General features: G+C 71.8%; 101 protein-coding genes, 5 tRNA genes, 1 other RNA gene and 3 pseudogenes (2 of these 110 cut by a window edge). 67 read left to right on the top strand and 43 right to left on the bottom strand.

Annotation, left to right across the window (positions count from 1 at the left end; translation table 11 throughout):
• Both JRG78_RS05715 and JRG78_RS05720 read left to right on the top strand, forming a co-directional pair.
• A protein-coding gene (locus tag JRG78_RS05715) for a phosphatidate cytidylyltransferase (RefSeq protein ID WP_272653748.1) crosses the window boundary here: on the top strand, positions 1-854 show its 3' portion. The gene continues 484 nt to the left of window position 1, outside the view; only the last 854 of its 1,338 coding nucleotides appear in the window; its start codon lies beyond the left edge, outside the window; its stop codon occupies positions 852-854.
• Positions 854-1,432, top strand: coding sequence for a DivIVA domain-containing protein (locus tag JRG78_RS05720; protein ID WP_259608044.1), 579 nt, complete (start codon positions 854-856; stop codon positions 1,430-1,432). Before JRG78_RS05715 ends, JRG78_RS05720 begins: the two co-directional genes overlap by 1 nt.
• 33 nt (positions 1,433-1,465) lie before the next feature.
• Here the strand turns inward: JRG78_RS05720 and JRG78_RS05725 are convergent, their stop codons facing one another.
• On the bottom strand, positions 1,466-1,648 hold the full coding sequence (locus JRG78_RS05725; RefSeq protein ID WP_259608045.1) for a hypothetical protein: 183 nt from the start codon (positions 1,646-1,648) through the stop codon (positions 1,466-1,468).
• On the opposite strand from JRG78_RS05725, the gene JRG78_RS05730 reads away from it, so the two are divergent.
• The 3 genes from JRG78_RS05730 to JRG78_RS05740 are packed head-to-tail and all read left to right on the top strand — an operon-like array spanning position 1,623 to position 3,187.
• On the top strand, positions 1,623-2,153 hold the full coding sequence (locus JRG78_RS05730; protein WP_259608046.1) for a transglycosylase SLT domain-containing protein: 531 nt from the start codon (positions 1,623-1,625) through the stop codon (positions 2,151-2,153). The genes JRG78_RS05725 and JRG78_RS05730 overlap by 26 nt on opposite strands.
• Positions 2,154-2,162: 9 nt before the next feature.
• Positions 2,163-2,450, top strand: a complete 288-nt coding sequence (locus JRG78_RS05735; RefSeq protein WP_259608047.1) for a hypothetical protein — start codon at positions 2,163-2,165, stop codon at positions 2,448-2,450.
• On the top strand, positions 2,447-3,187 hold the full coding sequence (locus tag JRG78_RS05740; RefSeq protein ID WP_272653749.1) for an alpha/beta hydrolase: 741 nt from the start codon (positions 2,447-2,449) through the stop codon (positions 3,185-3,187). Before JRG78_RS05735 ends, JRG78_RS05740 begins: the two co-directional genes overlap by 4 nt.
• Here JRG78_RS05740 and JRG78_RS05745 read toward each other — a convergent pair.
• Positions 3,162-4,217 (bottom strand): AI-2E family transporter, encoded by a 1,056-nt coding sequence (locus JRG78_RS05745; protein ID WP_259608049.1) that lies wholly within the window; start codon positions 4,215-4,217, stop codon positions 3,162-3,164. The genes JRG78_RS05740 and JRG78_RS05745 overlap by 26 nt on opposite strands.
• Before the next feature lie 172 nt (positions 4,218-4,389).
• Between JRG78_RS05745 and JRG78_RS05750 the strand changes: the two genes are divergently transcribed.
• Both JRG78_RS05750 and JRG78_RS05755 read left to right on the top strand, forming a co-directional pair.
• Positions 4,390-6,288 carry a glycosyl transferase gene (locus tag JRG78_RS05750; protein ID WP_272653750.1) on the top strand — a complete coding sequence of 633 codons (1,899 nt, stop codon included), beginning with the start codon at positions 4,390-4,392 and terminating at the stop codon, positions 6,286-6,288.
• Positions 6,289-6,304: 16 nt separating this feature from the next.
• The gene (locus JRG78_RS05755) at positions 6,305-7,237 is read left to right on the top strand and encodes a tetratricopeptide repeat protein (protein ID WP_272653751.1); all 933 of its coding nucleotides are present in this window, start codon (positions 6,305-6,307) and stop codon (positions 7,235-7,237) included.
• 49 nt (positions 7,238-7,286) lie between these two features.
• Here JRG78_RS05755 and glgB read toward each other — a convergent pair whose 3' ends face one another.
• The 3 genes from glgB to glgX form a co-directional block, all read right to left on the bottom strand.
• Positions 7,287-9,494, bottom strand: coding sequence for a 1,4-alpha-glucan branching protein GlgB (glgB, locus tag JRG78_RS05760; protein ID WP_272653752.1), 2,208 nt, complete (start codon positions 9,492-9,494; stop codon positions 7,287-7,289).
• Positions 9,491-11,572 (bottom strand): maltotransferase domain-containing protein, encoded by a 2,082-nt coding sequence (locus JRG78_RS05765; RefSeq protein WP_442927363.1) that lies wholly within the window; start codon positions 11,570-11,572, stop codon positions 9,491-9,493. The genes glgB and JRG78_RS05765 overlap by 4 nt, the downstream gene beginning before the upstream one ends.
• Before the next feature lie 96 nt (positions 11,573-11,668).
• Positions 11,669-13,738: a glycogen debranching protein GlgX gene (gene glgX, locus JRG78_RS05770; RefSeq protein WP_259608053.1), complete on the bottom strand. Its 2,070-nt coding sequence runs from the start codon at positions 13,736-13,738 to the stop codon at positions 11,669-11,671.
• Positions 13,739-13,845: 107 nt separating this feature from the next.
• On the opposite strand from glgX, the gene JRG78_RS05775 reads away from it, so the two are divergent.
• The 3 genes from JRG78_RS05775 to ligA all read left to right on the top strand — a co-directional run bounded on the left by JRG78_RS05775 (position 13,846) and on the right by ligA (position 18,685).
• Positions 13,846-15,012 carry a cysteine desulfurase family protein gene (locus JRG78_RS05775; protein ID WP_272653753.1) on the top strand — a complete coding sequence of 389 codons (1,167 nt, stop codon included), beginning with the start codon at positions 13,846-13,848 and terminating at the stop codon, positions 15,010-15,012.
• A 50-nt stretch (positions 15,013-15,062) separates the two neighbouring features.
• On the top strand, positions 15,063-16,160 hold the full coding sequence (gene mnmA / locus JRG78_RS05780) for a tRNA 2-thiouridine(34) synthase MnmA (RefSeq protein WP_272653754.1): 1,098 nt from the start codon (positions 15,063-15,065) through the stop codon (positions 16,158-16,160).
• A 206-nt stretch (positions 16,161-16,366) separates the two neighbouring features.
• Positions 16,367-18,685: an NAD-dependent DNA ligase LigA gene (gene ligA / locus JRG78_RS05785; RefSeq protein WP_272653755.1), complete on the top strand. Its 2,319-nt coding sequence runs from the start codon at positions 16,367-16,369 to the stop codon at positions 18,683-18,685.
• 133 nt (positions 18,686-18,818) lie between these two features.
• Here the strand turns inward: ligA and JRG78_RS05790 are convergent, their stop codons facing one another.
• Both JRG78_RS05790 and JRG78_RS05795 read right to left on the bottom strand, forming a co-directional pair.
• The gene (locus tag JRG78_RS05790; protein ID WP_442927364.1) at positions 18,819-20,603 is read right to left on the bottom strand and encodes a DEAD/DEAH box helicase; all 1,785 of its coding nucleotides are present in this window, start codon (positions 20,601-20,603) and stop codon (positions 18,819-18,821) included.
• Between the two features lie 103 nt (positions 20,604-20,706).
• Entirely contained in the window at positions 20,707-22,407 is a 1,701-nt protein-coding gene (locus tag JRG78_RS05795) for a long-chain-fatty-acid--CoA ligase (RefSeq protein ID WP_272653756.1), read from the bottom strand.
• A 92-nt stretch (positions 22,408-22,499) separates the two neighbouring features.
• On the opposite strand from JRG78_RS05795, the gene JRG78_RS05800 reads away from it, so the two are divergent.
• The 7 genes from JRG78_RS05800 (at position 22,500) to JRG78_RS05830 (ending at position 28,753) form a co-directional block, all read left to right on the top strand.
• Positions 22,500-23,099 carry a dihydrofolate reductase family protein gene (locus tag JRG78_RS05800; protein WP_259608058.1) on the top strand — a complete coding sequence of 200 codons (600 nt, stop codon included), beginning with the start codon at positions 22,500-22,502 and terminating at the stop codon, positions 23,097-23,099.
• A 9-nt stretch (positions 23,100-23,108) separates the two neighbouring features.
• Positions 23,109-23,408 (top strand): Asp-tRNA(Asn)/Glu-tRNA(Gln) amidotransferase subunit GatC, encoded by a 300-nt coding sequence (gatC, locus tag JRG78_RS05805; RefSeq protein ID WP_259608059.1) that lies wholly within the window; start codon positions 23,109-23,111, stop codon positions 23,406-23,408.
• Positions 23,409-23,422: 14 nt separating this feature from the next.
• Entirely contained in the window at positions 23,423-24,940 is a 1,518-nt protein-coding gene (gatA, locus tag JRG78_RS05810; protein ID WP_272653795.1) for an Asp-tRNA(Asn)/Glu-tRNA(Gln) amidotransferase subunit GatA, read from the top strand.
• On the top strand, positions 24,937-26,466 hold the full coding sequence (gatB, locus tag JRG78_RS05815) for an Asp-tRNA(Asn)/Glu-tRNA(Gln) amidotransferase subunit GatB (protein ID WP_272653796.1): 1,530 nt from the start codon (positions 24,937-24,939) through the stop codon (positions 26,464-26,466). Before gatA ends, gatB begins: the two co-directional genes overlap by 4 nt.
• Positions 26,467-26,565: 99 nt before the next feature.
• Positions 26,566-27,834, top strand: a complete 1,269-nt coding sequence (gene dinB, locus JRG78_RS05820; protein ID WP_272653757.1) for a DNA polymerase IV — start codon at positions 26,566-26,568, stop codon at positions 27,832-27,834.
• 33 nt (positions 27,835-27,867) lie between these two features.
• Complete coding sequence (locus JRG78_RS05825; RefSeq protein WP_259608061.1) at positions 27,868-28,188, top strand: hypothetical protein; 321 nt, start codon at positions 27,868-27,870, stop codon at positions 28,186-28,188.
• Positions 28,172-28,753 carry a hypothetical protein gene (locus JRG78_RS05830; protein ID WP_272653758.1) on the top strand — a complete coding sequence of 194 codons (582 nt, stop codon included), beginning with the start codon at positions 28,172-28,174 and terminating at the stop codon, positions 28,751-28,753. The genes JRG78_RS05825 and JRG78_RS05830 overlap by 17 nt, the downstream gene beginning before the upstream one ends.
• Before the next feature lie 4 nt (positions 28,754-28,757).
• On the opposite strand, the gene JRG78_RS05835 is transcribed toward JRG78_RS05830, so the two are convergent.
• The 6 genes and pseudogenes from JRG78_RS05835 to orn all read right to left on the bottom strand — a co-directional run bounded on the left by JRG78_RS05835 (position 28,758) and on the right by orn (position 31,284).
• The gene (locus JRG78_RS05835) at positions 28,758-29,261 is read right to left on the bottom strand and encodes a DUF2017 domain-containing protein (RefSeq protein ID WP_259608063.1); all 504 of its coding nucleotides are present in this window, start codon (positions 29,259-29,261) and stop codon (positions 28,758-28,760) included.
• A 25-nt stretch (positions 29,262-29,286) separates the two neighbouring features.
• Positions 29,287-29,559: pseudogene (gene clpS, locus JRG78_RS05840) on the bottom strand (ATP-dependent Clp protease adapter ClpS); the annotation flags it as partial.
• Positions 29,560-29,589: 30 nt separating this feature from the next.
• Positions 29,590-29,934: a metallopeptidase family protein gene (locus JRG78_RS05845; protein ID WP_259608137.1), complete on the bottom strand. Its 345-nt coding sequence runs from the start codon at positions 29,932-29,934 to the stop codon at positions 29,590-29,592.
• Between the two features lie 114 nt (positions 29,935-30,048).
• Positions 30,049-30,447: pseudogene (locus JRG78_RS05850) on the bottom strand (GNAT family N-acetyltransferase); the annotation flags it as partial.
• Positions 30,448-30,545: 98 nt separating this feature from the next.
• Positions 30,546-30,621, bottom strand: a tRNA-His gene (locus JRG78_RS05855).
• 36 nt (positions 30,622-30,657) lie between these two features.
• On the bottom strand, positions 30,658-31,284 hold the full coding sequence (gene orn / locus JRG78_RS05860) for an oligoribonuclease (protein ID WP_259608065.1): 627 nt from the start codon (positions 31,282-31,284) through the stop codon (positions 30,658-30,660).
• 59 nt (positions 31,285-31,343) lie between these two features.
• On the opposite strand from orn, the gene JRG78_RS05865 reads away from it, so the two are divergent.
• Positions 31,344-31,416, top strand: a tRNA-Arg gene (locus JRG78_RS05865).
• A 42-nt stretch (positions 31,417-31,458) separates the two neighbouring features.
• On the opposite strand, the gene JRG78_RS05870 is transcribed toward JRG78_RS05865, so the two are convergent.
• Positions 31,459-31,719 (bottom strand): hypothetical protein, encoded by a 261-nt coding sequence (locus tag JRG78_RS05870; RefSeq protein WP_272653759.1) that lies wholly within the window; start codon positions 31,717-31,719, stop codon positions 31,459-31,461.
• A 95-nt stretch (positions 31,720-31,814) separates the two neighbouring features.
• On the opposite strand from JRG78_RS05870, the gene JRG78_RS05875 reads away from it, so the two are divergent.
• The 7 genes from JRG78_RS05875 (at position 31,815) to JRG78_RS05905 (ending at position 37,872) form a co-directional block, all read left to right on the top strand.
• Positions 31,815-32,441: a LysE family transporter gene (locus tag JRG78_RS05875; RefSeq protein WP_259608067.1), complete on the top strand. Its 627-nt coding sequence runs from the start codon at positions 31,815-31,817 to the stop codon at positions 32,439-32,441.
• A gap of 107 nt (positions 32,442-32,548) precedes the next feature.
• Positions 32,549-33,076, top strand: coding sequence for a peptide-methionine (S)-S-oxide reductase MsrA (msrA, locus tag JRG78_RS05880; protein ID WP_272653760.1), 528 nt, complete (start codon positions 32,549-32,551; stop codon positions 33,074-33,076).
• 132 nt (positions 33,077-33,208) lie between these two features.
• A complete protein-coding gene (locus JRG78_RS05885; RefSeq protein ID WP_259608069.1) occupies positions 33,209-33,775 on the top strand; it encodes a single-stranded DNA-binding protein in 567 nt (188 codons plus the stop codon).
• Positions 33,776-33,923: 148 nt separating this feature from the next.
• Entirely contained in the window at positions 33,924-34,484 is a 561-nt protein-coding gene (locus tag JRG78_RS05890; protein WP_272653761.1) for a DUF6993 domain-containing protein, read from the top strand.
• Positions 34,485-34,626: 142 nt separating this feature from the next.
• Positions 34,627-35,622 (top strand): bile acid:sodium symporter family protein, encoded by a 996-nt coding sequence (locus JRG78_RS05895; RefSeq protein ID WP_272653762.1) that lies wholly within the window; start codon positions 34,627-34,629, stop codon positions 35,620-35,622.
• Positions 35,623-35,723: 101 nt separating this feature from the next.
• Positions 35,724-37,403 carry an energy-dependent translational throttle protein EttA gene (gene ettA / locus JRG78_RS05900; protein ID WP_259608072.1) on the top strand — a complete coding sequence of 560 codons (1,680 nt, stop codon included), beginning with the start codon at positions 35,724-35,726 and terminating at the stop codon, positions 37,401-37,403.
• The gene (locus tag JRG78_RS05905; RefSeq protein WP_259608073.1) at positions 37,396-37,872 is read left to right on the top strand and encodes an acyl-CoA thioesterase; all 477 of its coding nucleotides are present in this window, start codon (positions 37,396-37,398) and stop codon (positions 37,870-37,872) included. Before ettA ends, JRG78_RS05905 begins: the two co-directional genes overlap by 8 nt.
• A 6-nt stretch (positions 37,873-37,878) precedes the next feature.
• On the opposite strand, the gene JRG78_RS05910 is transcribed toward JRG78_RS05905, so the two are convergent.
• A complete protein-coding gene (locus tag JRG78_RS05910) occupies positions 37,879-38,772 on the bottom strand; it encodes an acyl-CoA thioesterase (protein ID WP_259608074.1) in 894 nt (297 codons plus the stop codon).
• A gap of 43 nt (positions 38,773-38,815) precedes the next feature.
• Between JRG78_RS05910 and JRG78_RS05915 the strand changes: the two genes are divergently transcribed.
• Positions 38,816-39,481 carry a hypothetical protein gene (locus JRG78_RS05915; RefSeq protein ID WP_259608075.1) on the top strand — a complete coding sequence of 222 codons (666 nt, stop codon included), beginning with the start codon at positions 38,816-38,818 and terminating at the stop codon, positions 39,479-39,481.
• Between the two features lie 29 nt (positions 39,482-39,510).
• Here JRG78_RS05915 and JRG78_RS05920 read toward each other — a convergent pair whose 3' ends face one another.
• The 3 genes from JRG78_RS05920 to pepN form a co-directional block, all read right to left on the bottom strand.
• On the bottom strand, positions 39,511-39,960 hold the full coding sequence (locus JRG78_RS05920) for a globin (RefSeq protein WP_259608076.1): 450 nt from the start codon (positions 39,958-39,960) through the stop codon (positions 39,511-39,513).
• On the bottom strand, positions 39,957-41,039 hold the full coding sequence (locus JRG78_RS05925; RefSeq protein ID WP_259608138.1) for a mechanosensitive ion channel family protein: 1,083 nt from the start codon (positions 41,037-41,039) through the stop codon (positions 39,957-39,959). Before JRG78_RS05925 ends, JRG78_RS05920 begins: the two co-directional genes overlap by 4 nt.
• 71 nt (positions 41,040-41,110) lie before the next feature.
• Positions 41,111-43,684 carry an aminopeptidase N gene (gene pepN, locus JRG78_RS05930; RefSeq protein ID WP_272653763.1) on the bottom strand — a complete coding sequence of 858 codons (2,574 nt, stop codon included), beginning with the start codon at positions 43,682-43,684 and terminating at the stop codon, positions 41,111-41,113.
• A gap of 142 nt (positions 43,685-43,826) precedes the next feature.
• On the opposite strand from pepN, the gene JRG78_RS05935 reads away from it, so the two are divergent.
• The 5 genes from JRG78_RS05935 to JRG78_RS05955 all read left to right on the top strand — a co-directional run bounded on the left by JRG78_RS05935 (position 43,827) and on the right by JRG78_RS05955 (position 49,592).
• Complete coding sequence (locus JRG78_RS05935) at positions 43,827-45,008, top strand: ferrochelatase (protein WP_272653764.1); 1,182 nt, start codon at positions 43,827-43,829, stop codon at positions 45,006-45,008.
• A gap of 48 nt (positions 45,009-45,056) precedes the next feature.
• A complete protein-coding gene (locus JRG78_RS05940) occupies positions 45,057-45,542 on the top strand; it encodes a ribose-5-phosphate isomerase (protein WP_272653765.1) in 486 nt (161 codons plus the stop codon).
• A gap of 1 nt (position 45,543) precedes the next feature.
• Complete coding sequence (locus tag JRG78_RS05945; protein WP_272653766.1) at positions 45,544-46,542, top strand: Fpg/Nei family DNA glycosylase; 999 nt, start codon at positions 45,544-45,546, stop codon at positions 46,540-46,542.
• Positions 46,543-46,623: 81 nt separating this feature from the next.
• Entirely contained in the window at positions 46,624-48,108 is a 1,485-nt protein-coding gene (locus JRG78_RS05950) for an alanine/glycine:cation symporter family protein (RefSeq protein WP_272653767.1), read from the top strand.
• Positions 48,105-49,592, top strand: a complete 1,488-nt coding sequence (locus tag JRG78_RS05955) for an amidohydrolase (RefSeq protein WP_272653768.1) — start codon at positions 48,105-48,107, stop codon at positions 49,590-49,592. Before JRG78_RS05950 ends, JRG78_RS05955 begins: the two co-directional genes overlap by 4 nt.
• An 84-nt stretch (positions 49,593-49,676) precedes the next feature.
• On the opposite strand, the gene JRG78_RS05960 is transcribed toward JRG78_RS05955, so the two are convergent.
• Complete coding sequence (locus JRG78_RS05960) at positions 49,677-50,162, bottom strand: Dps family protein (RefSeq protein ID WP_259608083.1); 486 nt, start codon at positions 50,160-50,162, stop codon at positions 49,677-49,679.
• Between the two features lie 139 nt (positions 50,163-50,301).
• Here JRG78_RS05960 and JRG78_RS05965 point away from each other — a divergent pair, with 139 nt between their 5' ends.
• Entirely contained in the window at positions 50,302-50,838 is a 537-nt protein-coding gene (locus JRG78_RS05965; RefSeq protein WP_259608084.1) for a gamma carbonic anhydrase family protein, read from the top strand.
• Positions 50,839-50,885: 47 nt separating this feature from the next.
• Positions 50,886-50,962, top strand: a tRNA-Ile gene (locus JRG78_RS05970).
• On the opposite strand, the gene JRG78_RS05975 is transcribed toward JRG78_RS05970, so the two are convergent.
• The gene (locus JRG78_RS05975) at positions 50,941-51,243 is read right to left on the bottom strand and encodes a hypothetical protein (protein ID WP_272653769.1); all 303 of its coding nucleotides are present in this window, start codon (positions 51,241-51,243) and stop codon (positions 50,941-50,943) included. The genes JRG78_RS05970 and JRG78_RS05975 overlap by 22 nt on opposite strands.
• A gap of 200 nt (positions 51,244-51,443) precedes the next feature.
• Here JRG78_RS05975 and JRG78_RS12695 point away from each other — a divergent pair.
• Positions 51,444-52,109, top strand: a pseudogene (locus JRG78_RS12695) (YihY/virulence factor BrkB family protein); the annotation flags it as partial.
• Between the two features lie 67 nt (positions 52,110-52,176).
• Positions 52,177-53,376, top strand: a complete 1,200-nt coding sequence (locus tag JRG78_RS05985; RefSeq protein WP_272653771.1) for an amidohydrolase — start codon at positions 52,177-52,179, stop codon at positions 53,374-53,376.
• Positions 53,377-53,460: 84 nt separating this feature from the next.
• Here JRG78_RS05985 and JRG78_RS05990 read toward each other — a convergent pair whose 3' ends face one another.
• Positions 53,461-53,946: a Dps family protein gene (locus tag JRG78_RS05990; RefSeq protein ID WP_259608083.1), complete on the bottom strand. Its 486-nt coding sequence runs from the start codon at positions 53,944-53,946 to the stop codon at positions 53,461-53,463.
• A gap of 139 nt (positions 53,947-54,085) precedes the next feature.
• Here JRG78_RS05990 and JRG78_RS05995 point away from each other — a divergent pair, with 139 nt between their 5' ends.
• Both JRG78_RS05995 and JRG78_RS06000 read left to right on the top strand, forming a co-directional pair.
• Positions 54,086-54,622, top strand: a complete 537-nt coding sequence (locus JRG78_RS05995) for a gamma carbonic anhydrase family protein (protein ID WP_272653772.1) — start codon at positions 54,086-54,088, stop codon at positions 54,620-54,622.
• 47 nt (positions 54,623-54,669) lie between these two features.
• Positions 54,670-54,746 (top strand) — tRNA-Ile (locus JRG78_RS06000).
• Here JRG78_RS06000 and JRG78_RS06005 read toward each other — a convergent pair.
• Positions 54,725-55,027: a hypothetical protein gene (locus tag JRG78_RS06005; protein WP_272653773.1), complete on the bottom strand. Its 303-nt coding sequence runs from the start codon at positions 55,025-55,027 to the stop codon at positions 54,725-54,727. The genes JRG78_RS06000 and JRG78_RS06005 overlap by 22 nt on opposite strands.
• A gap of 185 nt (positions 55,028-55,212) precedes the next feature.
• On the opposite strand from JRG78_RS06005, the gene JRG78_RS06010 reads away from it, so the two are divergent.
• Positions 55,213-56,193, top strand: a complete 981-nt coding sequence (locus JRG78_RS06010) for a YihY/virulence factor BrkB family protein (RefSeq protein ID WP_259608087.1) — start codon at positions 55,213-55,215, stop codon at positions 56,191-56,193.
• 8 nt (positions 56,194-56,201) lie between these two features.
• On the opposite strand, the gene JRG78_RS06015 is transcribed toward JRG78_RS06010, so the two are convergent.
• The gene (locus JRG78_RS06015) at positions 56,202-57,128 is read right to left on the bottom strand and encodes a DUF72 domain-containing protein (protein WP_272653774.1); all 927 of its coding nucleotides are present in this window, start codon (positions 57,126-57,128) and stop codon (positions 56,202-56,204) included.
• 101 nt (positions 57,129-57,229) lie between these two features.
• On the opposite strand from JRG78_RS06015, the gene JRG78_RS06020 reads away from it, so the two are divergent.
• Entirely contained in the window at positions 57,230-57,442 is a 213-nt protein-coding gene (locus JRG78_RS06020; RefSeq protein WP_272653775.1) for a hypothetical protein, read from the top strand.
• Between the two features lie 43 nt (positions 57,443-57,485).
• Here the strand turns inward: JRG78_RS06020 and JRG78_RS06025 are convergent, their stop codons facing one another.
• The gene (locus tag JRG78_RS06025; RefSeq protein WP_272653776.1) at positions 57,486-59,483 is read right to left on the bottom strand and encodes a DUF262 domain-containing protein; all 1,998 of its coding nucleotides are present in this window, start codon (positions 59,481-59,483) and stop codon (positions 57,486-57,488) included.
• Positions 59,484-59,656: 173 nt separating this feature from the next.
• Here JRG78_RS06025 and JRG78_RS06030 point away from each other — a divergent pair, with 173 nt between their 5' ends.
• Positions 59,657-60,430: a hypothetical protein gene (locus JRG78_RS06030; protein WP_336297711.1), complete on the top strand. Its 774-nt coding sequence runs from the start codon at positions 59,657-59,659 to the stop codon at positions 60,428-60,430.
• Between the two features lie 184 nt (positions 60,431-60,614).
• Positions 60,615-61,118 carry a DUF3145 domain-containing protein gene (locus JRG78_RS06035; RefSeq protein ID WP_272653778.1) on the top strand — a complete coding sequence of 168 codons (504 nt, stop codon included), beginning with the start codon at positions 60,615-60,617 and terminating at the stop codon, positions 61,116-61,118.
• 229 nt (positions 61,119-61,347) lie between these two features.
• Here the strand turns inward: JRG78_RS06035 and JRG78_RS06040 are convergent, their stop codons facing one another.
• From JRG78_RS06040 to aceE, 6 genes are all read right to left on the bottom strand, one after another.
• Positions 61,348-62,583, bottom strand: a complete 1,236-nt coding sequence (locus JRG78_RS06040; protein ID WP_272653779.1) for a beta-ketoacyl-[acyl-carrier-protein] synthase family protein — start codon at positions 62,581-62,583, stop codon at positions 61,348-61,350.
• A gap of 78 nt (positions 62,584-62,661) precedes the next feature.
• Positions 62,662-62,910 (bottom strand): acyl carrier protein, encoded by a 249-nt coding sequence (locus tag JRG78_RS06045; RefSeq protein WP_272653780.1) that lies wholly within the window; start codon positions 62,908-62,910, stop codon positions 62,662-62,664.
• A 65-nt stretch (positions 62,911-62,975) separates the two neighbouring features.
• The gene (locus JRG78_RS06050) at positions 62,976-63,977 is read right to left on the bottom strand and encodes a beta-ketoacyl-ACP synthase III (RefSeq protein ID WP_272653781.1); all 1,002 of its coding nucleotides are present in this window, start codon (positions 63,975-63,977) and stop codon (positions 62,976-62,978) included.
• Positions 63,974-64,891, bottom strand: coding sequence for an ACP S-malonyltransferase (locus tag JRG78_RS06055; RefSeq protein WP_272653782.1), 918 nt, complete (start codon positions 64,889-64,891; stop codon positions 63,974-63,976). Before JRG78_RS06055 ends, JRG78_RS06050 begins: the two co-directional genes overlap by 4 nt.
• Positions 64,892-65,009: 118 nt before the next feature.
• Positions 65,010-66,197 (bottom strand): PucR family transcriptional regulator, encoded by a 1,188-nt coding sequence (locus tag JRG78_RS06060; protein ID WP_272653797.1) that lies wholly within the window; start codon positions 66,195-66,197, stop codon positions 65,010-65,012.
• A gap of 29 nt (positions 66,198-66,226) precedes the next feature.
• Positions 66,227-68,953, bottom strand: a complete 2,727-nt coding sequence (gene aceE, locus JRG78_RS06065) for a pyruvate dehydrogenase (acetyl-transferring), homodimeric type (RefSeq protein WP_259608097.1) — start codon at positions 68,951-68,953, stop codon at positions 66,227-66,229.
• A 151-nt stretch (positions 68,954-69,104) separates the two neighbouring features.
• On the opposite strand from aceE, the gene JRG78_RS06070 reads away from it, so the two are divergent.
• A tRNA-Val gene (locus JRG78_RS06070) sits at positions 69,105-69,177 on the top strand.
• Positions 69,178-69,180: 3 nt separating this feature from the next.
• Here the strand turns inward: JRG78_RS06070 and JRG78_RS06075 are convergent.
• Positions 69,181-70,020: an aldo/keto reductase gene (locus tag JRG78_RS06075; RefSeq protein ID WP_259608099.1), complete on the bottom strand. Its 840-nt coding sequence runs from the start codon at positions 70,018-70,020 to the stop codon at positions 69,181-69,183.
• 101 nt (positions 70,021-70,121) lie between these two features.
• Between JRG78_RS06075 and JRG78_RS06080 the strand changes: the two genes are divergently transcribed.
• The 4 genes from JRG78_RS06080 (at position 70,122) to rnpB (ending at position 73,409) form a co-directional block, all read left to right on the top strand.
• Positions 70,122-70,529 carry a YchJ family protein gene (locus tag JRG78_RS06080; protein ID WP_272653783.1) on the top strand — a complete coding sequence of 136 codons (408 nt, stop codon included), beginning with the start codon at positions 70,122-70,124 and terminating at the stop codon, positions 70,527-70,529.
• Positions 70,526-71,257, top strand: coding sequence for a zinc ribbon domain-containing protein (locus tag JRG78_RS06085; protein ID WP_272653784.1), 732 nt, complete (start codon positions 70,526-70,528; stop codon positions 71,255-71,257). Before JRG78_RS06080 ends, JRG78_RS06085 begins: the two co-directional genes overlap by 4 nt.
• A gap of 42 nt (positions 71,258-71,299) precedes the next feature.
• Positions 71,300-73,012 carry a bifunctional 3'-5' exonuclease/DNA polymerase gene (locus JRG78_RS06090; protein WP_442927369.1) on the top strand — a complete coding sequence of 571 codons (1,713 nt, stop codon included), beginning with the start codon at positions 71,300-71,302 and terminating at the stop codon, positions 73,010-73,012.
• Between the two features lie 14 nt (positions 73,013-73,026).
• Positions 73,027-73,409, top strand: an RNA gene (gene rnpB / locus JRG78_RS06095) — RNase P RNA component class A.
• A gap of 125 nt (positions 73,410-73,534) precedes the next feature.
• On the opposite strand, the gene ppgK is transcribed toward rnpB, so the two are convergent.
• Positions 73,535-74,281 carry a polyphosphate--glucose phosphotransferase gene (gene ppgK, locus JRG78_RS06100; protein ID WP_259608103.1) on the bottom strand — a complete coding sequence of 249 codons (747 nt, stop codon included), beginning with the start codon at positions 74,279-74,281 and terminating at the stop codon, positions 73,535-73,537.
• A 68-nt stretch (positions 74,282-74,349) separates the two neighbouring features.
• On the opposite strand from ppgK, the gene JRG78_RS06105 reads away from it, so the two are divergent.
• The 4 genes from JRG78_RS06105 to JRG78_RS06120 are packed head-to-tail and all read left to right on the top strand — an operon-like array spanning position 74,350 to position 79,909.
• Positions 74,350-74,595, top strand: a complete 246-nt coding sequence (locus tag JRG78_RS06105) for an SPOR domain-containing protein (protein ID WP_259608104.1) — start codon at positions 74,350-74,352, stop codon at positions 74,593-74,595.
• Between the two features lie 3 nt (positions 74,596-74,598).
• Positions 74,599-75,936, top strand: coding sequence for a glutamine synthetase family protein (locus JRG78_RS06110; protein ID WP_259608105.1), 1,338 nt, complete (start codon positions 74,599-74,601; stop codon positions 75,934-75,936).
• Between the two features lie 24 nt (positions 75,937-75,960).
• Positions 75,961-78,942 carry a bifunctional [glutamine synthetase] adenylyltransferase/[glutamine synthetase]-adenylyl-L-tyrosine phosphorylase gene (locus JRG78_RS06115; protein ID WP_272653798.1) on the top strand — a complete coding sequence of 994 codons (2,982 nt, stop codon included), beginning with the start codon at positions 75,961-75,963 and terminating at the stop codon, positions 78,940-78,942.
• 25 nt (positions 78,943-78,967) lie between these two features.
• Positions 78,968-79,909: a diacylglycerol/lipid kinase family protein gene (locus JRG78_RS06120; RefSeq protein ID WP_272653786.1), complete on the top strand. Its 942-nt coding sequence runs from the start codon at positions 78,968-78,970 to the stop codon at positions 79,907-79,909.
• A gap of 96 nt (positions 79,910-80,005) precedes the next feature.
• On the opposite strand, the gene glnA is transcribed toward JRG78_RS06120, so the two are convergent.
• Positions 80,006-81,430, bottom strand: coding sequence for a type I glutamate--ammonia ligase (glnA, locus tag JRG78_RS06125; RefSeq protein WP_259608108.1), 1,425 nt, complete (start codon positions 81,428-81,430; stop codon positions 80,006-80,008).
• A gap of 119 nt (positions 81,431-81,549) precedes the next feature.
• Between glnA and JRG78_RS06130 the strand changes: the two genes are divergently transcribed.
• Positions 81,550-81,978 (top strand): RDD family protein, encoded by a 429-nt coding sequence (locus tag JRG78_RS06130; protein ID WP_259608109.1) that lies wholly within the window; start codon positions 81,550-81,552, stop codon positions 81,976-81,978.
• Between the two features lie 64 nt (positions 81,979-82,042).
• Here JRG78_RS06130 and JRG78_RS06135 read toward each other — a convergent pair whose 3' ends face one another.
• On the bottom strand, positions 82,043-82,522 hold the full coding sequence (locus JRG78_RS06135; RefSeq protein ID WP_259608110.1) for an ATP-dependent zinc protease family protein: 480 nt from the start codon (positions 82,520-82,522) through the stop codon (positions 82,043-82,045).
• A gap of 26 nt (positions 82,523-82,548) precedes the next feature.
• Here JRG78_RS06135 and JRG78_RS06140 point away from each other — a divergent pair, with 26 nt between their 5' ends.
• Complete coding sequence (locus tag JRG78_RS06140) at positions 82,549-83,736, top strand: RimK family alpha-L-glutamate ligase (protein ID WP_259608111.1); 1,188 nt, start codon at positions 82,549-82,551, stop codon at positions 83,734-83,736.
• An 80-nt stretch (positions 83,737-83,816) separates the two neighbouring features.
• Here JRG78_RS06140 and JRG78_RS06145 read toward each other — a convergent pair whose 3' ends face one another.
• Positions 83,817-84,527, bottom strand: coding sequence for a DUF4191 domain-containing protein (locus JRG78_RS06145; RefSeq protein ID WP_259608112.1), 711 nt, complete (start codon positions 84,525-84,527; stop codon positions 83,817-83,819).
• A 125-nt stretch (positions 84,528-84,652) separates the two neighbouring features.
• Here JRG78_RS06145 and JRG78_RS06150 point away from each other — a divergent pair, with 125 nt between their 5' ends.
• Positions 84,653-86,365 carry a hypothetical protein gene (locus tag JRG78_RS06150; protein ID WP_259608113.1) on the top strand — a complete coding sequence of 571 codons (1,713 nt, stop codon included), beginning with the start codon at positions 84,653-84,655 and terminating at the stop codon, positions 86,363-86,365.
• Between the two features lie 4 nt (positions 86,366-86,369).
• Here the strand turns inward: JRG78_RS06150 and sucB are convergent, their stop codons facing one another.
• The 3 genes from sucB to JRG78_RS06165 all read right to left on the bottom strand — a co-directional run bounded on the left by sucB (position 86,370) and on the right by JRG78_RS06165 (position 91,092).
• A complete protein-coding gene (gene sucB, locus JRG78_RS06155; RefSeq protein WP_259608114.1) occupies positions 86,370-88,169 on the bottom strand; it encodes a 2-oxoglutarate dehydrogenase, E2 component, dihydrolipoamide succinyltransferase in 1,800 nt (599 codons plus the stop codon).
• Between the two features lie 65 nt (positions 88,170-88,234).
• A complete protein-coding gene (gene lpdA / locus JRG78_RS06160; RefSeq protein ID WP_259608142.1) occupies positions 88,235-89,608 on the bottom strand; it encodes a dihydrolipoyl dehydrogenase in 1,374 nt (457 codons plus the stop codon).
• Positions 89,608-91,092: a leucyl aminopeptidase gene (locus JRG78_RS06165; RefSeq protein ID WP_259608115.1), complete on the bottom strand. Its 1,485-nt coding sequence runs from the start codon at positions 91,090-91,092 to the stop codon at positions 89,608-89,610. The genes lpdA and JRG78_RS06165 overlap by 1 nt, the downstream gene beginning before the upstream one ends.
• 115 nt (positions 91,093-91,207) lie before the next feature.
• Between JRG78_RS06165 and JRG78_RS06170 the strand changes: the two genes are divergently transcribed.
• The 4 genes from JRG78_RS06170 (at position 91,208) to murJ (ending at position 95,862) form a co-directional block, all read left to right on the top strand.
• Positions 91,208-92,134 (top strand): proteasome assembly chaperone family protein, encoded by a 927-nt coding sequence (locus JRG78_RS06170; RefSeq protein WP_259608116.1) that lies wholly within the window; start codon positions 91,208-91,210, stop codon positions 92,132-92,134.
• Positions 92,135-92,294: 160 nt separating this feature from the next.
• Entirely contained in the window at positions 92,295-93,584 is a 1,290-nt protein-coding gene (locus JRG78_RS06175; RefSeq protein ID WP_259605871.1) for an RNA polymerase sigma factor, read from the top strand.
• The gene (locus tag JRG78_RS06180; RefSeq protein WP_259605872.1) at positions 93,584-94,279 is read left to right on the top strand and encodes a coenzyme F420-0:L-glutamate ligase; all 696 of its coding nucleotides are present in this window, start codon (positions 93,584-93,586) and stop codon (positions 94,277-94,279) included. The genes JRG78_RS06175 and JRG78_RS06180 overlap by 1 nt, the downstream gene beginning before the upstream one ends.
• 23 nt (positions 94,280-94,302) lie before the next feature.
• The gene (gene murJ / locus JRG78_RS06185) at positions 94,303-95,862 is read left to right on the top strand and encodes a murein biosynthesis integral membrane protein MurJ (RefSeq protein WP_259605873.1); all 1,560 of its coding nucleotides are present in this window, start codon (positions 94,303-94,305) and stop codon (positions 95,860-95,862) included.
• A 65-nt stretch (positions 95,863-95,927) separates the two neighbouring features.
• Here the strand turns inward: murJ and JRG78_RS06190 are convergent, their stop codons facing one another.
• Positions 95,928-96,959, bottom strand: a complete 1,032-nt coding sequence (locus JRG78_RS06190; RefSeq protein ID WP_259605874.1) for a sugar-transfer associated ATP-grasp domain-containing protein — start codon at positions 96,957-96,959, stop codon at positions 95,928-95,930.
• 93 nt (positions 96,960-97,052) lie between these two features.
• On the opposite strand from JRG78_RS06190, the gene JRG78_RS06195 reads away from it, so the two are divergent.
• Genes JRG78_RS06195 through JRG78_RS06205 form a run of 3 tightly spaced genes read left to right on the top strand, consistent with a single transcriptional unit; the run spans position 97,053 to position 99,848 of the window.
• Entirely contained in the window at positions 97,053-98,084 is a 1,032-nt protein-coding gene (locus JRG78_RS06195; RefSeq protein ID WP_259605875.1) for a sugar-transfer associated ATP-grasp domain-containing protein, read from the top strand.
• A 19-nt stretch (positions 98,085-98,103) separates the two neighbouring features.
• The gene (locus JRG78_RS06200; RefSeq protein ID WP_259605876.1) at positions 98,104-98,796 is read left to right on the top strand and encodes an alanine racemase C-terminal domain-containing protein; all 693 of its coding nucleotides are present in this window, start codon (positions 98,104-98,106) and stop codon (positions 98,794-98,796) included.
• Positions 98,784-99,848 carry an alanine racemase gene (locus JRG78_RS06205; protein ID WP_259605877.1) on the top strand — a complete coding sequence of 355 codons (1,065 nt, stop codon included), beginning with the start codon at positions 98,784-98,786 and terminating at the stop codon, positions 99,846-99,848. The genes JRG78_RS06200 and JRG78_RS06205 overlap by 13 nt, the downstream gene beginning before the upstream one ends.
• A gap of 26 nt (positions 99,849-99,874) precedes the next feature.
• Here JRG78_RS06205 and JRG78_RS06210 read toward each other — a convergent pair whose 3' ends face one another.
• The gene (locus tag JRG78_RS06210) at positions 99,875-100,081 is read right to left on the bottom strand and encodes a DUF7455 domain-containing protein (protein ID WP_259605878.1); all 207 of its coding nucleotides are present in this window, start codon (positions 100,079-100,081) and stop codon (positions 99,875-99,877) included.
• A 179-nt stretch (positions 100,082-100,260) separates the two neighbouring features.
• Between JRG78_RS06210 and JRG78_RS06215 the strand changes: the two genes are divergently transcribed.
• Complete coding sequence (locus tag JRG78_RS06215) at positions 100,261-102,348, top strand: DNA gyrase/topoisomerase IV subunit B (RefSeq protein ID WP_259605879.1); 2,088 nt, start codon at positions 100,261-100,263, stop codon at positions 102,346-102,348.
• 88 nt (positions 102,349-102,436) lie between these two features.
• Here JRG78_RS06215 and JRG78_RS06220 read toward each other — a convergent pair whose 3' ends face one another.
• Positions 102,437-104,887, bottom strand: a complete 2,451-nt coding sequence (locus JRG78_RS06220; RefSeq protein ID WP_259605880.1) for a DNA gyrase/topoisomerase IV subunit A — start codon at positions 104,885-104,887, stop codon at positions 102,437-102,439.
• Positions 104,888-104,971: 84 nt separating this feature from the next.
• Here JRG78_RS06220 and JRG78_RS06225 point away from each other — a divergent pair, with 84 nt between their 5' ends.
• Positions 104,972-106,099 (top strand): alkaline phosphatase family protein, encoded by a 1,128-nt coding sequence (locus JRG78_RS06225; RefSeq protein ID WP_259605881.1) that lies wholly within the window; start codon positions 104,972-104,974, stop codon positions 106,097-106,099.
• A 45-nt stretch (positions 106,100-106,144) separates the two neighbouring features.
• On the opposite strand, the gene sepH is transcribed toward JRG78_RS06225, so the two are convergent.
• Positions 106,145-107,170 (bottom strand): septation protein SepH, encoded by a 1,026-nt coding sequence (gene sepH / locus JRG78_RS06230; RefSeq protein WP_259605882.1) that lies wholly within the window; start codon positions 107,168-107,170, stop codon positions 106,145-106,147.
• Between the two features lie 205 nt (positions 107,171-107,375).
• Between sepH and JRG78_RS06235 the strand changes: the two genes are divergently transcribed.
• Positions 107,376-107,669, top strand: a complete 294-nt coding sequence (locus JRG78_RS06235; protein ID WP_272653205.1) for a DUF4193 domain-containing protein — start codon at positions 107,376-107,378, stop codon at positions 107,667-107,669.
• A 61-nt stretch (positions 107,670-107,730) separates the two neighbouring features.
• Here JRG78_RS06235 and JRG78_RS06240 read toward each other — a convergent pair whose 3' ends face one another.
• Complete coding sequence (locus tag JRG78_RS06240) at positions 107,731-108,210, bottom strand: DUF3093 domain-containing protein (RefSeq protein WP_259608143.1); 480 nt, start codon at positions 108,208-108,210, stop codon at positions 107,731-107,733.
• Between the two features lie 12 nt (positions 108,211-108,222).
• On the opposite strand from JRG78_RS06240, the gene dut reads away from it, so the two are divergent.
• The 4 genes from dut to JRG78_RS06260 all read left to right on the top strand — a co-directional run.
• A complete protein-coding gene (dut, locus tag JRG78_RS06245; RefSeq protein ID WP_259605884.1) occupies positions 108,223-108,672 on the top strand; it encodes a dUTP diphosphatase in 450 nt (149 codons plus the stop codon).
• Complete coding sequence (locus JRG78_RS06250; protein WP_259605885.1) at positions 108,669-109,271, top strand: DUF3710 domain-containing protein; 603 nt, start codon at positions 108,669-108,671, stop codon at positions 109,269-109,271. Before dut ends, JRG78_RS06250 begins: the two co-directional genes overlap by 4 nt.
• On the top strand, positions 109,268-110,011 hold the full coding sequence (locus JRG78_RS06255; RefSeq protein WP_259605886.1) for a DUF3159 domain-containing protein: 744 nt from the start codon (positions 109,268-109,270) through the stop codon (positions 110,009-110,011). Before JRG78_RS06250 ends, JRG78_RS06255 begins: the two co-directional genes overlap by 4 nt.
• Before the next feature lie 123 nt (positions 110,012-110,134).
• On the top strand, positions 110,135-112,524 hold the 5' portion of the coding sequence (locus JRG78_RS06260) for an aconitate hydratase (RefSeq protein WP_259605887.1). Its footprint extends 523 nt past the window's final position; the window shows 2,390 of its 2,913 coding nt (coding positions 1-2,390); its start codon is at positions 110,135-110,137; the stop codon falls past the right edge of the window.

Genomic DNA, 112,524 nt, shown 5'->3' on the forward strand with positions numbered 1-112,524 from the left:
ACGAGCGCATCAAGCAGCGCACCGGCCGCGACCTGCTCGTCGCGATCCTCATCGGGGTCGGATTCGGCGCGGTGCTGCTGGCCTCGCTGCTGATCGTGAAGTGGCTGTTCGTGCCGATCGCCCTCGCCGCGGCGCTGCTCGGTGTGTACGAGCTCGGGCGCGCGCTGCGCGGCGCCGGCCGGCACATCGACATGGTGCCGCAGCTGATCGGCGCCGGGCTCATCGTGCTCAGCGGATACTTCGCCGACGCCTGGCTCAGCTGGGTCGTGCTGTTCGCCTCCGTCGCCTTCGTCGTCGTGTGGCGGATGCTGGCGCAGATGATCGCCCAAGACGGGCGCACCTACGGCGACGTGCTCTCCGACGTCCTCGTCGGCGGCTTCATCCAGGTCTACGTGCCCTTCCTCGCCTCCGTCGCGCTGATGCTGCTCAGCCGCGAGAACGGCGAATGGTGGGTGCTCTCGTTCATCATCGTCGCGGTCGTCGCCGACACCTGCGCCTACGCCGCCGGGCTCGCCTTCGGCCGGCATCCGATGGCGCCGCGGATCTCCCCGAAGAAGACGTGGGAGGGCTTCGCGGGCGCGGTGCTCGGCTCCCTGCTGGCCGGGGTGCTGCTGGCGATGTTCCTGCTCCACGTCCCCTGGTGGACCGGCCTGATCCTCGGCGCCGCGATCCTGCTCTCGGCCACGCTCGGCGACCTCGGCGAGTCGATGCTGAAGCGGGACCTCGGGATCAAGGACATGAGCTCCTGGCTGCCCGGCCACGGCGGTCTGCTCGACCGGCTGGACAGCATCCTCCCCTCGACGGTGCCGGCGCTGGCGCTGTACCTCCTGTTCGCCCCCTGGACGGTTGCCTGATGACTGACGCCCCCGACGCCTCGGACACGCCGGAGCGCCCGCCCGCGTTCCCGCTCACCTCCGGACGCGAGAAGGGGTATCACCGCGCCGCGGTGGACACCTTCCTCGAGGCGGCTCGCCGCGCGTTCGAGAACGACCGGGACGAGCTCACCGCCGAGGACGTGCGCACCGCCTCCTTCCCGCTCGTCCGCGAGGGGTACGTGATCTCTGACGTCGACGCGGCCCTGGGCCGGGTGGAGGATGCCTTCGCCGCCCGCGCCCGCGAGCGCGCCGTGCGCGAGCAGGGCGTCGAGCAGTGGGTGGCGCGCGCCCGCGAGGAGGCGCAGGTCATCCTGGACCACCTCGGCCGTCCCCGCGGGCACCGCTTCGCCCGCACCGGCTTCCTCACCTTCGGCTACCGCGTGGACGAGGTGGACCACGTCGCCGACCGCATCGCCGGGTTCCTCCGCGACGGCGACGCGCTCACCGTCGACCAGGTGCGCACCGCCGCGTTCCGGATGCAGCGCGGAGGCTACCGCGAGGAGCAGGTGGATGCGCTGTTGGACGCGACCGTCGAGGTGATGCTCGCCGTCCGGTGAGTCGTCATCGTCCGGTGAGTTCTCATGGAGGATTCAGCGCTGGATGCGTAGACTGTTGGCCATCGTGACTTCCGATAACGAATCGATCTCAGCCGGACGGCGTTCCGGGCCGTCGGCCACCCGGACCGGAACGCGGCGTCCCATCGCCGCGATCTTCGCGAGCCTGGCGGTCGTCGGCTTCTCGGCCGCAATGATCGCACCGACCGGCATCGCCATCGCCGAACCGCCCGCCGAGGACTCCGCGGTGACCGCGTTCTCCCTCGCCGCGGCCGACACCCAGAACCTGACGGTGTCCGTGGGCGGCACCGACATCGCCCCGGTCGCGCGCGCGGGATTCGAGGTGTACGTCACGCCCAAGCCGGCTCCGGTGCCGGCCGCCGCGCCCGCCGAGGAGGAGTCCGACGGCGGCGACAGCGCGCCTGCGAAGCCGTTCTACACCGGCGGCGGCTCCAAGGAGGAGTGGATGGCCGCTGCGGGCATCGCCCCCGCCGACTGGCCGTACGTCGACTACATCGTCTCGCGGGAGAGCGGCTGGAACCCGAACGCGACCAACAGCTCCTCGGGCGCCTGCGGTCTGGTGCAGGCGCTGCCGTGCAGCAAGGTCCCGGGCAACGGGTACGACCCGGTGGACAACCTCCGCTGGGCCGACGGCTACGCCACCGGTCGGTACGGCAGCTGGGCGGGCGCCTACGCCTTCTGGACGAACAACCACTGGTGGTAACCCGCCGCCATGCCGCGATCACGCAGACGCCGCCCCGCACCGCCGGAGCGTGAGGACGCGCTGGAGCGCCTCATCGCCGGTTGGAAGCGCACCGAGGTGCGTCGCGGCCGGGAGTGGAGCGTGCAGCCGGTGTCCGGTGCGCAGGCCGTGAAGGATTACGTCTGCCCCGGATGCGGGAACGCGATCACCGCCGGCACCGCCCACCTCGTCGCCTGGCGTGCCGACGGCGTGCTCGGGGAGGCCGCCGACCTCGCCGCCCGCCGGCACTGGCACACGCACTGCTGGCGGATCGGGTGACCTTCGAGATCCGCGGGCCCGTCCAGCTCCCCGCCCGGCGAGAGGACGTCGAGCTGGTCACCGCGGACGATCTGACGCTCGTCGGCGAGCACGCCCTGCCGTTGAAGCGGCCGCCCGTGGCGACGCTGGTGACCCTGCATCCGCTGCCTACGGCGGGCGGCTGCATGGACTCGCACATCATCCGCAAGGCGGCCGCCCGCCTGCCCGCCCAGGCGGAACTGGCCGTGCTGCGGTTCAACACGCGCGGCACGAGCTCGCCGCGCGGCACCAGCGGGGGTGCTTTCGACGGCGGCGCAGCGGAGCAGTTCGACGTCGCGGCCGCGATGGACCTCGTGCACGACCGCGGCCTTCCCCGGCCGTGGCTGCTGGGCTGGTCGTTCGGGACCGAGCTGGCGCTGAAGTACGGCCGCGACCACGACGTCGAGGGCGTCATCCTGCTCTCACCTCCGCTGCACCGCGCCACCGACGCCGAGGTGGCCGCGTGGGCGGGCGACCCCCGGCGGATGGTGATCCTGGTGCCCGAGCTCGACGACTACCTCCGCCCCGACGAGGCGCGTCGCCGCTTCGCATCCGTCCCGCACGCCACGCTGATCGCCGTGGACGGCGGCCGGCATCTGTGGGTGGGGGAGAGTCAGACCCGGCGCGTGTTCACCGAGATCGTCGCCGCGGTGAACCCGGATGCCCTGCCGCTGGCGATCACGTGGGCCGAGGTCAGCGCTCGTTCATCCGCGGGATGAGCACCTGCCGGTAGATGATCAGGATGCTCGCGGCGACCGGGATCGCGATCAGCGCGCCGAGGAGGCCGAGCAGCGACCCGCCCGCCAGAGCGGCCACGACGACCACCCCGCCGGGCACCGCGACGGCCCGGCTCATGATGCGCGGGTTGATGAAGTAGGCCTCCACCTGCATGTAGATGAGGTAGTAGATCGCCGCGGCGATCGCCGTGCCCGGCGAGCCCAGACCCGGGATGAGGCAGGTGAGCACGATCAGCGTGGAGCCGGTGAGCGTGCCGACGAGCGGGATCAGCGAGAAGAAGAAGGCGACGACGGCCAGCACGGCCGGGAACGGCGCCTGGATGATGGTCAGGAAGATCGCGCTCAGCACGCCGTTGATGACGCCCAGCGTGACCTGCCCCATCACGTAGTAGCCGACCGAGTCGGTGATCTGGTCGGCGAGGTCGATGAAGCGCGGGCGCTTCGTCGCGGGGACGAGCTGGTACACGGCGCGCTTGAGAGAGGGGGTGGAGGCGGTGAGGTAGATGGTGAGGATCAGCACGATGAACGCGCCGAACAGCCCGGTCACGATCGTCGTGCCGACGACCACGACGCTCTCGGTGATCTGGGTCCAGTTGCCCAGCAGCCAGTTCGTCGCGTTGGTGAAGGTGTCGTCGACGAAGCTCTCCTGCAGCGCCGGGAAGACGGAGAGGATCCACTCCTTCACATCGCTGATCGTGGATCCCTCGAGGAAGGACGTGATCTGCTTCACCAGCTGGCCGATCTGCTCCACCAGGATCGGCACCACCATCAGCACGATCCCGGCGAAGATCGCCAGCACGCCGATGATCGTGATCAGCACCGCGGCCCAGCGCGGCAGACCGCGTCGCTCCAGCGAGGAGACGAGCGGGTCGAGGCCGAGGCTGAGGAACAGGGCGGTCCCGACGTAGAGCAGCACCGTGGACAGCGTCTGCAGGCTGCCGATCAGCAGCACGCCGAGCCCCACCCCGAGCGTCGCCACCAGTGCTGTGCGGAACGGATTGTGGATCTTCATGAGCCCTCCCTCTGCCGAGAAGCCTAGTTCCGCCGACCCCGGCTGACGCGCCGCACGCGCGCGGCGGGTCGCCGAAGGCCTGCTCGTGGGCAATGCCCAGGTGGTTTCGCTAGTCTGAAATGTCGAGCGGGGACCTCCGGCGGATGTCCGGGGTCACGTAAGGAGTCATTTCGTGCGTTTCGTATGGGCCGTCCTGGCCTTCGTGCTGGCCACGCTTCTCATCGGTGCCGGGATCGCCCAGCGTACGGTGTTCATGGGGCCGTCGCAGGAGCGGATGGAGCTGAGCATCGAGGACCCCGAGCCGTACGTGCTCGTCGACGCCGAGGTGCTGCGCGCCAACCCCGATCTGCAGACGCTGCTGGTCCGCGGCGAGGGCGAGATCTTCGTCGCCTACGGCCGCACCGCCGACATGACCGCGTGGCTGTCCGACACCGCCTACAACCATGTCTCGCTCACCCGCACGCAGCGGCCGAAGACCGAGCATGTCGACGCCGCGCAGCCGCGGGAGGACGGGGCCGCGACCTCGGGGCGGAACCCCGCCGGATCGGATCTGTGGCTGGACTCGTTCAGCGACGAGGACGCGCTGGTCGCGGAGATGCAGCTGACCGAGGGGGTCAGCGTGCTCATCGCCCGCGACGGCGTCGAGGACGCGCCCACCGACATCCTCGTCTCGTGGCCGCTGGACACCCGCACGCCGTGGGCGGGGCCGCTCATCGCGACGGGGTGCGTCGTGCTCGCCGCGGGCCTCGTGCTGTACGTCCTCGCCATCCGGCACCAGCGCCGCGGTCGCGGTCCGCGCCGGAAGGGCCCGGGCCCGCTGCCCCCCACCGAGCCGATCGCCCTCGCTCCCGCCCCCGCCCGCGCCGCCGTCGAGGCCGGTGAGGCAGCGGACGGCGAGGTGGTCGCGGGTGAGGCCGGCGCGGATCGCGGCCCCGCGGATGCCGCCGAGGGCACGTCCGGCGCGAAGGGCACCGACGAGGGCACGGCGCCGCGCACCGCGCACCGGAGGCGCCGCATCGCGCTCGCCCTGCCCGCCGTCGTCGTGACCGCCGTGCTCGCCACCGGGTGCTCCCCGGAATCGTGGCCCCAGTTCGGGGAGTCCTCGCCGACCCCGTCGCCGTCGCCCAGCGTGGTCGCGCCGGAGAACCAGAAGCCCCCGGCGGTGACCGAGAGTCAGGCGGTGCGCATCGTGCAGCAGATCGCCTCGACCCTCGAGCAGGCGGATGCCGAGCGCAACATCGACCTCGCCGCGACCCGCCTCGACGGCGCCGCGCTCGACGCGCGCCGCACCGACTACGCCCTCCGCGCCGCGATCCCCGACCGCCCCGCGCCGGCGGGCCTGCCCAGCGACAAGCTCAGTGTCGTCCTGCCCGAGGCGACGGAGACCTGGCCGCGCACCGTCCTGGTGCTGGCCGCCTCGGAATCCGACGAGACGGTGCCGCCGGTGATCCTCACGATGACCCAGGCGGACCCGTGGTCGAACTACCGCATCACGAGCATGGCGGAGATGCCCGCCGCCGTGGAGTTCCCTGACGTCGCCCCGGCCTGGCTGGGCGCCACCCGCGTTCCCGCCGAGTCCCCGTTCCTCGCCCTCGCGCCCGGGGAGGTGGCCGCCGGCTTCTCCGACCTCGTCGACAGCGGCGACGCGAGCGCATTCGGCTCCGCCTTCGACAGCGCGGCGAACGAGCTCGCCGCCTCCATCCGGGAGAGCCGTGCGGCGGTGGTCCAGGGGCTCTCCGACCGCGGGGCCGCCGAGACGTCCTCGGCCGCCTTCGACATGGCGCCCACCGACAAGGAGCCGGTGTCTCTCGCGACCCTCGACAGCGGGGCCGTGGTCACCGTCTCCGTCACCGACACCGAGACGATCACCCCCACGACGCCGGACGCCGTCATCCGCTTCGGCGACAACGCCGAGGCGAAGGCGCTCACCGGGGTCGGCGAGTCGGCCAAGGGCGTCGTCACGACCTACGCGCTGCAGCTGTTCTTCGCCGTGCCGGCCCAGGGCTCGTCCGAGCAGATCCGTCTGCTCGCGGTGCACCAGGACCTCATCGGCGTATCCGTCATCAAGTGAGTGTGAAGGGAACCCCGTGAGCGATATCTCTCCTGCCGCGCTCCGCGGCGCCGTCGACCTGTCGTCGCTGCGCAACCGTCCGCAGCCCCCGGCATCCGGCGAGGCGCCGGCGGCGCCCGGGGGCGGCGCGGTCTCGGACGTCGTCCTCGACGTGACGGATGCCTCCTTCGGCGAGGTACTGGAGCTCTCGCGCACCGTCCCGGTCGTCGTCGACCTGTGGGCCGAATGGTGCGGCCCCTGCAAGCAGCTCAGCCCGATCATCGAGAAGGTGACCCGGGAGCAGCAGGGACGCGTGGTGCTCGCGAAGGTCGACGTGGACGCGAACCCGCAGATCGCCCAGGCGTTCCGCGCGCAGTCGATCCCGATGGTGATCGCCCTCATCGCCGGGCAGCCGGTGCCGATGTTCACCGGCGCCGTCCCCGAGGAGCAGGTGCGCGAGGTGTTCGCGCGGCTGCTCGAGGTCGCCGCGCAGAACGGCGTCACAGGCTCGGTGACGCCGGGCGAGGGCGGGACCGCCGAGCCGCAGGAGGCGCCGCTGCCGCCGCTGCACGCCGAGGCGTACCAGGCGATCGAGGACGGCGACTACGCGCGTGCGATCGCCGCGTACGAGAAGGCCCTGGCGGAGAACCCGCGCGACGAGGACGCCAAGGCCGGCCTCGGTCAGGTGCGGCTGCTCCACCGGGTGCAGGGACTCGACCTGCAGAAGACCCGGGAGGCCGCGGCGGCGGCGCCGCGAGACGTGCAGGCGCAGCTCGCCGTCGCCGATCTGGACCTGGCCGGCGGGCACGTGGAAGACGCCTTCGCACGTCTGCTCGATCTGTTCGCCGAGCTGCCCGCCGGCGAGCGCACGCCGGTGCGCGAGCGCCTGGTGGAGATGTTCGACCTCGTCGGCTCCGCCGACCCGCGGGTCGCCGCCGCGCGCACCCGGCTGGCCTCACTGCTCTTCTGAGACCGCCGCGCCCCAGCCGCGGCCCGACCGCGCCTGAGCCGGCCGCGCCTCAGCCGTGCGCCGGGGTCGGCACGTGCGGCTCCGGCTGGTAGCGGAACCACAGGGTCGACAGGGCCGGCAGCGTCACCGACGCGATCGACGGACCGTCCTCCGCCTCGGGGTGCGCGGCGATCTGGCCGTAGTTGCCGACGCCGTGACCGCCGTACTCCGCGGCATCCGTGTTCAGGACCTCCTGCCACAGCCCCTCCGCGGGGAGCGCGAGCCGGTATCCGGTGCGCGTGGCGCCGGCGAAGTTCGCCACCACCACGAGCCGCCCGCCGTGCGCGTCGCGCCGCTCGAACGCGACCACGCTCGGGTCCCACGTGGGCGCGCCCAGCCGCGAGAACGAGGAGCCGTCGTTGTCCCGCTCCCACAGCGGGGCCTGCGCGCGGTAGATCGCGTTCATGGACCCGACGAACGACTGCAGCTGCGCGTGCAGGGGCTGCTCCAGCAGCCACCAGTCCAGCTCCCGGTCGACCGACCACTCGGCGATCTGCCCGAACTCCTGGCCCATGAACAGCAGCTTCTTACCCGGGTGCCCCCACATGTAGCCGAGGTAGGCGCGCACGTTGGCGAGCTTGTGCATGTGATCGCCGGGCATCCGCGCGATCAGGCTGCCCTTGCCGTGCACGACCTCGTCGTGGCTGATCGGCAGGACGTAGTTCTCGCCGAACGCGTACACGAACGAGAAGGTGATCTCGCCCTCGTGGTGGGAGCGGTGGATCGGGTCGCGCTTGATGTACTCGAGCGAGTCGTTCATCCACCCCATGTTCCACTTGAACCCGAAACCGAGCCCGGCCCGGTTGGTGGGGGCGGTGACGCCGGGGAATGCGGTGGACTCCTCCGCGATCATCACGATCCCGGTGTGCAGCCGGTACGCCGTCGCGTTGACCTCCTGCAGGAACCGGATCGCCTCCAGGTTCTCCCGGCCGCCGTGGATGTTCGGCTCCCACTCGCCGTCCTTGCGCGAGTAGTCCAGATACAGCATCGAGGCGACCGCGTCCACGCGCAGCCCGTCCACGTGGAACTCGCTGAACCAGTAGAGGGCGTTCGCGACGAGGAAGTTGCGCACCTCGTTGCGCCCGTAGTCGAAGATCAGCGTGCCCCAGTCCTGGTGCTCTCCGCGGCGAGGGTCGGGGTGCTCGTAGAGCGGGCGGCCGTCGAAGCGGGCCAGGGCGAAGTCGTCCTTCGGGAAGTGCCCGGGCACCCAGTCCATGATCACGCCGATCCCGGCCTGGTGCAGCCGGTCGATCAGGTAGCGAAGGTCGTCGGGAGAGCCGAAGCGGCTGGTCGGCGCGTAGTACCCGGTGACCTGGTAGCCCCACGAGCCGCCGAACGGATGCTCGGCCAGGGGCATGAACTCCACGTGTGTGAACCCGGTGGCGGTGACGTGCTCGATCAGCGGGTCCGCCGCGTCCCGGTAGCTCAGACCCCCGCGCCAGGACCCGAGGTGCACCTCGTACACCGACATCGGCTGCGCCACCGCGTGCGTGGCCGCCCGGCGGGTGAGCCAGGCGCCGTCGTTCCAGCGGTAGGCGCTGAGCGCGACCACCGAGGCGGTCGCCGGCGGGGTCTCCGCCGCCTGCGCCATCGGATCTGCCTTCAGGATCCAGCGCCCGTCCGGCGTGAGGATCTCGTACTTGTACCGGGCGCCGACCACGACGTCCGGGATGAACAGCTCCCACACGCCGCTCGAGCCCATCGAGCGCATCGCGTGCCCCTCGCCGTTCCAGGCGTTGAAGTCGCCGACGACGCGGACCGCCTTCGCGTTCGGGGCCCAGACGGCGAAGTCGACGCCGGTCTCGCCGTCCAGCATCCGCGGGTGCGCGCCGAGCACCTCCCACAGCCGCTCGTGCCGTCCCTCGGCGATCAGGTGCAGGTCCAGCTCGCCCAGGGTGGTCAGGTGCCGGTACGGGTCGCCGGCGATCGTCTCCTCGTGCCCCTCGTACATGGTCGCGATCCGGTACTTCACCGGGGGACCGTCGTGCCGGCCCTCCCAGATGCCGTGCGCGGTGTGCGCGAGGTCGAGCCGGGTGCCGTCCTCGAAGACCGCCGCGACGGACGCCGCGAGCGGGCGGCGGGCGCGGATGGTCGTGGTGGTGCGGCCCACGGCATCCGTGTCCGGATGCGCGCCGAGCACCGAATGCGGGTCGTGGTGGGACGCGTGGGCGACCGCCGCCCAGTCCTCGGATGCGGTGACGTCCTCGATGTAGCTCATGATCGCTCCTTCACCCTCAGGATGTGCACCGGCTCGGCGAATGCGTCGAGTCGAACGTAGTTGTGATCCGCCCACGTCCAGACGGCGCCGGTGAGCAGATCCTCGACCTCGAACGTGTCGCCCGGCTCGACGCCCCAGACCCGGGTGTCCAGGTGCACGGTCGTCTCGCGGACCGAGTGCGGGTCGACGTTCGCCACGACGATGATCGTGTCGGATGCCCCGGTGCCGGTGAACGTCGCGTCCAGATGCTTGCTGTACACGAGGATCGCGTCGTCGTCGCTCCAGTGGAACGAGATGTTGCGCAGCTGCCGCAGAGCCGGATGCTCGCGACGGATGGCGTTCAGACGGCGCAGCAGGGGAGCGAGCGACTCGCCCCGCGCCTCGGCGCCTGCCCAGTCGCGGAACTTGTACTCGTACTTCTCGTTGTCGATGTTCTCCTCGGAGCCCGGGCGGGCGACGTTCTCGATGAGCTCGTAGCCGGCGTAGACCCCGTACACCGGCGCCGCCGTCGCGGCGATGCAGGCGCGGATGCGATAGGCCGCCCGCCCGCCGAACTGCAGGTACTCGGTGAGGATGTCGTGGGTGTTCACGAACAGGTTCGGGCGCATGTAGTCGCTGGTCTCGTGCGCCACGGAGGTGAGGAACTCCTCCAGCTCCGCCTTGGTGTTGCGCCAGGTGAAGTACGAGTAGCTCTGCTGGAAGCCGACCCGGGCCAGCGCCCGCATCACGGCCGGCCGGGTGAACGCCTCGGCGAGGAAGATCACGTCGGGGTCCTCGGCGTTCACGGCGGCGATCAGCCACTCCCAGAACTGCAGCGGCTTGGTGTGCGGGTTGTCGACGCGGAAGATCTTCACGCCCTGGGCGACCCAGTGCCGGACGATCCGCAGCATCTCCGCGTAGATGCCCTCGGGATCGTTGTCGAAGTTCAGCGGGTAGATGTCCTGGTACTTCTTCGGCGGGTTCTCGGCGTAGGCGATCGTGCCGTCGGGCAGCGTGGTGAACCACTCCGGGTGCTCGGTCACCCACGGGTGGTCGGGGGAGGCCTGCAGCGCCAGGTCGAGCGCGACCTCGAGGCCGAGCTTGCGCGCCGTCCGCACGAACGAGCGGAAGTCCGCGGGCGTGCCGAGGTCGGGGTGGATCGCGTCGTGGCCGCCCTCGGGGGCGCCGATCGCGTACGGCGAACCGGGATCGCCCGGCTCGGCGGTGAGGGTGTTGTTGCGGCCCTTCCGGTTCGTGGTGCCGATCGGGTGGATCGGCACGATGTAGACGACGTCGAAGCCCATGTCCGCGACGGCCGGCAGGCGCTTGGCGGCGGTGCGGAAGGTGCCGCTCTTGATCGAGCCGTCCTTCAGCCGTTTGGCGCCCTCCGACCGCGGGAAGAACTCGTACCAGGCGCCCACCCCGGCCGTGGTGCGCTCGACGACGAGCCGCAGCTCATCGCCGGCGGAGTGCAGGGTGGTCAGCGGCCGATCGGCGAAGAACGCGGCCAGCGTCTCGTCGGTGGCGACGGCGTGCAGCTCCGCGGCGTCCTCGGCCTCGTCCTTCAGCCGCGCGGCGGCGGCCTTCAGCGCCCGCTTCTCGGCGGCGGGCCGGTCGCGCTCCTTCCCGGCGCGCGTGAGCAGCTCGACGCCGAGGGCGGACATCACCGGCACGTCCACGGCGGCCTCGGCCTTGACGGACGCGGCGTGCGCCCACGTCGCGAAATCGTCGGAGAACGCCTCGAACCGGTATCGCCACACCCCCTGCGCATCCAGCGCGACCTCGGTGCGCCAGCCGTCGGTGCCGTCCTTGAGCGGCGTCAGCCGGTGCAGCGACTCCTCCCCGCTCGGGTCGGTGAGCCGCAGGTGCACGCCGATGAGGTCGTGGCCCTCGCGGAACGCGACCACGCGGAACGGCACCACCTCCCCGGCGAACGCCTTCGCCGGGTATCCGTCCGCGACCCGGGGACTCGGGTCGGTCAGCGGGATGCGCCCGGCGATGGTCGCCGGCTCGTGCGGGGACCGCTCCGGCGCAGGCCGCAGGGGGATCTGTGCGGCGCTGCGATGCGCCGTCGGACGAGTGCCAGTACGTGCAGCCACATCTTGAACATACCGTTCCCGGTGGCACCGAGGTAGGTCCGCGACGAGGTCGTGTCGCAGGGTCGCCGATCCGGGCGGGCGCCGCCGTGCGACCGGCTACTCGACCCGGAACAGGTGCATGGACGTGCCGGCGATCGGCAGCACGTCGCCGGGGGCGAAGGTGCGCTGCTCCTCGCTCGGGCGCTCCTCGGCGCTGGACCACAGCGAGATGAACGACGTGGCGCCCTCGATCGACTCGGGGAGCCGCACATCGGTCGGGTTCTCGTTGCCGTGCACGATCAGGAGGATGCGGTTGTAGTCCTCCTTGTCGGGCGTGGAGGCGGCGACGTACTGGAGCGTGCGGTTGCGCGGGTCGTTCCACTGCTCCACGTCCATGGTCTCGCCGTTCTGGTCGTACCAGTCCATGACCGACGCGTTCGGGATGTGCTCGCCCAGCCGGGCGTACCGGGACGGGCGCAGCGCCGGGTTCTCGGCGCGCAGCCGGGTCAGCAGCGACACGTGCGCGACGAGGTCCTCCTGCCACGGCTCGTGCTCCCAGTGCAGCCAGGTCAGCGCCGAGTCCTGGCAGTAGGCGTTGTTGTTGCCGCGCTGGGTGCGGCCGAACTCGTCTCCGGCGGTCAGCATCGGGATGCCGGCCGAGAGCAGCAGCGTGCCGAGGAGGTTGCGCATCGCCTTCCGCCGCGCCGCGAGGATCACCGGGTCGTCGGTGGGACCCTCCACGCCGTGGTTGAAGGAGCGGTTCATGTCTGCGCCGTCGCGGTTGTTCTCGCCGTTCGCCTCGTTGTGCTTGACGTCGTAGGAGACGAGGTCGTGCAGGGTGAACCCGTCGTGCGCGGTGACGAAGTTGATGCTCGCGAGCGGACCGCGCTCCTCGCTGAACGTGTTCGCCGATCCGGCGAGCCGGCTCGCGAAGCCGCCGATGCCGACCGGGGCCGATGCGCGCCGGGCGTAGTCGATGTCGCTGAGCCAGAAGTTGCGGACCCGGTCGCGGTAGCGGTCGTTCCACTCGCTCCACCCGGTGGGGAAGTTCCCGGTCTGCCAGCCGCCGAGCCCGACGTCCCACGGCTCGGCGATGATCTTCGTGCCCTCCAGGGCCGGGTCGTCGCGGATGGCGAGCAGCAGCGGATGCTCGGGGTCGTACTCGTGGTTGGCGTCGCGTCCCAGGGCGGTGGCGAGGTCGAAGCGGAAGCCGTCGATCTGCATGTCGTTCGCCCAGTAGCGCAGCGAATCCAGCACGAGCCGCGCCGCGGCATCCGTCGCCGTGTTCACCGTGTTGCCGCAGCCGGTGGTGTCCACGTAGGCGCCGTCGGGCAGCTGGCGGTAGTAGAGGGCGTTGTCGATGCCGCGGAAGCCGGAGCGGGGCCCGCCCATGCCCTCCTCGCTGGTGTGGTTGTACACCACGTCGAGGATGACCTCGATGCCGGCCTCGTGCAGCAGCTTGACCATGCCCTTGAACTCGCGCAGCACGGCCTCGGGGCCGCCCTTACGCGCGCCCTCGGTGGCGTACGCGTAGTGCGGGGTGAAGTAGTTCAGGGTGTTGTAGCCCCAGTAGTTCGTCAGCCCCCGCTCCAGCAGTCGCGGCTCGGGGACGAAGGCGTGCACCGGCAGCAGCTCGACCGCGGTGATGCCGAGCGACTGGAAGTACTCGATCATGGCCGGGTGAGCGAGCCCGGCGTAGGTGCCGTGCAGGGCGGTGTCGACCTGCGGATGCCGCTTGGTGAGCCCCTTGATGTGGCCCTCGTAGATGATGGTGCGGTCGAGCGGGGTGCGCGGCTTCTGCACGCCGCCCCAGTCGAAGCCGTCCTCGATGACGACCGAGCGCCACTCCTCATAGCCGTGGCCCTGGGCGAGGCCGCGGGCGTACGGGTCGAGCAGGAGCGTCTCGGGGTTGAACATGTTGCCCGGTCCGTGCGGGCCGTTCACGCGCAGCGAGTAGCGGGTGCCGGGCTGCAGCAGGTCGGAGGTGACCTCCCAGACGCCGCCCGGACGCCGCTCCAGCGGCACCTGCGCGACCTCCCAGTCGAGGTCGGCGGCGTCGAAGACGACGAGCTCCATGGACGACGCGTTCTGCGACCAGACGCGCAACGTGCCCACACCGTCGTGCAGGCGCACGCCCAGATCGTCGAGGGCGGTGTCCCCGAGGGGCGGAGCGGTCTGCGCGGGCATGACGAACAGCTTATCGCCGGATCGCCGGTTCTGATTCCCGGTCGCATGGGCTGTGAGTCTCGGTCCCGGTACGGGATTCGCGCAGGCGGCGGTGCGAGGATGGGACGATGCGGTTCTACCTCGACCACGCGGCGACCGCGCCGCTGCGCCCGGAGGCCCGCGATGCCTGGATCGCGGCCGGCGCGATCGTCGGGAACGCCGCGTCGACGCACGGGGCGGGACAGGACGCCCGCCGGCTGCTGGAGGAGTCGCGGGAGCGGGCGGCGGCGGTGCTCGGCTGCGACCCCGTCGAGGTGGTGTTCACCTCCGGCGGGACCGAGGCCATCAACACGGCCCTCCGCGGACTGTGGGAGCGGCGCAGGGCGGGTACGGAGGCGATCGTGCTGCCGGATGCCGAGCACCACGCCACGATCGAGACGGTCGCGGATCTCGCCGCGCGCGGTGCGGTGGTGCGTCGCGTCGCCGTGGACTCCCTCGCACGGATCAACGTCGCGGCCTTCGCGGAGGCTCTCCCGGGTGCGGCGCTGGCGACGGCTCTCGTGGCGAGCAACGAGGTCGGCACGGTCAACGACGTCGCGGGGCTCACCCAGGCGGCGGCGGATGCCGGGGTGCCGCTGCACCTGGACGCGGTCGCGGCCTGGGGTCACCTGCCGCTGTCGTTCCGCGGTCTGCGCGGCGACGCCCCGGACGGCTCCGGGCTTGTGGCGATGACGGTCGCCGGGCACAAGATCGGCGCGCCGGTCGGGATCGGCGGGCTCGTCGTCGCGCGCTCCGCCCGGATCGCACCGCTGCTGCACGGCGGCGCCCAGCAGCGCGGCCTGCGCGCCGGGACGCAGGACGTGCCGGGGGCGGCCGCGTTCGCGGTGGCGCTCGAGGCCGCAGAGGCCGAACGCGAGGCGGAGTCGGCGCGGCTGGCCGCCCTGCGGGACCGGCTGGTGGACGGCATCCGGGACCGGGTGCCGCGGGCGGAGCTGCTGGGCGATCCTCGGGACCGTCTCCCCGGAAACGCTCATGTTCTGTTCCCCGGCGCGGTGGGGGAGAGCCTGCTGTTCCTGCTGGACATGGCGGGGATCGCGGCGTCCACCGGCGCCGCATGCCAGGCGGGCGTCGCCGAGCCGTCGCACGTGGTGATGGCGATGGGGCGCAGCGAGCAGGACGCGCGCAGCGTGCTGCGATTCACGCTCGGCCGCACCTCGACGGATGCCGACGTGGACGCCGTGCTCGCCGTCATCGCCGACGCCTACGCCCGCGCCTCCGGCACCCCCGGTCGCTGAGCGGGCGCGCCACCGGCCCCCGTTCAGCCACCCGCTCGTAGACTGGACGGATGCGGATTCTGGCGGCGATGAGCGGCGGCGTGGACTCCGCCGTCGCGGCGGCGCGGGCGGTGGACGCCGGCCACGACGTCGTCGGCGTGCACCTCGCCCTGTCCCGCGCCGGCGGCACGCTGCGCACGGGTTCGCGCGGGTGCTGCACCATCGAGGACGCCATGGACGCCCGCCGCGCCGCCGACCGGCTCGGCATCCCGTTCTACGTGTGGGACTTCTCCGCGCGCTTCCGCGAGGACGTGATCGAGGACTTCGTGTCCGAGTACCGGGCCGGGCGGACCCCGAATCCGTGCCTGCGCTGCAACGAGAAGATCAAGTTCGCCGCGCTTCTGGAGCGCGCCCTCGAACTCGGCTTCGACGCGGTCTGCACCGGCCACTACGCGACGCTCGTCGAGGGTCACGGCGGTCTGGAGCTGCACCGCGCCTCCGATTCCGCCAAGGACCAGTCCTACGTGCTCGGCGTGCTCACCGCGGCGCAGCTCGCGCACACCTACTTCCCCCTCGGCGACACTCCCTCGAAGGCGCTCGTGCGCGCCGAGGCGGAGCGCCGCGGCCTCGGCGTCGCGCAGAAGCCGGACAGCCACGACATCTGCTTCATCCCCGACGGCGACACCCGCGGCTGGCTCGCGGAGAAGGTCGGCGCCGCGCGGGGCGACATCGTGGACCGGACCGGCGCCGTGGTGGGCAGCCACGACGGCGCGCATGCGTTCACGGTCGGACAGCGCCGCGGTCTGCGGCTGGGCGTCCCCGCTCCGGACGGGAAGCCGCGATTCGTGCTCGAGGTGCGTCCGGTCTCGAACACCGTGGTCGTGGGCCCGAAGGAGGCGCTCGCGATCGCGGAGATCGCGGGGGAGCGGTTCAGCTGGGCCGGCGCCGCGCCCACGGCATCCGAGTTCCCGTGCGAGGTGCAGATCCGCGCGCACGCCGACCCGGTGCCGGCGACCGCGTTCGTGACCGATGCCGGAGTGCGCGCCGTCCCGGACGAGCCGCTCGACGGCGTCGCCCCGGGTCAGAGCGCGGTCCTCTACGTCGGCACGCGCGTGCTCGGTCAGTTCACGATCGACACCACGGTCTCCGCCGTCCCCGTCGGCGCCTGACCCGCGAATCCCCCGTCCATTTCGCGCGGATCTGTGCGCTTCCCGCGGACGCATCCGCCCGAGGCATCCGCGCGTAGCGCACATGGCCGAGCGAGTGCAGTGCGAGTGCGAGCGCGAGCGACGGATGCCGCGACCCGCACGCACCGAAGTCGCTCGGCGGGACGGCGTGCCGTGTCGACGTCGGTGGCCGCTCGTAGACTGGCCGGGTGCCGGAGAACATCTCGCTGGAAGCCGCCCGCACCGAGGCCGAGGAGCTGACCACCCGCATCCTCGAGGCCAAGGACGCCTACTACGGGCGGGACACCTCGCTCGTCGACGACGCCACTTACGACTCCTGGATGCGGCGGCTGGAGGAGCTCGAGCGGCTGCACCCCGAGCTGCAGGGGCAGGATTCGCCGACGCAGATGATCGGCGCGGCGGAGGGCACCGCCCTCGCGACGATCGAGCACGCCGAGCGGATGCTGAGCCTCGACAACGTCTTCTCGATCGACGAGCTGCGCGACTGGGCCGCCAAGACGCAGGCGGCCGCCGGGCGCGAGGTCGCCTGGCTCACCGAGCTGAAGATCGACGGCCTGGCCATCAACCTCCGCTACGAGGACGGCGTCCTCACCTCCGCGGCCACGCGCGGCGACGGACGTGTCGGGGAGATCGTCACCGAGAACGCCCTGCGGCTCGCCGACATCCCCGAGCGGCTCGCCGGCTCCGGGCATCCGCCGGTCGTCGAGGTGCGCGGCGAGGTGTTCATCCCCGTCGCCGCGTTCGAACGTCTCAACGCCGCGCAGGCCGAGTTCCGCGACCGCGCCGTGGCGGAGGCGCGCAGCCGCTGGGAGTCCCGTGCCGGGGCGAAGCGGCCGTTCGACGAGGACAAGGCGAAGGCCGCCGCGGCCCGCCGCTTCCCGGCCTTCGCCAACCCCCGCAACGCGGCCAGCGGAGGCCTGCGCCAGCAGCTGGACAAGAAGACCGGTCTGGAACGGGAGGCCGGCCTGCTGCGCGTCGACTCCCTGTCGCTCTACGTGCACGGCATCGGCGCCTGGCCCGACCCGCCGGTCGCGGCGCAGAGCGAGGTGTACGACCTGCTCGCGGAATGGGGACTCCCCACCAGCCCGCACACGAAGGTGTGCCGCAGCATCGACGAGGTCGTCGCCTTCGTCGAGCACTTCGGCGAGCACCGGCACGATATCGAGCACGAGCTGGACGGCATCGTCGTCAAGGTCGACGAGCTCGCGCTGCACGACGAGCTCGGCGCCACCAGCCGGGCGCCGCGCTGGGCCATCGCGTACAAGTACCCGCCGGAGGAGGTGCAGACGAAGCTGCTCGACATCGTCGTCTCCGTCGGGCGCACCGGCCGCGCCACCCCGTACGCCGTGATGGCGCCCGCGCACGTCGCCGGGTCGGTGGTGCGGCAGGCGACCCTGCACAACAAGGACGTCGTGAAGGCCAAGGGCGTCCTCATCGGCGACACGGTCGTGCTTCGCAAGGCGGGGGATGTGATCCCCGAGGTGCTCGGCCCGGTCGTGGAGAAGCGCGACGGCACGGAGCGGGAGTTCGTGATGCCGGAGCGCTGCCCCGAGTGCGACACTCCGCTGCGTCCGATGAAGGAGGGCGACATCGACCTCCGCTGCCCGAACGCCCGGTCGTGCCCCGCGCAGGTGCGCGGGCGGGTGGAGCACATCGGCTCCCGCGGCGCCCTCGACATCGAAGCGCTGGGCGAGGTGACCGCCGCTGCACTCACACAGCCGAGCGTGCCCGAGGTCCCGCCGCTGGAGACCGAGGCCGGGCTGTTCGACCTCACGCTCGAGGATCTCGTCCCGATCGAGGTCGTCGTGAAGGATGCCGAGACCGGCCTGCCCAAGGTCGACGACGACGGCATCGCCAAGACCCGCGCCCCGTTCCGCCGCAACCCGAGCCCGGCGGAGCGCAAGGCGGGGCTCGACGGCCCGCAGCCCTCGTCGCAGGCGCTGAAGCTGCTCGACGAGCTCGAGAAGGCGAAGACAAAGGACCTCTGGCGTCTGCTCGTCAGCTTGAACATCCGCCACGTCGGCCCGGTCGCCGCTCGGGCGCTGGCGCAGTGGTTCGGATCGCTGGACGCCATTCGCGCCGCAACTCGGGACGAGCTCGCCGCGGTCGAGGGCGTGGGCGGCATCATCGCCGACTCGCTGCGGGACTGGTTCGCCGTGGACTGGCACCAGGAGATCGTGCAGCGGTGGGCGGATGCCGGAGTGCAGTGGTCCACGCCCGGCCACCCCGGCCCCGGCGCCGCCGGGGCCGGCGGGGGAGTCCTCGAGGGCCTCACCGTCGTGGCGACCGGATCCCTCGAGGGCTACACGCGCGAGGGAGCGCAGGAGGCGATCATCAAGGCCGGCGGGAAGGCGGCCTCGAGCGTGTCCAAGAAGACGGACTTCGTCGCGGCCGGCCCCGGCGCCGGCTCCAAGCTCGCGAAGGCCGAGGAGCTGGGCATCCGCATCCTGGATGCGGCGCAGTTCCACATCCTCGTGACGCAGGGGCCGGACGCGCTCGATGCGTGACGGGCCCGCGGTCAACCCCGACGATCACGGGGAACGCCTCCCAGGAGCCGCGACGCCATCCCGTCGGGGATAGGTCGCGGGCGGGGAGCGCCCGGCGCCACGCCATGAGCGCGGCGTCACGGCAGCAGACGGCTCAGGCCCGGTGGTGGGGCTTGCGGGAGGGCCGGTCCTCGCGCCGGGCGTCTCGGCGCCCGCCACCGCGTCCGCCGGTCCCGCGATCCGGCTTGATCTCGATCGGCCGGCCCGAGATGCGGGTGTCCCGCAGCCGGTCGAGCACCGAGCGGTCCAGGTTCGCCGGCAGCTCGACGATGGAGAAGTCGGGGCGGATGTCGATCGCGCCGAAGTCGTCGCGACCCAGGCCGCCCTCGTTGGCGAGAGCACCGACGATCTGCCGCGGCTCGACCCGATGGCGACGCCCCACCTCGATCCGGTACGGGGCGTAGTCGCCACGGCCGCGGCGGGGCCCGCGCGCCTCGCGGTCCGGGCGGTCCGCGCGGTCGGTGCGCTCACGGGGCGGGCGGTTGTCCCGCTCCACGGCTCGGGACAGCTCGTCGGTGGCGGGATCCAGCAGCAGCGGCGTCTCGCCCTGCGCGACGACGGCGAGCGCGGCCGCGACGTCCGCCTCCGGCACATCGTGGTGGCGGACGTAGTGGGCGATGATGTCGCGGAAGCCCTCGATCCGGTCGGTCTCCTGCAGGGCGGCCGTGATCGCGTCGTCGAAGCGCGCCAGACGCGTGGTGTTCACGTCCTCCGTGGTCGGCAGCTGCATCTGCGTCGGCTGCTGGCGGGTGGCCTTCTCGATGTGCTTCAGGAGGTACCGCTCGCGCGGGGTGATGAAGCTGATCGCGTCGCCGGTGCGGCCGGCGCGCCCGGTGCGGCCGATGCGGTGCACGTACGACTCGGTGTCCGTCGGGATGTCGAAGTTCACCACGTGGCTGATCCGCTCCACGTCCAGACCGCGGGCGGCGACATCCGTGGCCACGAGGATGTCGAGCTTGCCGTCCTTGAGCTGGTTCACCGACCGCTCGCGCTGCACCTGCGGCACGTCGCCGTTGATCGCCGCGGCGGAATAGCCGCGGGCGCGGAGCTTCTCGGCGAGGGTCTCGGTCTCGTTCTTGGTGCGGACGAACACGATCATCCCGTCGAAGTTCTCCACCTCGAGGATGCGGGTGAGGGCATCCACCTTCTGCGCGTAGGAGACGACGAGGTAGCGCTGGGTGATGTTCGTGTTAGTCGCGGTCTTCGACTTGACCGTGATCTCCTCCGGGTCGCGCAGGTACTTCTGCGCGAGGCGGCGGATCTGTGTCGGCATGGTCGCCGAGAACAGGGCGACCTGCTTCTCGACCGGCGTCTGGGCGAGGATCTGCTCCACGTCCTCCGCGGAGCCCATCTTCAGCATCTCGTCGGCCTCGTCCAGTACGAGATAGGTCAGTGCGGACAGATCGAGGGTGCCCTTGGCCAGGTGGTCCATGATGCGCCCGGGGGTGCCGACGACGATGTGCACGCCGCGGCGGAGCGCGGACAGCTGCACGCCGTACCCCTGGCCGCCGTACACCGGCAGCACGTGCACGCCCCGCATCCGCGAGGCGTAGGACTCGAACGCCTCGCAGACCTGCAGCGCCAGTTCGCGGGTGGGAGCGAGCACCAGGGCCTGCGGCGTCTTCTGCGACACGTCCAGCCGCTCCAGGACGGGCAGCGCGAAGGCGGCGGTCTTGCCGGTGCCGGTCTGCGCCATGCCGACGACGTCGCGTCCGGCGAGCAGGGTGGGGATAGTCGCGGCCTGGATCGGCGAGGGCGTCTCGTAGCCGAGATCGCGGACCGCTTTCAGCACGGGCCCCGTGATGCCGAGCTCCTCGAATCCGGGGCTCGCGGGCGGTGCGTCGGTCGGGTCGATCGTGTCTGCGTCTTCAGGGCTCACTGGCCAAGGGTAGCGCGCCGCTTTCCGCCGCGGCTTGGAGATGCCCGCCCGCCGCCCTCCACCGGTGGCCGTCTCCGTCCGTCCGCCCTTGACCTGACGTCGTCTACCGGCCGGCGGTGAGCGCGAGCAGCCTCTCCCGCACCTGACGGCGCAGCACCTTGCCGATCAGTGAGCGCGGCAGGTCGTCGACGACGAAGATCCGCCGCGGCACCTTGTACGGGGTGAGGATCCCGCGGGCGAAGTCCCGGATCGCCTCCACGTCCACCTCGGCATCCGGGGCCACCACGACGGCGGCGACGACCTCCTCCCCGGAGTGCTCGCTGGGAAGCCCCACCACTGCGGCATCCGTGACGAGCGGATGCTGACGCAGCGCGTTCTCCACCTCGGTGGGCGCGACGTTGAAGCCGCCGGTGATGATGAGCTCCTTGATCCGGTCCACGATCCGCACGAACCCGTGTTCGTCGATCGTGACGATGTCGCCGGTGCGGAACCACCCGTCCACGAACACCGCCTCGGTCTCCTCGGGTTTGCCGTAGTAGCCGGAGAACACCTGCGGGCCGCGCACGATCAGCTCGCCCGCCGTCCCCGCCGGCACGTCGACCGTCGGGTTCTCCGGGTCCACCACGCGGCACTCCGTGCCGGGCAGGGGGAGCCCGACGGTGCCTGGTACGCGGTTCTCCGCGACCGGGTTGGCCATCAGCACGGGGGAGCACTCGCTGAGTCCGTACCCCTCGACGAGGTAGCCGCCGGTCGCCTCCTCGAACGGGACGACGAGCTCGTGCGGCAGGGCCATCGCCCCGGAGATGGCGATCTCGATGCCGGCGAGGGAGACGCCGTTGCGCCGGGCGGCGGCGAGAACGCGGTCGGCGATGGGCGGGACGAGCGGCAGGAACGTCGCCGGGTGCTTCTTCACGATCTCCAGCACGAGATCGGGATCGAACTTCGGGAACAGCACCAGACGCGCACCCATCGACATCGCGAAGGTCAGGCACAGCGTGAGCCCGTACGCGTGGAACATCGGCAGCACCGCGTACACGACGCAGCCCTCGCCTCTCCGGATCGACGGCACCCACGCCTGCGCCTGAGCGGCGTTCGCCAGCAGGTTCCGGTGCGTCAGCGCGGCGCCCTTGGGCGTCCCGGTGGTGCCGGAGGTGTACTGGATGATGGCCAGATCGTTGGTCGCCGGCTTCGGGTGGGACGCCGGCAGGGGCGGGCCGGAGACCACGTCGTCCCACGCGATCGCGCCGCGCACGCGCGCGGTCAGCGCGGCCCTGGCCTCCCGCGCCTTCGCGACCGGCAGGCGCAGCGCGGCCCGCATGCGCAGCGGCATGGCACGCGTCACGTCGACGGAGATGAGCGTCGACACGGCGAGGTCGGCGGGGAACTGCTGCACGGTCGCGGCGACCTTGCTCCAGACGATCGCGTGCGCGGCGCCGTGGTCCTCGAACTGCTTGCGCAACTCGCGCGGGGTGTAGAGCGGGTTGTGCTCGACGACCACCGCGCCCAGCCGCAGCACCGCGTAGAAGGCGATGATGTGCTGCGGGCAGTTCGGCAGCACGATCGCCACGGGATCGCCCGGGCCGACGCCGAGGTCGCGGAGCCCTGCCGCGGCGCGATCGATGGCCTGCTGCAGCTCGGCGTAGGTGGTCTCCGCGCCGAAGAACTGCAGCGCCGTGGCCTGCGGATAGTCGCGGGCGGATGCGGCGACGATGTCGACGAGGGAGCCGTCGAGAGGCGCGAGGTCCTCGGGAACCCCGGGGGCGTAGCTGGCGGTCCAGGGGCGCGGGGGATCGAAGACGGTCACGACCTCCAGCCTATGTGCGAGGGCACTTACGCCGCCCGCGGCCGAGTGCTACCGTCGGGTGCGCCGGGAGTCGGGTGCGCCGGGAGGATGTCATGGGCAGCATCATCGTGGAACAGATCGTCTCCGCCGACGGATACGCCGTCGACGAGCTCGGCGGCATCGACTTCTTCTGGGAGGCCGACTTCGGCGACGAGTCCGATCCGGCGTCCGAGCAGATGCACCGGCTCGCGCGGGTGGACGCCGTGCTGTTCGGACGCCGCACGTACGAGATGTTCGCCGCGTACTGGCCGGAGCGCACCGCCGAGGAGGAGGCCGTCGCGACGTACGTGAACGGGCTGCCCAAATACGTGCTGTCGTCCACCCTGGAACGCGCACCGTGGGGCGAGGGCGAGATCGCCGTGCTCTCGGGAACGGCGACGGATGCCGCGGAGCTGCTGCGCTCCCGTCACGGGGACGTGATCGTGTGGGGCAGCCTCGACCTCACCGACGCCCTCTTCTGGGCCGGCCAGGTCGACGTCCTCCGCCTGAGGATCCTGCCGGTCGTGCTCGGCGCCGGCCGATCCTTCGCCCCCGCGGGCATGCCGCACCTCCGGCTGGAATTGGATCACACCGAGGCGGGCCCCACCGGCATCGTCACCATCGAGTACCGCGCGGCCGGGGATCGCACCGGAGGGGCGGCGTCCCTCTCCTAGACTGGGGTGGTGTCTGAAATCACCCCCGATCTCGTGCGCCATCTCGGCGTGCTCGCGCGCATCAAGCTCACCGACGACGAGGTGACACAGCTGACCGGTCAGCTCGACGTCATCGTCGACAACATCGCGAAGGTGTCGCAGGTCGCCACCCCCGACGTCGTCGCGACCAGTCACCCGATCGCGATGCACAACGTGTTCCGGCCGGACGTCGTGGGTCGGACGCTGACGCAGGATCAGGCGCTGCAGAACGCACCGGATGCGGCGGAGGGCCGCTTCCGCGTCACCGCGATCCTGGGGGAGGAGCAGTGAGCGAGCGGGCAGCAGTGAGCGACATCATCCGCCTGAGCGCCGCGGACCTGGCCGACAGGCTCACCGCCGGGGAGATCTCCAGCGTCGAGGCCACCCAGGCGCACCTCGACCGGATCGCCGAGGTCGACGGCGACGTGCACGCCTTCCTGCACGTCAACGAGCACGCGCTCGACGCCGCCGCCGAGATCGACCGTCGCCGGGCCGCCGGCGAGCAGCTGGACGCCCTCGCCGGCGTGCCGCTCGCGATCAAGGACGTGCTCGTCACCACCGATCAGCCGTCGACGAGCGGTTCGAAGATCCTCGAGGGGTACATGTCGCCCTTCGACGCCACCGTGGTCGCGCGTTCCCGTGCGGCCGGTCTCGTGCCGCTCGGGAAGACCAACATGGACGAGTTCGCGATGGGCTCGTCCACCGAGCACTCCGCCTACGGCCCGACCCGCAACCCGTGGGACCTCGAGCGGATCCCCGGCGGCTCCGGCGGCGGCTCGGCCGCGGCGGTCGCCGCCTTCGAAGCACCCCTCGCCCTCGGCTCCGACACCGGCGGCTCGATCCGCCAGCCCGCGCACGTCACCGGCACGGTCGGCGTCAAGCCCACCTACGGCGGCGTCAGCCGCTACGGCGCGATCGCGCTGGCCTCCAGCCTCGACCAGGTCGGACCGGTCACGCGCACCGTGCTCGACGCCGGTCTGCTGCACGACGTCATCGGCGGGCACGACCCCAAGGACTCCACCTCCCTTCCCGACGCGTGGCCGTCCTTCGCGGACGCCGCGCGCGAGGGCGCGAGCGGGGAGGTCCTCAAGGGCCTGAAGGTCGGCGTCATCCGTGAGCTCCCCGACTCCGGCTTCCAGCCGGGCGTGGCGGCCTCCTTCCACCAGGCCCTGACCCTGATGGAGCAGCAGGGCGCCGAGATCGTGGAGATCTCCGCCCCGCACTTCGAGTACGGTGTGGCCGCGTACTACCTCATCCTCCCCGCGGAGGCCTCGAGCAACCTGGCGAAGTTCGACTCCGTCCGCTTCGGCCTCCGCGTCACCCCGGCCGGCACCCCCACCGTGGAGGACGTCATGTCCGCCACGCGCGAGGCCGGTTTCGGGCCCGAGGTGAAGCGGCGCATCATCCTCGGCACCTACGCCCTGTCCGCCGGGTACTACGACGCGTACTACGGCAGCGCCCAGAAGGTGCGCACCCTCATCCAGCAGGACTTCGCGAACGCGTTCGCCGACGTCGACGTCATCGCCACGCCGTCCGCGCCCACCACGGCGTTCCGGCTCGGCGAGCGGATCGACGATCCGCTGCAGATGTACCTCAACGACATCACCACCATCCCCGCCAACCTCGCCGGGGTCCCCGGCATCTCGATCCCGTCCGGGCTCGCCGAGGATGACGGCCTCCCGGTCGGCATCCAGTTCCTTGCGCCGGCGCGCGAGGACGCCCGGCTGTACCGGGTCGGCGCGGCCCTCGAGGCCGTGCTCACCGATTCCTGGGGTGGCCTGCTGCTGGACCGAGCCCCGTCGCTCGTGGGAGGGAACCGCTGATGGCCGCTGCGCTGATGGACTACGACAAGGCGCTCGAGCTGTTCGAGCCGGTGCTCGGCTTCGAGGTGCACGTCGAGCTGAACACCGAGACCAAGATGTTCTCGGACGCCCCGAACCCGGCCAACGACGCGTACCACGGGGCCGAGCCGAACACGCTGATCGCCCCGGTCGACCTCGGGCTGCCCGGGTCGCTGCCGGTGGTCAACGAGCAGGCGGTGCGATCCGCGATCAGCCTCGGCCTGGCGCTGGGCTGCTCGATCGCGGAATCCTGCCGGTTCGCGCGGAAGAACTACTTCTACCCTGACCTCGGCAAGAACTACCAGATCTCCCAGTACGACGAGCCGATCGCCTTCGACGGCGCCGTCGAGGTCGAGCTCGAGGACGGCACCCGGGTGACCATCCCGATCGAGCGCGCCCACATGGAGGAGGACGCCGGCAAGCTCACCCACATGGGCGGGTCGACCGGCCGCATCCACGGCGCCGAGTACTCCCTCGTGGACTACAACCGCGCCGGTGCGCCGCTCGTCGAGATCGTGACCAGGCCGATCTTCGGCGCCGAGCACCGCGCCCCCGAGATCGCCAAGGCGTACGTCGCCACGATCCGCGACATCGTGCGCAGCCTCGGCATCTCCGAGGCGCGCCTCGAGCGCGGCAACCTGCGCTGCGACGCGAACGTCTCCCTGCGCCGTCGCGTCCCCGAGGGGGCGCCGCCCGAGCCGCTCGGCATCCGCACCGAGACGAAGAACGTGAACTCGATGCGTTCGGTCGAGCGGGCCGTGCGCTACGAGATCCAGCGTCAGGCGCAGATCCTCGCCGACGGCGGCACGATCGTGCAGGAGACCCGGCACTGGCACGAGGACACCGGGGTCACCTCCCCGGGCCGTCCGAAGTCGGATGCCGACGACTACCGGTACTTCCCCGAGCCGGACCTGCTGCCCGTGCAGCCGTCGCGCGAGCTCGTGGAGGAGCTGCGGGCCGCCCTGCCGGAGCAGCCCGTCGCGCGCCGGCGCCGCCTCAAGGCGGACTGGGGCTTCGGCGACATCGAGTTCCAGGGCGTCGTCAACGCCGGCCTGCTCGACGAGGTCGAGGCGACCGTCGCGGCCGGGGCACCCCCGGCGGCCGCGCGCAAGTGGTGGATGAGTGAGATCAGCCGCATCGCCAACGCGCAGGAGACGGATGCCGCCTCGCTGGTCTCCCCGGCCGACGTCGCCGCGCTGCAGAAGCTCGTCGATGCCGGCACGCTCACCGACAAGCTCGCCCGGCAGGTGCTCGAGGGCGTCATCGCGGGGGAGGGAACGCCCCAGGAGGTCGTCGACGCCCGCGGGCTCGCCGTCGTCTCGGACGACGGGGCGCTCATCGCCGCGATCGACGAGGCCCTCGCCGCGCAGCCGGACGTGCTCGCCAAGATCAAGGACGGCAAGGTGCAGGCGGCGGGCGCCATCATCGGCGCCGTGATGAAGGCGATGAAGGGCCAGGCGGATGCGGCTCGCGTCCGCGAGCTCATCCTCGACCGCGCCGCCCAGTAGCTCCCACCCGTTTGGGGCGGGTTCTCGCGTTCGGGGCGGCGGACGACCCCCCGAACATGAAAACCCGCCCCGAACGCATGGGGGAGGGAGAATGGCCTGATGGGACGCGGTGACGGATCGGGGCGCATCGTCTCGCCGCCCGGGGCCGACGACAGCGGCACCGGCATCCTGCACGTCGACATGGACGCGTTCTACGCGGCGGTGGAGGTGCTGCATGATCCGTCCCTGCGCGGCCTGCCGCTGATCATCGGATCCCCGGACGGGCGCTCGGTGGTCTCCAGCGCCTCATACGAGGCGCGCCGCTTCGGCGTGCGCTCCGCCATGCCGGTGTCCCAGGCGCTGCGGCTGTGCCCGACGGCCCGCATCGTCCCGCCCGACTTCTCCCGCTACCACGCCGTGTCCACGCAGGTGATGGCGATCTTCGACCAGATCACCCCCGTCGTCGAGCCGCTGTCGATCGACGAGGCGTTCCTCGACGTGCGCAGTGTGCGCCGGCTGTGGGGCAGCCCCGGGCGGATCGCGGAGCTGATCCGCCGGCGCGTGGCCGACGAGGTCGGCATCACCTGCAGCGTCGGGGTCGCCGCGACCAAGCACGTCGCGAAGATGGCGTCCACGATCGCCAAGCCGGACGGGATGCTGATCGTCCCCGCGGCCCGGACCCAGGAGTTCCTCGACCCCCGACCGGTGCGCGCGATGTGGGGTGTCGGGCCGAAGGCCGCCGAGGCGCTCGAGTCCCGCGGCATCCGCTTCATCCGCGACATCCGCACCACATCGCCGTCCGCGCTCGAGCGTGCCGTCGGCCCCGCCCTCGCCGGCAGGCTGCGGGAGCTGGCGGCCGGGCACGACCCGCGCCGGGTGGAGACCAGCCGGGTCGAGAAGAGCGTCGGGCATGAGGAAACCTTCGACACCGACGTCTCCGATCCGGAGTTCCTGCGCTCGGAGCTGCTGCGCCTGGCCGACCGGGTCGCGGCGCGGCTGCGCCGGGCGGAGTGGGAGGCCGGCGGCGTGGCGATCAAGGTGCGTTTCGCCGACTTCAGCACGGTCAGCAGATCGCACACGCTCCCCGAGCCGACCTCGGTCGGCCAGCGCCTCGGCGAGGTCGCCCGGGGGCTCTTCGACGAGATCGCCCGGCGCGACCCGGTCCGCCTCGTCGGGGTGCGTGCGGAACGCCTCCGCCCGGCGGGCGGGGCGCTCGGCCTCTGGGACGACGACGAGGACTGGCGCCGCGTCGAGGGCGCCCTCGATCGGGCGCGCTCCCGGTTCGGAACCGCCATGGTCACGCGCGCCCGGCACCTCGGCGCAGGCGACGGGCGCGGGGCGGCACCGCACCCGCGCAGCCCCTCCGATCCGCGCCGAGATCTCGAATGACGGATGCCCCGGCCGGTGGGCTAGCGTAGCTGCATGCCTCACATCGCACTCGAGCTCGGCCGCAGCGCCGCGTCCTTCGGCGTGAAAAGCGCCTACGGTGAACCGCAGCAGGTGGACGGGGCGGAGTTCACGCCCGTCGCGCTCACGCTGACCGGCTTCGGCGGAGGCAACATGGACGACTCCGCCGGCGGCGGAGGAGGCGGCGGAGTCGCCATCCCGCTCGGCGTGTACGTCCGTCGTGAGGAGGGGCTGCGCTTCGAGCCGAACTTCGTGTCGCTGCTTGCCGTGGCGACGCCGTTCGTCTGGATCGCCGGCCGCGCGCTGAGCCGCATCATCCGTGCCCTCAAGAAGTGACGACCCGGTCGCGGCGGCGATCGTCGCGGGCGTGGCACGGCTGCGCGACGCCGTCCGCGAGGTCGCGGCCTCGAACCCGGTCGTCCTGATCGACGGCCGCAGCGGCGCGTGCAAGACGACCATCGCCCGTGTGCTGGTGCGGGAGTGGCCGCTGCAGACAGCGCCGCAGCTCGTGGCTCTGGACTCGATCTACCCCGGCTGGGACGGCCTCGCCGAGGGGGTGGAGACGGCGCGGGAGCGCATCCTCCGTCCGCATGCGCGCGGCCTCCTCGGCACCTGGCAGCGCTTCGACTGGGAGGCTGGGGAGTACGCGGAGAGCCACGCGGTGGATCCTGCGCTCGGGCTGATCGTGGAGGGGTGCGGGGCGCTCACGACCGCGACCGCACGCCTGGCGGACGTCCGCGTCTGGGTGGACTCGCCTGAGCCGAGTCGCCGGCACCGCGCGCTCGGGCGCGACGGGGACGCGTTCCGGCCGCATTGGGACCGCTGGGCGGCGCAGGAGCGGGCGCACATCGCCCGTCACGACCCGGTGGCGCTCGCAGACGTCGTGATCCCCATCCCCTGAGGTGTCAGGGCCGCTCCGGCGGCGCGTCCTGCTCGTCGGCGACGCGGATCAGCCCGTCCAGGCGGTAGCCGAGCCAGTCGTACACGGCGAACCGCGGGTCGTCGGGGTGATGCTCATCGGACTCGTCGACACCGAGCCGGGACGCCATCACCAGGCGCATCGCGGTCAAGGTGCGCAACCACGCGTCGAGGTCGTCCACCCGGATCACCACGTCGCGCGGAGCCAGCACCGCGTCGTCATCGTCGTCGTCCTCGATGCGGAAGCCGTCCAGCGCGGCGCGCACCACGCGGGCGTCCCCCGCCCGCCGGTCCAGTAGCTCCCGCCGGGTCAGCTCCGAGTACGTGGCGGCGGCGTCGCGGTCCTCCGGGTAGGCGTCCGGGGTCAGGCGAGCGAGCCCGGCGTCCTCGGGCGCCTCCTCGTCGAGCAGCATCCGGAACTCGTCCACGAGCCGCGCCAGGTGCACGCCCTCGATGAGCGCCAGCGGCAGCAGGATCACGCGGTCGTCCATGTCTCGGTTCCTTCCCCGGGCGTGCTCACAGCGGCGCCTTCCGCACGGTCGCCCACAGGCCGTAGTCGTGCATGGCACGGGCGTGGGTCTCCATCGTCTCCCGCGGCCCGGTCGCGACCACGGCGTGCCCCTCGTGGTGCACGGCGAGCATCAGGCGCGTGGCGTGCTCCCGCGAGTACCCGAAGTAGGTGCGGAAGACCCGCACGACGTAGCTCATCAGGTTCACCGGGTCGTTCCACACCACGACCTGCCACGGTTCGAGCGGAGCGGCGGTGAGATCGACGGCCTCGTCGACGTCCTCGTCAACCTCAGGGGCGGCGAAGGGCGCTCATGCCCACCCCAGCTCATGCAGCTGCGCATCGTCGATGCCGTAGAAGTGCGCGATCTCGTGGACCAGTGTGGTGTGGATCTCGTCCCGCAGCTCGTCCTCGGTCTCGCACGCGGCCAGATGCGCCCGGCGGTAGACGACGATGCGGTCGGGCAGCTCGCCCATGCCGTACTGGCCGCGCTCGGTGAGGGCCAGGCCGTCGTAGAGGCCGAACAGCTCCTCGCCGTCCTCGGGGGCGTCCTCGACGACGAACACCACGTTCTCCAGTCCGTCGACCATGTCGTCGGGCAGCCGGTCGAGCTCCTCGATCACCAGGGCTTCGAAGGCATCCGCGTCCAGCTGCATGCCGCGGGGGAGGGGCCGCTCCATGTGCACCCGCCGGCCGTGCCGATCCAGGCCCAGACGCGCCTCGGCCGCCACCAGCCCGCGGTGGAAGTCGTCGTCGGGGTCGGGATGCTCCTGGAAGCCCGCCGAGGCGTAGAACGGGGCGTTCCAGGGCACATCGGCGTAGGTGCGCAGCGTCATCCGGGTCGCGCCGCGCGCGGCTGCCTCGTCCATCGCCGCCTCGAGCAGGGCTCGGCCGTGACCGCGGCGCGTGTGCCCGGGCAGCACGGACAGCTGCTCGAGGTGCGCGGTCTCCTCGTGCTCGATGACGTGCGCGAAGCCGACCGGGGCGCCGGACCCGGTCTCGGCGACCACCAGGACGAACCCGCCGTCGTCGAGACGTGCACGTCCCGAGGGCGGCGTCCCCCAGTCGAGCGGACCGAACGCCTCCTCGAACAGGGCGTCGGCCGCGGCTTCGATGCCGGCCAGCGCGGCCAGATCGGCCTCGGTCGCGGGGCGGACGTGGGAGGGCATGTCTCGATGCTATCGAGCCGAGCGGGAGCGGGAGCGGTGCGGGCATGCGGCACCGAAGAGCGGAAGCCCGGTGACCTTCTGATCACCGGGCTTCCGAGTGGGGTGAGTAACGGGGCTTGAACCCGCGACCTCCTGGACCACAACCAGGCGCTCTACCAACTGAGCTATACCCACCATGCGCCCGCTTCCGCAGGCAACCAGAAGAGTCTATTACACGTTTGAGGTGAACTCCGACACCGTGCGCGCGGCGATGTCGCGCGCGTCGTCGCTGGACGGTCCCGGCTCGGTCACGAACACCGCCTGGCGGTAGTACTGGAGCTCGCGGATCGACTCGAGGATGTCGGCCAGGGCGCGGTGCCCGCCGTCCTTGGCCGGCGCCTGGAAGAACACGCGCGGGTACCAGCGGCGGGAGAGCTCCTTGATGCTCGAGACGTCCACGTTGCGGTAGTGCAGGTACTGGTCGATCCGCGGCATGTACTTGGCGAGGAACATCCGGTCGGTGCCGATCGTGTTCCCGGCCAGCGGCGCCTTGCGCTCGAGCGGGACGAAGCGCTTGATGTACTCGAGCGTGCGCTCCTCGGCCTCGGCGATGGAGACGCCGTGCGGGATCTCGTCGAGAAGCCCGGACGTGCGGTGCATCTCGGTGACGAACTCGTTCATGTGCGCCAGTGCCGCGTCGCTCGGCTTGATCACGACCTGGAAGCCCGGATCGAGCGGGCGCAGTTCGAAGTCCGTGACGACCACCGCGATCTCGACCAGCTCGTCGACGGCGAGGTCGAGGCCGGTCATCTCGCAGTCGATCCAGACCAGGCGGTCGTTCTCGGAGGCAGAAACCATGCTCACATCCTAGTGATGGCGGGCGAAGCTCCATCGTGCGCGGTAGCCTTGGGGATACCGCCTCCTTAGCTCAGTGGACAGAGCGACAGCCTTCTAATCTGTTGGTCGCAGGTTCGAATCCTGCAGGGGGCACGCCTGGTGGCCGACGAGCCCGAGGTCGGCGTTCGCCGTTCTTCAGTACCGCAGCGCCGCGACCGCATCGTCCGCCTGCCAGAACTCGCCGACGAGCCGGAACGTTCCGGAGGCCAGATGCAGCCGCTCGGCACGGTAGCGGATGCCGAGCGGATCGGCCACGACCCGCAGGTGGCCGCGGATGCTGCCGCGCTCGTCGACCACGCGCCAGAGATGGTCGGCCGCGCGCTCCAGGTGCTCGGGACCGCGCAGCGCCGGGGTCTCCCACAGCATCGAAGGCAGGTTCTCGATCAGGGTGTCCATGTCGTCTCCTTTCCGTGCTTCGAACATAAGGACGACCACCGACATCGGCTCCCGGGCGATGTGCACCCGCCGCGCGGCATCCCTACACTGTGCTGGTGACGTGGACGATCTGGCTCTCGCTGCTCGCCGCGTGCATCGTCATCAGCCTCACCCCGGGCGCGGGCGCCATCAACACGATGACCAACGCGCTCAACGAGGGCTGGCGGCGCTCGATCTGGGGAGTGCTCGGCCAGCAGGCCGCGCTCGTCGTGCACATCGCGATCGTCGCGGCCGGAGTCGGGCTGCTCGTCTCGCAGTCGCCCGTGCTGTTCGAGACGATCCGCTATCTCGGCGCCGCGTACCTGGTCTACCTCGGCATCCGGCTGATCCTCGCCCGTCCACAGGCCGAAGACGCCTCGGAGCCCGCGGCACGGCGGCGCGAGGGGCGCTGGTCGATGTTCCGCCGCGGCTTCTGGGTCAACATCCTGAACCCGAAGGCGATCGTGTTCTTCCTCGCCTTCGTGCCGCAGTTCGTGCGGCTCGACCGCGATCCGCTGCCGCAGTACCTGATCCTCGTCGCGACGGTCGTGGCGGTGGACGTGCTGGTGATGTGGTTCTTCTTCGCGGTGGCGGCGCGGCCGTTCCGCCGGCTCACCGGCAGCATCCGCGGGCAGCGCATCCTGAACGCCGTGTTCGGCGGGCTGTTCATCGCCGTGGCCGCGCTGCTGCTCTTGGTGCACTGAGCTGCTCATGGTGCACCGAGGCCGTCGTGAGGTGCGCGCACGCGCCGTGACGCACGCCCCGGCCGACACGGAGGGCGTAGCATGGTAGCGACGACAAGGAGATCGACATGGCGAAGAAGACGTTCGTGCTCGCCGGCGGCTGCTTCTGGTGTCTCGACGCCGCCTACCGCCCGTTGCGCGGGGTGGAGACGGTGGTGTCCGGCTACGCCGGCGGCACCACACCCCACCCCAGCTACGAGCAGGTGTGCACCGGCACGACCGGTCACGCCGAGGCGGTGGCGGTGACCTTCGATCCGGACGTGATCCCCGAGGATGTGATCCTCGACGCGTTCTTCACGATGCACGATCCGCGCCAGCTCAACCGTCAGGGCAACGACATCGGCACGCAGTACCGCAGCGCCATGTTCCCCGCCGACGACGAGCAGCGCGCCCTGTTCCAGAAGGCCCGCGACCGCGCCGCCACGTATTGGGACGGCGAGCCGGTCACCACGATGGAGCCGCTCGGCGAGTTCTACCCGGCGGAGGAGTACCACCAGGACTTCTTCGCGAAGAACCCGACCCAGGGCTACTGCAACGCCGTCGCGGTGCCGAAGGTCAACAAGGTGCGCGCTCGGTTCGCCGAGTACGTCGCCTGAGTCGTTCCTCCTCCACAGCGGGCGGATCCCGCGGGTTCTCCACCGGCACCGGCTTCCAGCCTGATGCCGGCGTCCGCGCCGGAGCACGCTGTAGTGATCCGGGCGCGGACCCGGCACGACAGGAGGACGAACATGAGCGACACGGTGACCATCCGCGGCAACATCGGCGGAGATCCGGTCAGGAGCGTGACGGCGAACGGCGACGCCGTGGTCCACTTCCGGGTGGCCACGACATCCCGTTATCGCGACCGCCGCACCGGCGAGTGGGTGGAGAAGGAGCCGAACTGGTACTCGGTCTCTGCGTTCCGCCAGCTGGCCGAGCACGCCAAGGCCTCGCTGCGCAGCGGTGATGCGGTGATCATCACCGGCACGCTGCAGCTCAAGGAGTGGGACAGCAACGGCCGGAAGGGGTACGCGGCGGACATCGTCGCGGATGCGATCGGGCACGATCTGCGGTGGGGGACCAGTGCGTTCCTGCGCGCCCGGCGGGCAGCGCCGCAGGCGACCGAGGTCGCGGTGCCGCCGACCACCATGCCCGCTCCGGCGGTCGCCGCGCCCTCGGCCCCCCAGAGCTGGGCCCCCGCCGGCGAGCCGGTCGCGGGCGGCGCGGCGGAGGAGGACGCGGACAGCGACCAGGAGCTGTGGGACGACGCCGGGCTGGCGCGGGTGGAGGAGGAACCTGCCGAGGCGTACGCCTAGCCCCGGGCGCCGACGGCCGCTGGTGCGAGCGATGCCCGCGGGTGCGGCGGCGGGGGATGCGGGCGGTGGCGGTGGGAGGCTCCGGGTCGTGGCGCGCAGGGGCGTGGTCTGCGGCGGCGGGCGGATGCCGGACGCCTAGACTACGGGCGTGCCCCCTGGATCGTCCGCCGCCGCACCCCGCAGCGTCCGCCCCTGGCGGTACGGGGCGGTGCTCGCGCTCCTGCTGGCGCTGACCGGGTGCGGGCAGCCGGCTCCGGATGCCCGGGACACGGCGGCCCCGACCGCCGGGGCGTCGTCGGTCCCGCCCGGGTCGAGCGCTCCTCCCGGGGAGACGACCGGCCCCGGTGCCGCACCGCCGCCCGCGGCGGAGCCGCCGGTGCTGCATCCGGAGGGGACCGCGGCGGACAATCTGCCGCTGTTCGCGCACGTCGCCGCCGGCGTGTGGGCGTCGGAGGATCGTGCGCGGGGCCGGGCGTACATCGACGCGCTCGTCGCCGCGGGGTTCGACAAGGCGCGGATGCAGGTGACGGAGGACGAGTCCACGGTCGGCAATCCGGCCGAGAGCCTGCAGTTCTCGGTCGCGTGGCCCGACGGCCAGTGCCTGATCGGTCAGGTGGGGCCGTCCACGGGCGACCCGGTGACCGCGGTGATGCCGCAGCTCGCCGGAGGGCGATGCCTCATCGGCCGGACCCGGCCGATCGACTGGTGATCCGGGCCGCCCGGAAAGGCCGGGCCGCCCGGAAAGGCCGGGCCGCCACCGAGCCTGCCCACCGGCCGGACGCCCGGCCCACGGCCCCGCCGACGCGTCATGCGGGACCGGGGATGTAACGGCATCTCGGTAGTCTGTCCGGGTGGACACCGACGCATCGACCCTTCCGCCTGAGACCACCGCAGCCCGCATCGGCCGGATCGCCGGAGCCTGGTTCCCGCTGATCGTGCTCGCGGCGGGGGCGATCGCCGTGTTCGTCCCGGGGCCGTTCCTGGTCCTCGGACCGTGGATCACGCCCCTGCTGATGATCATCATGCTCGGCATGGGGATGACCCTGCGGGCGTCCGACTTCGCGATCGTCGCCCGCCGATCCATCGCGCTCCTCATCGGGGTGCTCGCGCAGTACATCGTCATGCCCACGACCGGCTGGATGCTGGTCACGCTCCTGCAGCTGGACCCGGCGATCGCCGTCGGTGTGATCCTCGTCGCATCCGCGCCGGGCGGCACGGCCTCGAACGTGATGACCTATCTCGCCAAGGGCGACGTCGCCCTGTCCGTCGCGATGACCACCGTCTCGACGCTCCTCGCGCCGATCCTCACACCGCTGCTGGTCCTCTTCCTCGCCGGGTCCTACCTGCCGGTGGACGCGGCCGGCCTGTTCCTCTCCATCGTGCAGATCGTGCTGATCCCGATCGCGGTCGGCCTGCTGCTGCGCCGCTTCCTGCCCCGCCTCGTGGACGTGCTCGTCGCGTGGATGCCGCTGGTGTCGGTCGTCGGCATCACGCTCGTCGTCCTCGCCGTGGTCGCCGGCAGCGCCGCCACGATCCTCGCCTCCGGTCTGCTGATCTTCGCGGTCGTCATCGCCCTCAACGGCGTCGGGCTGCTCCTCGGCTACGGAGCCGCCCGCCTCGCAGGCCTCGACGAGGCCTCGCGGCGCGCTGTGAGCATCGAGGTCGGCATGCAGAACTCCGGGCTGGCAGCGGGACTCGCGCGCACCCACTTCACCCCGGAGGCGGCGCTGCCGGCGGCGATCTTCTCGGTCTGGCACAACGTCTCCGGCTCTCTGCTCGCCGGGTTCTGGTCGCGCCGGGTGCCGGCGGACGCTCGCCGCGCCGCCGCCGCGCGCGGCGCCGGCTGACGCCGACCCCTCGGCCCGCCTCCGTCCGCGCCACCCGTTAGGCTGGAGAGTCGGGCCCGCCGCCCGATCCGCATGCCCGCCGACAGAAGGAGCGCTGCTTCGTGGCCGAGTACATCTATTCCATGGTCCGAGCCCGCAAGGCCGTGGGCGACAAGGTCATCCTCGACGACGTCACCATGTCGTTCCTGCCCGGCGCGAAGATCGGCATGGTCGGCCCGAACGGCGCCGGCAAGTCGACGATCCTGAAGATCATGGCCGGACTCGACCAGCCCTCCAACGGCGAGGCCAAGCTCACGCCGGGCTACAGCGTCGGCATCCTCATGCAGGAGCCCGAGCTGGACGAGTCGAAGACCGTGCTGGAGAACATCCAGGAGGGCGTGGCGATCAAGGCGAAGGTCGACCGGTTCAACGAGATCTCCGCACTGATGGCCGACCCGGACGCCGACTTCGACGCCCTGCTCGCCGAGATGGGCGTGCTGCAGGAGGAGATCGACGCGGCGGACGGCTGGGACCTCGACTCGCAGCTCGAGCAGGCCATGGACGCGCTGCGCACCCCGCCCGCCGACGCCCCGGTGGGCCCGCTCTCCGGCGGTGAGAAGCGCCGCGTGGCGCTGGCCAAGCTGCTGCTGCAGAAGCCCGACCTGCTGCTGCTCGACGAGCCCACGAACCACCTCGACGCAGAGAGCGTGCTCTGGCTCGAGCAGCACCTGCAGTCCTACAAGGGCGCCGTGATCGCGATCACCCACGACCGGTACTTCCTGGACAACGTGGCGGAGTGGATCGCGGAGGTCGACCGCGGGCGGCTGATCGGGTACGAGGGCAACTACTCGACGTACCTGGAGAAGAAGGCCGAGCGCCTCGACATCCAAGGCAAGAAGGACGCCAAGCTCGCCAAGCGCCTGAAGGACGAGCTGGAGTGGGTCCGCTCCAGCGCCAAGGGCCGCCAGACCAAGTCGAAGGCCCGTCTGGCCCGCTACGAGGAGATGGCGGCCGAGGCGGAGCGCACCCGCAAGCTCGACTTCGAGGAGATCCAGATCCCGCCGGGGCCGCGCCTGGGCACCGTCGTGATCGAGGCGAAGAACCTGCAGAAGGGCTTCGGCGACCGCACCCTCATCGACGGCCTCAGCTTCAGCCTGCCGCCGAACGGCATCGTCGGCGTGATCGGTCCGAACGGCGTCGGCAAGACCACGCTGTTCAAGACCATCGTCGGTCTGGAGCCCCTCGACGGCGGCGACCTGAAGATCGGCGAGACGGTCAAGATCAGCTACGTCGACCAGTCCCGGGCGAACATCGACCCGGAGAAGACGCTGTGGGAGGTCGTCTCCGATGGGCTGGACATCATCACCGTCGGCAAGACCGAGATCCCGTCCCGCGCCTACGTGTCGAAGTTCGGGTTCAAGGGCCCGGACCAGCAGAAGAAGGCGGGCGTGCTCTCCGGCGGTGAGCGCAACCGCCTCAACCTCGCGCTCACCCTGAAGGAGGGCGGCAACCTGCTGCTCCTCGACGAGCCGACCAACGACCTCGACGTGGAGACCCTGAGCTCGCTCGAGAACGCGCTCCTCGAGTTCCCCGGGTGCGCGGTGGTCATCACCCACGACCGGTGGTTCCTCGACCGCATCGCCACGCACATCCTCGCCTACGAGGGCACGGACGAGAACCCGGCGCAGTGGTACTGGTTCGAGGGCAACTTCGAGTCGTACGAGCGGAACAAGATCGAGCGTCTCGGCCCGGAGGCCGCCCGCCCGCACCGCACGACGCACCGCAAGCTCACCCGTGACTGACCGGAAGCTGCACATCCCGATCCAGCTGCGCTGGGGCGACCTCGACGCGTTCAACCACGTCAACAACACCTCCATGCTGAAGCTGCTGGAGGAGGCCCGCGTGCGCGCCTTCTGGAAGGCCGCGCCGGGGGAGGAGGCGCCCCCGACCGCGCTCCTCGACTCCGGCATCGAGCAGGGCGTCCTCACGCTCATCGCGCGGCAGGAGATCGAGTACCTCGCGCCGGTGCCCTACCAGCGCCGCCCGCTCGAGGTGCAGATGTGGTTCGGCAAGCTCGGCGGCTCCAGCGTCGAGGTCTGCTACGAGGTGTACAACCATCCCGAGAGCGACGGACGGATGCTGTACGCCCGCTCCACCGCGGTCATCGTCCTCGTCGACGCGGCGACCGGCCGGCCGACCCGGATCACCCCGGAACTGCGGGCCGCGTGGGAGCCGTACCTCGGCGACCCGATCGAGTACAACCGGCGCTGAACCGGCTCACGGGGCGGACTCGTCCGGCACCCGGACCATGATCTCCTGCGCGACGCTGGCGACGAGCATCCCGTCCCTGGTGTAGATCCGGCCGGTGGCCAGCCCCCGGCCGCCGCGCGCGTTCGGCGACTCCTGCAGGTAGAGCAGCCACTCGTCGACCCGCGCGAACCGGTGCCACCACATGGCGTGATCGAGACTGGCGACCTTCAGCCCGGGCAGCGACCAGGCCACGCCGTGCGCGCGCAGGATCGACTCCTGGATGGTCATGTCGCTCAGGTAGGCGAGCGCCGCCTGGTGAAGCCGCGGGTCGTCCGGCATGCGCGCCCGCATCCGCATCCACACCGCCTGCTGCGGCGTGCGCTCCGCACCGGGGGCGAGGTAGATCGGCCCCTCGACGTGGCGCAGGTCGGCGGGGCGGTCGCGCAGCATCCGTCCGGTGAGCGGATGCACGGACGCCGCGAGCTCCTCGTCGCCGGGCACGTCCTCCGGCGCCGGGATGCCTTCGGGCATGGGCGCGGCGTGCTCGACGCCGGGACCGTCGTCCTGGAAGGAGGCGATCATGGAGAAGATCGGCACGCCGTTCTGATACGCCTGCGAGCGGCGCGTCGAGAAGGAGCGGCCGTCGTGGATCCGGTCCACCGCGATGGTCAGGCCCTGGCCGGCGTCGCCGGACCGCAGGAAGTAGCCGTGCATGGAGTGCAGGTGGCGCCCCTCCGGCATCGTGCGTTCGGCGGCGATGAGCGACTGGGCGAGCACCTGTCCGCCGTAGATGCGGCCGGTGGGCATCGGATGCGAGATGCCGGTGAAGATGTCCTCCGTGGTGCGCGCCTGCGAGTCGGCGAGATCGAGCACGCGCAGCAGCCGGTCGACGGACTCCCTCGCGCTGCCGTCCTCGCTCATCGCACCCCGCTTCCGGTCGGTCCCTGCTCGGTAGTCTAGAGGCGTGCCCCCTCGCCTCGTCCTCGCCGACGCGCCCACCGCGCGCGATGTGCTGACCTTCGCCGGCCGCGCCCGGGCGATCTCCGACGACGGCGTGCGGCTGCAGGCCTCCGGCGGCGTGCTCGTGCTCACCGCCGCCGCACTCGCCCCGCAGGGGCTGTTCGACCGCACCCCGACCGTGCTGGCGATGCGCATCGTGCACGCCGACCCCGAGCTGGAGTGCGACCTCGTCGTGGACGAGCTGCGCGCCAGCGACGATGAGCGGGCCCTGGAGCTGCCGGACACGGCGCGTTCGCCCGCGTGGGCGGGCGTGTCCCCGCCCCGCAGCGGGTGGGCGCCGATCGCCGCGCTGACCGCCTCGGCGATCGCCGAGCGGGCGCAGTGGGGGATGTCCGCCGTGGCGCGCGCCACCGGCACGCAGTCCGGGGAGGACGTCGTGCGCGCGGTGCGGGCGTCGGTGTGGGGCGAGCCGGATGCCGACCTCGGCGACCTCCCGCGCGGGGTCGCGTTCGCGGCCCAGGCATTCGGGTTCATCTCCGGCGCCGAGCGGGTCCCGGTCACCGCCTCGGGCCGCTGGACGCGGCTCGCGTTCCAGCGCGGCCACGTGCTCAGCCGCGGTCCGGCGGCCGTGGGTCTGACCGAGGTGAGGGCGACCGGCCGGAGCGCCTGAGCGCACCCGCCGCACGCGGCAGAGCGGGCTCAGCCGGTGGCGCCGGGGTCCTCCGCCGCGCGCGTCTCGAGCGTCGGGCGCCCGCCGGGGGCGGGGCCGATGCCGGAGGGCTCGAAGGTGTTCACCATGGCGTGGGCCGCCCGCTCCAGGTAGTCCCACAGCGTGGCCTCGTGCATCGGCGACAGCCCGAGCTCGTCCACGGCCGCCCGCATGTGCCGCAGCCACCGATCGCGCGCGTCCGGGTCGACGTGGAACGGCATGTGCCGCATCCGCAGCCTCGGGTGGCCGCGCCGCTCGCCGTAGGTGGTCGGCCCGCCCCAGTACTGCACCAGGAACAGCGTGAGCCGCTCGGCGGCCGGTCCGAGATCCTCCTCCGGGTACATCGGACGCAGCACCGGGTCCTCGGCGACGCCGCGGTAGAACGCGGCGACGAGCTTCTCGAAGGTGGCGTGGCCGCCGACCTCGTCGTAGAACGTCACTTCGGGGCCTCCTGATCGTCCTGCTGGCCGGCGGGCCGCTTCCGCCGCCAGATGCCGCGCTCGAGCGGCTTCGGCACGCCGGTGACGGCGTTCGGCCGGGTCTTCGGCGGGTTCGCCCCGCGCACCCGCCGCGCCCCCTCCAGCCCGGTGAGCATCACCGAGGACATCTTCGGGATGCCGATCTCCCTCTCGGCGAGCGCGGCGTGCAGCCGGCGGCGCAGCTCCTGCGACACGTCGTCCATCGCGTTCGCCCTGGTCTTCATCACGACGCGGACCACGAGCGCATCGCCGTCGATCGACTCCAGCCCCCAGATCTCCGGCTTCTCGATGATGCGGGTGCGCCACTTGGCGTCCTTCGCCAGCCCCTGCGCGGTCTCCAGCATCACCTTCTCGACGGCGGCGAGGTCGGCGTCCGGCGGCACGCCGAGGTCGATGATCGCGCGCGCCCAGCCCTGCGACATGTTCCCGATCCGGGTGACCTCGCCGTTGCGGACGTACCACAGCGTGCCGTTCACGTCGCGGACCTGGGTGACCCGGACGCTGACGTACTCCACGACGCCGGTCGCCAGACCCAGGTCCACGACGTCGCCGATGCCGATCTGGTCCTCGGCGACGAGGAAGATGCCGTTCAGCACGTCCTTGACGATGTTCTGCGCGCCGAAGCCGAGGCCGGCCCCCACGGCGGCGGTGAGCAGTGTCAGCGAGCCGAGCAGGCTTGGGGAGAGGTGGTTCACGATGAGCACGATCGCGATGACCACCAGCATCACGTTCACGATGTTCTGCAGGATCGACCCCAGGGTGCGGGTGCGCTGCACCAGGCGCATGTCGGCCAGCGGGGATCGCTCCAGGGCCTGCGTGTCGTCGACGGCGGCCTTGCTCTTCGCGCTGTCCACGATCCGCTTCACGATGCGGTGGATCACACCGCGCAGGATCAGCGCGACCAGGACGCAGGCGACGATGATGGCCAGCACGCCGAGCGCCTTCATGCCGATCTCGACGAGTCCGGCGAGGACGGCGCCCCACCAGCCGGGGTCGGTGACGTCGGGTTCGGGCGGCGCGGTCTCGAGGGGGAGCAGCATCACCTCCCGATCCTAACGACGGAGGCCTCCGTGCGGGCTGAGCGCGCGGAGGCCTCCGAGGGTTCGGACGATCAGCTGTCGTCGCGGTCCGCATCCCTCGCCTGGGCGGCCAGGGCCCGCTCGACGTCGGCGAGGTTCTCGGCCACCAGGCGGCGCAGCGCCGGGGCGGCGTCCTGGTGCGCCGACAGCCAGGAGCGGGTCGCGTCGCGCAGGGCGGTGTCGGCGAGCGCCTTCGGGTACAGGCCCACGATGAGGTACTGCGCGATCTGATAGGTGCGCGACTCCCACACCGGCAGCAGCATGTCGAAGTACGCCGGCACGAACTCCGCGAGCACCGCCGCGCCCGCCGGGTGGACGAAGCCGGCCGCCGCCGAGCGGACGATCGTGTTCGGCTGGTCGTCGTGCTCGACCAGGGCGTCCCACACCGCGCGCTTGGCCTCGGGGGTGGGCAGTGCGGCCTTCGCCATCCACGCGAACTCGGCCCCCTTGGCGGTGTTGTCGGCGGCGAGGGCGGCGTCGATGGCCTGCGTGTCGGTGGCGCCCACCGTGGCCAGGCCCACCAGCAGCTGCCAGGACAGGTCGGCGTCGATCTCCAGGCCCGGGAGGGTCTCCTCGCCGGAGCGGAGGCGGCCGACGATGCCGGCGTGCTCGGGAGTGACCAGGGAGTTGGCGAACGCGGTCACGAACTGCAGCTGGTTGTCGCCGCCCGGGGCGGCCTCCTGCGCGAGCGCCCACAGCCGGTCGGCGACCTTCTCCCGCGCGGCCGCGCGGCTCTCCGGGGCGACGTACAGGCTCACCGCGGTCTGCAGCTGAGCGAGCGTGGTGCGCACCGTGGTCGACTCGGTCTCCCGGCCGATGTTGCCGAGGACCAGGTCGATGTAATCGGATGCCGCGCTCTCCGCGTCGCGGGTCTGGTCCCACGCGGCGCCCCACACCAGCGAGCGCGCCAGCGGATCGGCGATGTCGGAGAGGTGGGCGATCGCGGTGGCCAGCGAGCGCTCGTCCAGGCGGATCTTCGCGTAGGCGAGGTCCTCGTCGTTCAGGAGCACCAGGTCGGGGCGGCGGCGACCGTTCAGCTCCGGGATCTCGGTGCGGTCGCCGTCGATGTCGACCTCGATGTGGTGCCTGCGCGCGAGGGTGCCGTCGACCAGGTCGTAGAAGCCGATGCCGAGGCGGTGCGGCCGGATGGTCGGGTAGTCGGCCGGCGCGGTCTGCGTCACCGCGAAGCGGGTGATGACGCCCTCGGCGTCTTCGGCGATGACCGGGGAGAGCGTGTTCACGCCCGCCGTCTCCAGCCACTTCTTCGACCAGGTGCCGAGGTCCCGCCCGCTGGTCGCCTCCAGCTCGACGAGCAGGTCGTTCAGCTCGGTGTTGCCCCAGGAGTGCTTCTGGAAGTACTGCGACACCCCGGCGAAGAACGCCTCGATGCCGACCCAGGCGGCGAGCTGCTTGAGCACCGAGCCGCCCTTGGCGTAGGTGATGCCGTCGAAGTTGACCTGCACGTCCTCGAGGTCGTTGATCTCGGCGACGATCGGATGCGTGGACGGCAGCTGGTCCTGTCGGTAGGCCCAGGTCTTCTCCATCGCGTTGAAGGTCGTCCACGCCTCGGTCCACTCCGTGGCCTCCGCCGTGGCGATCGTGGAGGCCCACTCGGCGAACGACTCGTTCAGCCAGAGGTCGTTCCACCACTTCATCGTCACCAGGTCGCCGAACCACATGTGCGCGAGCTCGTGCAGGATCGTGACGACGCGGCGCTCCTTCACGGCATCCGTCACCTTGCTGCGGAAGACGTACGTCTCGGTGAAGGTGACGGCGCCCGCGTTCTCCATCGCGCCGGCGTTGAACTCGGGGACGAAGAGCTGGTCGTACTTCGCGAACGGGTAGGGGACGCCGAACTTCGACTCGAAGTACGCGAAGCCCTGCCGGGTCTTCTCGAAGATGTCCTCGGCGTCCACGTGCTGCCACAGGCTCTTGCGGCCGTACACGCCGAGCGGGATCACGCGACCGGAGGCGCTGGTCAACTCGGAGAACGTCGCCTCGTACGGCCCCGCGATGAGCGCCGTGATGTACGAGGAGATGCGCGGGGTGGGCTCGAAGCCCCAGGTCGCGGTCGGCTCGCTGCCCGTGGACGGGTCGTGCACGATCGGCTCGGGCGTGGGGGAGTTCGACACCACGGTCCACGCCGCCGGCGCCGTGACGGTGAACTGGAACGTCGCCTTCAGGTCGGGTTGCTCGAACACCGCGAACACCCGCCGGGAGTCGGGCACCTCGAACTGGGTGTACAGGTACACCTCGCCGTCGACCGGATCGACGAAGCGGTGCAGGCCCTCGCCGGTGTTCGTGTACAGGCAGTCGGCGTCCACGACGAGGACGTTCTCCTCCTGCAGGCCGCTCAGCGCGATGCGCGAGTCCGCGAACACCTCGTTCGGGTCGAGCTGCTCACCGTTGAGCGAGATCTCGCGCACCTCGCGCGCGATGAGGTCGATGAACGTGAAGCTCCCCGGCGTCGCGGAGAAGCGCACGACGCTGCGCGATCCGAACACCTCGGCGCCCTTGGTGAGATCGAGGGCGATCTCGTAGGAACGCGTGTCGATGACGGCGCGGCGCTCCTGCGCTTCGATGCGGGTGAGGTTCTCTCCAGGCACAGCTGTTCTCCCAGGGGTGAGGGGATGTCGTCCCAAAGCCGACGCTGCTGGCGCCGGCGACAACCCTGACAGCCTACGCCAGAGCGGGCGCCGCGCATCTCCTCCGCGCTCGCTCATAGGGTTCGGATGCGAGGATGACAGGGTGACTGTCAACGCATCGGATGCCGTTCCCCACGCGTCGCCCGCCGCTGCGGGCGGCCCCCGCCACGTCGAGGAGCCGGTCGCGTACGACGCGATCCTGCTCGCCGGATTCGGAGGTCCCGAAGGGCAGGAGGACGTCATCCCCTTCCTGCGGAACGTGACCCGGGGCCGCGGGATCCCGGACGAGCGGCTCGAGGAGGTCGCCCACCACTACCGGCACTTCGGCGGGGTGAGCCCGATCAACGCGCAGAACCGCGAGCTGAAGGCCGCGCTGGAGGCGGAGCTCGCCGCGCAGGGCATCGACCTGCCGGTGTACTGGGGCAACCGGAACTGGGCACCGTACCTCGAGGACGCCGTCGCCGAGGCGGCCCGCAACGGCGACACCACGCTGCTGGCCTTCGCCACCAGCGCCTACAGCTCCTTCTCCAGCTGCCGGCAGTACCGCGAGGACTTCGCCCGCGTGCTGGAGGCCACCTCTCTCGGCGGCGTCGTCACGATCGACAAGATCCGGCCGTTCTTCGACCACCCCGGCTTCGTGCAGGCGTTCGTCGACGGCGTCCACGTCGCGATCGCGGGCATGCTCGGCGAGGGGATCGCCCCGGAGGAGGTGCAGGTGCTCTTCTCCACGCACAGCATCCCCACCGCGGACGCCGAGCGGTCCGGCCCGCGCGACATCGACTGGGGCGAGGGCGGCGCGTACGCCGCCCAGCACGAGGCGGTCGCGGCCTGGGTGATGGATCGGGTGGCGCAGCTGCTGCCCGCGGCCGGCGACGTGCCGTGGGAGCTCGTCTACCAGTCCCGCTCCGGCCCGCTCTCGCAGCCGTGGCTCGAGCCGGACGTGTGCGACGTGATCGAGGAGCTGCCCGGCCGCGGCCGGAAGGCCGTCGTCGTCGTGCCGGTGGGCTTCATGAGCGACCACATGGAGGTCCTCTGGGACCTGGACACCGAGGCCGCGCAGGCCGCGGCAGACGCCGGCCTGCGGTTCGCGCGCACGCCCACCCCGGGGGTCTCGCCCGCGTTCGTCTCCGGCATCGTCGACCTGGTGCGGGAACGGCTGGAGGGGCGACCGGACGCCGAGCGTGATCACGTCACCGCCCTGCCGTCGTACGACGTGTGCCGGCCCGGATGCTGCGAGAAGGTCCGCGCCGGCTTCAAGCCCGCCGCCGCCGGTCTCGCCCCCTGACCCCACCGCACGCGGAGCCTGTCGACGCCCGCGAATAGGATTGACCCCATGCGCATCCACATCGCCACCGATCACGCCGGCCTGGACTTCTCGACCCGGCTGCAGGAGCACCTCCGGTCCGCCGGGCACGAGGTGGTCGACCACGGCCCGGTCGAGTACGACCCCGTCGACGACTATCCGGCCTTCTGCATCCGCGCCGCGCAGGCCGTCGTCGCCGACCAGGCGGCGGGCGTGGACGCCCTCGGCGTCGTGTTCGGCGGTTCCGGCAACGGGGAGCAGATCGCGGCGAACAAGGTCCAGGGCATCCGTGCCGCGCTGGTGTGGAACCTGTCCACGGCCGAGCTGGCGCGCGAGCACAACGACGCGAACGTCGTCTCGATCGGCGCCCGGCAGCACACCTTCGAGGAGGTCGTCTCCTTCATCGACCGCTTCATCGGCACCCCGTTCTCGGGGGACGAGCGGCACGTGCGCCGCATCCGGCAGATCGCGGACTTCGAGCGCGACGGGTCGCTGCTGCCGGATCCGCGGGCGTGACATGCCCGAGGGTCATTCCGTCCACCGGATCGCCCGGCAGTTCCAGCGCAACTTCGTCGGCAAGACGCTGCAGGCGTCCAGCCCGCAGGGCCGCTTCGCCGAGGGCGCGGCGGTGCTCGACGGGCGCGAAGCGCTGCAGGCGAAGGCCGTCGGCAAGCAGATGTTCCTCGAGGTCGAGGGCGAGCTGTGGCTGCGGGTGCATCTCGGCCTGTACGGCGCCTGGGACTTCTCTGGCGAGATCCTCGTCGACCCGACCATCGCCTCCGCGAACGGGCGGATGGGGCAGACCAACCAGCGCGGCACCGACCTCGGCGAGGCGATCTTCGACGACGCGGGCGAGAACTCGCTGTCCTCGATCGGCGCGCCCCGACGGGCGCGCGTGCACGTGCGGATGTCGGAGCAGACCAGCGGTCTGGCCGACGAGGGCGATCAGTGGCCGCCGCCCGTGGTCGGGCAGGTGCGGTTGCGGCTGCTCACCGACATCACCTGCGCCGACCTGCGCGGCCCGACCGCGTGCGAACTGCAGACGCCGGACGAGATGCTCGCCACCGTGGCCAGGCTCGGTCCCGATCCGCTGGTGGGCGACCCCGCCGAGGGCGAGGAGCGCTTCGTGCGGACGGTGCGCCGCAAGGCCACCCCGATCGCGCTGCTGCTGATGGACCAGGCGGTGATCAGCGGCATCGGCAACGTGTACCGCGCCGAGATGCTGTTCCGCGCCCGCCTGAACCCGCACACGCCCGGCCGCGACGTGCCCGAGGAGGTGGTGCGGGAGTTGTGGCGGGACTGGGTGAAGCTGCTGGCGATCGGCGTGGAGACCGGCCAGATGATGACCATGGACGACCTCACCCCGGAGCAGTACCGCGCGGCGATGGCCCACCGCGACGACCGGCACTGGGTGTACCACCGCGCCGGGCTGCCGTGCCGCGTGTGCGGCACCGAGATCGCCCTCGAGGAGATCGGCGCCCGCAAGCTGTACTGGTGCCCGTCCTGCCAGCGCTGAGCGCCGCGCCTGCCGAGGATGGCCCGCCCCCGTGCGTAGGATGACGGAGTCCCATCGCGACGACGCACGACAGGAGACGGCATGGACCTGACCGGTCTTGAACAGGCGCTCGGCGCCCTCAGCGGCTTCATCTGGGGGCCGTTCTTCCTCATCCCGCTGCTGCTGGGCACCGGGCTGTACCTGACCATCCGCCTCGGCGGCCTGCAGTTCCTGCGCCTGGGCGCGGCCCTCCGGCTGGGCCTGTTCACGCGCAAGGACCCCGGCGCCGACGGCGACATCTCCCAGTTCCAGGCGCTCACCACCGCGCTGGCCGCCACCGTCGGCACCGGCAACATCGTCGGCGTCGCCACCGCGATCGGCATCGGCGGTCCGGGCGCCCTGTTCTGGATGTGGGTCACCGGCCTGCTCGGCATGGCGTCGAAGTACTCCGAGGCCTTCCTCGGCGTGCGCTTCCGCAAGACCGACGACGCGGGGGAGAAGTCGGGCGGCCCCCAGTACTATCTGGCGCGCGGCATTCCCGGCCCGTTCGGCAGGTTCCTCGCGCTGTTCTTCGCCATCGCGGCCGTCATCGCCTGCTTCGGCATCGGCAACATGACCCAGGGCAACTCGATCGCGAGCAACCTCGAGGCGAGCTTCAGCGTCCCCACCTGGGTCACCGGCATCGCACTGACGGTGTTCGCGCTGCTCGTGCTGGTCGGCGGCATCAAGTCGATCGGCCGCGTCACCGCAGGCTTCGTGCCGATCATGATCATCTTCTACGTCCTGGGTGCGCTGTACATCCTCATCGTCAACGTGGGCGCCCTGCCGGCGGCGTTCGCGCAGATCTTCACGGACGCGTTCACCGGCACCAGCGCGGTGGGCGGATTCGCGGGGTCGGCGATCATCATCGCCGTGCAGTACGGCGTGGCCCGCGGCATCTTCTCGAACGAGTCCGGCATGGGGTCGGCGGCCATCGCCGCCGCGGCCGCGAAGACCAGTCATCCGGTCCGTCAGGGCCTGGTCTCGATGACGCAGACCTTCATCGACACGATCATCGTGGTCACCTGCACCGGCCTGGTGATCATCGCGACCGGCACCTGGGACGACATCGACCCGGCCACCGGGCAGCAGATCAGCCCGGCCGTGATGACCGGCGCCGCCTTCTCGCACGGTCTGCCCGGCGACTGGGGCCACTACATCGTCACCATCGGCCTGGTGATGTTCGCCGGCTCCACGATCCTCGGCTGGTCGTATTACGGCGAGCGGAACATCGAGCGCCTCCTCGGCCGGCGGGCGGTGATGCCGTTCCGCATCCTGTTCTCGCTGGTCGTGTTCGTCGGCTGCACGGTGCAGCTGAGCCTGGTCTGGACGTTCTCCGACGTGATGAACGGCCTGATGGCGCTGCCGAACCTGATCGGCCTGCTCATCCTGTCCGGTCTCGTGGCGCGGGAGACCAAGAAGTACCTGGACAACGATCCGAAGCTGCGCGCCACGACCGCGGAGGTCGACGCCTTCATGGCCGGCGAACCCGGCTGGGAGGAGTGGAAGACCCAGGCCGTCCCGGTCGCCGACGGCGGGAAGGCGTGACTGCCGCGGGCGAGCGCATCTCCCTCATCCGCGGCGCGCGTCCCGTCGACGGGGCGGCGCTGTTCGGATCCGACGATCCGATCGACATCGCGATCGCGGACGGGCGGATCGCGGACATCGCCCCGGCGGGCGCGCTCACCCCCGGCGGGGCGGTGCTCGAGGCCGACGGATGCTGGGTGCTGCCGGGGCTCTGGGACCATCACGTGCACACCGTGCAGTGGGCGCTGGACTCCCAGCGGGTCCCTCTCGGCGGGGTGCGCAGCGCGGCGGAGGCGGCGGCGGTGATGGCGGCCGCCGCACCGCTGCCCGACGGCCGCCGTGTCGGCGCCGGCATGCGCGACGGCCTGTGGCCCGATCGCCCGGACCTCGCCGCCCTGGACGCGGTCACCGGCGACGTGCCGACCTACCTGATCAACGCCGACGTGCACAGCGTGTGGCTGAACTCGGCCGCGTTCCGGCGGGAGGGCTTCCCGCCCGCCCAGGACGGCATGCTGCGCGAGGAGGAGGCCTTCGAGATCTCCCGCCGGCTGAACGCCGCAGACGACGCGCTGGCGGACGCCGCGGTGCAGGAGGCCGGACGCCGCGCAGCGGCGCGCGGCGTGACCGGGATCGTGGACTTCGACATGGCCTGGAACGCCGAAGCGTGGCGGCGGCGCTGCGTGGCCGGCTTCGACCTGCACCATGTCGAGTTCGCGTTCTACCCGCCCGGGCTGACCCGCGCGATCGACGAGGGCCTGCGCACCGGTGCGGAGCTCCCGGATACCGGCGGGCTGGTGCGGGTCGGCCCGCTCAAGCTCATCTCCGACGGATCCCTGGGCACCCGCACCGCCGCCTGCTCGCACGCCTACGCCGACGACCCCGGCAACACCGGCGTGCTCACCATCGCACCGGACGAGCTGCGCGAGCTGCTCACCACGGCGACCGCGGCCGGCATCGACGTCGCGGTGCACGCGATCGGCGACCGCGCCGTGGCCGCGGCGCTCGACGCGTTCACCTGCACGCAGGCGCGCGGCACCATCGAACACGCGCAGCTGGTGCGGCACGCCGATCTCGCCCGGTTCGGCCGGCTCGGCGTCGTCGCGAGCGTGCAGCCGCAGCACGCCGTGGACGACAGGGATCTCGCGACGCGTCTGTGGCGCGACCAGGACGCCATCGGCTATCCGCTCGCCTCGCTGTTCGCCGCCGGCGTCCCGGTGCGGTTCGGATCGGATGCCCCGGTCGCGCCGCTGGACCCCTGGCTGGGCATCGCCGCCGCGGTCGCCCGCACCGGGGACGACCGGGCGCCCTGGCATCCCGAGGAGCGGGTACCGGTGTCCACCGCCCTGCGCGCGAGCAGCCGGCACGGGGAGGCGGAGCTGCGCCCCGGAGCGGACGCCGACCTCGCCGTGTGCGGGCGGGACCCGCGGACGGCGTCGGCCGCCGAGCTGCGCGGGATGCCGGTGGCGGCGACGCTGCTGGGCGGACGCCTCACGCACCTCGGCTGAGACGAAACCGGAGACCACGCGGCCGACACGACGGAGCCCGCCCGCTCCCGGGGTCGGGAACGGGCGGGCTCGGGTCGTCGGGCGTCAGGCGGCGATGTGGGAGACCAGGAACCAGCGGTCCTTCTCGAGACCGCGCATGATCTCGATCGCGACGTCCTGGCTGGTCAGGTCGACCTCGTCCAGGCCCTCGATCGCGGCCTTGACGTCGGCGAGGATCGCGTCGATGTCGCTGATCACGGCGCGGACGAGGTCGTCGGACTGGGTGAAGCCGGCGGGAACGGCGGTCTTCCCGGCCTTCTCCGCGACGGTGGACAGGCGGGCGTCGATCGGCAGGCCGAGCGCGACGATCCGCTCCGCGGCGGTGTCGGCGAACTCGCCCGCGTGGGCGACGATCGTGTCGAGCAGCTCGTGGACGCCGACGAAGTTCGCGCCGCGGACGTGCCAGTGCGCCTGCTTGCCGTTGACGGTGAGCGCCTCCAGACCCAGGACGATCGGGGAGAGGAACTGTGCGGCGGCGGCCGCGATGGTCGGGTCGACGGCGGTGGTGGGGACGGTCTGTGCCTTGCTCATGGGATCCTCCGAGTGTGTGTTTTCCGGGCCTGACATGTCCAACGCTACTCAGCCCTCCGCATTCCGCAAGCAAGCTGAGGCAACGCTTAGTGCCGCGGGATTCCGGGGGAGCGACCGCGATCGCGGTAGTCTCGGCAGCATGACCGTCGCCCCCGGAGCATCCGTCATCGCCCTTCCCGATCGCCGTCCCGAGCTCGCCGAGGACGCCTTCGTCGCCGCCGGCGCCCGCATCGTCGGCGAGGTGCGCCTGGCACGCGGCGCCAGCGTCTGGTACAACGCCGTGCTGCGCGGCGATTCCGCCCCGATCACGGTGGGGGCGGGCAGCAACGTGCAGGACAACGTCTCGGTGCACGTCGACAGCGGCCACGCCGCGGAGATCGGCGCGAAGGTGTCGATCGGGCACAACGCGGTGGTGCACGGTTGCCGCATCGGCGACGGGTCGCTGATCGGGATGGGCGCCGTGATCCTCAGCGGCGCCGTGATCGGCCGCGGATGCCTGGTCGCCGGCGGCGCGGTCGTGCTCGGCGGCACCGAGGTGCCGGACGGGTCGCTCGTCGCCGGGGTGCCGGCGAAGGTGCGCCGGGCGCTCACCGAGGAGGAGCGCTCCGGGCTGATCGAGAACGCCGAGATCTACCTCCGCCACGTGCAGACCCACCGGAACGCGACCGCCCTCTGATCCCGTCGCCGCCGCGGCCGGAGCGCACCGGTAGGCTGGATCCTCACGGGGCCGTGGCCAAGCTGGTCAAGGCAGCGGGCTCATAACCCGACGATCGTGGGTTCAAGTCCCACCGGCCCCACCATCCGCGCCGGCGTCGCCGCCGGCCGTCGCACTACCGCCGCCGACGGCGTCCCCGACGCTGTCGCCGCCGCCGGCCGCCGCGTCCGGGTCGGTCTGGGGCCCGCCGATCACGCCGATGCCGATGGCCTGGTGGTCCGGCTCCGGCTCGGTCCGCGGCGGGGCCTTCGGCTCTTCGCCGGGATCCTTCTCCGTGCTCGGCTCCTCGAGATCCTCGGTCGTCGGCTCTTCCGGCCGCTCCCGGCGGTCCCGCTGACCCTTCTCGTCCTGTTGCTGCTCGTCCATGGATCCCTCCTTCGGAGTGGCATCCGATGCTACGAGCCGCGCCGCGGCCGCCCCAGGCCCTCGACAGCGGGCAGGGCGCGGCTATACTCCGCCGCGGTGCCCGCCGGGGACGGGCGCCGTAGCACCGGCATCCGCTTCCGGGCAAGGGAGGTGCGCACCCGGCGGGAACGGTGCAGGCTACCGGCGTGGGGAGCACGCGCATGGGGAGCAGGCGCCGGATCGCGGCGCACATCGTCCGGCGCGTCGTGCACGGGTTCACGGCCAACGAATGCCCGAACGCCGCCGCGGGCCTGGCCTTCTACGCGCTGCTCGCCCTGTTCCCGACGCTCATCGCCGGGTTCGCCCTCGTCGGCCTGTTCGGGCGTCGCCGGGACGCGGAGCGGGTGGTGCTCGACCTCATCGGCGAGGTGCTCTCGCCGGAGGTGGCCGCCGCGGTGCAGGAGCCGATCGAGGAGCTCGCCACCGCCTCCGGGGCCGGAGTGGCCCTGACGATCGGCCTCGTCATCGCGCTGTGGACCGTCGCCCGCTACATCACCGCCCTCGGACGCACGATGAACGGGGTGTACGGCGTCACCGAGGGTCGGCCGTACTGGAAGGCGAAGCCGGCGCACCTGCTGGTGACCGTGCTCGTGTTCGTGCTGGTGCTCGCCGCCGTCTCCCTGGCCGTCGCGTCGTGGCCGCTCGCGCAGGCTCTCGCCGACCTCCTCGGTGCGGGGGAGCCGGTGCTCGCCGCCTGGCGGATCCTGCGGTGGCCCGCACTGCTCCTCCTCGTGGTGCTCGTGGTCGCGGTGCTCTACTACTTCGCCCCGAACGTGGAGCAGCCGCGCTTCCGCTGGGTGAGCGTCGGCGCCGTGATCGCGATCGCCGTGCTCGCCGCAGCATCCGCCGCCTTCGGCTTCTTCGCCGTCGGCATCGCCGACTACGGCGGCGGTGATGGCGGCCGCCGCACCGCTGCCCGACGGCCGCCGTGTCGGCGCCGGCATGCGCGACGGCCTGTGGCCCGATCGCCCGGACCTCGCCGCCCTGGACGCGGTCACCGGCGACGTGCCGACCTACCTGATCAACGCCGACGTGCACAGCGTGTGGCTGAACTCGGCCGCGTTCCGGCGGGAGGGCTTCCCGCCCGCCCAGGACGGCATGCTGCGCGAGGAGGAGGCCTTCGAGATCTCCCGCCGGCTGAACGCCGCAGACGACGCGCTGGCGGACGCCGCGGTGCAGGAGGCCGGACGCCGCGCAGCGGCGCGCGGCGTGACCGGGATCGTGGACTTCGACATGGCCTGGAACGCCGAAGCGTGGCGGCGGCGCTGCGTGGCCGGCTTCGACCTGCACCATGTCGAGTTCGCGTTCTACCCGCCCGGGCTGACCCGCGCGATCGACGAGGGCCTGCGCACCGGTGCGGAGCTCCCGGATACCGGCGGGCTGGTGCGGGTCGGCCCGCTCAAGCTCATCTCCGACGGATCCCTGGGCACCCGCACCGCCGCCTGCTCGCACGCCTACGCCGACGACCCCGGCAACACCGGCGTGCTCACCATCGCACCGGACGAGCTGCGCGAGCTGCTCACCACGGCGACCGCGGCCGGCATCGACGTCGCGGTGCACGCGATCGGCGACCGCGCCGTGGCCGCGGCGCTCGACGCGTTCACCTACACGCAGGCGCGCGGCACCATCGAACACGCGCAGCTGGTGCGGCACGCCGATCTCGCCCGGTTCGGCCGGCTCGGCGTCGTCGCGAGCGTGCAGCCGCAGCACGCCGTGGACGACAGGGATCTCGCGACGCGTCTGTGGCGCGACCAGGACGCCATCGGCTATCCGCTCGCCTCGCTGTTCGCCGCCGGCGTCCCGGTGCGGTTCGGATCGGATGCCCCGGTCGCGCCGCTGGACCCCTGGCTGGGCATCGCCGCCGCGGTCGCCCGCACCGGGGACGACCGGGCGCCCTGGCATCCCGAGGAGCGGGTGCCCGTGTCCACCGCCCTGCGCGCGAGCAGCCGGCACGGGGAGGCGGAGCTGCGCCCCGGAGCGGACGCCGACCTCGCCGTGTGCGGGCGGGACCCGCGGACGGCGTCGGCCGCCGAGCTGCGCGGGATGCCGGTGGCGGCGACGCTGCTGGGCGGACGCCTCACGCACCTCGGCTGAGACGAAACCGGAGACCACGCGGCCGACACGACGGAGCCCGCCCGCTCCCGGGGTCGGGAACGGGCGGGCTCGGGTCGTCGGGCGTCAGGCGGCGATGTGGGAGACCAGGAACCAGCGGTCCTTCTCGAGACCGCGCATGATCTCGATCGCGACGTCCTGGCTGGTCAGGTCGACCTCGTCCAGGCCCTCGATCGCGGCCTTGACGTCGGCGAGGATCGCGTCGATGTCGCTGATCACGGCGCGGACGAGGTCGTCGGACTGGGTGAAGCCGGCGGGAACGGCGGTCTTCCCGGCCTTCTCCGCGACGGTGGACAGGCGGGCGTCGATCGGCAGGCCGAGCGCGACGATCCGCTCCGCGGCGGTGTCGGCGAACTCGCCCGCGTGGGCGACGATCGTGTCGAGCAGCTCGTGGACGCCGACGAAGTTCGCGCCGCGGACGTGCCAGTGCGCCTGCTTGCCGTTGACGGTGAGCGCCTCCAGACCCAGGACGATCGGGGAGAGGAACTGTGCGGCGGCGGCCGCGATGGTCGGGTCGACGGCGGTGGTGGGGACGGTCTGTGCCTTGCTCATGGGATCCTCCGAATGTGTGTTTTCCGGGCCTGACATGTCCAACGCTACTCAGCCCTCCGCATTCCGCAAGCAAGCTGAGGCAACGCTTAGTGCCGCGGGATTCCGGGGGAGCGACCGCGATCGCGGTAGTCTCGGCAGCATGACCGTCGCCCCCGGAGCATCCGTCATCGCCCTTCCCGATCGCCGTCCCGAGCTCGCCGAGGACGCCTTCGTCGCCGCCGGCGCCCGCATCGTCGGCGAGGTGCGCCTGGCACCCGGCGCCAGCGTCTGGTACAACGCCGTGCTGCGCGGCGATTCCGCCCCGATCACGGTGGGGGCGGGCAGCAACGTGCAGGACAACGTCTCGGTGCACGTCGACAGCGGCCACGCCGCGGAGATCGGCGCGAAGGTGTCGATCGGGCACAACGCGGTGGTGCACGGTTGCCGCATCGGCGACGGGTCGCTGATCGGGATGGGCGCCGTGATCCTCAGCGGCGCCGTGATCGGCCGCGGATGCCTGGTCGCCGGCGGCGCGGTCGTGCTCGGCGGCACCGAGGTGCCGGACGGGTCGCTCGTCGCCGGGGTGCCGGCGAAGGTGCGCCGGGCGCTCACCGAGGAGGAGCGCTCCGGGCTGATCGAGAACGCCGAGATCTACCTCCGCCACGTGCAGACCCACCGGAACGCGACCGCCCTCTGATCCCGTCGCCGCCGCGGCCGGAGCGCACCGGTAGGCTGGATCCTCACGGGGCCGTGGCCAAGCTGGTCAAGGCAGCGGGCTCATAACCCGACGATCGTGGGTTCAAATCCCACCGGCCCCACCATCCGCGCCGGCGTCGCCGCCGGCCGTCGCACTACCGCCGCCGACGGCGTCCCCGACGCTGTCGCCGCCGCCGGCCGCCGCGTCCGGGTCGGTCTGGGGCCCGCCGATCACGCCGATGCCGATGGCCTGGTGGTCCGGCTCCGGCTCGGTCCGCGGCGGGGCCTTCGGCTCTTCGCCGGGATCCTTCTCCGTGCTCGGCTCCTCGAGCTCCTCGGTCGTCGGCTCTTCCGGCCGCTCCCGGCGGTCCCGCTGATCCTTCTCGTCCTGTTGCTGCTCGTCCATGGATCCCTCCTTCGGAGTGGCATCCGATGCTACGAGCCGCGCCGCGGCCGCCCCAGGCCCTCGACAGCGGGCAGGGCGCGGCTATACTCCGCCGCGGTGCCCGCCGGGGACGGGCGCCGTAGCACCGGCATCCGCTTCCGGGCAAGGGAGGTGCGCACCCGGCGGGAACGGTGCAGGCTACCGGCGTGGGGAGCACGCGCATGGGGAGCAGGCGCCGGATCGCGGCGCACATCGTCCGGCGCGTCGTGCACGGGTTCACGGCCAACGAATGCCCGAACGCCGCCGCGGGCCTGGCCTTCTACGCGCTGCTCGCCCTGTTCCCGACGCTCATCGCCGGGTTCGCCCTCGTCGGCCTGTTCGGGCGTCGCCGGGACGCGGAGCGGGTGGTGCTCGACCTCATCGGCGAGGTGCTCTCGCCGGAGGTGGCCGCCGCGGTGCAGGAGCCGATCGAGGAGCTCGCCACCGCCTCCGGGGCCGGAGTGGCCCTGACGATCGGCCTCGTCATCGCGCTGTGGACCGTCGCCCGCTACATCACCGCCCTCGGACGCACGATGAACGGGGTGTACGGCGTCACCGAGGGTCGGCCGTACTGGAAGGCGAAGCCGGCGCACCTGCTGGTGACCGTGCTCGTGTTCGTGCTGGTGCTCGCCGCCGTCTCCCTGGCCGTCGCGTCGTGGCCGCTCGCGCAGGCTCTCGCCGATCTCCTCGGTGCGGGGGAGCCGGTGCTCGCCGCCTGGCGGATCCTGCGGTGGCCCGCACTGCTCCTCCTCGTGGTGCTCGTGGTCGCGGTGCTCTACTACTTCGCCCCGAACGTGGAGCAGCCGCGCTTCCGCTGGGTGAGCGTCGGCGCCGTGATCGCGATCGCCGTGCTCGCCGCAGCATCCGCCGCCTTCGGCTTCTTCGCCGTCGGCATCGCCGACTACGGCCGGATCTACGGCGCCTTCGCCGGCGCCGTGCTGTTCCTGCTGTGGCTGTGGATCGCGAACATGGCGCTGCTGGTCGGGGTGCTCTTCGACGTGGAGATCGAGCGGGCGCGCGAGCTGCGGGCGGGGCTGCCGGCGGAGCGGCGGGTGCAGCTGCCGCTGCGCGACACGCGGCGGATCGCCGCGGAGACCCGGCGCGAGGCGGACGAGGTGCAGGAGGCCCGGCGGATCCGGCGCTCCTGAGCGGCGCCTCAGGCGCGCAGGTGCTCGGTCGGGTAGCGGTCGCGGATGCGCTCGGCGAAGAACCGGCCGAGGCTGGGCGCCGCGAGCAGCTCGCGATGCACGGATGCCGGCACCGCGTAATAGCGGTACACCTCGCCGCTGCGGAACTCGACCTCCAGCACCGCCGTCGCCCGGTCGTAGCCGACGGCGGCGAGGGCGCTCGAGGTCACGGGGAGCCGCTTCATCGCACCTCCACCGGGGCGTCGCCGACCCGTCGGGCCAGCGCGACCGCGTCGTGCGGGGCATGCCCGCGCGCGTCGTTGCGGCCAGCGGCCGGCGGTGTCCGCGACGGTCATCGCCGCGCCGTGCTCGCGCAGCAGCGCGGCGAACGCCTCGTCGTGGAAGCTCGGCGACCGCGGCTCGAGGGCGTGACGCAGCGGGCGGTCCTCGTCGACGCTCAGCCAGGCCCGCCCCTGCAGACGCTCGTCGTGCTCTCGGGCGATCTCGAGCGCCTCTCCGGTGGTGCGCGGGAGCGCGGCCAGGAACGCACCGACGACCTCGGGCTCGAAGTCCTGGCGCGCCGGAAGCTGCCACAGCATCGGCCCGAGCGCCGGTCCCAGGGCGAGCACGCCGGAGGCGAGGAAGTTCGCCAGGGCGGTGCGCGGCTCGCGCAGCCGCAGCATGTGCGTGATGTAGCGCGACCCCTTCACCGCGAACACGAAGCCGTCCGGCACGCTCTGCCGCCAGCGGCGGTAGCTCTCCGGACGCTGCAGCGAGTAGAACGATCCGTTCAGCTCGACCGTCGACATCGTGCGCCCGATGTGCTCCAGCTCGCGTCGCTGCGGCAGCCCCCGCGGGTAGAAGTCGCCGCGCCAGGAGGCGTACCGCCACCCGGACGTGCCCACGCGCACCCGGCCGGCCGGACCGGCCGGCGTCGCCGCGGCATCCGTGCTCATCCCGCGATGCTACGCAGGCGCGGCCCGCGCCGCGCAAGCCCCTTCCCGCGGATGCCGCCGACCGGGCATGCTGGGAGGACGACCGCCGGAAGGAGGACCACATGAGCGGGTTCCAGGACGACCCCGTCGCCGACGTCCCCGAGGGGGACCGTCTGGATCAGGAGCGCGAGGCGTGGGAGACCGACGCGGCCGACCCCGAGCAGCCGGTCACGCCGGCCGTGCCGAGGGCCGAGGACATCCACGCCGACCCCGCCGACGTGTTCGAGCAGTCCCTCGAGGTGCCCGGCGTGGACGACCTCGACGAGGAGGAGTGACGGGTCGCCCCGCGGCCCGCGTGGTCACCCGCGGCGGGAGCGGTCACATCACGTTGCCGATGTAGGAGTACTTCACGAACACCTCGGGCGCGATGCCGGACTCCTCGAGCACGCCCTGGATGGCGTTCATCATGTAGTTGGAGTCCCAGCCCATGTAGAGGAAGTGCTCCTCGTCGAGCGCGTCCCAGTGGCCTTTCCACGCCATCGCGTCGTAGATCGGGCCACCGTGGCGCGCGCTGTACGCCACGGCGGCACGGCGATCGTCCGTCCACGCCCGCCGGAACACCCGGTTGAACAGGGCCTTCACGTCCTTGATCTCCCAGTGCTCGCCGCGGTACTCGACATAGTCGAACTCGCGCTCCCAGCCGGCCGGCCAGCCGCGCCGGCGCACCGCGTCCAGGATCGGGGTGAGGCCGTCGTCGTCGATCTCCGGCAGCGCCGGCCGCGCCCAGATCCGCACCAGCTCTTCGGTGAGCGCCGCGGTCCGCTGCGCGATCGCGGCCGTGCCCCAGGCATCCGTCCCGGTGAGCGCCCGCGTGGCGGCGACCGCGCTGCGCGCGTACGCCTCGTCCCGCTTGACCGGGAAGGGGGCGCCGAAGACGCGCTCGGCGAGCTCCTGCTCGAGCAGGGTGAGGTTGCCCAGGGTCGGCGCGAGCGCACGGTGGCTGTTCTGCTCGTCCTCGCTGTACTCGCTCCACGGACGGATGCCGTCACCCGACCAGCTGTCCGCCGGCGCGGCCGGCACGATGTGCTCCACGTCGAAGCCGGCGACGTCCTCGACCCCCTCCAGGCGGCCGAGCACGTACGCGGCGTGCGGCAGCTCGCCGTACTTCAGCACCGCGGAGACGCGCTCGTCGGACGGCGTGATGCGGGCCACGGCGCGCATCAGGGCGTCGCGTCCCTGCGTCCTGGCCCGGCACAGCCGTGCGATCAGGCGCTCCGGGGGGAGGCCGACGATCGCGCGGCGCAGGAACATCGCCTGCACCCACTCCAGCGTCTCGATCAGCTCGGCGCGGTCGATGAGGCCGCGGCGGTGGTCGCCGTAGGCGCTCATCGCCAGCGGGTAGGCGATCCGACCGAACGTGTTCAGGAAGCCGAGCTGACGGCGGATCTCATGGTCGGGCTCGCGCGACGGGTCGAGCAGGGTGCCGTAGATCTCCGCGTACTCGCGCCACACCGTCGCCTCGGAGCGCAGGCGCTCCAGGTCCACGCGCGGGAACGAGCTGCGGAAGGCGGCGTACACGCCGTGCTCCCCCGCGGCGGCCACCTCCCGCCCCGTCGTCATCACCAGGTAGTGCCGCCAGAACGCGCCGATCGTCTCGCCGGTGCTGCGCTCGATCGGCAGCCAGAACTCCTCCTCGACGGCCAGCTGCTCGGCGTGCGAGAGCCCCATCAGGATGTAGTTGTGGATCAGCTCGTGGTCCCGCAGCGGCTCGCCGGTCGAGTTCAGGCTCTCGAAGATCTGCTGGGCGTTCGCCTCGGCGCCGAGCGTGATCGACACGTGCTCCAGCTTCTGCAGCCCGCGCCACACCCGGGGCGCCTCCTCGGCGTGCACCTGGCTGCGGAAGAACGCGTAGTTGTCGTCGAAGCGGGACTCCCGGTCGGCGTCGTCGCGACGGTCGAGCACGACGGACTCGTACAGGTCGGCCCAGGCGTGGTGCGGGCGCAGCTTGGTGCGCGACGGGTCGTCCTGCCGCACCAGCACGCGCTCCAGCTCGGCCGCCATGGCCGGGTCGGTGTCGCGGACGGCGTGGTGCAGCGCCGCGATCAGCAGCATCACCGTGGTGATCCGCTGCTGCCCGTCGATGAGGATGAGGTCGGCGCCGGAGGCGTCCTGGGCGGACAGGATCGAGCCGATGAAGTGGCGGTGCGAGTCGTCCTCGGCGGCGACGGCGCGGATGTCGGAGAGCAGCTTCTCGCATCCGCCGATGTCCCAGCGGTACTGGCGCTGGTAGACCGGGACCACGATGTTCGTGGACGGGGCGGAGAGCCATTCGATCGTGCCTGTTGCGGTTGCTTCGACATTGGTCGCCGTTGCCATGACTGTGTGATGCCTCCGGAGGGGCGGGGATGCGAGAGCCGCCCCGTCGAGTCTAGCCGCCGGCCTCCGCCCGGCCCGGGCTCCCGGGGCCGCTCAGGGGCCCGATGTAGGCTTGCCTAAGTGGGCCTGTAAAAACTTCGCTGGCCCCGTACGAAAGGAACATGACTCGCATCATGGGATACATCAAGTCCGCAGCGCTCGAGGAGAAGGGCTTCGTCGTCCTGGACCGTTACGACCAGGAGGCCGACCCCAAGGAGTGGCTGGACATCGAGTACGTCGACTGGAAGTCCTCGGGTGACACCCGGTTCGCGCCGCTCGCCAGCGCCAAGGGCGAGATCGAGTGCAACGGGTTCTGGAACCACAAGCCGCCGCGGACCGACAAGGACGGCGTCTGGATCGAGTCGCAGGTGGAGAAGGCGCCGAACCTCACCCGCCGCGCGCAGGAGCCGGGCGCGAACGTCGGCCGCTGCCGCGTCATCGAACTGCAGCCGACCCCGTACGGCGAGTGCCTGTACAACCTGCACCAGGACGACAACAACCGCCTGAACCCGGACGGCACCGGCTGGGTCGTGCGCGGCTTCTTCAACCTGACCGACGACAAGGACAGCTACTTCGTCCTGCGCGAGAACCGCACCGACCCGAGCATCGAGTACCGCATCGCCCTGCCGGCCGGCGCGCAGCTGATCGTCGACACCCAGCGCCTGTGGCACGCCGCCACCCACAACGGCACCGAGCCGCGCTACTGCCTGATCACCTCGTGGACCTCGGGCCCCGAGCTCGACGCGTACATCGAGAAGTACCACGGCACCGACGAGGTCGAGAACTACCCCGTCCCGCAGGACGTGCTCGAGGCCGGCTACGCCGAGCAGGCGCGTCGTGACGCCGCCCGCGCCGCCTATTACGCCGCGAAGGGCCAGCAGGTCAAGCAGGCGATGAGCGAGGCCTGAGCCGCCTCCTCCTCTGCCGAAGGGCCCCGACCGCGACGCGCTCGCGGAACCGGGGCCCTTCCCGTGGAATGACACGCTTGTGATTCCCGCGGAAGTGGGTGATAATCGCCGTACAACCGCATAGCTCGCCGGGATCGCTCGGTCAGGTCGTAGGGGAAGACGCACCTGATGAAACGGAGAGATCATGGCGACGGGTTACGCACGCGGAGTGGTGTTCATCCACTCCGCTCCTCGCGCGCTCTGCCCGCACCTGGAATGGGCGGTCGGACGCGCTCTCGGTCGTGCCGTCAGCTTCGACTGGGCGGATCAGCCCGTCCAGGAGGGCACGCGCCGGGCCGAGTTCTTCTGGGACGGGCCGGTGGGCACCGGCGCCGCCCTGGCGACCGCGATCCGCGGCTGGGAGCACCTGCGCTTCGAGGTCACCGAGGATCCCACGCCGCGCAGCGACGGCGGGCGCTGGCTGCACACGCCCGACCTCGGCATCCACTACGCGCAGACGGATGCCGCGGGCAACATCGTCGTCGGCGAGGACCGCATCCGCTACGCGATGGAGATCGCCGCCGGCAACCCGGTCGAGCTGCAGCGCGAGCTGGACGTCGCGCTCGGCTCGGCGTGGGACGAGGAGCTCGAGCCGTTCCGTCACGCCAGCGACGACGCCCGCGTCGTGTGGCTGCACAAGGTCGGCTAGCCGTGAGCCGGTCGCGATGAGGACCTGCGGAGGAGGCGCGAGTACCGGGACCCGGTGAGTCGTCCCTGGAACCGAGAAGGCGAATCCTCCGCACAACGTACGATGCCCCCGCGGGGAAGCGGGGGCATCGTCGTGTGCGGTCCCTGAGCTTGTCGAAGGGCGGTCCCTGAGCTTGTCGAAGGGCGGTCCCTGAGCTTGTCGAAGGGCGGTCCCTGAGCTTGTCGAAGGGTCAGGCGCTGCGGAAGGCCACGACGGCGTTGTGCCCGCCGAAGCCGAACGAGTTGCTGATGGCCAGCTGGTCGCCGTCGCCGAGCGGCTGCGGCTCGACCGACAGCCGGAACGGCACCGCCGGGTCCTGCTCGGTCATGTTGATGGTCGGCGGGGCGACGCGGTCGCGCAGCGCGAGGACGCTGAACACGGCCTCCAGGGCCCCGGTGCCGCCGAGCAGGTGGCCCGTGGACGCCTTCGTGCCCGAGACCGGCACCTCGCGGATGCGGTCGCCGAACACGGCCTGCAGCGCGGTGTACTCGTTCGGATCGCCGACCGGGGTGGAGGTGAGGTGTGCGTTCACGTGGGTGACCTCGTCGGGGGAGGCGTCCGCCGACTCCAGCGCCATCCGCACGGCGCGGGCGGCGCCCTGGCCCTCCGGGTCGTTCGCGGTGATGTGGTACGAGTCGGCGGTCACGCCGCCGCCCACCACGTAGGCGTAGATCTTCGCCCCGCGCGCCCTGGCGTGTTCCTCGCGCTCCAGGATGAGCGCGGCGGCGCCCTCGCCCATCACGAAGCCGTCGCGGTCGATCGCGCCGGGGCGCGACGCCGTCTCGGGGGAGTCGTTGCGGCGGGACAGCGCCTGCATGGAGGAGAACGACGCGACCGTGATCGGGTGGATGGCCGACTCCGTGCCGCCGGCGATCACCACGTCCGCCAGCCCGTCGCGCAGGTGCTCGATCGCGTTCACGAGCGACTCGGTGCTGGAGGCGCAGGCGCTGGCGACGGTGCGGGCGTAGGCGCGGGCGTTGAAGTGCAGCGACAGGTTCCCGGCGGCCGCGTTCGGCATCAGCATGGGGACCGTCATCGGCAGCACCCGGCGCGGGCCCTTCTCGCGCAGGGTGTCCCACGCGTCCAGCAGCGTCCACACGCCGCCGATCCCGGTGGCGAAGTCGACGCCGAGGCGCTCCGGCTCCACCTCGGGGGAGCCGGCGTCCTCCCAGGCCTCCATGGCGGCGACCATCGCCAGCTGGGAGGAGGGGTCGAGGCGCTTCGCGACGGGACGGGCGAGCACCTCCTCGGGGCGCACGGCCACCTCGGCGGCGAAGGTGACCGGGAGCTCGTACTCGGCGACCCAGTCGTATTCGAGGGTGCGGGCCCCCGACACTCCGGCGAGGAGGTTCGCCCAGCTCTCCGGTGCGGTGCCGCCGAGCGGCGAGCTCGCTCCGATTCCGGTGACGACGATGCGCTTGCTCATGGGTGATCCTCCGTAGGGGTGGTCGGGGACAGAGGATGCCACGCCCCGCGGTCGGCGGGGGTGGCATCCGCAGAGGGCTTACTCCTGGCCGGCGACGATGAAGTTGACGGCGTCGGCGACGGTCTTCAGGTTCTTGACCTCGTCGTCCGGGATGGTGACGCCGAACTTCTCCTCGGCATTGACGACGATCGTCATCATCGAGATCGAGTCGATGTCGAGGTCGTCGGTGAACGACTTCTCCATCGCGACCTCGGACGCGTCGATGCCGGTCTCGTCGGTGATCAGCTCGGCAAGGCCGGCGAGGACCTCGTCGTGGGTGAGAGCCATGTTTTCCTCTTTCTCGGGGGGTGGTTTCGGAACCGGGGAACAGTCTAGGGAACGACCGGCCGTTGTCAGGGGAGCACGATGACCTGCGCCGCGAACACGAGGCCGGCGCCGAAGCCGATCTGCAGCGCCAGCCCGCCGGACAGCTCCGGGTGCTCGGTCATCAGCCGGTGGCTGGCCAGCGGGATCGACGCCGCCGACGTGTTGCCGGTGGTCTCGATGTCGCGGGCGATCACGGTGGTCTCGGGCAGCTTCAGCTGCTTGGCGAACTCGTCGATGATCCGCATGTTCGCCTGGTGCGGGATGAAGGCCGCGAGGTCCTCGGGCTTCACGCCGGCGCGGTCGAGCGCCTCCCGGGCGACCTTCGCCATCTCCCACACCGCCCAGCGGAACACGGTCTGGCCCTCCTGGCGCAGCGTGGGCCACGGGGCCAGGCCGTCGCGGAAGGCGGTGAGCGGGGCGTTCATGCCCACGGCATCCGCCTTCGACCCGTCCGAGCCCCACACCGCGGGGCCGATGCCGGGGGTGTCGCTGGGGCCGATCAGGGCGGCGCCGGCGCCGTCGCCGAGGAGGAAGGAGATGCTGCGGTCGGTGGGGTCGACCACGTCGGAGAGCTTCTCCGCGCCGATCACGAGGGCGTAGCGGGCGGCGCCGGCGCGGATCAGCGCGTCGGCCTGCGCCACGGCGTACGCGTAGCCCGCGCACGCGGCGTTCACGTCGTACGCGGCGGCCGGGTTCGCCCCGACGCGGTCGGCGACGATGGCCGACACGGAGGGCGTCTGCTTCGGGTTGGTGACCGTGGACACGATCACCAGGTCGACCTCCTGCGCCGGGACGCCGGACTTCTCGATCGCCTCGGCGGCGGCGATGGTGGCCAGGTCCACGGTGTCGGTCTCCGGCAGTGCGCGGGTGCGGGTGATGATGCCGGTGCGCTGGCGGATCCACTCGTCGCTGGAGTCGATCGGGCCGATGAGGTCCTCGTTGGGCACGGCGTTCTCGCCCCGTGCCGCCCCGAACGAGTAGATGCGGGTGTACGCGGGCCCGGATGCCTGGGCGAGGGTGGCGGTCATGCTTCTCCGTTCAGCAGGGCGACGGCGGCGTCGAGGTCTTCGGGGGTCTTCACGGCCACGGCGGGGACGCCGCGCAGGCCGCGCTTGGCGAGGCCGGTCAGGGCGCCGGCCGGCGCCACCTCGATCATGCCGGTGATGCCGGCCTCGGCGAAGGAGGCCATGCACAGGTCCCAGCGCACCGGCGAGGCCACCTGGTCGACGATGAGCTCCAGTGCGCGTGCGCCGTCCGCGACCGTGGAGCCGTCGCGGTTGGTCCACAGGGTGACGCCCGGGTCGGAGGTGGTGACGCCTGCCACCGCCTCGCGCAGCGCGTCGACCGCGGGGGCCATGTACGCGGTGTGGAAGGCGCCGGCGACCTGCAGCGGCACGACGCGGGTGCCGCGCAGCGGCTCCTCGGCGAGTGCGGCGAGGGCCGGCAGGGCGCCGGCGGCGACGATCTGGCCGCCGCCGTTGTAGTTCGCCGGTGTGAGGTCCAGCTCGTGCAGACGGGCGACGACGGCGTCCTGGTCGCCGCCCAGCACCGCGCTCATGCCGGTCTCGGCCTGCGCCGCGGCATCCGCCATCGCGCGTCCGCGCACGCCCACCAGCCGCAGCGCGTCCTCCGCGCCGATCACGCCGGCGAGGGCGACGGCCGCGAGCTCGCCCACGGAGTGCCCGGCCAGGCCGTCGGGACGGCGCCCGGCGCGCCGCTCCAGCTCCTCGGCGGCGATGATCGAGGCGGCGACGATGAGCGGCTGCGCGATGCGGGTGTCGCGGATCGTGTCGGCATCCGACTGCGTGCCGTGCACGGCGAGATCGACCTGTGCGGCCTCGGAGAACGCGGCCAGGCGCTCGGCGACGCCGGGGAGCTCGAGCCAGGGGGAGAGGAAGCCGGGGGTCTGTGAGCCCTGTCCAGGGCAGGCGACGACGATCACCCCACCAGTCTGCCAACGATCCGGGCCGGACGGTGGATGATCCCTCACAACAATCCGGAATCCGCTTGTGCGTGGCGTACAGCCGAGGGATGCGCGCGGCCGCGCAGCGACGACATGATCAGCGCCGGCGGAGCGGCCGTCGGCGCACCGGCTCGGCGGTGCCGATGGAGCCCAGGATGAGCGCGGTCTGCAGGATCAGCGCCTCCCGGGGACCGGTGGCGTCCCAGCCGATCACCTCGCTGACGCGCTTCAGCCGGTAGCGGACGGTGTTCGGGTGCACGAACAGCTCGCGGGCGGTGGCCTCCAGCGAACGGCCGTTGTCGAGGTAGCTCCAGAGCGTCGTGACCAGGTCGGTGGAGTGGGCCTGCAGCGGGCGGTAGATCCGCTCGATGAGCGTCTGCTTCGCCAGCGCGTCCCCGGCGAGGGCCCGCTCGGGCAGCAGGTCGTCGGCCTCGACCGGGCGCGGCGCGCTGCGCCAGGCGCGGGCGACGGCGAAGCCGGCGAGGGCGGCGCGGGCGCTCTGCCCGGCATCCACCAGCGCCGCCACGGGCGGCCCGAGCACGACGTAGCCGGGGCCGAAGGACGGCTCCAGGCGCGCGGCGATCTCCTCGAACGGCAGCTCCTCGCCCTCCGGCTCGCGGCCGGGGACGCGCGCGCGCCCGATCACGAGGACGAGCCGCGACCCCTGCACGCCGATCAGGACGTCCACCGACAGCTTCCGCGCCGTGCGCCGCACCTGGTCCACGTCGAACTGCGGCGGCGTGGTGCCGACGATGACGCACACCTCGCCGTGACCGTGCCAGCCGAGGGCCGCGATCCGGCTGGGCAGCTCCTCGTCGGCCTCGCCGGTGAGGATCGAGTCGACGACGAGCGCCTCCAGCCGGGCATCCCACAGGCCGCGCGCCTCGGCGGCGCGCGCGTACACGTCCGCGGCGGCGAAGGCGACGTCGCGGGAGTACAGCAGGATGGCCTCGCGCAGGTGCTCGCCCTTGCCGGCCACCCGCTCCTCGGTGACCTCGACGGTCACCCGGATCAGCTGCAGCGTCTGCTGCAGGCTGACGCTGCGCAGCAGCTCCCGGGGCGCGGCGGCGAAGATGTCCGCCGCGATCCACGGGGTGGAGGTCGGGTCGTCGTACCACTGGATGAACGCGGTGATCCCCGCCTGCGCGACCAGCCCGACCGCCGAGCGCCGCGCCGGCGGCATCTCGGCGTACCAGGGCAGCGTCTCCTCGAGCCGTTTGATCGTCGCCGTGGCCAGGTCGCCGGAGATGCGGCGCAGCCAGACGAGGGTCGCGGCCTTGTCCATGGCCGGCTGTGAGGAACCGGTCACGGCGGTCAGCTCTCGCCGCCCGCGTTCCCGCTCGTGCCGGCGTTCACGTTGAACAGGTCGTACTTCGCGATCGCCTGGCCCACGAGGGAGCGGTCCACGGCACCCTGGTCGGCGAGGGCCTGCAGGGCGCGGACGACGATCGACGGGCCGTCGATCTTGAAGTAGCGGCGTGCCGCGGCGCGGGTGTCGGAGAAGCCGAAGTCGTCGGCGCCGAGCGTGTAGTACGGCTGCGGCACCCACGGCCGGATCTGGTCCTGCACGGCGTGCATGAAGTCGCTGACGCCGATGACCGGGCCCTCGGCACCCCGCAGCTTCTCGGTGAGGTACGCGGTGCGCGGCTCCTCGTCCGGGTGCAGGAAGTTGTGCTCGTCGGCGGCGAGGCCGTCGCGGCGCAGCTCGGTCCACGAGGTGACCGACCACACATCGGCGACGACGCCCCAGTCGTTCTTCAGCAGCTCCTGCGCCTCCAGCGCCCACGGCACGCCGACGCCCGAGGCGAACAGCTGCGTGCGCGGTCCGTCGCCCTCGCCCTGCGCGATGCGGTGGATGCCGCGGACGATGCCGTCCACGTCGACGCCCTCCGGCTCGGCCGGCTGCACCAGCGGCTCGTTGTAGACGGTGATGTAGTACATCACGTTCGGGTCCTCGTGCTGCCCGCCGTACATCCGGTCCAGGCCCGAGCGCACGATGTGGGCGATCTCGTAGCCGAACGCCGGGTCGTACGAGATCGTCGCCGGGTTGGTGGCGGAGAGCAGGTGCGAGTGGCCGTCGGCGTGCTGCAGGCCCTCGCCGGTGAGCGTGGTGCGGCCGGCGGTGGCGCCGATGATGAAGCCGCGGGCCATCTGGTCGGCGGCCGCCCACTGCGCGTCGCCGGTGCGCTGGAAGCCGAACATCGAGTAGAAGATGTAGATCGGGATCAGCGGCTCGCCGTGCGTGGCGTACGAGGTGCCCGCCGCGGTGAACGCCGCCACGGCGCCGGCCTCGTTGATGCCGACGTGCACGATCTGGCCCTGCGGGCTCTCCTTGTAGGCCAGCAGCAGCTCGCGGTCCACCGACGTGTAGTGCTGGCCGTTCGGGTTGTAGATCTTCGCGGTCGGGAAGTACGCGTCCATGCCGAAGGTGCGCGCCTCGTCCGGGATGATCGGGACGATGCGGTGGCCGAAGTCCTTCGCGCGCAGCAGGTCCTTCAGCAGGCGGACGAACGCCATCGTGGTGGCGACCTCCTGGGTGCCCGAGCCCTTCTTCGGCAGGGCGTACGCGCTGTCGTCCGGCAGGGAGATCGGCACGTGCGTGGAGCGCCGCTCGGGCAGGAAGCCGCCGAGCGCGCGGCGGCGCTCGAGCATGTACTGGATGGTCTCGTCCTGCGGGCCGGGGTTGTAGTACGGCGGCAGGTACGGGTTCTCCTCGAGCTGCGCATCCGTGATCGGGATGTGCATGGTGTCGCGGAAGGTCTTCAGGTTCTCCAGCGTCATCTTCTTCATCTGGTGGGTCGCGTTGCGGCCCTCGAAGTGCGGCCCGAGACCGTAGCCCTTGACGGTCTTGGCGAGGATGACGGTGGGCTGGCCCTTGTGCTCGACGGCCGCCTTGAACGCCGCGTACACCTTGCGGTAGTCGTGGCCGCCGCGGCGCAGGTGCCAGATCTGGTCGTCGGTGTAGTCCTTGACCAGGGCGGCGGCGCGCTCGTCCTTGCCGAAGAAGTGCTCGCGCACGTAGGCGCCGGACTCGGCCTTGTAGGTCTGGTAGTCGCCGTCCGGCGTGGAGTTCATGATGTTCAGCAGCGCGCCCTCGGTGTCGCGGGCGAGAAGGTCGTCCCACTCGCGACCCCAGACGACCTTGATCACGTTCCAGCCGGCGCCCCGGAAGAACGACTCCAGCTCCTGGATGACCTTGCCGTTGCCGCGCACCGGCCCGTCCAGGCGCTGCAGGTTGCAGTTGATCACGAAGGTGAGGTTGTCCAGGCCCTCGTTCGCCGCGAGCTGCAGCTGGCCGCGGCTCTCCACCTCGTCCATCTCGCCGTCGCCGAGGAACGCCCAGACGTGCTGGTCGGAGGTGTCCTTGATGCCGCGGTTCTCCAGGTACCGGTTCGACATCGCCTGGTAGATGGCGTTGATCGGGCCGAGACCCATCGACACGGTCGGGAACTGCCAGTAGTCCGGCATCTGCCGCGGGTGCGGGTAGGACGGGATGCCGAACGGGGCCTGCGACTGCTGCTGCCGGAATCCGTCGAGGTGCTGCTCGGTGAGCCGGCCCTCGAGGAAGGAGCGGGCGTAGATGCCCGGGGAGGCGTGGCCCTGGATGAAGATCTGGTCGCCGCCGCCGGGGTGGTCGGCGCCGCGGAAGAAGTGGTTGAAGCCGACCTCGTACAGCGAGGCGGACGAGGCATAGGTGGAGATGTGGCCGCCGACGCCGATGCCGGGGCGCTGCGCGCGGTGCACCGTGATCGCGGCGTTCCAGCGGATCCAGGCGCGGTAGCGGCGCTCGATCTCCTCGTCGCCGGGGAACTCCGGCTCGTTCTCCGGGGCGATCGTGTTGATGTAGTCCGTGGTGGGGACCATCGGCACGCCCAGGTGCAGCTCCTTGGAGCGCTTGAGCAGGCTCAGCATGATCTCGCGGCCACGACCGTGGCCCTTCGCGTCGACGAGCTCGTCGAGCGACTGCTGCCACTCGCTGGTCTCCTCCGGGTCGCTGTCGAGGGGGCCCTGGGAGTACGGATCCTGGTCGTGGACGGTCACGGGGGAGCCTTTCGTCATGCTGGCAGGTCGTGCCAAGGAAACGGGATGCGACGCGGGGAGCCTTGTCGGCTCGGCACAACACGCGCTGTGCTCAGCCTATCCCCCTTCGCCGCGGGAGGAGAGAACCGGCGTCGCTACACTGGACCGGTCAGGGCCTTTAGCTCAGCTGGTAGAGCAACGGTTTTACACACCGTAGGTCGTCGGTTCGACCCCGGCAGGGCCCACCGTCACATCTCCTCGTGCACCGCCGGGTCGGCGTCGAACAGGCGCCCGTCGGGGCGGCCCAGGGCGGTGATGGCCGCGACCTCGGCATCCTCGAGCGTCACCGACGCGGCCTCGAGGTTCGCCCGCTGGTGCTCGATCGAGGAGGCCTTCGGGATCGACACCGTTCCCCGCGCGACGTGCCAGGCGATGACGGCCTGCGCGGGGGTGATGCCGTGCACCCGCGCGACCTCCACGATCACCGGCTCCTGCAGCAGCTCCTTCGCGCGGCCCAGCGGGCTCCACGCCACGGTGAGGATGCCGCGCTCGGCGTGCAGCGCCAGCGCCTCCTCCTGCGGGAAGTACGGGTGCACCTCGATCTGGTTCGCCACCGGCCGCACGCCGGTCTCCGCCTCGATGCGGTCCAGATGCTCGGGGAGGAAGTTGGACACGCCGACCTGGCGCACCACGCCGCGGCGCTGCGCCTCCACGAGCGCCGCCCACGCCTCGGGGTACAGGCCGACGCTCGGGTTCGGCCAGTGGATCAGGTGCAGGTCGGTGGCGTCCAGGCCCAGGCGGTAGCGGCTCTCCTCGATGCTCCAGCGCGCCTTGTCGGCGGCGTGGTGGCGGCCGGGGAGCTTCGTGGTCACGATGATCTCGTCGCGGTCGACCCCGGCGTCACGCACGCCCCGGCCCACGGCGCCCTCGTTCTCGTAGTTGAAGGCGGTGTCGACCAGACGGTACCCGGCCTCGATGCCGGCGGTCACGGCGGCGGCGCCGGCCTCGCCGTTGAGGCGATAGGTGCCCAGCCCGACGGCGGGCAGGGCGAAGCCGTTGTGCGCGGTGAAGGCGGGAATGTCGCTCATGCGTGCTCCTCGAGTGTCGTCACGGCAGCTGCGGATGGCGTCTGCCCGGTCCTCGGACAGCCTACGTCGCGGCCCGCCGGCGGTCCTGCCACGATGGGAGGATGCCGCACCGCCCGGACCCCGCCGACCGCTGCCCGTGCACGAGCGGGGACTCCTTCGGCGCATGCTGCGGGCCGGTGATCGCCTCCGGTGTCGCTCCCACCGCGGAGCGGCTGATGCGGTCGCGGTTCACCGCCTTCGCGATCGGCGACGCCGACCACATCCTCGCGTCCTGGCATCCGTCCACCCGCCCTGCGGAGCTGGAGCTCGATCCGGAGATCCGCTGGACACGTCTGGACGTGCTCGGCACCGCCGCGGGCGGGCCGTTCGACAGCGAGGGAGTGGTCACATTCGAGGCCTTCTACCGGCACGACGGCGAGCGCGGTTCGATGCGCGAGCGCAGCCGCTTCCGGCGCGAGGGCGGGCGCTGGTACTACCTGGACGGGGCAGTGGGTAGGTTGGAGACGTGAACGCCAGTCCCGAACACCAGCGCGTCCTTCTCGAGATCGCCGAGCTCGACCGTCGCATCCAGCAGGCGGAGCGGGCGCGCACCAGGCCCGAGCACGCCGCCCGCATCACCGAGCTGGCCGGGATCCGGCAGGAGCAGCTGCGCGAGCTCACCGCGCTCACCGGCGTGCTCGAGGACGCCCGCGCGGAGCTGAAGCGCCTGGAGTCCGACGTCGCCCTCGCCGAGCAGCGGCGTGACCGGGACGCCGAGCGCCTGGCATCCGCGAGCGATTCGAAGCAGGCGCAGGCGCTGGAGCACGAGATCGAGAGCCTGGGACGGCGGCTGAGCGCGCTCGCGGACGCGGAGCTCGAGGTGATGGGGCGCGTCGAGGATGCGGAGGCCGCCGTGAACGCGCAGCAGGCGCTCATCGACGCCACGAACGCCGAGGGCTCCGAGCTCACCCGGAAGGCGAAGGAGGCGGTCGCCGCCGCCACCGCCGAGGGGGAGCGGCTGGCCCGCGACCGCGCCGCCGTGGCAGGCACCATCCCGCCCGCGCTGCTGGCCGAGTACGACCGGCGCGCCGCCCGCGGCGTCGGCGCCGGGCTGCTGCGTCGCGGCGTGTGCGAGGGATGCCGGATGGTGCTCTCCGGCACCGATCTGACGGCCGTGCGCCGCGCGGCACCGGACGAGCTGGCCTCCTGCCCGGAATGCGGAGCCATCCTGGTCCGCACCGAGGAGTCCGGTCTGTGAACCCCCTCGTCGATGTCCGCCCCCGGTGCTAGACCGGACGGTGTGAAGCACCCCGCGCCGCCCGTCGTGGTCGTCGGGCGCGACCCCGAGGGCGGCTGGCTCGCCGCGGGCGTCGACGAGGAGGGCGCCGCGGCCGATCCGGTGCACATCCCGGATCAGCGTCTGGCGGCGTGGATCGCGGATGTCGAGGCCGCCGTCTCCCCGCGGTGGACGGTCCGCAGCCTGCGCGCGTTCTATCCGCCGCTGCTGGCGGCCGGCGTCCGGCTGCGGAGGGCGCACGATCTGCTGCTGTGCCACGCGATCCTGCGGGACACGTCCTCCCTCGACGAGCCGCTGCCGGCGTCCACCGCGTGGCTCCGGGAGGATCCGATGCCCGGCGCCGACGACCGTCCCGCGCTGTTCGAGCTCACCGTCCGCGACCGCCGCGGCGACGAGGAATTCGCGGAGATCCTCGCCGAGTGGCGGCGGCAGGAGGAGGCGCTCGCCCGCGCGCGCGACGGCCGGCTGGCGCTGCTGTGCCGCGCCGAGTCGACCGGGGCCCTGGTCGCCGAGGAGATGACGGCGGCGGGTCTGCCGTGGGATCGCGACGTGCACGAGCGCATCCTCGTCGAGGAGCTCGGTCCCCGGCCGCTGCGCGGCGGGCGGCCGGGGGCGATGGCCCGGCTGGCGGCGGAGATCGGGGAGCACCTCGGAGACCCGGCCGTGAACCCGGACAGCCCGCCGCGGCTGCTGCGGGCGCTGCACCGCGCGGGAGTGCTCGTCGAGTCGACCGCGCGCTGGGAGCTGGCGCGCAGCGACCATCCCGTGGTGCCGCCGCTGCTGCGGTACAAGAAGCTCGCCCGCCTGTTCACGGCCAACGGCTGGGGCTGGCTGGACGAGTGGGTGGTGGACGGGCGCTTCCGCCCGGTCTACCTCACCGGCGGGGTGGTGACCGGGCGGTGGGCGTCCGCGGGCGGCGGGGCGCTGCAGATCCCGCGGCGGCTGCGCCCCGCGGTGCGCGCCGACGACGGCTGGATGCTGGTCCGCGCGGACGTCGCGCAGCTGGAGCCGCGGGTGCTCGCGGCGATGTCCGGGGACCGGGCGATGGCGGATGCCGGGCGCGGCTCGGATCTGTATGACGGCGTGGTCCGCTCCGGCGCGGTGGCGACCCGGGAGGAGGCGAAGTATGCGGTGCTCGGCGCCATGTACGGCGCCACGACGGGGGAGAGCGGGCGGCTGGTGCCGCGGCTGCGTGCGGTCTTCCCGCGTGCGATGGGCCTGGTCGACGAGGCCGCGCGTGTCGGCGAGGACGGCGGCGTGGTCAGTACGCTGCTCGGCCGCACCTCCCCGCGCCCGGATGCCGGGTGGCGCACCGCGCAGTCGGTCGCGAGCGGTCCGGATGCGGGCGGGGCCGAGGAGTCCCGCGCGCGCAGCCGGGCGCGCGACCGCGGACGGTTCACCCGCAACTTCGTGGTGCAGGGCACCGCGGCGGAGTGGGCCCTGCTGTGGCTGGCGGAGATCCGGCACCGGCTGCTCGCGCTGCCCCCGGCATCCGTTCCCGCCCCGGCATCCGGCCCCGTGTTCGCCGCGCGCGCCCACCTCGCCTTCTTCCTGCACGACGAGGTCATCGTGCACACGCCGGCCGAGCACGCCGAGGCCGCGGCCGCGGCGGTGCGGGACGCGGCGGCGGCGGCGACCGCCCGGCTGTTCCCCGGCGTGGAGATCGACATCCCGCTCGACCTGCGCATCAGCCGGGACGCGGGCAAGGACCCGTAGACTGGAAGGGCGAGCAGGTCGGTCGGACGGTCGCGTTGCGGGAGACCGCACCGAGGAACGTCCGGGCTCCACAGGGCAGGGCGGTGGGTAACACCCACCCGGAGTGATCCGCGAGACAGTGCCACAGAGAGCAGACCGCCTCTTCCGGTCCCTGAGCTTGTCGAAGGGTCCGGCGGGGTAAGGGTGAAAGGGTGGTGTAAGAGACCACCGGGGGTCGTGGCGACATGGCCCGCCAGGTAAACCTCGCCCGGAGCAAGGCCAGACAGAGGATGATGACGCGGCCCGCCGAGTCCTCGGGTAGGCCGCTGGAGCGGCACGGCAACGTGTCGCCGAGAGAGATGACCGTCGAAGGGGCTCGTCCCCGGAACAGAACCCGGCGTACAGACCGGCCCGCTCGCCCCTCTGCAACACACCGAAACGCAACAAGCCGAAACGCGACAAGCCCGATACGCAGGAAGCCCCGGCCGCCATCATGGCGCCGGGGCTTCCTGTGATCCGGGCTTCGGGCCGGTGCGTCCGCGCTCAGCCGTTCGCCGCGAGCGAGGCCGCGCCGATGATGCCGGAGGCGTTGCGGTGGATCGCCGCAACGATCGGGGTGTTCAGGTCGAGCAGCGGCAGGAACTTCTCCGGGTGCTTGGACACCCCGCCGCCGACGACGAAGAGGTCGGGGGAGAACAGGAACTCGACGTGCTTGAAGAACACCTGCAGGCGCGAGGACCACGCCTCCCAGGACAGGTTCTCCCGCTCCATCGCCGAGTAGGCGGTCCAGCGCTCGATGGACTCGCCCTCGTACAGCAGGTGGCCCAGCTCGGTGTTCGGGATCAGTACGCCGTTGTACAGGAACGCCGAGCCGATGCCGGTGCCGAGGGTGGCCATGATCGTGAGGCCCTGGGCGTCGCGGGCGGCGCCGTGGCGGACCTCGGCGACGCCGGCGGCATCCGCGTCGTTGACGAACGTGATGTCGCGGCCGAGCCCGTCCTCGAAGAACTTCTCGGCCTCGAAGCCGATCCAGTCCTTGGAGATGTTCGCGGCGGACAGCGTCCGGCCGTTCTTGACGATCGCCGGGAACGCGACGCCGAGGGGCAGCCGCGAGTCGGCGACGCCGAGCGTCTCGAGCACCTGGCGCACCGTGCTGAGCACGTCCGCCGGGGCCGCGCCCGCCGGGGTGGGGACCCGGATGCGCTCGGAGTCGAGCGTGCCGTGGGTGAGGTTGACGATTCCCGCTTTGATGCCCGTGCCGCCGATGTCGACGCCGATTGCCTGTGCCATGGCGAATAGCCTAGCGATGGTCGCGCTCCGGTCTAGGATCGTGACAGATCTCGATGAAGGGGACGGACATGCCCGACGGCGACGACAAGTACTGGTTCAACCTGAGCACCCGCGAGGTCGAGTACGGCATGCTCTCGCCCGCGGTCGACCGCGTCGGTCCCTTCGACACCCGCGAGGAGGCCGAACACGCGCCCGAGAAGCTCGAGGAGCGCTCCCGCGCCTGGGCCGAGGAGGAGGCCGCCGAGGACGCGTGGGGCTCGAACCGCACGGGCTCCGGTCCGGACGCAGACTCCGGTTCCGGCGCCGAGAGCTGAGCGATGGACAAGCAGCGGGATTTCGTGCTCCGCACGATCGAGGAGCGCGGTGTCAAGTTCGTGCGCCTGTGGTTCACCGACGTCATCGGCACGCTGAAGTCCGTGGCGATCGCCCCGGCCGAGGTCGAGGGCGCCTTCGCGGAGGGCATCGGCTTCGACGGCTCCGCCATCGAGGGCCTCACGCGCAGCTTCGAGTCGGACCTGCTCGCGCAGCCCGACCCGACCACGTTCCAGATCTTGCCGTGGCGGGGTGAGATCGACCCGACCGCCCGCATGTTCTGCGACCTGACCACGCCGGACGGCCGCCCGGCGGTCTCCGACCCGCGGCACGTGCTGCGCCGCACTCTGGCGAAGGCCGCGGATGCCGGGTTCACCTTCTACACGCATCCGGAGATCGAGTTCTACCTGCTGAAGTCGTCCTCGTTCGGGCCGGAGGGCCCGGTGCCGGTCGACTCGGCGGGCTACTTCGACAACGTCCCCGGCGGCACGGCGCACGACTTCCGGCGTCGTTCGGTGCGGATGCTGGAGGACCTGGGCATCTCCGTCGAGTACAGCCACCATGAGGGCGGCCCGGGCCAGAACGAGATCGACCTGCGTTACGCGGACGCGCTCACCACGGCGGACAACATCATGACGTTCCGCACCGTGATCAAGGAGGTCGCGATCGAGCAGGGCGTGTACGCGACGTTCATGCCCAAGCCGCTCACGGACCATCCCGGCAGCGGCATGCACACGCACATGTCGTTGTTCGAGGGCGACACGAACGCGTTCTACGAGGCGGGCGCGGAGTACCAGCTGTCCCTGATCGGGCGGCAGTTCATCGCCGGCCTGCTGCGGCACGCGAACGAGATCGCCGCGGTCACGAACCAGTTCGTGAACTCGTACAAGCGGCTGTGGGGCGGGGACGAGGCCCCGAGCTTCGTGACCTGGGGACACAACAACCGGTCGGCCCTGGTGCGCGTGCCGATGTACAAGCCGAACAAGGGGCAGTCCACCCGGGTCGAGTATCGGGCGCTGGATTCCGCCGCGAACCCGTACCTGGCGTTCGCGCTCATGCTCGCCGCCGGGCTGAAGGGCATCGAGAAGGGCTACGAGCTGCCGCCGGAGGCGGAGAACAACGTGTGGTCGCTGAGCGACTCCGAGCGCCGCGCCCTGGGGTACGCCCCGCTGCCGGCCAGCCTGGACCACGCGCTGGAGTACATGGAGGAGTCCGAGCTGGTCGCCGAGACGCTGGGCGAGCAGGTGTTCAACTACGTCCTGCTCAACAAGCGCAAGGAGTGGGAGGCCTACCGGGGTCAGGTGACGCCGTTCGAGCTCAAGAGCAACCTCGAGCTGCTCTGACGTTCCGGTGATGAACCGATCGTGATGGCCCGCCCCGACGCGTCCGTCTCGCTGTCGGCGCTCGCACGGCTGGGGTTCGTCGAGCTGTCGCCCGCCTCGGCGCGCCTCGAGGAGCTGTCCGCGCTGACCGGCGTCGACCGGGCGGACCTCGTCGACGGGCTCTCCGCCGCCGACCCGGACGGCGCTCTGGACGGACTGCTGCGGGTCGCCCGCCGCGACCACGGGCGGGTCGCGGCGCTCCTCGGCGACGAGGAGCTGCGGCCGGCGACGTGGCGGCTGTTCGGCGCCTCCGCCGGGCTCGCACGGTTCTTCGAGCGGCATCCGTCGCAGCTGCAGGCGGATGCGGTGAGCCGCACCGCCCTGCCGGACGCCGCCGAGCTGCGCGAGCGGATGCTGGCCGCTGTGGGCGCGACGGACGGCTTCGCCACGGCCGCCTCCCCGGTGGTCGCGCTGCGCGTGTGCTACCGGCGCTGCCTGGCCGAGATCGCCGCGGCCGACCTGGCATCCGCGGACCCGGTGGCGGCGATCCCCGCCGTGTCCGCCTGCCTGGCGGATGCCGCCGCCGCGGCCCTCGACGCCGCCCTCGCGGTCGCCCGGGCCGAACTGGGCGGCGGGGATCGGGCATCCGTCGCCGCACGCGAGGCCGCGGCGACCCGCCTGGCGATCATCGGCATGGGCAAGGCGGGCGCCCGGGAGCTCAACTACGTCAGCGACGTCGACGTGATCTTCGTGGCCGGCACCGCGGACGAGGAGCTGCTGCCGGAGCCGCGGGCGATCGACATCGCCACCCGCCTCGCCCGCGGCACGATGCGCGTGCTCTCCGGTGTGGAGACCGAGCCGCCGCTGTGGGAGGTGGACGCGGCGCTGCGCCCCGAGGGCAAGCAGGGCGCTCTGGTGCGCTCGCTCGCCGCGCATCTGGCGTACTACGACCGCTGGGCGAAGAGCTGGGAGTTCCAGGCGCTGCTGAAGGCCCGCGCGATCGCGGGGGACGCGGAACTGGGCGCCGCGTACATCGAGGCCCTGCAGCCGAAGGTGTTCTCCAGCGCAGCCCGCGAGGACTTCGTCGGCAGCGTGCAGCGGATGCGGGAGCGGGTCACCGAGCACATCCCGCCGGACGACGTGCCGTACCAGCTCAAGCTCGGCCCGGGCGGACTGCGCGACATCGAGTTCACCGTCCAGCTGCTGCAGCTGGTGCACGGGCTCACCGACGCGACGCTGCGCACCCGGGGGACGCTGGAGTCGCTGGATGCGCTCGTCACGGGCGGCTACATCGGACGCGCCGAGGCGGCGTCGTTCGCGCGGGACTACTGTGTGCTGCGGCTGCTCGAGCACCGGCTGCAACTGGCCGACTTGCAGCGCACACACCTGATGCCGCGGGCCGAGCACGCGCTGCGGTCGCTGGCGCGCGCGACGGGCCTCGCCGACACCGGCGACGGAGTGCAGCGGGTGTGGGAGGGCGTGCGGCGCGAGGTGCGCGACCTGCACACCCGGCTGTTCTACCGTCCGCTGCTGAGCGCGGTCGCCTCGCTGCCGGAGGAGGAGCGCGAACTGTCGCCGGAGCAGGCCGGCGACCGGCTCGCCGCGATCGGCTTCCGCGACCCGGCGGGCGCGCTGCGCCACATCGCCGCGCTCACCTCGGGGTTGAGCCGGAAGGCCACCATCCAGCGTCATCTCATGCCGGTGATGCTGCGCTGGTTCGCGGACGGCACCGATCCGGACTACGGACTGCTCGCGTTCCGGCGGATCAGCGAGCGTCTCGGCGACACCCCGTGGTTTCTGCGGATGCTGCGCGATTCGTCCGGCGCCGCGGAACGGCTGACGACGCTGCTGACCGCCTCCCGATATGTCGGGGAGCTGATGGAGTGGATCCCGGAGTCCGTGGCCTGGCTGGACGGCACGGACGCCCTGCAGCCGCGGGGGCAGGCGGCGCTGGACGAGGAGGCGCGCGCGATCCAGACGCGCCACGACCGGGCCAAGGACGCGTTCCGGGCGGTGAGGGCGCTGCGCCGCCGCGAACTGTTGCGCACGGCGATGGGGGCGGTGCTCGACGTGCTCGACATCGACCAGGTCGCGCAGGCGCTCACCGACATCACGGATGCCACGATCCAGGCGGCGCTGCGGGCCGTGCGTCGCGAGGTGGTGCCGCCCGAGGACGACGCCCTGGACTTCTCGATCATCGCGATGGGCCGTTTCGGCGGCGGCGAGCTCGGGTTCGGGTCGGATGCCGACGTGCTGTTCGTCTACGAACCGAACGGGGTGGACCCGCATCGGGCGCAGCAGCTGTCCAGCCGGATCGTCGCCGGGCTGCGGGAGCAGCTCGACGATCACCGCGTGCCGCTCGAGCTCGACGCGGATCTGCGCCCCGAGGGCCGCAACGGGCCGATCGTGCGCACCCTGGACGCGTACGCGCAGTACTACCGGCGCTGGTCGCTGTCCTGGGAGTCGCAGGCGCTGCTGCGCGCCCGCGGCGTGGCCGGCAGCGGCAAGCTCATCGCCCGGTTCCTCCAGCTCGCGGATGGCGTCCGGTATCCGGCGGAGATCGCGGTGCAGGACGTGCGGGAGATCAAGCGGATCAAGGCGCGGGTCGAGGGGGAGCGGCTGCCGCAGGGCGCGGATCCGCGCCGGCACCTCAAGCTCGGTCCTGGCACGCTCAGCGACGTGGAGTGGATGGTGCAGATCCTGCAGCTGCAGCACGCGCACCGCATCCCGGCGCTGCGCACCACGTCCACGCTGCGGGCGCTGCAGGTGGCGGCGGAGGAGGGACTGATCCCGGCGGATGCGGCGACACTGCTGCGTGAGGCGTGGGTGCTGTCCAGCCGGCTGCGCTCGGCGATGACGCTGCTGACCGGGCAGACCAGGGATGTGCTGCCGGCCGATCTGCGGGAGCTGGACGGGGTGGGGCGGATCCTCGGCTACCCGGACCGCTCGGGGGCGGTGGTCGAGGAGGACTATCTCCGCGTCACCCGGCGGGCGCGGCGGGTGTTCGAGCAGCTGTTCTACGGATGAAGGGCGATTCGGCAAGATGGGACACATGGCAGAGACGACGGAGGCGCGGCGTTCCGCCGCGGTGATCTGGAACCCCTCGAAGGTGGCCGAGGACGAGCTGCGGGCCGCGGTCGACGCGGCGCTCGGCGAGGACGTGCTGTGGCTGGAGACCAGCGAGGAGGATCCTGGCCGCGGAATGGCCGAGCAGGCGATCGCGGAGGGGCGGGATCTGCTGGTCGCGGTCGGCGGGGACGGCACGGTCCGTGCGGTGGCGGAGGCCGTCGCCGGCACGGAGGCCGCGCTCGGGATCGTGCCGCGAGGAACCGGGAACCTGCTCGCCCGCAATCTGGGCATCCCGCTCGGCGACATCCCCGCTGCGCTCGCGCGCATCAGCGAGGGGGAGGAGCGCCCGCTGGATCTGGGCTGGGTGACGCTGGGTGAGGATGCCGAGGAGCAGGCGTTCGCGGTCATGATCGGGTTCGGGCTCGATGCGCAGATGCTCGCGGAGACCGATGACGACCTGAAGGCCAAGGCCGGATGGCTGGCGTACGTGCAGGCCCTGGGCCGGGCGGCCGCCGCGACCGAGCTGGTCGGCGCGCAGATCGCGCTCGACGACGAGGAGCCGGAGGCGACCAGCATCCACACCATGCTGATCGGCAACTGCGGCACCATCCAGGGCGGCATCACGCTGCTGCCGGATGCGAAGCCCGACGACGGGCGGCTGGACGTCCTCCTGGTCAGCGCCGACGACGTGGCCGGCTGGATCGACACGGCGCGGTCGGTGCTGTGGGACAACGGCCTGAAGCGCCTGCTGCAGCGATCCGCCGATGTCAGCGCCGTGAGCACGGATTCCGCGACGCACGCGTCGGCCGAGCGCATCCGGGTGAAGCTGCTCGAGCCGCAGCCGTTCGAGATCGACGGCGAGGAGGCCGGCGAGGTGTCCGAGTTCAGCGTGCGTGTGCAGAAGGGCGCGTTGCGCGTGCTCTGAGCCCGGTCAGGGCGTGGAGAGTGGGGTGGGGTGTGACGCCCCAGACACCCGAAAGCCCGCCCCGGCAGGTGACCGGGACGGGCTTTCGCGAAGGGGTCAGACCCCGTAGTACAGCTCGTACTCGTACGGGTGCGGACGCTGCGCCATCGGCAGGATCTCCTTCTCGTACTTGTACTCGATCCAGGTGTCGATGAGCTCCTTGGTGAACACGCCGCCCTCGAGGAGGAAGTCGTGGTCGTTGCGGAGCGCCTCGAGCGAGTCCAGCAGCGAGTTCGGCACCTGCGGGATGTTCTTGGCCTCCTCCGGCGGGAGCTCGTAGAGGTCCTTGTCGATCGGCTCCATCGGCTCGATGCGGTTCTTGATGCCGTCCAGGCCCGCCATCATCTGGGCCGCGAAGGCGAGGTACGGGTTGCCCGACGCGTCCGGCACGCGGAACTCGATGCGCTTGGCCTTCGGGTTCGAGCCGGTGAGCGGGATGCGGATCGCGGCCGAGCGGTTGCCGGCGGAGTAGGCCAGGTTCACCGGCGCCTCGAAGTGCTTCACCAGGCGGTGGTAGCTGTTCAGGGTCGGGTTGGTGAAGGCCAGGACGGCGTGCGCGTGCTTGAGCAGGCCGCCGATGTACCAGCGCGCGGTGTCGCTGAGCTGGCCGTAGCCGGTCTCGTCGAAGAACAGCGGCTTGCCGTCGAGCCACAGCGACTGGTGGGTGTGCATGCCCGAGCCGTTGTCGCCGAACAGCGGCTTCGGCATGAAGGTCGCCGTCTTGCCCCACTCCTGGGCGGTGTTCTTGACGATGTACTTGAACTTCAGCACGTCGTCGGCCGCGCGCACCATGGTGTCGAAGCGGTAGTTGATCTCCGCCTGACCCGCGGTGCCCACCTCGTGGTGCGAGCGCTCGACGATGAGGCCGGCGTCGGCGAGCTTGAGGACGATGTCGTCGCGCAGGTCGGCCTGCTTGTCGACCGGGGAGACGGGGAAGTAGCCGCCCTTGAACGGGGTCTTGTTGCCGAGGTTCCCGCCCTCCTCCTTGCGACCCGAGTTCCAGGCGGCCTCGTCCGAGTCCACGGCGTAGAAGCTCTTGCCGGCGGTGACCTCGTAGCGCACCTCGTCGAAGATGTAGAACTCCGCCTCGGGTGCGAAGTACGCGGTGTCGGCGATGCCGGTGGAGGCGAGGTACTTCTCCGCCTTCTTGGCGACCTGGCGCGGGTCCTTCGAGTAGATCTCGCCGGTGCGCGGGTTGTAGATGTCGAAGACCATGATCAGCGTCTTCTCGGCCCGGAACGGGTCGAGGTAGGCCGTGGTGACGTCCGGGATGAGCTGCATGTCGGACTCGTGGATGCTGGCGAAGCCGCGGATCGAGGAGCCGTCGAACAGCTGGCCGTCACGGAAGAAGTCCTCGTCGACCGCCGAAGCGGGGATGTTGAAGTGCTGCTGAACACCGGGGAGGTCGGTGAAGCGGATGTCGAGGAACTTGACGTCCTGCTCCTTGATGTACTGGAGCACCTCTGCGGGATCTGTGAACATGAACGACTCCTGGATCGGGTACTGGTCGATTGCAACCTTACGCAGGCTATGGCCGACCCGTTTCCCGACCGTGTCCGTCGTGTTTCGGGGATGTTACAGCGGCTGGGTAGGCTGAGACGGTGACGGATGCCGTGAACGCGTACCCCGGGGAGCGCCTCGGATTGCCGGAGAGCGGGCCGCGCAGCATCGCCCGGATCGGCCGCCGCGTCGGCGCCCTGCTGATCGACTACACGGCCGCGACGATCATCGCGATCGGCTTCCTCGGCTACGACCCGCTCGCGCTGCCGCACGAGGCGGGCTGGCGGCAGTTCGCGCCCATGCTCGTCTTCGCCCTGCTGCAGATCCTGTTCATCCCGACCGCGGGCGGCAGCCCCGGGCACCGCATCCTCGGGATGCGGGTGGTGCGCATGGGCGGGGGCTGGGTGGGCCTGTGGCGTCCGGTGGTGCGCACGCTGCTGCTCGTGTTCGTCATCCCCGCCGTGATCTGGGATGCCGATCAGCGCGGCCTGCACGACAAGGCGGCCAGCACGGTGCTGATCCGCTCCTGAAACGGGACGCTTCGACAGGCTCAGCGTCCGCGGGGGACAGGCTCGGCGTCCGCGGGGGACGGGCTCATTCCCTGCCGCGGTTGCGGCGGCGCGTCTCACGCGGCGCGCGGCCGCCGAGGAAGGACCGGGCCGGGTCGACGACGAAGCCCTGGCGCAGCGCCTCGCGCCCGATCAGCATCCGGAATCCCATCTCGTCACGGTTGCTGAGCGTGACCTCCGCGAGCACCTCGCGGTCGACGAGTCGCAGCATCAGCTGCACCACGATCCGCTCCTGCGCATGCCCGGACGAGCTGCGCACGGCGCGACGATCGTGCACCGGGAGCTCGGCGACGACGGCATCCGCCTGGCTGTTCTGCCACGGCCGCACCGTGAACCGCACCCACTCCTCCTCCTCGCGCTCGAACTCGTGCACGTCGTAGGCGTGCAGCGAGGAGGTGCGGGCGCCGGTGTCGATCTTCGCCTTGATCCAGTCGATGCCGAGGTCGGGCAGCGCGACCCACTCGCGCCACCCCGTCAGCGTGTTTGAATGAGAGGACCGACCCACCCCTACATCCTGGCAGGAAACCCTCTGTGAAGATCGCCGTCCTCTCACGGGCACCGCAGTCCTACTCCACGCAGCGTCTCCGGGCGGCCGCACTGCAGCGGGGTCACACCGTGAAGGTGCTGAACACCCTGCGCTTCGCGATCGATCTGTCGGCGGACGTGCCGGACCTGTTCTACCGAGGCAGGCAGCTCAGCGACTACGACGCGATCCTGCCCCGGATCGGCAACTCGATCACCTACTTCGGCACGGCCGTGGTGCGTCAGTTCGAGCAGATGGACGTGTACACCCCGAACACGGCGAACGGCATCTCCAGCGCCCGCGACAAGCTGCGGGCGAACCAGATCCTCTCCCGGCACAACATCTCCATGCCGCCGACCGCGTTCGTGCGCAACCGCGCAGACGTGCGCCCCGCGATCGAGCGGGTCGGCGGCGCTCCGGTCGTGATCAAGCTGCTGGAAGGCACCCAGGGGATCGGCGTGATCCTCGCCCCGCAGGTGAAGGTGGCCGAGGCCATCATCGAGACGCTGCACTCCACCAAGCAGAACGTGCTGATCCAGAAGTTCATCGCCGAGAGCCGCGGCCGCGACATCCGCGCCCTCGTCGTCGGCGACCGCGTGGTCGCCGCGATGCGCCGCGTGGCCGACGGCGACGAGTTCCGCTCGAACGTGCACCGCGGCGGCCGGGTGGAGCCGGTCACCCTCGACCCGCAGTACGAGCAGACCGCGGTCCGCTCCGCGCAGATCATGGGACTGCGGGTCGCCGGCGTCGACATGCTGGAGGGCGAGGACGGCCCCCTGGTGATGGAGGTGAACTCCTCCCCGGGACTGCAGGGCATCGAGGCGGCGACGAACCTCGACGTCGCCGGCGCGATCATCGACTACATCGCCGCGCAGGTGGCCTTCCCCGAGATCGACATCCGCCAGCGTCTCTCCGTCTCCACCGGCTACGGCGTCGCCGAGCTGGTGATGCACGCCGGTGCGGAGCAGGTTGGCAAGAAGCTCGGCGACCTGGGGCTGTGGGACCGCGACATCACCGTCCTCACCCTGCACCGCGGGGTGAGCGTCATCCCGAACCCGCGCAAGCACGTGGTGCTCGAGCCCGAGGACCGGCTGCTGTGCTTCGGCAAGCTCGAGGAGATGCGCTCGATGATCCCCGAGCGCAAGCGCCGCCGCGCCAAGGTGCGGCGCCTGCCGAAGGAGCCGCTCGGCGACTGAACGGGCGCCTCGAGCGACCGCCAGGACGACGAAGGCCTCCTGCCCTCTGCGGGGCGGGAGGCCTTCCTCGTCGCGGATGCTCAGCGCGGACGCTGCGCCCTGACCTTGGTCGGGTCGATGCCCTTCGGGATCGGCAGCGACGACAACGACTGCGACACCGACTCGAGACGGCGGATGACGGCGGCCATCGTGGCCTTGTCGATCGCCTTGGGCAGCTTCTTGATGGTCTTCGCGAGGTCCGCGATCGCGACGTCGTCCTCGCCGTGTCCGACGTAGAGCACGGTCACCGGCACGCCGTGCGCGACCCGCTGGGCCTTGGTGCGCTCCTCGTTGACCAGACGCGTCAAGCGGCCCCGGGCGCCCTCGCCGACGATGACGATGCCGCCGCGGCCGACGACGCGGTAGACGGCCTCCTGGGTCTTCGGGTTGATGCCGACCGGGGTGTCCGCGGCCTGCCAGCTGCGGCCGAGGCCGGTGCTGAGCACGTGACCGCTCGCGCCGGGCATCCCGTCGATCTTGGCGTACATGGCCTTGGTGGACAGCCGCGTCATCAGGATCATGGCGCCGAGCAGACCGAGCATGAGGCCGGTGATGCCCCAGAGCAGCAGCGCGTACCACTGCGCGTGCCCGAGCAGGAGCCCGATGATGAGCCCGATCAGGACGCCGCCGACGAGGATCGCGAGCTGCGCCCAGGGCAGCCAGCCGTAGACCTCGCGCGTGAACCGGAACAGGGACCGGATCTGCGAGAAGAAGCCGGGACGCTTCTCAGGTTCGGGAGCACGCTTTGCCATGGGTACCAGCCTACCGAGTCGGCGGTGCTCCGGCCGTCCTGCACAGGAGCGCGGATGCCCCGATCTGTGCACAGCGACCGGTGCATCGCGCACCGGCACCGGCCCGCATGCGCTCTGATGGGGGCATGGACGACGCAGCGGCGGCTCTCGTACCCGGGGCGCACCGGGTCATCCGGCAGGTGGACGACGCCGAGTCTGCCTTCGCCGGCGTGCTGGTGGCCGACGGCGGACGGGTGCGCGTGCGGATGCCGGCGGAGCGGACGCCCGCGCCGCTGTGGCGCTTCGCCGGCAGTGAGCACATTGCGGGCGTGACCGACGTCGTCCGCCGGGGCGACGGGCTTGATGTCCTGCTGCCGTGGTGTGCGGAGCGGGTGGACGTGTTCCTGGGGCGCCGCGCGGCGGCCGAGGAGCCGCTCGCGACCGGCGAGGCGGTCACGCTCGTCGGCAGCCTGCTGCGCGGGATCGGGGAGGCCGGGGACGAGCCGTTCACGGGGGCGTGGTGGCTGGACGGCGACGCCCGCCCGCTGTTCGTCCCTGGGGCGGGGGAGGCGCTGATCCCCGCCGTGCGGGCGCTCGTCGCCCGGGTGCGCGCACGATGCACGGACAGAGCGCTGGAGCGCCTGCTGGCCGAGGTGGAGCGGATGCCGGACGGCGCGCGCGCTGTCCGTCGCCGGCTGGACGGCTGGGAGGACGCTCTCACCGAGCTCGCGGCTCCGAAGCCGCTGCGGCGCGAGGTCGTCGCCGCGGGGGAGGTCGGCGCGGGAGATGTCGGCGAGGTGGCGATCGCGGTCCGCGGCGACCGAGCGACCGCCCGCGACACTCGCACGACGGTGGCCCGCGGCGTTCTCCCGGCGGCGGCCTCTGCCGCGCACGCGGCGGCGGTGCCGTGGGCGTCCGCGACCGCGGATCCCGAGGCGGGGACGGACGCCGTGCGCCGTCGGGCGGGTGCAGGGCGGACCGTGCCCTCGGCGGTCATCGGTCGTGCCGCGCCCCCGGCGGGCACGAGGGTGCCGCTCCTCCGGGCGCCCCTCGGGGCGATCCTCAGATGGCGGACGGCACCCTCGGAACGGGCGCGGCGGGTGACCGCCGAGCCGGGCACGCATCCACCCGGTGTGCGTGCCGCGGTCGGCTCCCGGCTGACGGAGCTCCGGATGCGAGGCCGCGGCGGGCGCGCCCGGATGAGAACGTCGGTGATGGCGCCCGGCGAGCAGGCCGCGCGGACGCCGGGAAGGGTCGGGCGCCGGCCTCTTCTCGTGGGTGCAGCGGCGGCCGTCGCGGTGCTCGCTGCGGGCATCCTCTGGCCGGCGGTGCCGGGGGAGACGCGAGCCGATGAGCGGCTTCCGGCCTCGGCCACCGCGCAGGCGCCGGGGTCGCGCGGCAACGGCGACGCGGACCCGGCTGCGGCGGGCGCGGGCGGCGTGCTGACGCGCGACACTCGGCCCGAGGCCACCGATTCCGGCGCCGGGGACGGCGCATCCGGAGCGTGCGCCGCACCGGGAGACTGCGCCGCCGGCGATGAGGCGGGCGCCTCCGCCGCGCCCGCCGACCTGGTGCGGACCGGGCAGACGCTTCTCGCCGGGATCGCCCGCTGCCGGGCGGAAGGGGACGCGGAGTGCGCCGAGGCGATCGCACCGGGCGCCGCGCCCGCCGTGCAGGAGAACCTCGCGGCCGGTCCGGCGTCCGCGGTGGAGCTCGTCGAGGACTACGGGGACGTCGCTGTGCTGCGTGTCAGCGGCGACGGGACGGGGCCGCAGATCGTCGTCCTCGCCCGCGCAGACGGAAGATGGCTGGTCCGCGACGTCTACGACATCGCGGACCAGCCATCAGGGCCGGGCTAGCTGCTCAGATGCCCAGCTGCGCGGCGAAGTCGGCCGCCTCCAGGCGGGCCTTGACCGCGCCCAGGAAGCGCGCGGCGTCCGCGCCGTCGATCGTGCGGTGGTCGTACGACAGCGCCAGGTACACGTACGAACGGATCGCGATCGCGTCCACGCCGTCGACGGTCACCACACCGGGACGCTTGAACACCGTGCCGGTGCCGAGGATCGCGGACTGCGGCAGGAACACCAGCGGTGTGTCGAACAGCGCGCCGCGCGACCCGGTGTTGGTCACGGTGAACGTGCCGCCGGCCAGCTCGTCCGGCTTCAGCTTGTTGTCACGGGTGCGGGCCGCGAGGTCCGCGATCTCGTGTGCGAGCTGCGCCAGGTTCTTGGTGGCCGCATCGCGGACCACCGGGGTGAGCAGCCCGCGCTCGGTGTCGACCGCGATCGAGATGTTCTCGGTGTCGGGGTAGACGATCTTGTCGCCGTCGACCGTCGAGTTGATGATCGGGAACGCCTGCAGGGCCTCCGCGGCGGCCAGCGTGAAGAACGGCAGGAAGGAGAGCTTGTCGCCGGTCTTCTGCTGGAACTCGCCCTTCACCCGGTCGCGGTAGGCGGCGAGCTTGGTGACGTCGACCTCGACGAACGTCGTCAGCTGCGCCGTCTGCTGCATGGAGGCGACCGCACGCTCGGCGACCACCTTGCGCAGGCGCGACATCGGCTGCGTGGTACCGCGCAGGGGCGAGACCTCGAGCGGCTTCGGCGCGGGGGCGGCGGAGGGTGCGGATGCCTGTCCCTTCGCCTCGGCGGCCTTCAAGACATCCTCCTTGCGGATGCGGCCGCCGACGCCGGTGCCCTTCACGGATGCCAGGTCGACGCCCTGCTGCGCGGCGAGGCGCCGCACCAGCGGGGTCACGTACAGCGTGTCGCCCTCGGCCGCGGCGGGCTCCGCGGCCGCGGCAGGCTGCGCCGGGGCGGCGGCCGGTGCCGCGGGCTGGGCGGGAGCGGCGGCAGGGGCCGCCGGCTGGGCGGGAGCGGCGGCAGGTGCCGCGGGCTGGGCGGGGGCTGCCGGGGCGGGTGCCGCGGGCTGCGCCGCCGGAGCCTCCTGTGCCGGAGCCGGCTGGGCCGGCGCCTGCGGAGCGGGCTGGGCCGGAGCCTCCTGGGCGGGTGCGGCGGGAGCGCCCGAGCCGATGCGGGCCAGCACGGCGCCGACGGCGACGGTCTCGTCCTCGGCGGCGACGATCTCCTGCAGCACGCCGGCGACCGGTGACGGGATCTCGGTGTCGACCTTGTCGGTCGAGATCTCCAGCAGCGCCTCGTCCACGGCGACCTCGTCGCCGACCTGCTTCAGCCAGCGGGTGACGGTGCCCTCGGTGACGCTCTCGCCGAGCTCCGGGAGGACGACGTCGGTCGCATCGCCCGAGGAAGCGGCCGGTGCGGCCTGCCCGGGTGCGGCCTGCTCGGGAGCCTCCTGCGCGGCCGGCGCCGACGTGGCGGCGGGCGCCTCGGCCGGTGCGGCCTCGGCGGGAGCGGCCTCGGCCTGCGGGGTCTCGGCGGCGGGGGCCTGGCCGGACGGCGCGGCACCGCTGCCGTCGCCGATGCGCGCCAGGAGCGCCCCGACCTCGACCGTCTCGTCCTCCGCGACGAGGATCTCCTCGATCACGCCGCTCACGGGCGAGGGGATCTCGGTATCGACCTTGTCGGTCGAGATCTCGAGCAGGCCCTCGTCCGCCTGAACGGTGTCGCCGACCTGCTTCAGCCAGCGGGTGACCGTACCCTCTGTGACGCTCTCACCGAGAGCGGGGAGGACCACGGGTGTGCTCATGACGGAGTCTCCTTTGAAATCTGTGACGCCTTCAGCTTAGTGACCTGGACGTCCATTGTTGCGGTTCAGAGTGCGTGAAGCGGTTTTCCGGACAGCGCGAGGAACGCCTCACCGAGGGCCTCGCTCTGCGTCGGATGGGCATGCACCAGCGGTGCGATGTCCTCGGGGTGCGCCTCCCAGGCGACGGCGAGCTGACCCTCGGTGATGAGCTCGCCGACGCGGTCGCCGAGCAGGTGGACGCCCACGACGGGGCCGTCCTTCCTGCGGACGACCTTGACGGTGCCACCCGTTCCGATGATCTCGCTCTTGCCGTTCCCGGCCAGGTTGTATTCGTAGGCGACGACGGCGTCCTCGCCGTGCGCGGCCTTCGCCGCCTCCTCGGTGAGTCCGACCGAGGCGACTTCGGGGCTGCTGTAGGTCACGCGCGGGATCTGCGTCTCCGGGACCGCGGGCACCTCGAGCCCGGCGATCCGCTCTGCGACGGCGATGCCCTGCAGGAATCCGCGATGCGCGAGCTGCAGGCCCGGCACGATGTCGCCGACCGCCCACACGCCCGGCGCGCTGGTGCGCAGCCGCTCGTCCACGGTCACGAAGCCGCGGTCGAGGGCGACGCCGGCCTCCTCGAAGCCGAGACCGGCCGTGGCCGGCCCACGGCCGACCGCGACGAGCAGATAGTCGGCGCTGTGCACGGTGCCGTCCTCGAGTGTGACGGTGACCTGCGTGTCGTCCTGCACGGCCTGCTGGAAGCGCACGCCCAGGGAGTAGGCGATGCCGCGGCGGCGGAAGGCGCGCTCGAGTCCCTTGCTGAGGGCGACGTCCTCGTTCGGGACGAGGTGCGGCAGCGCCTCGATGATCGTGACCTCGGCGCCGAACGAGCGCCACACGCTGGCGAACTCGACGCCGATGACGCCGCCGCCGAGGATGATCACGCGCTCGGGCACCTCGTCCAGGGCGAGCGCCTGCTCGCTGGTGAGGATCCGCCCGCCGATCTCCAGCCCGGGCAGGGAGCGGCTGTACGAGCCGGTGGCGAGGATGACGTCGGCCCCCCGGTAGACGTCGTCGCCGACGCGGACCGAGCGGTCGGCCTGGAGCCGCCCCTCGCCGGCGACGACCGTGATGCCGCGCGCCTTGATGAGTCCTTCGAGACCCTTGTGCTTCTTGGCGACGATGCCCTCGCGATAGGCGCGCACCCCGGCCGGGTCGATGCCCTGGAAAGCGGCGGCGACGCCCACGGATGCGGCGTCGCGTACGTGGTCGGCGACCTCCGCGGCATGCAGCAGCGCCTTGGTCGGGATGCAGCCGCGGTGCAGGCAGGTGCCGCCCACCTTGTCCTTCTCGATCAGCACGACCTTCTTGCCGAGCTCGCTGGCGCGCAGAGCGGCGGCGTATCCGCCGCTGCCGCCGCCCAGGACGACGATGTCGGTGTCGTGCGCGGTCATCATGCCTCCTCGGCGGATGCGGCGGCGGATGCCTCGGCGAACGCGATCAGCGAGCGCACGGCGGCTCCGGTCGGGCCCTTCTCGGTGAAACCGTACGGCGAGCCGCTGTGCTCGGCCGACCCGGCGATGTCCAGATGCACCCACGGGATCCGCGGTGCGTCCTCGTCCTGCGAGGTCCGGCCCACGAACCGCCGCAGGAACAGGCCGGCGAACAGGGACCCGCCGGAGCGGTCGCCCATGTTCGCGTTGACCATGTCGGCGATCTGCGAGTCCAGCGACTCCTCCATGTAGTCCGGCAGCGGCAGGGCCCAGGCCGGCTCACCCGTCGCAGCCGCCGCCTCGAGGTACTCGCGCACCGCCTCGTCCTCGCCCATCACACCGGTGTGGCGCTTGCCGAGCGCGACCAGGATGGCGCCGGTGAGCGTGGCCACGTCGACGATCACGTCCGGCTTCTCCCGGCTTGCGGCGACCAGGCCGTCGGCGAGCACCAGCCGTCCCTCGGCGTCGGTGTTCAGCACCTCGACGGTCTGCCCGTCCAGCATCCGCAGCACGTCGCCGGGCCGGGTGGCGCGACCGGAGGGCATGTTGTCCGCGATGCACATCCATGCGGTGACACGTACGGGCAGGGCGAGCTCGGCGATGCCGCGCAGCACCGCCAGCACGGTGGCGGCGCCGGCCATGTCGAACTTCATCCCGACCATGCTGGCGGCGGGCTTGAGCGAGAGGCCGCCGGTGTCGAAGGTGATGCCCTTGCCGACGAGCGCGATGTGGCGGACGGCGGCGGCGGGGGAGTAGTCCAGACGCACCAGCCGTGGCGGCCGGTCCGACCCGCGCCCCACGCCGATGATGCCGCCGTAGCCCTGCTCCTCGAGCTCCTTCTCGTCCAGGATCCGCACGTCCACGGGCAGGCCGGCGACCGCGCCTGCGGCGGAGGCGGCCAGATCCGCCGGGCTCTGCCACTCGGCCGGCACCGAGACGAGGTCCTTGACCAGTGCCACGGCCTCGGCTACCGCCCGGGCGCGCGTGAGCGCCGTCTCGTCCAGCGCGGCGTGCAGCACCAGCGCGGACGCCTTGCCCGGCTTCTTCTCCGAGCGGTAGTCGTCGAAGCGGTAGCCGCCGAGCAGGGCGCCCTCCGCGGCGGCATCCGCGTACGCCTCCAGACCCGGGGCGAAGCCGATCGCGACCGTGCCGTAGCCGGTCAGCGAGCGCACCGCCGTGCCGACCGCGTCGCGCACCGCACCGGCATCCGCATTCCGTCCCGTGCTGACCACCGCCAGCGGCACCGGCGACACCTCCGGCAGGTGCAGCCGGGCGAACGCCGAAGCGGTGCCCTTGAAGCCGATGCCGGCGAGGGCGTCGGCGAGACCGGGGTATCCGTCGAGAGCGCCGTCCGCGGCGGCCGGGTCCGGGATGACGAGCACTGCGGCGTCGGCCGCACTTCCTGGGAACCGATCGGACGAGGGCGTGATCTCGGGAAGCGTCATGGGGACCATCCTAGGGAGAGGCGCCCGCCGCGGCCCGTCACCACCGGGTCCGCGTGTTCGCTGTGAGCATCGCTCCCGCCGAGCGCACGCCTCCGGCGGCTCGTAGCATGGGAGCATGCCGTTCTCGGGAGAGCTTCATGCACGTGTCGCAGACGGCCCCGCGGTCCCCGGGGGCCTTCCGCTGGTCGTCCTGCTCACCGGGTTCACGGATGCCGGCAGCGCCGTGTCCGGCCTGATCGACCACCTGCACGCCACCACGGCGCCCGCGCCCGTGACCGTCTTCGACAACGACCTGCTCCTGGACTACCGGGCCCGCCGCCCCGTGGTCGTCTTCGACCAGGACCACCTCACCGAGTACCGCCCGGCACGGCTGGACCTGTCCCTCGCGCACGACGCCCTGGGCCAGCCGTTCCTGCTGCTCTCCGGCTACGAGCCCGACTTCGCCTGGGACGCCTTCGCGGACGCCGTGCTCGACCTCATCGCGGAGTTCGAGGTGTCCGGCGTGGCCTGGGTGCACTCGATCGCGATGCCCGTGCCGCATACGCGCCCGCTCGGCACGACGGTGAGCGGCAACCGCCGCGACCTCGTCGCGGCGCACTCGGTGTGGCGTCCGCGCACCCAGGTGCCCTCGACCGCCGGGCACCTGCTGGAGTACCGGATCGCGGAGCGCGGCATCCGCGTCGCCGGCTTCGTGCTGCTCGTGCCGCACTACCTGGCCGACACCGACTACCCGGACACGGTGCTCGCCGCGGCCGACAAGATCATGGTGGCCACCGGGCTGGTGCTGCGCACCGACGAGATCGCCGCCGCCCGGGACGAGTTCCGCGCGCGCGTCGACGAGCAGGTGCAGGGCAACGACGAGCTGGTGCAGATGGTGCACACCCTGGAGCGCCGCTACGACGCGTACATGTCCGGACGGGATGCGGAGGACGTCGGCGACGGCTTCGACGAGCGCGACCTGCCCTCCGCGGACGAGCTGGCCGCGGAGCTGGAGCGCTACCTCGCCACCCGCCGCCCGGGCGACGAGGACAAGCTCGGCTGAGCGCGCCGCATCCGGCCGGCGGGCGCCCCTCGGGCCCGCGGTGTGTGATAATGGATGTTCGACCCGTTGTCAACCGGCGTTCCGCGCCCGGAGTTGACAAGGGTCTTACTAGTGTCCGAAATGGCCCGGGGCGAGTGCACCGCTCCGTGAAAGGCGAAACGTGACTCCTGCCACGACCAAGAAGACCCGGACGACGAAGAAGACCGCGGAAGCCGACGCTCCGGAGACCGAGGACGCCGCCGCCGAGACCGCGGCGCCCGCGAAGAAGACTGCATCCAAGAAGGCGCCGGCGAAGAAGGCCGCGCCCAAGAAGGCGGCCGCCAAGACGTCCAAGAAGAAGGACGACGACGAGGACGCCCCCGAAGAGCTCGCCGACGCCGACACGGCCGAGGCCGAGGGCGAGGTCGCCGAGGCGGATGCCGAGGAGGAGGGCGACAAGAAGCCGGCCTTCACCGAGCCGCTGCCCACCGGCGCCATCGTCATCTCCTCCAGCGACGAGGACGACGTCCCGGTCTACTCCACGCAGATTACCGGCGCCACCGCCGACCCGGTCAAGGACTACCTGAAGCAGATCGGAAAGGTCGCGCTGCTGAACGCGGCCGAAGAGGTCGAGCTGGCCATGCGCATCGAGGCCGGCCTGTTCGCCGAGGAGAAGCTCTCGCACATGAGCGAGGCCGAGAAGTCCAGCCAGCTCGGCCTCGACCTGCAGTGGGTGGCCCGCGACGGCCAGCGTGCGAAGAGCCACCTGCTGGGCGCGAACCTGCGTCTGGTCGTCTCCCTCGCCAAGCGCTACACCGGTCGCGGCATGCAGTTCCTGGACCTCATCCAGGAAGGCAACCTGGGCCTCATCCGCGCGGTGGAGAAGTTCGACTACACCAAGGGCTTCAAGTTCTCCACGTACGCCACCTGGTGGATCCGTCAGGCGATCACCCGCGCCATGGCCGACCAGGCGCGCACCATCCGCATCCCGGTGCACATGGTCGAGGTCATCAACAAGCTCGCCCGCGTGCAGCGCCAGATGCTGCAGGACCTGGGCCGCGAGCCCACGCCGGAGGAGCTGTCCAAGGAACTCGACATGACCCCGGAGAAGGTCATCGAGGTGCAGAAGTACGGTCGCGAGCCGATCTCGCTGCACACCCCGCTGGGCGAGGACGGCGACAGCGAGTTCGGCGACCTGATCGAGGACACCGAGGCGGTCGTCCCGGCCGACGCGGTCGGATTCACCATGCTGCAGCGCCAGCTGGAGCAGCTGCTGGACTCGCTGTCCGAGCGCGAAGCCGGCGTGATCCGCATGCGCTTCGGCCTCGGCGACGGGCAGCCGAAGACGCTCGACCAGATCGGCGACACCTTCGGCGTCACGCGCGAGCGGATCCGCCAGATCGAGTCCAAGACGATGGCGAAGCTGCGGCACCCCAGCCGCTCGCAGTCGCTCCGGGACTACCTCGAGTGATGGCCGAGGCGAACAAGGGCAAGGCCCTCACCGTCGACATCGACGGCACCACGTACCAGCGCATCCCGATCCGCACCCGCGTCGTGATGCCCGGCGACGACCTCGACGAGATCATCCGCGAGTACACCGCCGGCGTGCTGCAGGACGGCGACATCCTCTTCGTCACGGAGAAGATCGTCGCCATCACGCAGGGCCGGTCGTACCAGCTCGAGGAGATCCGGCCCCGCCGGCTCGCCCGCTTCCTGTCGAAGTATGTCACCCGCACCAGCTACGGCATCGGCCTGGGCATGCCCGAGACGATGGAGATGGCGCTGCGCGAGTGCGGGACGCCCCGCATCCTGCTCGCCGCCGCGGTCTCCGCGGTGACCAAGGCGTTCGGGCGCCGCGGCGACTTCTACCGCGTCGCCGGGTACAAGGCGCGCTCCATCGACGGCCCCACCTCGCACACGATCCCGCCGTACAACACGGCGGTCGTGCTCGGCCCGGAGAAGCCCAGGCAGGTCGCCCAGCACCTGCGGACGCTGCTGCCGGCCGGCGTGGAGGTCGCCGTCGTGGACATCAACGACATCGGCGGCAACATCCTCGGCTCCACGCTGGACCGCGCGGGGGAGCAGCGGCTCGTGGCCATCCTCCGGGACAACCCGCTCGGGCAGGGACACGAGTCCACGCCGATGGGCGTCATCCGCGCCGCCTGATGGGGATCGGTCGCGCGAGTGCGATGATCGCAGCCGGGACGCTCGCGTCCCGGGTCACCGGGCTGCTGCGGGCCATGGTGCTCGTGGCGGCGGTCGGCACGATCAGCCAGGCCGGTGACGCGTTCGCGACCGCGAACCAGCTGCCGAACAGCATCTATGCGGTGATCTCCGCCGGGCTGCTCACCGGCGTGATCGTGCCGCAGGTGGTGCGGGTGAGCGCGCAGGAGGACGGCGGACACGACTTCCTCGCCAAGCTGCTCACGCTCGGCGCGGTCCTGGTCGGCGCCGTCACGGTCGTGGCGACCCTCGCCGCGCCGCTGCTCGTGGACCTCTACTCGCAGTACCGCCCGGAGCAGCACGCGCTGGCCACGCAGTTCGCCTACTGGTGCCTGCCGCAGCTGTTCTTCTACGGCATGTTCGCGCTGCTGGGGGAGATCCTGAACGCGCGGCGGATGTTCGCGCCGTACGCCTGGGCGCCGATCGTGAACAACCTCGTCTCCATCGGCGGGTTCGGTGTCTTCATCGTGCTGTTCGGACAGGGCCGCAGCGCGCTCGAGGGCTGGTCGCCCGCCATGGTGGCCACCCTCGCCGGCACCGCAACCCTCGGCGTCATCGCGCAGACCGTCGTGCTCGTACTGTTCTGGCGACGGGCGGGCATCCCGCTGCGGCTCGATTTCCGCTGGCGGGGCATGGGCCTCGGGCACATGGGGAAGCTCGCCACCTGGACGTTCCTGACCACCCTGGTCGGGCAGCTGGTGGGGATCGTGCAGGCTCTCACGGTCACGCCCGCCTCCGAAGGCGGGCACGCCTCCGTCGCGGCATCCGGCTACGCCTGGCTGGTGTACATGGTGCCGTACTCCATGATCATCCTCGCCATCGGCACCCCGTACTTCACCCGCATCAGCGAGCACGCGGCCGCGGAGCGCGACGACGAGCTGAAGGCGGACATCCGGCAGTCGCTCCGCGTGCTCGGCCTGTTCATCGTGATCGCGATCGCCGCGGTCGCCGCCGCCGCGCAGCCCGCCGCACGGGTGTTCAGCGAAGGCCCGGGGGAGGCGGTCGCCGTCGCGCCGGTGCTGCTGGCGTACCTGGTCAGCCTGCTGCCGATGGCGGTGCTCTTCATCGTGCAGCGCACCTTCTACGCGTACGGCGACGCGCGCACCCCGTTCGTGTTCACGATGGTGCAGGGCTCGCTCGTGCTCGCGTTCACCCTCGTCGTGGCCGCCACGGTGCCGGTCGAGAATCTGGCCGCGGCCGTCGCGCTCGCGCAGTCCTGCGCCGGCATCCTGCAGACCGTGCTGGCGACGGTGCTGCTGCGCCGCCGGATCGGCTCGCTCGGCCTCGGCGGGGTGTGGCGCGCCCTGACCCGCTTCGCGCTGATGGCGGTGCCCGCCGGCGCGGCCGGGTACGGCGTGTACCTGCTCTCCGGTGGCGTCGGCGGATGGATGCTCGCCGGTCAGCTCTGGGGGGTGCTCGGATGCTGCCTCATCGCCGCATCCGCCGGTGCCGTGTACGTGGCGCTGCTCGCGCTGTTCCGGGTGCCGGAGCTGCGCACCGCGTTGGGCGCGCTGCGCCGGCGCTGACGCTTCGACAGGCTCAGCGTCCGCTTCGACAGGCTCAGCGTCCGCGTCGACAGGCTCAGCGTCCGTCAGCGCTTGTCGAGCACGCCGGGGCCGATCGCCTCGACGTAGCGGTGCAGCAGGCCGGTGCGGACACCGGAGGCCGAGGGCTTCATCTGGAACACGCTCGAGTTGTGGTTCGCCTCGATGAGAGCCGGGCCGTCCGGGGTGATCGCGATGTCCCAGCCGACGTAGGGCACGGTGGGCAGGCGCTTGGCCGCGTCCTCGATCATCGCGACGACCTCGGGGTAGAACGGCACCCGGAAGCCCTGAATCCGCGTGCCCGTGGCCGGGTGCTCGTGGTAGATGTTCGACTGCTTGTCCACGCCCGGGTAGAGCGCGACGCCGTCGTCGTCGAGCATCGTGAACATCCCGCCGGAGGCGAAGTTGTCGATCACCGAGCCGTTGCCGATGCGCAGCACCGAGGCGATCACGTGCAGCCGGTCCTGCGGGTCGCGGTACGTGATCATCCGCACCGTGTTGACGCTGTCCGGGTACAGCGCGTTCAGGTCGTCATGCTGGCGCAGCACCTCCTCCAGCAGCGTCTGATCGCGCTCGACGAGCGCGGCGCGCCACGCGGCGACGTCCTCGATGTCCGCGGTGTGGTAGATCGCGATCCCCGCGCCGCCCTCGCCCTGCGCCGGCTTGGCGATCACGCGGGGGTGGCGCTCCAGGAAGTCGCGCAGATCCTGCTCGGAGGCGCGGGAGGCGTCGATCCAGTCCCGCCGGGTGAGGTCGGCGAAGTCGGCGAGGAAGCGCAGCTTGTCGCCCAGGATCACCTTCGAGTCCGGGCCGTTCAGCGTCTTGTTCAGCCGGAACGCCTTCGGATGCGTCATCCAGGTGGCGCGCTCCCGTGCGTTCAGGATGCGGATGTCCCACACCACGTAGTCCCGGAAGCCCATCTCGTAGCGCACCGAGCACCACAGCATGTCGGCGAGGATGACCGGCAGCGGAGCCTTCGACACCCGCTTCACCTGGCGAGCGAGCTCGAGCAGCTGGGTCGGATTCAGCCGCCGTGCCCGGTCGATGAGGTACCGGACGCGCAACCGCTTCTGATCCATCCGACCAGGTTAACACGCAGGCGTCACAGGGCCCGGCGAGGGGGAGCGGCTACCATGGGACGTTCCCACCCGTCCGCCTCGAAAGGTCCTGCCTTGTCCCGAGACGTCGCACTCACGGCGCGCCTGAAGTACTTGCTGAAGCGGCTGACCGCGTTCAACCCCGGCCGGGTCTGGTCGTTCGCGACGCAGATCGCGCAGGAGCAGGGCAAGTGGGCCCCGTGGATCTTCGTGGACATGCTCATCTGGGCGGCGTTCCACGACACCGCGTACATCGACTACTACGAGGCCGACTTCGCGCTGCTCACCCGCGCCGAGCGCAAGACGTTCATGACCTCGCTGATCCAGCACCACCTCGCGCAGGCGCTGAACGACCGCACCGACGTGCTGCAGTTCGAGAACAAGCTCTCCTTCAACCGCCGCTTCGCCGCCTACCTCGGCCGCGAGTGGCTCGACCTGGCGGAGACCGACGCGGAGGGGCTGCGCGCCTTCGCCGAGCGGCATCCGGTGATCATCGCCAAGACGCCGGTCGGGCGCGAGGGCAAGGGCGTGTTCCGCTACGACACCGCCGAGGTCGCCGACTGGGAGGGGTTCCGCACCGAGCTGCTGGAGAAGGGGCAGCGCCTGCTCGAGCAGCCCATCGTGCAGCATCCGTACCTCGCCGAGTACTGCGCGGGCACCGTGAACACGACCCGCGTGGCCACGTTCTTCGACGGGCAGACCGTGCACGTGCTGATGGCGGCGCAGAAGTTCGGCCGCGGCGCGGTCAGCGACCAGTTCACCTGGGGCGGGTTCTTCACGATGCTGGACGAGAACGGGCACTCGGTGGGGCCCGGGCACACCGGGAAGCACAAGAGCCGCTACGAGACGCACCCCGATTCGGGCGCCTCCATCGTCGACTTCCAGGTGCCGATGTGGGACCGCGTCGTCGAGCTCGTCGACCGTGCCGCGCGCGAGGTGCCCACCGTGCCCTACGTCGGCTGGGACGTCGCCGTCGGCCCCGACGGCCCGGTGCTGATCGAGGGCAACTGGACCCCCGGACTGTACGAGACGCGCGTCAGCGCCACCGGCATCCGCACCGGCAGCAAGGAGCGGCATCGCCCGGTGATCGAGGCCAGCCGCCGATGACCGCGGCCTCCGACGCACGATGAGCGGCTCTCGCAGCCTGCCGCGGGCCGAGATCTCGGCGCGCGCCGTCCGCGAGGCGGCCGAGGCGGCCGTCGCCGCCGGCGGCGTTGTCGCCGACCTGCGCGGCGACGCGTACGGTCACGGCGTCGCAGAGACGGCGCGGGTGGTGACGGATGCCGGCGTCCGCGCCGTGCTGGTGGACGACGCGCGGACCGTCGAAAGCCTCGCGGCATCCGGCATCCGCGCCGTCACCGACGGCGAGGCGGACATCGCCCCCGAGGCGCTGTACGGCCTGCCCGGCGCGGAGGACAGCCGGACGCCCGCCATGCGCCTCGCCGGGCGGGTGCTCTCGGTGAAGCGGATGCTCGCGGGCGAGGCCGTCTCGTACGGGTACACGCACCGCGCCACCGTGGACACCACCACGGCGCTCGTCACCGGCGGGTACGCGCAGGGCGTCGTGCGGGCTCTCGGCAATCACGCCCGGGTGGAGATCGACGGGGTGCTGCGCCCGATCATCGGCCGCGTGGCGATGGACGTCTGCGTCGTGGACCTGGAGGGGGCGCACGCGGAGGAGGGGACGGACGTGATCTACTTCGGCGGCACCGGGCCGGCCCGGGACGCGCTGGCGGACTGGGCCCGCATCACCGGCCTCCGCCCCACCGAGCTGGTCGCCGTGGCCGGCGCGAAGGCGGTGCGCGAATGGCGAGCATGATCCCGCCGGCCGCCGGGCCGACCCTGAGGATCTCGCACCGCCGGTTCCTCGCGAACATCGACGCCGTGCGGATGCGGATCGCCCCGTCCGAGCTGATGCTGGTGATGAAGGACGACGCCTACGGCCACGGCCTGGAGTGGGCGGTGGACGCCGCCCGCGGCGACGTGGACCTCTTCGGTGGCTACGACATCCCGACCTCGCTGCGGATCGCCGCGCGGGCACCCGGCGCGCGCGTGTTCGCCTGGGCCACCTCCGCGCAGCACGAGGTGGAGGAGGCTCTGCACGCCGGGGTCGAGCTCGGCGTGGGAACCACGGCGTACCTGCGGCGCGTGATCGCCGCGGCCGAACGGCTCGGCCGGCGGGCACGCGTGCACCTGAAGATCGACACCGGACTGCGCCGCAACGGCATGCGTCCCGAGGAGTGGCCGGAGGCGGTGGCCGAAGCCGCCGCGGCGCAGCGGGCGGGTCTGCTCGACGTGGCCGGGGTGTGGAGCCACCTCGCGGAGGCCAGCGACGAGGAGGACGACGCCGCGGCCGCCGAGTTCCGCCGCGCGGTCGCCGCCGTGCGCACGGCCGGCGCCCGGCCGGCGGCCCTGCACCTGACGGCGTCGGCCGCGTCGTGGTGGCGCCCCGAGCTGCGCGGCAGCGTGTGCCGGATCGGCGCGTTCTGCTACGGCATCCGCTCGGCGGACGGACCCGAGATCCCCGGGGTGCGCCCGATCGCGGCGCTCACGGCGCCCGTGATCGCCGCGGACGGCGACGGCGGCGATGCGGTGATCGGCATCGGCGCGCTGCACGGGCTGCCCTCGACCCTCGCCGGTGTGCGGATCGCCACTCCGGCAGGTCTGCGGGAACTCACCCGCATCGACGAACTGCGCAGCAGCGTGCGCGGCTGGCCGGGCGCCGCCCCCGGTCAGGAGGTCCGGCTGTTCGGGCCGGGCGCGCACGGGGAACCGGATGCCACCGCTCTCGCGGAGCGGATCGGCACGGTCGGCGAGGAGATCGTCACCCGGCTCACACCCGCGGTGGGCCGTGTCGTGACCGCGGCCTGAGGGTTCCTCAGGCCGCGTCTACACGCTCAGGCGGTCTCCTCGAGACGGGCGGTCTCGTCGTGCCAGCTCGTGGCGATGGCGCGCAGCTTCTCCTCGTACTTGCGTCCGTGGTGGGCGCAGAACAGCAGCTCGGACCCGTTCACCTCGGCGGCGATGTAGGCCTGGGCCCCGCAGGAGTCGCACCGGTCCATGGCGGTGAGGCGGTACTCGACCCGCTCGGTCGTAGCGTTCATCTCGGTGCCTCCTCGGGTGTCGGGTGTTCGGAGTGTCACTAAATGAAACCACGCCTCACCGGGGGGCATGCCCGGATCACGGCGTGTTTCGCTCTGCGCGTACGACCGGCCCCCGGGGTTGCGCCGGCGGGGGAGTGTCGTCCCGACCGGCCGCACCCGCGGGCATAGAATCGATCTCCGTGACCGCCGAGTATTCCGCCCATCATCTCCAGGTGCTCGAAGGCCTCGAGGCGGTCCGCAAGCGACCCGGCATGTACATCGGGTCGAACGGCTCCCCGGGCCTGATGCACTGCCTCTGGGAGATCATCGACAACGCCGTGGACGAGGCCGTGGCCGGCAACGGCTCCCGCATCGACGTGGTGCTGCACGCCGACGGCAGCGTCGAGGTGCGTGACCGCGGGCGCGGCGTCCCGGTCGACATCGAACCGCGCACCGGGCTCTCCGGCGTCGAGGTCGTGTACACCAAGCTGCACGCCGGCGGGAAGTTCGGCGGCGGCTCCTACGCGGCCTCCGGCGGCCTGCACGGCGTGGGCGCCTCGGTCGTGAACGCCCTCTCCGAGCGGCTCGACGTCGAGGTCGACCGCGGCGGGAAGACCTACGCGATGTCCTTCCACCGCGGCGAGCCTGGCGTGTTCGCCGACCGCGGCGAGCCGCGCCCCGACGCGCCGTTCACCCCGTTCGAGGAGCGCAGCGAGCTGCGCATCGTCGGCAAGGTCGCCAAGGGCGTCACCGGCACCCGGGTGCGCTACTGGGCGGACCGGCAGATCTTCACCAAGGACGCCGCGTTCCAGCTCGCGGAGCTGGAGACCCGCGCCCGGCAGACCGCCTTCCTCGTCCCGGGGCTCGAGATCGTCGTCCGCGACGAGCGCGCCTCGACCGACGGCGCGGCGAACGAGACGTCGTATCACTACGAGGGCGGCATCTCCGAGTTCGTCGAGTACCTGGCCACGGATGCCCCGGTCACCGACACCTGGCGTCTGCAGGGCAGCGGAAGCTTCACCGAGACCGTCCCGGTGCTGCAGCCGGACGGGTCGATGAAGTCCACCGAGGTGGAGCGCGAGTGCACGGTCGACATCGCACTGCGGTGGGGCACCGGCTACGACACCGTGATCCGCTCCTTCGTCAACATCATCGCCACGCCGAAGGGCGGCACGCACCAGCAGGGCTTCGAGCAGGAGCTGCTGAAGACGCTGCGCGGCCAGGTCGAGCAGAACGCGCGGCGGCTCAAGGTCGGCAACGACAAGCTCGAGAAGGACGACGTGCTCGCCGGTCTCACCGCCGTGCTCACCGTCTCGCTGCCGGAGCCGCAGTTCGAGGGGCAGACCAAGGAGGTCCTCGGCACCCCTGCGGTGCGCGCGATCGTCGCGCAGGTGGTGCGCAAGGAGCTCGCGCAGCGGTTCTCGTCGACCAAGCGCGACGACAAGAACCAGGTGTCGATGCTGCTGGACAAGGTCGTCGCCGAGATGAAGGCGCGGGTCTCCGCGCGGGCCCACAAGGAGACCCAGCGCCGCAAGAACGCGCTGGAGTCGTCCTCGCTGCCGGCCAAGCTCGTCGACTGCCGCACGAACGACGTGAGCCAGTCGGAGCTGTTCATCGTCGAGGGCGACTCGGCCCTCGGCACCGCCAAGCACGCCCGCAACAGCGAGTTCCAGGCGCTGCTGCCGATCCGCGGCAAGATCCTCAACGTGCAGAAGGCGTCCATCAGTGACATGCTTTCCAACGCCGAGTGCGCCTCGATCATCCAGGTGATCGGCGCCGGCTCCGGCCGCTCCTTCGATCTGGACGCCGCCCGCTACGGCAAGATCATCCTGATGAGCGACGCCGACGTCGACGGCGCGCACATCCGCACCCTGCTGCTGACCCTGTTCTTCCGGTACATGCGGCCGCTGATCGAGGACGGCCGGGTGTTCGCCGCCGTCCCGCCGCTGCACCGCGTGATCGTGATGAACCCCGGCTCCAAGCCGAACGAGACGATCTACACCTACTCCGAGCAGGAGCTGCACAGCCTGCTCGCGAAGCTGCGCAAGCAGGGCCGCCGCTGGCACGAGCCGGTGCAGCGCTACAAGGGTCTCGGCGAGATGGACGCCGAGCAGCTGGCCACCACGACGATGGACCGCAACGGCCGCCTGCTGCGCCGGGTGCGGATGGAGGACGCCGAGGCGGCCGGTCGCGTGTTCGAGCTGCTGATGGGCAACGAGGTCGCACCGCGCCGCGAGTTCATCGTCGACTCCGCCGACCGCCTCACCCGCGACGCGATCGACGCCTGACGCGATCGACGCCTGACGCGATCGACGCCTGAGGCGATCGACGCGGACAGGATCCCGCCGCGACCGGGCCGGCTCGCCGCCCTGCGGGTCAGAACGTCGCCGGGATGCCCCGTCCCACCGATCCGATCACGGCGTCCAGCGGCTGACCGGACGCGTCTCGCTTGGCCCCCGCCTCGGGGAGCGTGCGGGCCGCGCCGTCGGGTCCGACCGCGAGCGCGGGCTCCGGTCCGGCCCAGGCCAGGCGCAGCCGGTCCTCGCCCTTCAGGAAGGCGTGCGCGCGGACGCCGCCGGTCGCCCGGCCCTTGCCGGGGAACTCGTCGAACCGCGACACCTTGGCGCGTCCGGCATCCGTCCCCGCGATCACGCCCTCGGCCCCGGACACCGTCACGACGACGGCCTCGTCGGGGGCGGTGACCGCCGAGAAGGCGACCACCTCGGCCGAGGCGCCCAGCTTTATGCCGGCCATGCCGCCCGCGGGCGCGCCCTGCGGCCGCACGGCGGATGCCGCGAAGTGCAGCAGCTGGGCATCCGACGAGATGAACACCAGCTCGGCGTCGTCGGGCGCGGAGGCGGCGCCGACCACGCTGTCACCGGGCTTGAGGCCGATGATCTCCAGCTCGGGTCGGGGCGGCAGCGCCGACGGCACGATGCGCTTGACGACGCCGTCCTTCGTGCCCAGGGCGACCGGGGTGTCGTCGTCGAAGCGGATCAGAGCGAGGATGCGCTCGCTCTTGTCGAGCAGGCCGATGTAGTCGCGCAGCGCCACCCCGGCGGAGAGGTGGATGGATGCCGGGGGCACCGACGGCAGATCGACGGGGGAGAAGCGCATCACACGGCCGGCCGAGGTGATCGCCCCGATCTCGGTGCGCGTCGTCGTGCTCAGGGTCGCCAGGATGGCGTCGTGCTTGCTGCGGCGGGCCGGGGGGACGATGCCCTGGCCGTCGGCGAGATCGACCCGCACCGCGCGCCCGGTGGTGGAGAGCACCACCACGGTGGGCGCGTCCGCGATCTGCAGGTCCGCGGCGCCCTTCGCGCTGCGCGGCTTCGGCGGGGCGGCGTTCAGCAGCATCGTCCGGCGCGGGGTGCCGTAGGCCTCCGCCGCCGCGTCCAGCTCCTTCGCGACCTGGGCGCGCAGCAGCACGTCGCTGGCCAGCAGATCCTTCAGCTCGGCGATCTCGGCCTGCAGCCGGTCGCGCTCGGCCTCGAGCTCGATCCGGGAGAACTTCGTCAGCCGGCGCAGCCGCAGCTCGAGGATGTACTCGGCCTGCGGGTCGCTGAGGTCGAACACGTCCCGCAGCCGCGCGCGCGCCTGATCGGAGTCGTCCGAGGTGCGGATCACCTGGATGACCTCGTCGATGTCCAGGATCGCGATGAGCAGACCCTCGACGAGGTGCAGACGCTCCTCGCGCCGCGCGAGGCGGAATCGGCTGCGCCGCGTGATCACCTCGAGGCGGTGCTGCACGTAGACCGAGAGCAGCTCCTTGAGGCCGAGGGTGCGCGGCTGGCCGTCGACGAGGGCGACGTTGTTGATGCTGAAGGAGTCCTCCAGCGGGGTGAGCCGGTACAGCTGCTCCAGCACCGCGTGCGGGTCGAAGCCCGTCTTGATGCCGATCTGGATGCGCAGCCCGTGGTTGCGGTCGGTCAGGTCGGTGACGTCGCTGATGCCCTGCAGCTTCTTCGACTGCACGGCGTCGCGGATCTTCTCGATCAGGCGCTCCGGGCCGACCATGTAGGGCAGCTCGGTGACCACGATCCCGGTCTTGCGCGGCCCGAGCGGCTCGACCGACACCTTGCCGCGCACCTTGAACGCGCCCCGGCCGGTGGCGTACGCCTCGCGCACCCCGTCCAGGCCCATCACGATCCCGCCGGAGGGGAAGTCGGGGCCCGGGACGAACTCCATCAGCTCCTCGGTGGTCGCGTCCGGGTTCTCCAGCAGGTGCGTGGCGGCGGCGACCACCTCGATGAGGTTGTGCGGCGCCATGTTCGTCGCCATGCCGACCGCGATGCCGCTCGTGCCGTTGACCAGCAGGTTCGGGAAGGCTGCCGGCAGCACGGCCGGCTGCTGGAACTGGCCGTCGTAGTTCGGGATGAAGTCGACGACGTCCTCGTCCAGGCCCTCCGTCATCGCGAGGGCCGGGGCCGCCAGGCGCGCCTCCGTGTACCGCGAGGCGGCCGGACCGTCGTCCAGGGAGCCGAAGTTGCCGTGGCCGTCCACGAGCGCCACGCGCAGCGAGAAGGGCTGGGCGAGGCGGACCAGCGCGTCGTAGATGGGAGCATCGCCGTGCGGATGCAGCTTTCCCATCACCTCGCCGACGACGCGGGCGCTCTTCACGTGGCCGCGATCGGGGCGCAGCCCCATCTCCGCCATCTGGTACAGGATGCGCCGCTGCACCGGCTTGAGCCCGTCGCGCGCATCCGGCAGCGCGCGGGAGTAGATCACCGAGTACGCGTACTCGAGGAACGATCCCTGCATCTCCTGGGACAGATCGATGTCCTGGATGCGCTCCTGGACGGGCTCGGACGGCTGCGTGCGCGGCATGGACTTCCTGCGGGGCTGTCGGTGCGGACTCGCGTCGCCGCGGTGGGGGCGACGCGTCGGGATGCCTGTGAAAGACTGGCCCGGATGTCTCTCATGCTACCGTCCAGCCCCGCCGCGACGCGGAACATCGCCGGGGTGGCGCCGGAGCTGCTGCGTGCGCTGCGCGGCGAGGCGGAGAGCCTCCCGGCGGTGCGCTCGGCGGTCCTCGTTGTCGTCGACGGGCTGGGGGCTCTGCCACTGCGGGCGCACGCGGGGCACGCCCGCCACCTCACCGCCGGCATGTCCAAGCGCGATGTCGCCGCAGCGGTGTTCCCCACCACCACCGCCGCCGCGCTCACCAGCATCCTCACCGGCGCGGCGCCCGGCGAGCACGGGCTCGTCGGCTACCGCGTGCGCGACCCCCGCCGCGACGTCCTGGTGAACCAGCTCAGCGACTGGGAGGACGCCGGCATCGATCCGTTCGCCTGGCAGCCGGTCCCCACCGTGTTCGAACGGGCCGTCGCCGCCGGGCACCAGGCGTTCGCGGTCGGGATCCCCGCCTACGCCACCAGCGGATTCACCCGGGCCACGCTGCGCGGGGCGTCGTTCGTGCCGGAGAAGAAGCCGGCCGACCGGGTGGCCGCGGCCTGGGAGCTTGCCGCCGCGCATCCGGGCGCCCTCGTGTACTGCTACCTGCCCGAGGTCGACAAGGCCGGGCACAAGCACGGCATCGCCTCCGCGGAGTGGGTGCGCGCGCTCGAGGACGTCGACGCCGCACTCGGGCTGCGGATGCCGGACGGCGTCGGCGTCGCGATCACCGCGGACCACGGCATGATCGACGTCCCCGCGCACCGGCAGCTCGTCCTCGAGGACGGGGAGGGCTGGCACGACGGGGTGCGGCACATCGGCGGGGAGCCGCGGATGCTGCACGTGTACCTGGAGCCGGAGGCGGATGCCGCCGCGGTCGCCCTGCGCTGGCGTTCCGGCCTGGAGGGCGCCGCCGACGTGGTCACCCGTGACGAGGCCGTGCGCGCGGGCCTGTTCGGCGCCGTGGTCAGCGCCGCCGCGGTCGAGCGCCTGGGCGATCTCCTCGTCGTCGCCCGCGGCAACCGGGCCCTGTACGACGGCGCCGACGCGGATCAGCGCGGGCGCAACATGGTCGGGCAGCACGGCGGGCTGACCGACGAGGAGTGGCGGGTTCCGCTGCTGCTGCGCGGCGCGTTCGAGGGCTGAGCGGCGAAGCGCTCGGGTTACGCCGCTGTACTCACTCGCCGGCACTCACTCATCGGAGCGGGCGCCGAACACGATCTCGTCCCACGACGGCATCGCGTTCCGGCGGCGCCGGCGGCCCCCGCTCTCGGCGGGCTCGGGCTGCGGGCGCGGTTCCTCGCGCTCGGCGTCGGGGGCGTCGAAGAGCGCGATCGGGGTGGGCTCGGTGGTGCGGGCGCCGTCCTCTTCCTCGGCCAGCACCGGCGCCGGCTCGCGCTGACCGCGGCGGCGGCGCAGCGCCTCCAGCAGATCGGCCGTCTCCGCGCTGGTGGTGGACTGCTCCGGGGCGCGGCGGGCGGCGGCCTCGTGCGCGGCGGTGCTGGGCCGTTCCGGGGCGGACGGGTCGCCGGCATCCGGCTCGGGGGTGGGCACCAGGCGGGGGCCGAACGCGCCCGAGTCGAACCGGCTGTCGTCCTTGTACGGCGAGACCCGCTCGGTCTCCAGCGCGCGCAGGCGCGGGATGAGGCCGTCCGGCAGCGAGCCCTGCCGCGACAGCTGCGTGGCGTCTGCGTTCAGCGGTGCGAGTGCGCTGCGGCGCGGGTCGAAGCTCCAGCGCGCGTCGTGGGCGACCTCGTTCGCGGTGAACTCGAGCTTGACGGTCCAGCCGGACTCGTCCTTCCAGCTCGCCCAGCGCTCGTCCGTGGCGTCCAGATCGGCGAGCTTGGCGCGGATCGCGGTGCCGAAGGTCGGCTGCGCGTCGGGCTCGACCTCGCTGCCGATGAGCACGGGCACCGCCAGCGCCTGATCGATGATGTGCTCGCGCTCGGCCAGCACCGGGCCCTCGAAGCGCTCCACGTCCTGCAGGCTGACGCCCAGCAGCTCGGAGACCTCGGCCGCGGACAGCCCGGCGCGGATCTGCGCCTGAATCTCGCGGGGGCTCGCCGCCAGGCGCGCCGGGGCGGGATCCGCCTCACGCGTCGCACGACGGATCTCGCGGTGCAGCACGTCGTCGATGGGGAGCGCGAAGCGCTGCCCGGACTCGGTCGCGAGGACGAGGACTCCCGCTTCTGTTCCGACGATGGTGACGTTTTCCATGCTGATGCCCCTCTGGTGGGTGTGGGTTCATGCTGTCACGGAGGATGGGGCAAACCCGGGAATAGCGCGGGCGTGCCGTGAGTTTGTCCTGGCGCATGACCGGGCATTTGCGAAATGCTCTGACGTCATGCAAACTATGGCCGCCGCTCACCCGATCCGGCGTTCCCCGCAAACCACTCGAACCACGGAAGTGGAGACTGACCGCATGGCAACCGACTACGACGCGCCCCGCAAGAGCGAAGACGACTCCGAGTCGATCGAAGCCCTCAAGGAGCGTGTGCCGGACGCCCGGTCCGGCTCCGGGGGCGTCGAAGACTCGGACAACCCGACGGGCTTCGAGCTCCCGGGGGCGGACCTGTCCGACGTGGAGCTCGACGTCGTCGTGCTGCCCGCCCAGCAGGACGAGTTCACCTGCATGAACTGCTTCCTGGTGAAGCACCGTTCGCAGCTGGACCACGAGGACGCGAACGGCCCCATCTGCAAGGAGTGCGCGGCCTGACGTCGCCGCGAACCCGCGCGCCCCGAGCCGGAAGGCCCGGGGCGCGCTGTCGTCTGCCGGGTCAGCGTCCGGGCCGGCCGGCGGCGCGGCGGATGGCCGCTGCGAGCCGATCCGGTGTGCGGGTGGAGATGCTCCAGGAGCGCACCGGGTCGGCCGGGTCGGTGATCGGGACCACCACCAGGCCGTCGATGCCGCCGCGGATGAGGTGCCAGCCGTCCCCGGGCAGCCGCGGACCCCGGCGCGCCCTCGCCTCCTCGCCGGTGTACACCTCCGGCTCACCCAGCCAGCCGGCGTCGATGTGCGCGCGACCGGCGCGGAGCTCGCCGTCGGCGACGGCGACGACGGGGGAGAAGGCGATGCTCGCGACGACGAGGAGCAGCGAGACCAGCACGCCGATGACCAGGGCGAGGGTCGTGGATCCGGCGGGCAGGAACACGAGTGTCGTCATCGGCCCCGCCAGGGCGATGGTCACCAGCAGCCAGAGGCCGGGCGCCAGGCGCTCACGGTAGAGCGGCCGCGTATCGCGTTCGTGGTTCTGCATTAGCCTCATGGGGTGACCGAATCCGTTGGTGTCCCCATTATCGCCGCCACCGTCCCGGCCTACGCCCACCCGGGCGACGCGGGTGCCGATCTCGTCGCCGCCGAGGCGGTGACCCTCGCCCCCGGGGAGCGCGCCCTCGTCGGCACCGGCGTGCGGATCGCCCTCCCGGAGGGGTACGCCGCCTTCGTGGTGCCCCGCAGCGGGCTGGCCGCCAAGCACGGCATCACCGTGGTGAACAGCCCCGGCACGGTGGACGCGGGCTATCGCGGGGAGATCAAGGTCTGCCTGCTGAACACCGACAGGAACGACGCGTACGATGTGGCGGTCGGTGACCGGATCGCGCAGCTGATCGTGATGCCCGTCGTCCGGGCCGTCTTCTCACCGGTCGACGAGCTGCCCGACAGCGTGCGCGGCGACGGCGGCTTCGGATCGACCGGCTATACACGGGGAGAGAGCGAATGAGCGAAGAGAACACTCCAGAGCAGGCCGCGCCGGTGCTGAAGTCGGCGCCCGCCGATCGCGCCACGGCCGGGCCGTTCGACGACGCCGAGGCGAACCCGGTCCGCCCCTACATCGACCTCGGCGGCATCAAGGTGCTGCCGCGCGAAGGCCTCAACCTGCGGCTGGAGGTGGAGGAGCAGACCAAACGGATCGTGGCCGTCGGCCTCGACTACGCCGGATCCTCCCTGCAGGTGCAGCCGTTCGCCGCCCCGCGCTCGCGCGGACTGTGGGATGAGACGCGGGTCCAGCTGCGCGACCAGATCCGGGCGCAGGGCGGGCGCGTCGAGGAGCGCGAGGGACCGCTCGGCAAGGAGCTGCTCGCGGAGGTCCCGGCCACCGCGGCCGAGGGGTCCGGCATGCGCCTGGCGCGCTTCGTGGGCGTCGACGGACCGCGCTGGTTCCTACGCGGCGTGATCGGCGGGGACGCCGCCGCCGATCCGGCGGCGGCCGCGCAGGTGGAGGACCTGTTCCGCTCGATCGTCGTCGTCCGCGGCAGCGCGCCGATGCCTCCGCGCGACCTCATCCCGCTGAAGATGCCCTCCACTCCGGGCGCCGCGTGACGGTCGACCCGGATCGCCCCGAGGGGGAGCCCGGCGTCCCCGAGCAGGGGGCTCCGGAGCCCGGAGCCGCCGAGACCATCGGCGCCGCGCTGAGCTCGGCTGCTCGCCGCGCCGGCATCGACCCGGAGGCCGAACAGTCCACCGGCCGCATGGTGTGGCAGGTGATCGGCGGCTGGCGCGGCGTCGTGGAGTCGGTGCTGCCGGTGCTCTCCTTCGCCGTGGTGTACACCGCGACCCGGGAGCTCCTCCTCGCCCTTGGCATCTCGGTCGGGATCGCCGCGGTGTTCGCCGTGGTGCGGCTGGCGATGAAGTCGCCGCCCGTGGCGGCCTTCTCCGGGCTGGTCGCCGCCGTCGTCGCCGCCGGACTGCCGCTGTTCACCGGTCGCGCCGAGGACCAGTTCGTCATCGGCTTCCTGACCAACATCGCCTACGGCACGGCTTTCCTCGTCTCGGCTCTGGTGCGCTGGCCGCTGATCGGCGTCGTGGTCGGCTTCCTGATGGGTGAGGGCCTGGCCTGGCGGACGGACGCCCACAAGCGCCGCACCTTCTTCTGGCTGTCGGTCGCCTGGGCCGCGCTGTTCGCCGCGCGGCTCGCCGCCCAGCTGCCGTTCTACTTCGCCGGGGACGTCGCCGCGCTCGGCACCGTCAAGATCCTGATGGGCCTTCCCTTCTTCGCCGTGCTGCTCGCCCTGACCTGGGTGGTGACACGCCGGCTCTATCCCCGCGGAGGATCGCGCTGACACTCGGCATCCGTGCTAGATTTATCTCGACGTCAAGATAAATCAGGTGTTCCGCCGACGCTCGAGGAGACGCAGACTGGTAAGGCCCGCCTTGCTGGCCCCGGTCCTTCGTCGGCGAGCAAGATGGAGTCGCCTGTCGCTTCCATCCGATCAGAAGGAGACGGATACGTGTCCACGGTGAACAGCTTCGGTGCCAAGAGCACCCTGACGGTCGGCAGCACCGACTACGAGATCTTCCGCATCGACACGGTCGCCGGGTACGAGAAGCTCCCGTTCAGCCTCAAGGTCCTGCTGGAGAACCTGCTGCGCACCGAGGACGGTGCGAACGTGACGAAGGCCCAGATCGAGGCGCTCGGCTCGTGGGACCCGACCGCCGAGCCGGACACCGAGATCCAGTTCACCCCGGCGCGCGTGGTGATGCAGGACTTCACCGGCGTGCCCTGCATCGTCGACCTCGCCACCATGCGCGAGGCCGTCACCGCCCTCGGCGGCGATCCGAACCGGATCAACCCGCTCTCGCCCGCCGAGATGGTGATCGACCACTCCGTGATCGCCGACCTGTTCGGCCGCGAAGACGCGCTCGAGCGCAACGTCGAGATCGAGTACGAGCGCAACGGCGAGCGCTACCAGTTCCTGCGCTGGGGTCAGACGGCGTTCGACGACTTCAAGGTCGTCCCGCCGGGCACCGGCATCGTGCACCAGGTGAACATCGAGCACCTGGCCAAGGTGATCTACGACCGCACCGTCGACGGCGTGCTGCGCGCCTACCCCGACACCTGCGTCGGCACCGACTCGCACACCACCATGGTCAACGGCCTGGGCGTGCTGGGCTGGGGCGTCGGCGGCATCGAGGCCGAGGCTGCCATGCTCGGCCAGCCGGTGTCCATGCTCATTCCGCGCGTGGTCGGCTTCAAGCTCACCGGGGAGATCCCGGCCGGCGTCACCGCCACCGACGTCGTGCTCACCATCACCGACATGCTCCGCAAGCACGGCGTGGTCGGTAAGTTCGTCGAGTTCTACGGCGCCGGCGTGGCATCCGTGCCGCTGGCGAACCGCGCCACCATCGGCAACATGTCGCCGGAGTTCGGCTCCACCGCCGCGATCTTCCCGATCGACGACGTCACCCTCGACTACCTGCGCCTCACCGGCCGCAGCGAGGAGGCCGTCGCGCTGGTCGAGGCGTACGCCAAGGAGCAGTCGCTGTGGCACGACCCGGCCCGCGAGCCGCAGTACAGCGAGTACCTCGAGCTCGACCTCGGCACCGTCGTGCCCTCGATCGCCGGCCCGAAGCGCCCCCAGGACCGCATCCTGCTGTCCGAGGCGAAGGAGCAGTTCGAGAAGGACATCCTGAACTACGCCACCGTCACGCCGGAGGAGCCGGTCGAGGTGGAGGGCACGTTCCCGGCATCGGACCCGGGCACGGCACCGGGTGTGGAGCGCGAGCACGTCTCGCCCAACGGCGTCTCGCACCACCACGAGACGGAGCAGGCCGAGTCGGCGCTGCTCTCCAGCGGCGGCCCTCACCCGGCCTCCAATCCGGTCGAGGTGTCGACTCCTGACGGGCAGAAGTACCTGCTCGACAACGGTGCCGTGACCCTCGCGGCGATCACGTCCTGCACGAACACGTCGAACCCGTCGGTGATGATCGCGGCGGGTCTGCTCGCCCGCAAGGCGCGGCAGAAGGGCCTGAAGCAGAAGCCGTGGGTGAAGACCACGCTCGGCCCGGGCTCGAAGGTGGTCACCGACTACTACGAGAAGTCCGGTCTGGACAAGGACCTCGAGGGCCTCGGCTTCTACACCGTGGGCTACGGATGCACGATCTGCATCGGCAACTCCGGTCCGCTGATCGAGGAGGTCTCCGAGGCGATCAACGAGCACGACCTCGCGGTCACCGCGGTGCTCTCCGGCAACCGCAACTTCGAGGGCCGGATCAGCCCGGACGTGAAGATGAACTACCTGGCGAGCCCGCCGCTCGTGGTGGCGTACGCGCTGGCCGGATCGATGCACTTCGACTTCGAGACCGACCCGCTCGGCAAGGACGCGGACGGCAACGACGTGTTCCTGCGCGACATCTGGCCGGCGCCGGAGGAGGTGCAGGAGATCATCGACACCGCGATCTCCCGCGACCAGTTCATCAAGCAGTACGCGACCGTGTTCGACGGCGACGACCGCTGGCGGAACCTCCCCACGCCCACCGGCCCGATCTTCGAGTGGGACCCGAACTCGACGTACGTGCGCAAGGCGCCGTACTTCGACGGCATGGAGCTGACCCCGGCGCCGGTCACCGACATCAAGGGTGCCCGCGTGCTGGCCACCCTGGGCGATTCGGTCACCACCGACCACATCAGCCCGGCCGGCAGCATCAAGCCGGGCACGCCGGCCGCGCAGTACCTCACCGAGCACGGCGTCGCGCCGAAGGACTTCAACTCCTACGGGTCGCGCCGCGGCAACCACGAGGTGATGATCCGCGGCACCTTCGCGAACATCCGGCTGAAGAACGCCCTGGTCAAGGC

Source organism: Microbacterium sp. EF45047, assembly GCF_028472845.1.
In the GTDB taxonomy this organism is placed as follows: Bacteria; Actinomycetota; Actinomycetes; order Actinomycetales; family Microbacteriaceae; genus Microbacterium; species Microbacterium neungamense.

Coding starts and splice junctions, on each gene's coding strand:
- JRG78_RS05720 (WP_259608044.1), top strand. CDS start 854: ATGACTGACGCCCCCGACGCCTCGGACACGCCGGAGCGCCCGCCCGCG.
- JRG78_RS05730 (WP_259608046.1), top strand. CDS start 1,623: ATGATCGCACCGACCGGCATCGCCATCGCCGAACCGCCCGCCGAGGAC.
- JRG78_RS05725 (WP_259608045.1), bottom strand. CDS start 1,648: ATGGCGATGCCGGTCGGTGCGATCATTGCGGCCGAGAAGCCGACGACC.
- JRG78_RS05735 (WP_259608047.1), top strand. CDS start 2,163: ATGCCGCGATCACGCAGACGCCGCCCCGCACCGCCGGAGCGTGAGGAC.
- JRG78_RS05745 (WP_259608049.1), bottom strand. CDS start 4,217: ATGAAGATCCACAATCCGTTCCGCACAGCACTGGTGGCGACGCTCGGG.
- glgB (WP_272653752.1), bottom strand. CDS start 9,494: ATGAGCTACATCGAGGACGTCACCGCATCCGAGGACTGGGCGGCGGTC.
- glgX (WP_259608053.1), bottom strand. CDS start 13,738: ATGCCCGCGCAGACCGCTCCGCCCCTCGGGGACACCGCCCTCGACGAT.
- JRG78_RS05775 (WP_272653753.1), top strand. CDS start 13,846: ATGCGGTTCTACCTCGACCACGCGGCGACCGCGCCGCTGCGCCCGGAG.
- mnmA (WP_272653754.1), top strand. CDS start 15,063: ATGCGGATTCTGGCGGCGATGAGCGGCGGCGTGGACTCCGCCGTCGCG.
- JRG78_RS05800 (WP_259608058.1), top strand. CDS start 22,500: ATGGGCAGCATCATCGTGGAACAGATCGTCTCCGCCGACGGATACGCC.
- dinB (WP_272653757.1), top strand. CDS start 26,566: ATGGGACGCGGTGACGGATCGGGGCGCATCGTCTCGCCGCCCGGGGCC.
- JRG78_RS05825 (WP_259608061.1), top strand. CDS start 27,868: ATGCCTCACATCGCACTCGAGCTCGGCCGCAGCGCCGCGTCCTTCGGC.
- JRG78_RS05835 (WP_259608063.1), bottom strand. CDS start 29,261: ATGGACGACCGCGTGATCCTGCTGCCGCTGGCGCTCATCGAGGGCGTG.
- JRG78_RS05845 (WP_259608137.1), bottom strand. CDS start 29,934: ATGCAGCTGGACGCGGATGCCTTCGAAGCCCTGGTGATCGAGGAGCTC.
- orn (WP_259608065.1), bottom strand. CDS start 31,284: ATGGTTTCTGCCTCCGAGAACGACCGCCTGGTCTGGATCGACTGCGAG.
- JRG78_RS05870 (WP_272653759.1), bottom strand. CDS start 31,719: ATGGACACCCTGATCGAGAACCTGCCTTCGATGCTGTGGGAGACCCCG.
- msrA (WP_272653760.1), top strand. CDS start 32,549: ATGGCGAAGAAGACGTTCGTGCTCGCCGGCGGCTGCTTCTGGTGTCTC.
- JRG78_RS05885 (WP_259608069.1), top strand. CDS start 33,209: ATGAGCGACACGGTGACCATCCGCGGCAACATCGGCGGAGATCCGGTC.
- JRG78_RS05910 (WP_259608074.1), bottom strand. CDS start 38,772: ATGAGCGAGGACGGCAGCGCGAGGGAGTCCGTCGACCGGCTGCTGCGC.
- JRG78_RS05925 (WP_259608138.1), bottom strand. CDS start 41,039: ATGCTGCTCCCCCTCGAGACCGCGCCGCCCGAACCCGACGTCACCGAC.
- JRG78_RS05940 (WP_272653765.1), top strand. CDS start 45,057: ATGCGCATCCACATCGCCACCGATCACGCCGGCCTGGACTTCTCGACC.
- JRG78_RS05945 (WP_272653766.1), top strand. CDS start 45,544: ATGCCCGAGGGTCATTCCGTCCACCGGATCGCCCGGCAGTTCCAGCGC.
- JRG78_RS05950 (WP_272653767.1), top strand. CDS start 46,624: ATGGACCTGACCGGTCTTGAACAGGCGCTCGGCGCCCTCAGCGGCTTC.
- JRG78_RS05960 (WP_259608083.1), bottom strand. CDS start 50,162: ATGAGCAAGGCACAGACCGTCCCCACCACCGCCGTCGACCCGACCATC.
- JRG78_RS05965 (WP_259608084.1), top strand. CDS start 50,302: ATGACCGTCGCCCCCGGAGCATCCGTCATCGCCCTTCCCGATCGCCGT.
- JRG78_RS05975 (WP_272653769.1), bottom strand. CDS start 51,243: ATGGACGAGCAGCAACAGGACGAGAAGGGTCAGCGGGACCGCCGGGAG.
- JRG78_RS05985 (WP_272653771.1), top strand. CDS start 52,177: ATGGCGGCCGCCGCACCGCTGCCCGACGGCCGCCGTGTCGGCGCCGGC.
- JRG78_RS05990 (WP_259608083.1), bottom strand. CDS start 53,946: ATGAGCAAGGCACAGACCGTCCCCACCACCGCCGTCGACCCGACCATC.
- JRG78_RS05995 (WP_272653772.1), top strand. CDS start 54,086: ATGACCGTCGCCCCCGGAGCATCCGTCATCGCCCTTCCCGATCGCCGT.
- JRG78_RS06005 (WP_272653773.1), bottom strand. CDS start 55,027: ATGGACGAGCAGCAACAGGACGAGAAGGATCAGCGGGACCGCCGGGAG.
- JRG78_RS06015 (WP_272653774.1), bottom strand. CDS start 57,128: ATGAGCACGGATGCCGCGGCGACGCCGGCCGGTCCGGCCGGCCGGGTG.
- JRG78_RS06020 (WP_272653775.1), top strand. CDS start 57,230: ATGAGCGGGTTCCAGGACGACCCCGTCGCCGACGTCCCCGAGGGGGAC.
- JRG78_RS06025 (WP_272653776.1), bottom strand. CDS start 59,483: ATGGCAACGGCGACCAATGTCGAAGCAACCGCAACAGGCACGATCGAA.
- JRG78_RS06030 (WP_336297711.1), top strand. CDS start 59,657: ATGGGATACATCAAGTCCGCAGCGCTCGAGGAGAAGGGCTTCGTCGTC.
- JRG78_RS06035 (WP_272653778.1), top strand. CDS start 60,615: ATGGCGACGGGTTACGCACGCGGAGTGGTGTTCATCCACTCCGCTCCT.
- JRG78_RS06040 (WP_272653779.1), bottom strand. CDS start 62,583: ATGAGCAAGCGCATCGTCGTCACCGGAATCGGAGCGAGCTCGCCGCTC.
- JRG78_RS06045 (WP_272653780.1), bottom strand. CDS start 62,910: ATGGCTCTCACCCACGACGAGGTCCTCGCCGGCCTTGCCGAGCTGATC.
- JRG78_RS06050 (WP_272653781.1), bottom strand. CDS start 63,977: ATGACCGCCACCCTCGCCCAGGCATCCGGGCCCGCGTACACCCGCATC.
- JRG78_RS06060 (WP_272653797.1), bottom strand. CDS start 66,197: ATGGACAAGGCCGCGACCCTCGTCTGGCTGCGCCGCATCTCCGGCGAC.
- JRG78_RS06075 (WP_259608099.1), bottom strand. CDS start 70,020: ATGAGCGACATTCCCGCCTTCACCGCGCACAACGGCTTCGCCCTGCCC.
- JRG78_RS06080 (WP_272653783.1), top strand. CDS start 70,122: ATGCCGCACCGCCCGGACCCCGCCGACCGCTGCCCGTGCACGAGCGGG.
- ppgK (WP_259608103.1), bottom strand. CDS start 74,281: ATGGCACAGGCAATCGGCGTCGACATCGGCGGCACGGGCATCAAAGCG.
- JRG78_RS06105 (WP_259608104.1), top strand. CDS start 74,350: ATGCCCGACGGCGACGACAAGTACTGGTTCAACCTGAGCACCCGCGAG.
- JRG78_RS06110 (WP_259608105.1), top strand. CDS start 74,599: ATGGACAAGCAGCGGGATTTCGTGCTCCGCACGATCGAGGAGCGCGGT.
- JRG78_RS06115 (WP_272653798.1), top strand. CDS start 75,961: ATGGCCCGCCCCGACGCGTCCGTCTCGCTGTCGGCGCTCGCACGGCTG.
- JRG78_RS06120 (WP_272653786.1), top strand. CDS start 78,968: ATGGCAGAGACGACGGAGGCGCGGCGTTCCGCCGCGGTGATCTGGAAC.
- glnA (WP_259608108.1), bottom strand. CDS start 81,430: ATGTTCACAGATCCCGCAGAGGTGCTCCAGTACATCAAGGAGCAGGAC.
- JRG78_RS06145 (WP_259608112.1), bottom strand. CDS start 84,527: ATGGCAAAGCGTGCTCCCGAACCTGAGAAGCGTCCCGGCTTCTTCTCG.
- JRG78_RS06150 (WP_259608113.1), top strand. CDS start 84,653: ATGGACGACGCAGCGGCGGCTCTCGTACCCGGGGCGCACCGGGTCATC.
- sucB (WP_259608114.1), bottom strand. CDS start 88,169: ATGAGCACACCCGTGGTCCTCCCCGCTCTCGGTGAGAGCGTCACAGAG.
- lpdA (WP_259608142.1), bottom strand. CDS start 89,608: ATGACCGCGCACGACACCGACATCGTCGTCCTGGGCGGCGGCAGCGGC.
- JRG78_RS06165 (WP_259608115.1), bottom strand. CDS start 91,092: ATGACGCTTCCCGAGATCACGCCCTCGTCCGATCGGTTCCCAGGAAGT.
- JRG78_RS06170 (WP_259608116.1), top strand. CDS start 91,208: ATGCCGTTCTCGGGAGAGCTTCATGCACGTGTCGCAGACGGCCCCGCG.
- JRG78_RS06180 (WP_259605872.1), top strand. CDS start 93,584: ATGGCCGAGGCGAACAAGGGCAAGGCCCTCACCGTCGACATCGACGGC.
- murJ (WP_259605873.1), top strand. CDS start 94,303: ATGATCGCAGCCGGGACGCTCGCGTCCCGGGTCACCGGGCTGCTGCGG.
- JRG78_RS06190 (WP_259605874.1), bottom strand. CDS start 96,959: ATGGATCAGAAGCGGTTGCGCGTCCGGTACCTCATCGACCGGGCACGG.
- JRG78_RS06200 (WP_259605876.1), top strand. CDS start 98,104: ATGAGCGGCTCTCGCAGCCTGCCGCGGGCCGAGATCTCGGCGCGCGCC.
- JRG78_RS06205 (WP_259605877.1), top strand. CDS start 98,784: ATGGCGAGCATGATCCCGCCGGCCGCCGGGCCGACCCTGAGGATCTCG.
- JRG78_RS06210 (WP_259605878.1), bottom strand. CDS start 100,081: ATGAACGCTACGACCGAGCGGGTCGAGTACCGCCTCACCGCCATGGAC.
- JRG78_RS06220 (WP_259605880.1), bottom strand. CDS start 104,887: ATGCCGCGCACGCAGCCGTCCGAGCCCGTCCAGGAGCGCATCCAGGAC.
- JRG78_RS06225 (WP_259605881.1), top strand. CDS start 104,972: ATGTCTCTCATGCTACCGTCCAGCCCCGCCGCGACGCGGAACATCGCC.
- sepH (WP_259605882.1), bottom strand. CDS start 107,170: ATGGAAAACGTCACCATCGTCGGAACAGAAGCGGGAGTCCTCGTCCTC.
- JRG78_RS06235 (WP_272653205.1), top strand. CDS start 107,376: ATGGCAACCGACTACGACGCGCCCCGCAAGAGCGAAGACGACTCCGAG.
- JRG78_RS06240 (WP_259608143.1), bottom strand. CDS start 108,210: ATGCAGAACCACGAACGCGATACGCGGCCGCTCTACCGTGAGCGCCTG.
- JRG78_RS06250 (WP_259605885.1), top strand. CDS start 108,669: ATGAGCGAAGAGAACACTCCAGAGCAGGCCGCGCCGGTGCTGAAGTCG.